General features: G+C 65.8%; 96 protein-coding genes, 2 tRNA genes, 2 pseudogenes and 1 riboswitch (2 of these 101 cut by a window edge). Of the genes and pseudogenes, 65 read left to right on the top strand and 35 right to left on the bottom strand.

Annotated features, from left to right (window positions below; all coding sequences use genetic code 11):
* Positions 1–569 carry the 5' end (the start) of a serine hydrolase domain-containing protein gene (locus C8J40_RS09200; protein WP_132896777.1) on the bottom strand. 652 nt of this gene lie to the left of the window's left edge, so only the first 569 of its 1,221 coding nucleotides appear in the window; its start codon is at positions 567–569; the stop codon falls past the left edge of the window.
* 193 nt (positions 570–762) lie between these two features.
* On the opposite strand from C8J40_RS09200, the gene C8J40_RS09195 reads away from it, so the two are divergent.
* The 4 genes from C8J40_RS09195 (at position 763) to C8J40_RS09180 (ending at position 4,270) form a co-directional block, all read left to right on the top strand.
* On the top strand, positions 763–2,469 hold the full coding sequence (locus tag C8J40_RS09195) for a class I adenylate-forming enzyme family protein (RefSeq protein WP_132896979.1): 1,707 nt from the start codon (positions 763–765) through the stop codon (positions 2,467–2,469).
* A 359-nt stretch (positions 2,470–2,828) separates the two neighbouring features.
* A complete protein-coding gene (locus C8J40_RS09190; protein ID WP_093398070.1) occupies positions 2,829–3,977 on the top strand; it encodes an AI-2E family transporter in 1,149 nt (382 codons plus the stop codon).
* A gap of 54 nt (positions 3,978–4,031) precedes the next feature.
* Positions 4,032–4,108, top strand: a tRNA-Asp gene (locus C8J40_RS09185).
* A gap of 85 nt (positions 4,109–4,193) precedes the next feature.
* Positions 4,194–4,270 (top strand) — tRNA-Asp (locus C8J40_RS09180).
* Between the two features lie 274 nt (positions 4,271–4,544).
* Here C8J40_RS09180 and C8J40_RS09175 read toward each other — a convergent pair.
* The 4 genes from C8J40_RS09175 to C8J40_RS09160 all read right to left on the bottom strand — a co-directional run bounded on the left by C8J40_RS09175 (position 4,545) and on the right by C8J40_RS09160 (position 5,970).
* Complete coding sequence (locus C8J40_RS09175) at positions 4,545–4,745, bottom strand: DUF2842 domain-containing protein (RefSeq protein ID WP_132739963.1); 201 nt, start codon at positions 4,743–4,745, stop codon at positions 4,545–4,547.
* Positions 4,742–5,275 carry a 5-formyltetrahydrofolate cyclo-ligase gene (locus tag C8J40_RS09170; RefSeq protein ID WP_132896776.1) on the bottom strand — a complete coding sequence of 178 codons (534 nt, stop codon included), beginning with the start codon at positions 5,273–5,275 and terminating at the stop codon, positions 4,742–4,744. Before C8J40_RS09170 ends, C8J40_RS09175 begins: the two co-directional genes overlap by 4 nt.
* 192 nt (positions 5,276–5,467) lie before the next feature.
* Positions 5,468–5,776, bottom strand: a complete 309-nt coding sequence (locus C8J40_RS09165; protein ID WP_056048487.1) for a cell division protein ZapA — start codon at positions 5,774–5,776, stop codon at positions 5,468–5,470.
* Complete coding sequence (locus tag C8J40_RS09160) at positions 5,776–5,970, bottom strand: hypothetical protein (RefSeq protein WP_207901182.1); 195 nt, start codon at positions 5,968–5,970, stop codon at positions 5,776–5,778. The genes C8J40_RS09165 and C8J40_RS09160 overlap by 1 nt, the downstream gene beginning before the upstream one ends.
* 145 nt (positions 5,971–6,115) lie before the next feature.
* Here C8J40_RS09160 and gap point away from each other — a divergent pair, with 145 nt between their 5' ends.
* The 3 genes from gap (at position 6,116) to C8J40_RS09145 (ending at position 8,999) form a co-directional block, all read left to right on the top strand.
* Positions 6,116–7,126, top strand: coding sequence for a type I glyceraldehyde-3-phosphate dehydrogenase (gap, locus tag C8J40_RS09155; RefSeq protein WP_056048489.1), 1,011 nt, complete (start codon positions 6,116–6,118; stop codon positions 7,124–7,126).
* A gap of 218 nt (positions 7,127–7,344) precedes the next feature.
* Positions 7,345–7,812 carry an MOSC domain-containing protein gene (locus tag C8J40_RS09150; protein ID WP_132896775.1) on the top strand — a complete coding sequence of 156 codons (468 nt, stop codon included), beginning with the start codon at positions 7,345–7,347 and terminating at the stop codon, positions 7,810–7,812.
* Positions 7,809–8,999, top strand: coding sequence for a phosphoglycerate kinase (locus C8J40_RS09145; protein ID WP_132896774.1), 1,191 nt, complete (start codon positions 7,809–7,811; stop codon positions 8,997–8,999). The genes C8J40_RS09150 and C8J40_RS09145 overlap by 4 nt, the downstream gene beginning before the upstream one ends.
* Here the strand turns inward: C8J40_RS09145 and C8J40_RS09140 are convergent.
* Positions 8,996–9,505, bottom strand: a pseudogene (locus C8J40_RS09140) (TlpA disulfide reductase family protein). The gene C8J40_RS09145 and the pseudogene C8J40_RS09140 overlap by 4 nt on opposite strands.
* A 130-nt stretch (positions 9,506–9,635) precedes the next feature.
* Between C8J40_RS09140 and C8J40_RS09135 the strand changes: the two are divergent.
* From C8J40_RS09135 to C8J40_RS09010, 26 genes are all read left to right on the top strand, one after another.
* On the top strand, positions 9,636–9,866 hold the full coding sequence (locus tag C8J40_RS09135) for a ribbon-helix-helix protein, CopG family (RefSeq protein WP_056482291.1): 231 nt from the start codon (positions 9,636–9,638) through the stop codon (positions 9,864–9,866).
* Positions 9,867–9,880: 14 nt separating this feature from the next.
* Complete coding sequence (locus C8J40_RS09130; protein WP_132740776.1) at positions 9,881–10,192, top strand: type II toxin-antitoxin system PemK/MazF family toxin; 312 nt, start codon at positions 9,881–9,883, stop codon at positions 10,190–10,192.
* Positions 10,193–10,205: 13 nt separating this feature from the next.
* Positions 10,206–11,126, top strand: a complete 921-nt coding sequence (locus C8J40_RS09125; protein WP_132896773.1) for a class I fructose-bisphosphate aldolase — start codon at positions 10,206–10,208, stop codon at positions 11,124–11,126.
* Positions 11,127–11,200: 74 nt separating this feature from the next.
* Positions 11,201–11,890: a thiamine phosphate synthase gene (thiE, locus tag C8J40_RS09120; protein WP_132896772.1), complete on the top strand. Its 690-nt coding sequence runs from the start codon at positions 11,201–11,203 to the stop codon at positions 11,888–11,890.
* A gap of 65 nt (positions 11,891–11,955) precedes the next feature.
* Entirely contained in the window at positions 11,956–12,969 is a 1,014-nt protein-coding gene (locus tag C8J40_RS09115; RefSeq protein ID WP_132896771.1) for a L,D-transpeptidase family protein, read from the top strand.
* 4 nt (positions 12,970–12,973) lie between these two features.
* The gene (locus C8J40_RS09110; RefSeq protein WP_132896770.1) at positions 12,974–13,579 is read left to right on the top strand and encodes a M23 family metallopeptidase; all 606 of its coding nucleotides are present in this window, start codon (positions 12,974–12,976) and stop codon (positions 13,577–13,579) included.
* An 86-nt stretch (positions 13,580–13,665) separates the two neighbouring features.
* Entirely contained in the window at positions 13,666–14,229 is a 564-nt protein-coding gene (gene efp / locus C8J40_RS09105) for an elongation factor P (RefSeq protein WP_056482276.1), read from the top strand.
* A 163-nt stretch (positions 14,230–14,392) separates the two neighbouring features.
* Entirely contained in the window at positions 14,393–15,205 is an 813-nt protein-coding gene (locus C8J40_RS09100; RefSeq protein ID WP_056048515.1) for an inositol monophosphatase family protein, read from the top strand.
* 503 nt (positions 15,206–15,708) lie between these two features.
* Positions 15,709–16,083: an NADH-quinone oxidoreductase subunit A gene (locus C8J40_RS09095; protein WP_056048518.1), complete on the top strand. Its 375-nt coding sequence runs from the start codon at positions 15,709–15,711 to the stop codon at positions 16,081–16,083.
* Positions 16,074–16,622 carry an NADH-quinone oxidoreductase subunit B gene (locus tag C8J40_RS09090; RefSeq protein WP_056058310.1) on the top strand — a complete coding sequence of 183 codons (549 nt, stop codon included), beginning with the start codon at positions 16,074–16,076 and terminating at the stop codon, positions 16,620–16,622. Before C8J40_RS09095 ends, C8J40_RS09090 begins: the two co-directional genes overlap by 10 nt.
* Complete coding sequence (locus C8J40_RS09085) at positions 16,619–17,443, top strand: NADH-quinone oxidoreductase subunit C (protein ID WP_132896769.1); 825 nt, start codon at positions 16,619–16,621, stop codon at positions 17,441–17,443. Before C8J40_RS09090 ends, C8J40_RS09085 begins: the two co-directional genes overlap by 4 nt.
* Positions 17,440–18,675 carry an NADH-quinone oxidoreductase subunit D gene (locus C8J40_RS09080; RefSeq protein ID WP_056048527.1) on the top strand — a complete coding sequence of 412 codons (1,236 nt, stop codon included), beginning with the start codon at positions 17,440–17,442 and terminating at the stop codon, positions 18,673–18,675. Before C8J40_RS09085 ends, C8J40_RS09080 begins: the two co-directional genes overlap by 4 nt.
* Positions 18,675–19,343: an NAD(P)H-dependent oxidoreductase subunit E gene (locus C8J40_RS09075; RefSeq protein WP_132896768.1), complete on the top strand. Its 669-nt coding sequence runs from the start codon at positions 18,675–18,677 to the stop codon at positions 19,341–19,343. The genes C8J40_RS09080 and C8J40_RS09075 overlap by 1 nt, the downstream gene beginning before the upstream one ends.
* Positions 19,343–20,644, top strand: coding sequence for an NADH-quinone oxidoreductase subunit NuoF (nuoF, locus tag C8J40_RS09070; protein WP_056050371.1), 1,302 nt, complete (start codon positions 19,343–19,345; stop codon positions 20,642–20,644). Before C8J40_RS09075 ends, nuoF begins: the two co-directional genes overlap by 1 nt.
* Entirely contained in the window at positions 20,644–22,638 is a 1,995-nt protein-coding gene (gene nuoG / locus C8J40_RS09065) for an NADH-quinone oxidoreductase subunit NuoG (RefSeq protein WP_132896767.1), read from the top strand. The genes nuoF and nuoG overlap by 1 nt, the downstream gene beginning before the upstream one ends.
* Positions 22,635–23,681: an NADH-quinone oxidoreductase subunit NuoH gene (gene nuoH, locus C8J40_RS09060; protein ID WP_056058320.1), complete on the top strand. Its 1,047-nt coding sequence runs from the start codon at positions 22,635–22,637 to the stop codon at positions 23,679–23,681. Before nuoG ends, nuoH begins: the two co-directional genes overlap by 4 nt.
* On the top strand, positions 23,678–24,163 hold the full coding sequence (gene nuoI, locus C8J40_RS09055) for an NADH-quinone oxidoreductase subunit NuoI (RefSeq protein WP_055877898.1): 486 nt from the start codon (positions 23,678–23,680) through the stop codon (positions 24,161–24,163). Before nuoH ends, nuoI begins: the two co-directional genes overlap by 4 nt.
* A 125-nt stretch (positions 24,164–24,288) precedes the next feature.
* On the top strand, positions 24,289–24,900 hold the full coding sequence (locus tag C8J40_RS09050) for an NADH-quinone oxidoreductase subunit J (RefSeq protein ID WP_132896766.1): 612 nt from the start codon (positions 24,289–24,291) through the stop codon (positions 24,898–24,900).
* Positions 24,901–24,902: 2 nt separating this feature from the next.
* Complete coding sequence (gene nuoK / locus C8J40_RS09045) at positions 24,903–25,205, top strand: NADH-quinone oxidoreductase subunit NuoK (protein ID WP_175518104.1); 303 nt, start codon at positions 24,903–24,905, stop codon at positions 25,203–25,205.
* Between the two features lie 5 nt (positions 25,206–25,210).
* A complete protein-coding gene (gene nuoL, locus C8J40_RS09040; RefSeq protein ID WP_132896765.1) occupies positions 25,211–27,316 on the top strand; it encodes an NADH-quinone oxidoreductase subunit L in 2,106 nt (701 codons plus the stop codon).
* Positions 27,316–28,872, top strand: coding sequence for an NADH-quinone oxidoreductase subunit M (locus C8J40_RS09035; RefSeq protein ID WP_132896764.1), 1,557 nt, complete (start codon positions 27,316–27,318; stop codon positions 28,870–28,872). Before nuoL ends, C8J40_RS09035 begins: the two co-directional genes overlap by 1 nt.
* On the top strand, positions 28,872–30,317 hold the full coding sequence (gene nuoN, locus C8J40_RS09030; RefSeq protein ID WP_132896763.1) for an NADH-quinone oxidoreductase subunit NuoN: 1,446 nt from the start codon (positions 28,872–28,874) through the stop codon (positions 30,315–30,317). Before C8J40_RS09035 ends, nuoN begins: the two co-directional genes overlap by 1 nt.
* Before the next feature lie 2 nt (positions 30,318–30,319).
* The gene (locus tag C8J40_RS09025) at positions 30,320–31,051 is read left to right on the top strand and encodes a biotin--[acetyl-CoA-carboxylase] ligase (RefSeq protein ID WP_132896977.1); all 732 of its coding nucleotides are present in this window, start codon (positions 30,320–30,322) and stop codon (positions 31,049–31,051) included.
* A 10-nt stretch (positions 31,052–31,061) separates the two neighbouring features.
* A complete protein-coding gene (locus C8J40_RS09020) occupies positions 31,062–31,838 on the top strand; it encodes a type III pantothenate kinase (protein WP_132896762.1) in 777 nt (258 codons plus the stop codon).
* A gap of 63 nt (positions 31,839–31,901) precedes the next feature.
* Complete coding sequence (locus C8J40_RS09015; protein WP_132896761.1) at positions 31,902–33,539, top strand: ribonuclease J; 1,638 nt, start codon at positions 31,902–31,904, stop codon at positions 33,537–33,539.
* A gap of 4 nt (positions 33,540–33,543) precedes the next feature.
* A complete protein-coding gene (locus C8J40_RS09010; RefSeq protein ID WP_056048558.1) occupies positions 33,544–33,825 on the top strand; it encodes a DUF1467 family protein in 282 nt (93 codons plus the stop codon).
* Between the two features lie 134 nt (positions 33,826–33,959).
* On the opposite strand, the gene C8J40_RS09005 is transcribed toward C8J40_RS09010, so the two are convergent.
* Both C8J40_RS09005 and C8J40_RS09000 read right to left on the bottom strand, forming a co-directional pair.
* A complete protein-coding gene (locus tag C8J40_RS09005) occupies positions 33,960–34,739 on the bottom strand; it encodes an SDR family oxidoreductase (protein WP_132896760.1) in 780 nt (259 codons plus the stop codon).
* A 91-nt stretch (positions 34,740–34,830) separates the two neighbouring features.
* Positions 34,831–37,116: a hypothetical protein gene (locus C8J40_RS09000; RefSeq protein WP_132896759.1), complete on the bottom strand. Its 2,286-nt coding sequence runs from the start codon at positions 37,114–37,116 to the stop codon at positions 34,831–34,833.
* Positions 37,117–37,408: 292 nt separating this feature from the next.
* Between C8J40_RS09000 and C8J40_RS08995 the strand changes: the two genes are divergently transcribed.
* From C8J40_RS08995 to C8J40_RS08985, 3 genes are read left to right on the top strand one after another with little or no spacing between them, the layout of a single operon-like run.
* Positions 37,409–38,590 carry a hypothetical protein gene (locus C8J40_RS08995; RefSeq protein ID WP_132896758.1) on the top strand — a complete coding sequence of 394 codons (1,182 nt, stop codon included), beginning with the start codon at positions 37,409–37,411 and terminating at the stop codon, positions 38,588–38,590.
* Positions 38,591–38,625: 35 nt separating this feature from the next.
* Complete coding sequence (locus C8J40_RS08990; RefSeq protein ID WP_243693295.1) at positions 38,626–39,723, top strand: DUF2336 domain-containing protein; 1,098 nt, start codon at positions 38,626–38,628, stop codon at positions 39,721–39,723.
* Entirely contained in the window at positions 39,720–41,099 is a 1,380-nt protein-coding gene (locus C8J40_RS08985) for a HAMP domain-containing sensor histidine kinase (RefSeq protein ID WP_132896757.1), read from the top strand. The genes C8J40_RS08990 and C8J40_RS08985 overlap by 4 nt, the downstream gene beginning before the upstream one ends.
* On the opposite strand, the gene C8J40_RS08980 is transcribed toward C8J40_RS08985, so the two are convergent.
* Genes C8J40_RS08980 through gltX form a run of 3 tightly spaced genes read right to left on the bottom strand, consistent with a single transcriptional unit; the run spans position 41,073 to position 43,970 of the window.
* Positions 41,073–41,276, bottom strand: a complete 204-nt coding sequence (locus C8J40_RS08980) for a hypothetical protein (RefSeq protein ID WP_107962026.1) — start codon at positions 41,274–41,276, stop codon at positions 41,073–41,075. The two genes, C8J40_RS08985 and C8J40_RS08980, sit on opposite strands and share 27 nt — an antisense overlap.
* A complete protein-coding gene (locus C8J40_RS08975) occupies positions 41,276–42,559 on the bottom strand; it encodes a citrate synthase (RefSeq protein WP_132896756.1) in 1,284 nt (427 codons plus the stop codon). The genes C8J40_RS08980 and C8J40_RS08975 overlap by 1 nt, the downstream gene beginning before the upstream one ends.
* 25 nt (positions 42,560–42,584) lie before the next feature.
* Complete coding sequence (gene gltX, locus C8J40_RS08970; RefSeq protein ID WP_243693294.1) at positions 42,585–43,970, bottom strand: glutamate--tRNA ligase; 1,386 nt, start codon at positions 43,968–43,970, stop codon at positions 42,585–42,587.
* An 84-nt stretch (positions 43,971–44,054) separates the two neighbouring features.
* Here gltX and C8J40_RS08965 point away from each other — a divergent pair, with 84 nt between their 5' ends.
* Positions 44,055–45,080: a ComEC/Rec2 family competence protein gene (locus tag C8J40_RS08965; protein ID WP_243693293.1), complete on the top strand. Its 1,026-nt coding sequence runs from the start codon at positions 44,055–44,057 to the stop codon at positions 45,078–45,080.
* A gap of 127 nt (positions 45,081–45,207) precedes the next feature.
* On the opposite strand, the gene C8J40_RS08960 is transcribed toward C8J40_RS08965, so the two are convergent.
* A complete protein-coding gene (locus tag C8J40_RS08960) occupies positions 45,208–45,606 on the bottom strand; it encodes a VOC family protein (protein ID WP_132896755.1) in 399 nt (132 codons plus the stop codon).
* 146 nt (positions 45,607–45,752) lie between these two features.
* Between C8J40_RS08960 and C8J40_RS08955 the strand changes: the two are divergent.
* A pseudogene (locus C8J40_RS08955) lies at positions 45,753–46,997 on the top strand (ComEC/Rec2 family competence protein); the annotation flags it as partial.
* A 660-nt stretch (positions 46,998–47,657) separates the two neighbouring features.
* Here the strand turns inward: C8J40_RS08955 and lexA are convergent.
* Complete coding sequence (gene lexA / locus C8J40_RS08950) at positions 47,658–48,329, bottom strand: transcriptional repressor LexA (RefSeq protein WP_132896753.1); 672 nt, start codon at positions 48,327–48,329, stop codon at positions 47,658–47,660.
* Between the two features lie 68 nt (positions 48,330–48,397).
* Positions 48,398–49,579, bottom strand: coding sequence for a molybdopterin molybdotransferase MoeA (locus C8J40_RS08945; RefSeq protein WP_132896752.1), 1,182 nt, complete (start codon positions 49,577–49,579; stop codon positions 48,398–48,400).
* A gap of 555 nt (positions 49,580–50,134) precedes the next feature.
* On the opposite strand from C8J40_RS08945, the gene C8J40_RS08940 reads away from it, so the two are divergent.
* The gene (locus tag C8J40_RS08940) at positions 50,135–50,830 is read left to right on the top strand and encodes an energy transducer TonB (RefSeq protein ID WP_243693292.1); all 696 of its coding nucleotides are present in this window, start codon (positions 50,135–50,137) and stop codon (positions 50,828–50,830) included.
* A 91-nt stretch (positions 50,831–50,921) separates the two neighbouring features.
* Here the strand turns inward: C8J40_RS08940 and moaC are convergent, their stop codons facing one another.
* From moaC to C8J40_RS08920, 4 genes are read right to left on the bottom strand one after another with little or no spacing between them, the layout of a single operon-like run.
* Entirely contained in the window at positions 50,922–51,389 is a 468-nt protein-coding gene (gene moaC / locus C8J40_RS08935) for a cyclic pyranopterin monophosphate synthase MoaC (RefSeq protein WP_132896751.1), read from the bottom strand.
* On the bottom strand, positions 51,386–52,162 hold the full coding sequence (gene trpC / locus C8J40_RS08930) for an indole-3-glycerol phosphate synthase TrpC (RefSeq protein ID WP_056048598.1): 777 nt from the start codon (positions 52,160–52,162) through the stop codon (positions 51,386–51,388). The genes moaC and trpC overlap by 4 nt, the downstream gene beginning before the upstream one ends.
* 1 nt (position 52,163) lies before the next feature.
* On the bottom strand, positions 52,164–53,156 hold the full coding sequence (gene trpD / locus C8J40_RS08925) for an anthranilate phosphoribosyltransferase (protein ID WP_132896750.1): 993 nt from the start codon (positions 53,154–53,156) through the stop codon (positions 52,164–52,166).
* Entirely contained in the window at positions 53,153–53,836 is a 684-nt protein-coding gene (locus tag C8J40_RS08920) for an aminodeoxychorismate/anthranilate synthase component II (RefSeq protein WP_132896972.1), read from the bottom strand. Before C8J40_RS08920 ends, trpD begins: the two co-directional genes overlap by 4 nt.
* 197 nt (positions 53,837–54,033) lie before the next feature.
* Between C8J40_RS08920 and C8J40_RS08915 the strand changes: the two genes are divergently transcribed.
* A complete protein-coding gene (locus C8J40_RS08915) occupies positions 54,034–54,438 on the top strand; it encodes a hypothetical protein (RefSeq protein ID WP_132739890.1) in 405 nt (134 codons plus the stop codon).
* A 184-nt stretch (positions 54,439–54,622) separates the two neighbouring features.
* On the opposite strand, the gene trpE is transcribed toward C8J40_RS08915, so the two are convergent.
* Entirely contained in the window at positions 54,623–56,113 is a 1,491-nt protein-coding gene (gene trpE, locus C8J40_RS08910) for an anthranilate synthase component I (protein WP_132896749.1), read from the bottom strand.
* Between the two features lie 5 nt (positions 56,114–56,118).
* The gene (locus C8J40_RS08905) at positions 56,119–58,074 is read right to left on the bottom strand and encodes a peptidylprolyl isomerase (protein WP_132896748.1); all 1,956 of its coding nucleotides are present in this window, start codon (positions 58,072–58,074) and stop codon (positions 56,119–56,121) included.
* A gap of 144 nt (positions 58,075–58,218) precedes the next feature.
* Between C8J40_RS08905 and tpiA the strand changes: the two genes are divergently transcribed.
* Both tpiA and C8J40_RS08895 read left to right on the top strand, forming a co-directional pair.
* Positions 58,219–58,968, top strand: a complete 750-nt coding sequence (tpiA, locus tag C8J40_RS08900; RefSeq protein WP_207901181.1) for a triose-phosphate isomerase — start codon at positions 58,219–58,221, stop codon at positions 58,966–58,968.
* Between the two features lie 151 nt (positions 58,969–59,119).
* Positions 59,120–59,794 carry a hypothetical protein gene (locus C8J40_RS08895; protein ID WP_243693291.1) on the top strand — a complete coding sequence of 225 codons (675 nt, stop codon included), beginning with the start codon at positions 59,120–59,122 and terminating at the stop codon, positions 59,792–59,794.
* A gap of 223 nt (positions 59,795–60,017) precedes the next feature.
* Here the strand turns inward: C8J40_RS08895 and C8J40_RS08890 are convergent, their stop codons facing one another.
* Both C8J40_RS08890 and C8J40_RS08885 read right to left on the bottom strand, forming a co-directional pair.
* The gene (locus C8J40_RS08890) at positions 60,018–61,400 is read right to left on the bottom strand and encodes a leucyl aminopeptidase family protein (RefSeq protein ID WP_132896745.1); all 1,383 of its coding nucleotides are present in this window, start codon (positions 61,398–61,400) and stop codon (positions 60,018–60,020) included.
* Positions 61,397–62,788 carry a serine hydrolase domain-containing protein gene (locus C8J40_RS08885; RefSeq protein ID WP_132896744.1) on the bottom strand — a complete coding sequence of 464 codons (1,392 nt, stop codon included), beginning with the start codon at positions 62,786–62,788 and terminating at the stop codon, positions 61,397–61,399. Before C8J40_RS08885 ends, C8J40_RS08890 begins: the two co-directional genes overlap by 4 nt.
* Before the next feature lie 165 nt (positions 62,789–62,953).
* On the opposite strand from C8J40_RS08885, the gene C8J40_RS08880 reads away from it, so the two are divergent.
* Positions 62,954–63,100, top strand: coding sequence for a lmo0937 family membrane protein (locus C8J40_RS08880; protein WP_107954842.1), 147 nt, complete (start codon positions 62,954–62,956; stop codon positions 63,098–63,100).
* A 108-nt stretch (positions 63,101–63,208) separates the two neighbouring features.
* Here C8J40_RS08880 and rimO read toward each other — a convergent pair whose 3' ends face one another.
* Complete coding sequence (gene rimO / locus C8J40_RS08875; protein WP_132896743.1) at positions 63,209–64,561, bottom strand: 30S ribosomal protein S12 methylthiotransferase RimO; 1,353 nt, start codon at positions 64,559–64,561, stop codon at positions 63,209–63,211.
* A gap of 94 nt (positions 64,562–64,655) precedes the next feature.
* On the opposite strand from rimO, the gene C8J40_RS08870 reads away from it, so the two are divergent.
* The gene (locus C8J40_RS08870; protein ID WP_132896742.1) at positions 64,656–65,798 is read left to right on the top strand and encodes an anhydro-N-acetylmuramic acid kinase; all 1,143 of its coding nucleotides are present in this window, start codon (positions 64,656–64,658) and stop codon (positions 65,796–65,798) included.
* Between the two features lie 287 nt (positions 65,799–66,085).
* On the opposite strand, the gene C8J40_RS20240 is transcribed toward C8J40_RS08870, so the two are convergent.
* The 7 genes from C8J40_RS20240 to C8J40_RS08835 all read right to left on the bottom strand — a co-directional run bounded on the left by C8J40_RS20240 (position 66,086) and on the right by C8J40_RS08835 (position 73,629).
* The gene (locus tag C8J40_RS20240; RefSeq protein WP_165911399.1) at positions 66,086–66,412 is read right to left on the bottom strand and encodes a hypothetical protein; all 327 of its coding nucleotides are present in this window, start codon (positions 66,410–66,412) and stop codon (positions 66,086–66,088) included.
* A gap of 89 nt (positions 66,413–66,501) precedes the next feature.
* Positions 66,502–67,680: a VWA domain-containing protein gene (locus C8J40_RS08860; protein WP_132896741.1), complete on the bottom strand. Its 1,179-nt coding sequence runs from the start codon at positions 67,678–67,680 to the stop codon at positions 66,502–66,504.
* A 12-nt stretch (positions 67,681–67,692) separates the two neighbouring features.
* Complete coding sequence (locus tag C8J40_RS08855) at positions 67,693–69,606, bottom strand: CocE/NonD family hydrolase (protein ID WP_165911398.1); 1,914 nt, start codon at positions 69,604–69,606, stop codon at positions 67,693–67,695.
* A gap of 153 nt (positions 69,607–69,759) precedes the next feature.
* Positions 69,760–70,323 carry a CHAP domain-containing protein gene (locus tag C8J40_RS08850; RefSeq protein ID WP_132896740.1) on the bottom strand — a complete coding sequence of 188 codons (564 nt, stop codon included), beginning with the start codon at positions 70,321–70,323 and terminating at the stop codon, positions 69,760–69,762.
* Between the two features lie 48 nt (positions 70,324–70,371).
* Entirely contained in the window at positions 70,372–71,784 is a 1,413-nt protein-coding gene (locus C8J40_RS08845; protein WP_132896739.1) for a glycosyltransferase family 39 protein, read from the bottom strand.
* A gap of 206 nt (positions 71,785–71,990) precedes the next feature.
* Complete coding sequence (locus C8J40_RS08840) at positions 71,991–72,845, bottom strand: MoxR family ATPase (protein WP_132896738.1); 855 nt, start codon at positions 72,843–72,845, stop codon at positions 71,991–71,993.
* A gap of 67 nt (positions 72,846–72,912) precedes the next feature.
* Positions 72,913–73,629: a hypothetical protein gene (locus tag C8J40_RS08835; RefSeq protein ID WP_243693290.1), complete on the bottom strand. Its 717-nt coding sequence runs from the start codon at positions 73,627–73,629 to the stop codon at positions 72,913–72,915.
* Between the two features lie 215 nt (positions 73,630–73,844).
* Between C8J40_RS08835 and C8J40_RS08830 the strand changes: the two genes are divergently transcribed.
* From C8J40_RS08830 to C8J40_RS08805, 6 genes are all read left to right on the top strand, one after another.
* Complete coding sequence (locus C8J40_RS08830) at positions 73,845–76,145, top strand: S9 family peptidase (protein ID WP_132896737.1); 2,301 nt, start codon at positions 73,845–73,847, stop codon at positions 76,143–76,145.
* A gap of 6 nt (positions 76,146–76,151) precedes the next feature.
* Positions 76,152–76,868 (top strand): MgtC/SapB family protein, encoded by a 717-nt coding sequence (locus C8J40_RS08825; protein WP_132896736.1) that lies wholly within the window; start codon positions 76,152–76,154, stop codon positions 76,866–76,868.
* Between the two features lie 371 nt (positions 76,869–77,239).
* Positions 77,240–78,265: an aspartate-semialdehyde dehydrogenase gene (locus C8J40_RS08820; RefSeq protein WP_132896735.1), complete on the top strand. Its 1,026-nt coding sequence runs from the start codon at positions 77,240–77,242 to the stop codon at positions 78,263–78,265.
* Positions 78,266–78,819: 554 nt separating this feature from the next.
* Positions 78,820–83,775: a YadA-like family protein gene (locus C8J40_RS08815; protein ID WP_207901180.1), complete on the top strand. Its 4,956-nt coding sequence runs from the start codon at positions 78,820–78,822 to the stop codon at positions 83,773–83,775.
* Positions 83,776–83,905: 130 nt separating this feature from the next.
* A complete protein-coding gene (locus C8J40_RS08810; RefSeq protein ID WP_132896733.1) occupies positions 83,906–84,667 on the top strand; it encodes an alpha/beta fold hydrolase in 762 nt (253 codons plus the stop codon).
* Positions 84,668–84,879: 212 nt separating this feature from the next.
* The gene (locus C8J40_RS08805) at positions 84,880–86,712 is read left to right on the top strand and encodes a M2 family metallopeptidase (protein ID WP_132896732.1); all 1,833 of its coding nucleotides are present in this window, start codon (positions 84,880–84,882) and stop codon (positions 86,710–86,712) included.
* Between the two features lie 297 nt (positions 86,713–87,009).
* Here the strand turns inward: C8J40_RS08805 and C8J40_RS08800 are convergent, their stop codons facing one another.
* From C8J40_RS08800 to C8J40_RS08790, 3 genes are all read right to left on the bottom strand, one after another.
* Entirely contained in the window at positions 87,010–87,516 is a 507-nt protein-coding gene (locus C8J40_RS08800; protein ID WP_132896731.1) for a hypothetical protein, read from the bottom strand.
* Between the two features lie 64 nt (positions 87,517–87,580).
* Positions 87,581–89,017, bottom strand: a complete 1,437-nt coding sequence (locus C8J40_RS08795; protein WP_132896730.1) for an AMP nucleosidase — start codon at positions 89,015–89,017, stop codon at positions 87,581–87,583.
* A 221-nt stretch (positions 89,018–89,238) separates the two neighbouring features.
* Entirely contained in the window at positions 89,239–89,718 is a 480-nt protein-coding gene (locus tag C8J40_RS08790; RefSeq protein ID WP_132896729.1) for a peroxiredoxin, read from the bottom strand.
* Between the two features lie 109 nt (positions 89,719–89,827).
* Here C8J40_RS08790 and C8J40_RS08785 point away from each other — a divergent pair, with 109 nt between their 5' ends.
* The 10 genes from C8J40_RS08785 to trxA all read left to right on the top strand — a co-directional run bounded on the left by C8J40_RS08785 (position 89,828) and on the right by trxA (position 107,111).
* Positions 89,828–90,388, top strand: a complete 561-nt coding sequence (locus tag C8J40_RS08785) for a YqgE/AlgH family protein (protein ID WP_132896728.1) — start codon at positions 89,828–89,830, stop codon at positions 90,386–90,388.
* Between the two features lie 401 nt (positions 90,389–90,789).
* Positions 90,790–92,223, top strand: coding sequence for an adenosylhomocysteinase (ahcY, locus tag C8J40_RS08780; RefSeq protein WP_132896727.1), 1,434 nt, complete (start codon positions 90,790–90,792; stop codon positions 92,221–92,223).
* A 184-nt stretch (positions 92,224–92,407) separates the two neighbouring features.
* Positions 92,408–95,563, top strand: a complete 3,156-nt coding sequence (locus C8J40_RS08775) for a TonB-dependent receptor (RefSeq protein WP_132896726.1) — start codon at positions 92,408–92,410, stop codon at positions 95,561–95,563.
* Positions 95,564–95,709: 146 nt separating this feature from the next.
* Complete coding sequence (locus C8J40_RS08770; protein WP_132896725.1) at positions 95,710–98,082, top strand: PAS domain-containing sensor histidine kinase; 2,373 nt, start codon at positions 95,710–95,712, stop codon at positions 98,080–98,082.
* A 115-nt stretch (positions 98,083–98,197) separates the two neighbouring features.
* Positions 98,198–98,638, top strand: a complete 441-nt coding sequence (gene tsaE, locus C8J40_RS08765; protein WP_132739821.1) for a tRNA (adenosine(37)-N6)-threonylcarbamoyltransferase complex ATPase subunit type 1 TsaE — start codon at positions 98,198–98,200, stop codon at positions 98,636–98,638.
* Positions 98,635–99,603: a phosphotransferase gene (locus C8J40_RS08760; RefSeq protein WP_207901192.1), complete on the top strand. Its 969-nt coding sequence runs from the start codon at positions 98,635–98,637 to the stop codon at positions 99,601–99,603. Before tsaE ends, C8J40_RS08760 begins: the two co-directional genes overlap by 4 nt.
* A complete protein-coding gene (locus C8J40_RS08755) occupies positions 99,600–100,355 on the top strand; it encodes a nucleotidyltransferase family protein (RefSeq protein ID WP_243643370.1) in 756 nt (251 codons plus the stop codon). Before C8J40_RS08760 ends, C8J40_RS08755 begins: the two co-directional genes overlap by 4 nt.
* Positions 100,348–103,308 (top strand): double-strand break repair protein AddB, encoded by a 2,961-nt coding sequence (addB, locus tag C8J40_RS08750; protein ID WP_132896722.1) that lies wholly within the window; start codon positions 100,348–100,350, stop codon positions 103,306–103,308. Before C8J40_RS08755 ends, addB begins: the two co-directional genes overlap by 8 nt.
* Complete coding sequence (addA, locus tag C8J40_RS08745) at positions 103,298–106,723, top strand: double-strand break repair helicase AddA (RefSeq protein WP_132896721.1); 3,426 nt, start codon at positions 103,298–103,300, stop codon at positions 106,721–106,723. The genes addB and addA overlap by 11 nt, the downstream gene beginning before the upstream one ends.
* Before the next feature lie 64 nt (positions 106,724–106,787).
* Positions 106,788–107,111, top strand: a complete 324-nt coding sequence (gene trxA / locus C8J40_RS08740) for a thioredoxin TrxA (protein ID WP_055877560.1) — start codon at positions 106,788–106,790, stop codon at positions 107,109–107,111.
* Between the two features lie 108 nt (positions 107,112–107,219).
* On the opposite strand, the gene argJ is transcribed toward trxA, so the two are convergent.
* Positions 107,220–108,440 (bottom strand): bifunctional glutamate N-acetyltransferase/amino-acid acetyltransferase ArgJ, encoded by a 1,221-nt coding sequence (argJ, locus tag C8J40_RS08735; protein ID WP_132896720.1) that lies wholly within the window; start codon positions 108,438–108,440, stop codon positions 107,220–107,222.
* 139 nt (positions 108,441–108,579) lie between these two features.
* Here argJ and C8J40_RS08730 point away from each other — a divergent pair, with 139 nt between their 5' ends.
* The 4 genes from C8J40_RS08730 (at position 108,580) to C8J40_RS08715 (ending at position 112,601) form a co-directional block, all read left to right on the top strand.
* Positions 108,580–109,056, top strand: a complete 477-nt coding sequence (locus C8J40_RS08730; RefSeq protein WP_165911396.1) for an energy transducer TonB — start codon at positions 108,580–108,582, stop codon at positions 109,054–109,056.
* Positions 109,057–109,091: 35 nt separating this feature from the next.
* A complete protein-coding gene (locus C8J40_RS08725; RefSeq protein WP_132896718.1) occupies positions 109,092–109,343 on the top strand; it encodes a hypothetical protein in 252 nt (83 codons plus the stop codon).
* Positions 109,344–109,441: 98 nt separating this feature from the next.
* Positions 109,442–112,180, top strand: coding sequence for a preprotein translocase subunit SecA (gene secA, locus C8J40_RS08720; RefSeq protein WP_132896717.1), 2,739 nt, complete (start codon positions 109,442–109,444; stop codon positions 112,178–112,180).
* A 199-nt stretch (positions 112,181–112,379) separates the two neighbouring features.
* A complete protein-coding gene (locus C8J40_RS08715) occupies positions 112,380–112,601 on the top strand; it encodes a hypothetical protein (protein ID WP_132896716.1) in 222 nt (73 codons plus the stop codon).
* Between the two features lie 217 nt (positions 112,602–112,818).
* On the opposite strand, the gene C8J40_RS08710 is transcribed toward C8J40_RS08715, so the two are convergent.
* Positions 112,819–113,949, bottom strand: coding sequence for a histidine-type phosphatase (locus C8J40_RS08710; RefSeq protein ID WP_165911395.1), 1,131 nt, complete (start codon positions 113,947–113,949; stop codon positions 112,819–112,821).
* Positions 113,950–114,227: 278 nt separating this feature from the next.
* A riboswitch (TPP riboswitch) is annotated at positions 114,228–114,337 on the top strand.
* Between the two features lie 117 nt (positions 114,338–114,454).
* Between C8J40_RS08710 and C8J40_RS08705 the strand changes: the two genes are divergently transcribed.
* A protein-coding gene (locus C8J40_RS08705) for a TonB-dependent receptor (protein WP_243693289.1) crosses the window boundary here: on the top strand, positions 114,455–115,343 show its 5' end (the start). 1,352 nt of this gene lie beyond the right edge of the window; only the first 889 of its 2,241 coding nucleotides appear in the window; the start codon lies at positions 114,455–114,457; its stop codon lies beyond the right edge, outside the window.

The raw sequence follows: 115,343 nt of genomic DNA, 5'->3' as shown, positions 1-115,343 counted from the left end.
TAATTCCACGCGGTGCCGGGCGAGAATTCGAGCGGGATCTTCGCCAGTGCGCCGATGAAGCCGTCGAGGTCATACCCGCCATGCCAGCCCTCGATCTTGCCGTCCCGGTACGCGGCATCGACGTTCGAGCGGTTCTGGAAGCTATACGTCAGCCCCGAAGTATGCCGGAGCAGGTCGACCATCCGCATCGGCTCGGCGGTCGGCCTGGTCACGAAGGGCACGCCGCCACCGCCGCCATTATAGACGCCGATATCCTTGAACTCGGGCAGCACGTGGTGGACCGGCGTATCGACCGCAACGAGGCCCTGTTCGACCAGCATCATGAACGCGACCGAGGTGATCGGCTTGGTCATCGACGCGATCCGGAACAGCGATCCTTCGTCGACGCTCTTGCCGCCCTCACGCGCCGCGCCCGCGTTCGAGAAATGGACGATCTCGCCGTCGCGCGCGATCAACAGTTGCGCGTTCGGCAGCTTGCCCGAATCGATGTAGCGCGTCTGCAGCAGCGTATCGATCGCCGCCAACCGGCACGCGTCGAAGCCATGCGCGGCAGGTTCAGCGATTTTCACGATTCGACCGTCCGTGTCATAACTCGCTCCATACCCCTAGTTCGAACTTGGTGCCTCTATTGCCTTGAGTGCAGCAGGAATCAACTATAACCTGTCTTCGAACAGGCGATAAGCCAAACCCGAAATTCAACTCTGGAGTCAACCGGTCTTGGCAAGCGAACCGATCATCGCACTCGATCCCTCCTGGCCGGCGATGTCGCTCGCCGATGCCGAGCGAATGCTGACCGCGCCCGGCGCGAAGTTCGAGATGGAGACGATCACGATCGGCGGCATCGAGACGCGCATCTGGAAGAACGCGCCACCATCGTTGCGCTGGCTGGCCGAGGCCGCGCGCGCGCATGGCGACCGGGTCTTCACCGCGTACGAGGACGAGCGCGTCACCTACGAGGCGAATTTTGGTGCGATCGCGGTGCTGGCCCACCGGTTGCGCGAGATGGGGATAGGCCCCGGCGACCGCGTCGCGCTGGCGATGCGCAACCTCCCCGAATGGCCGGTCGCTTTCTTTGCGGGTGCGAGCATCGGCGCGATCATGGTGCCGCTCAATGCGTGGTGGACCGGCGCGGAGATGGAATACGGGCTCGCCGATTCGGGCGCCCGCGTGCTGATCACCGACGACGAACGGCATCATCGGCTGGAGGCGGCCTATGCGACGCTGCCGGCGCTGGAGCACGTGTTCGTCGCGCGCGCCGCGGAACCGCTGACGGGGATCGTGACGCGGCTGGAGGACGTGATCGGCACCCCGCACGACTGGGCGGCGCTACCCGATGTAGGCCTCCCCGAAGCGACTATCGCACCCGACGACGATGCGACGATCTTCTACACGAGCGGCACCACCGGCGCACCGAAGGGAGCGCTCGGCACGCATCGCAACATGATGTCGAACATCCTGTCGGGCGGGTATTCCTCGGCGCGCTCGTTCCTGCGACGCGGCGAGGCACCGCCCGAGCCGACGCCGCGCGTGACCTTGACCGTGATCCCGCTGTTCCACGTCACCGCCTGCTCGGCGGGGATGATGGGGGTGATCGCGACCGGCAGTACGATGATCTTCATGCGCAAATGGGACACGATCCGCGCGATGGAGATCATCGAGCGCGAGAAGGTCAACATCACCGGCGGCGTGCCGACCATCGCGTGGCAGTTGCTCGAGCATCCCGACCGCGAGAAATACGACCTCTCGTCGCTCGAATCGATCGCTTATGGCGGAGCGCCTGCGGCACCGGAACTGGTGAAGCGCATCCACGCCGAGTTCGGCGCGATGCCCGGCAATGGCTGGGGCATGACCGAGACGATGGCGACCGTCACGCATCATGGCGGCGAGGATTACCTCAACCGCCCGACCAGTGCGGGACCACCAGTCGCGGCGGCCGACCTGAAGATCGTGGCGGATGACGGCGTGACGGAGATGCCTCTGGGCGAGGTCGGCGAACTCTGGGCGCGCGGACCGATGATCGTGAAGGGGTACTGGAACAAGCCCGACGCGACCGCCTCGACCTTCGTCGACGGCTGGGTGCGAACCGGCGATCTCGCGCGCCTCGACGACGAAGGATTTTGCTACATCGTCGACCGGGCCAAGGACATGATCATCCGCGGCGGCGAGAACATCTACTCCAGCGAGGTCGAGAACGTCCTCTACGCGCACCCCGCGGTGACCGACGCGGCGCTGATCGGCATCCCGCACCGGATCCTCGGCGAGGAACCGGCGGCGGTGGTGCATCTCGCACCGGGGGCGGTAACGACCGAGGCGGAGTTGCAGGGCTGGGTCCGGCAGCATCTGGCAGCGTTCAAGACGCCGGTCGCGGTGCGGTTCGTGCATGAGACTTTGCCGCGGAATGCGAACGGGAAGATCTTGAAGAAGGATCTGCAGGTGCTGTTCGAGGACCGGGTGGGGGTGTCGGCTTAGGAGGCCATAACTGATACTGCGCCGTCATCCTGACGAACGTCAGGACTCTGGGTAATGGAGGGCAGCGCTTTTGGGCTCTGGGTCCTGACTTTCGTCAGGATGACGGAGAGCGGGGGGCTTGGGATCAAGACATGATCGGACATGCCGCGGTCTTTTCGAGAATTCCATCGCGCTGGCACCGCGCACCGCTTGAATGCCGACCGCGTTTACGGGATGGGAGTGGCAAAGGAATTGCCATGACGGACGAGGGTCTTCGCCAGGAAACGCATCAACCGCAGAGCGGGGACGGCGTCGTTGCAGAAGGTCCGCCGGCCGAGAGTGCGTTTGGGTTGCCGATCGCGGTCGGGGTCGAGGATGCGATGCGGATCGCGCAGCGTCGAGATCGGTTGCTCGCGGCGCTGACTCTGACCGCTGGCGTCGGCCTGATCCTCGCGACGCCGTTCGCGCTCAAGTCGGGCGCGGAGTTCTTCCTGCCGCTGACGATCGCGCTCGTGATTTCGGTCGCGCTCGTGCCTGTGCTGGAATGGCTCGAGCGGCGTCATGTGCCGTCGCCGCTCGCCGCGATCCTGTGCATTCTCGTTTTCCTGATCGCCGCGAACATCGCGATCGCCGCGATCCTCGTGCCTGCGACCGACTTCTTCCGGTTACTGCCGACCCGACTGGATCGGATTCAAAGCAACCTCGCACCGCTGCTCGACCTGTATTCGAGCCTTGAGAAATACGTGAACAAGACGCTGCGGCAGGTCGCTTCGACACCGATCAAGCAGCCGGCGACCGCAGGGGTTGCCGCGCCGGGGTCGATCCTCGAACTTGCGGCGACGTCGGCTCCGGCGGTTATCGTACAGTTCCTGTTCGGTGTCCTGATCGTGTTCTTCTTTTTGTCGGGCTGGACGCGGATGCGGCGGCAGACGATCACCGGGCGGACCAGCTTCGACGGGGCGATGGCGACCGCTCGGGTGATCCAGGATATCGTCGATGACGTGTCGGCGTATCTCGGCACGATCACGCTGATCAACATCGTGCTCGGGATCGTCACGGGCACCGCGCTGTGGTTCATCGGCATGCCGTATCCGGCGATGTGGGGCGGGATCGTCGCGCTGCTCAATTATATCCCGTATTTCGGGCCGGTGATCGGCGCGTTCCTGCTCGCGCTGGGCGGGCTGATGACGTTCTCGGACATCTGGATGGCGATGCTGCCGCCGGCGCTGATGTACGGGCTGCACCTGGTCGAGGCGAACGCGATCACGCCGTTCGTGGTCGGGCACCGGCTGACGATCAGTCCGTTGCTGATCCTGATCTCGCTGAGCTTCTGGGGATGGGTGTGGGGCACGTCGGGCGCGTTGCTCGCGGTGCCGCTGCTGATCATAATCCAGACAATCGTGAAGGCCGCCGGCAAGCCCGACATCGCCGGGTTCCTGTTCGAGCACGGGACGTTGGTGCAGCCCAAGACCGGGCGAAATCGCCGTCGTGGCGACCCGCCTGAGGCACAACGTGAAACTGGCGGATAATTTGGGTTGACGGTATCCGAACCCTCGCCTAGTTGCCGCCTCCACGCTGTTTCAGCGGGTGTAGCTCAGTTGGTTAGAGCGCCGGCCTGTCACGCCGGAGGTCGCGGGTTCGAGTCCCGTCACTCGCGCCATCGTTTAGGTGGTTCGAGATTGTGTTGAGGTTTTGACGAGCCTTCCCGCGTGTCCCTTGGGGCGCTAGGGTTCGTCATTGGGAATGCGGGTGTAGCTCAGTTGGTTAGAGCGCCGGCCTGTCACGCCGGAGGTCGCGGGTTCGAGTCCCGTCACTCGCGCCACCCTAATGGGGTGGCCGAAATTCTTTTAGATTTTGGATGCCGAGAGCAGTCCATCCTGCCGCCGAGGTCAGGATCATCCCCCTTTCCGTTCGTGCTGAGTAGAGACCGAGTAGCTTAGAAGAAGCGTATCGAGGGCTCTGATCGAAGCATGGGTTCCGTGCGCTAACCTGTCCTTCGATACGCCGCTGCGCGACTACTCGGTGGCTACTCGGGACGAACGGCAGGGGGGCGAACGGAGCGCGTCGGTTCGTGGGAAACGCCGGCCGGGGCTGCTCTACCGCCCGAGCTCCATCCAGCGCAGGACCGGCTTCAACGGTGCGATCCAGATCAGGCCGGTGAACAGGTAGAACACCAGTTGCGCCAGCCAGTGCCAGCTGCCGACGATGTTCGACAAGCTGACGATGGCTACGCACCACACCAAGATCAGTAGCAAGATGCCGAGCATGCCGACGGGTTTGCGCCAGGTTGGCGTCATGGCGTGATCCAGTCTGATTCGGTGGCGATGGCGTGGAGCGGGACGTCCCACGGGTCTGGGGTCAGGCTATCGACCTGCTGCACCGATAGCGCAATGCCAACGCGCCAGGCATTCGGGTGGGCGAGGAATGCGCGGTCGTAATAGCCGGCGCCCTGGCCGATCCGGTTGCCGCTGCGGTCGAAGCCGACGAGCGGGGTTAGGATGATGTCGGGTTCGAGTTCGGCGGCGTCTGCGGCGGGCTGGTGCAGCCCGAACGGCCCAGCGATCAGCGCCGCCTCGGTCGCCCAGGACAGGAAGCGCATCGGCAACGAGCGGCGGACGACATGGGGCAGGGCGATGACGCATCCGGCATCGACCGCGGCGCGCGCGAAGGGCGAGGGGTCTGCTTCGCCGCCGAACGGGACGTAGGAGGCGACCGTCAGTCCGGGTTTCAGGCGTGCCAAAAACGCTGACGGCACAGGAAGCTCGACCGGCGGGCGGGCTTCCCGCGCGGCGCGGAGCGAGGCTCTCAGCGCGCTTTTGTCGGTCATGCAGCGACCTTGGAAAATGGTGGTGTGGCGGGCCCACCATGGCCGTGTGCCGGGTTATCCACTGACGCACGGTACGTCAGGTGGGGACCATATGCTTCGGACCAGGATCCTAACAGGGACAGCCCCCTATGGATGATGAATAGCCTCAGGGATAATAAAGGCTCGTACCGGGCAGAACCCGCCACGACCAATCTAGGCGTTCGGCGGGCTTAGCTCAAGGGCTTGTGCGAGCCCTTCGAGACGATCTGCGATCCGGGTGAGCGCGATCTCGCTGACGGCCGAGCCTTCGGGCGGGCGGTGCGCGGCTTCGTCGAGATCATCGGCGAGCATCAGGGCGACGAACAGCATCGCGCGTTCGGCGCTGAGACCGCCCGCCGCGCGGTCCGCGGTAGCCCAGCGCTCGGCGACCATCGCACCCAGCAGCCTCACGCGCGACTCTTCGCCATCACGGCAGGCGACGGCATGCGGCCGGCCACCGATATCGAGCATGACTTGTGCCATCAGTTGGGGCTCCCGCGCGTGATGACGTCGTCGAGCGCGGCGACGGCTTCGGCCATGCGCGCTTTCAATGCGGCGTGACGTTTAGCTAGCGCATCGCCTGCTTCGGCGCGCGCGGCAATGGCGGATTCGATCCGGGCGATCGCGGCATCGATCCGTTCGACGGCCGTCGGCGCGTCGGGAAGTGTATCTGACATACCCTGCGAGATAGCATGGCCGGGGGGCGCGACAAGCGGGTTTTGGGCAAAGTCGACACCATCCACGGTGTTGACAGGGCGCCCCACCGCCCCGCAAAGGCTGCGCGCCCGGAACGGACTCGCGGGCGTTAGCGGAGATACGGCAATGACGGTCAAGGTTGCGATCAACGGTTTCGGGCGCATCGGCCGTCTCGTCGCCCGTGCGGTACTCGAACAGTCGAACGGCGCACTCGAACTCGTCGCGATCAACGATCTCGGCGATGCCAAGTCGAACGCCTGGCTGTTCAAGCGCGACAGCGTCCACGGCAAGTATCCGGGCGAGGTTTCGGCCGAGGGCAACGAGCTGGTCGTCGACGGCAAGCGCATCCGCGTCACTGCCGAGCGTGACCCGGCGAACCTGCCGCACGCCGAGCTGGGCGTCGACATCGTCCTCGAATGCACCGGCTTCTTCACCGACAAGGCGAGCTGCCAGAAGCATCTCGATGCGGGTGCCAAGAAGGTGCTGATCTCGGCGCCGGGCAAGAACGTCGACCTCACCGTCGTGTACGGCGTCAACCACGACAAGCTGACCGCGGAGCACACGATCGTCTCGAACGCGTCGTGCACCACCAACTGCCTCGCGCCCGTCGCCAAGGTGCTGAACGATGCGATCGGCATCGAGCGCGGCCTGATGACGACGGTGCATGCGTACACCAACGACCAGAAGATCCTCGACCAGATCCACCCGGACCTGCGTCGCGCACGTGCTGCGGCGATGTCGATGATCCCGACGACGACGGGTGCCGCTCGTGCGGTTGCCGAAGTGCTGCCGGAGCTGAAGGGCAAGCTCGACGGCTCGGCGATCCGCGTGCCGGTGCCGGACGTTTCGCTGATCGACCTGACCTTCACGCCGTCGCGCGATACGACGCGTGAAGAGGTGAATGCGGTGCTTAAGGCGGCGTCCGAGAGCGGCCCGCTGGTCGGCGTGCTCGACTGGTCGGACGAGCCGCTCGTCTCGATCGATCTCCAGCATACCCCGGCGTCGTCGACGATCGACAGCCTGGAGACCGCGGTGATCGACGGCAAGCTGGTTCGCGTCGTCAGCTGGTACGATAACGAGTGGGGCTTCTCGAACCGCATGGTCGATACGGCGACCGCGATGGCGAAGTTCATCTAAGGTAGACGGACGCTGCGTTCTCCTAACCGCTGTCCCACCCAAGTCCGTCATCCCAGCGAAAGCTGGGATCTCCCCATGAAGGTCACGACGCCCGCCAACAGGGAGACCCCAGCTTTCGCTGGGGTGACGGTGATTGGGATGGGTGCGGGAATGGGGATGGGTGACGGGTATATCGTTTGCATTGCGGCAGTTGGTATGGATGACGCGGGGCTGGTGACATGACTGCAGGCGGTAAGATCGCCGGCATCGCGCGCCACGCCCGCGCCAAGGGCCCGATGGAGGTCATCGACCATGTCGAGATCACCATCGAGGCGGGGCTGCACGGCGACTTTCGCGGCTATGTGAAGCCGGGCGGCAAGGGGCGGCGCCAGGTCACGTTGCTGGAACACGGCGACTGGGCCGCGGCGATGGCCGAGGTGGGCCAGGATATCCCATGGTATGAACGCCGCGCGAACCTGCTCGTTGACGGCTTCGACCTACCGCAGATACCCGGCACCCGTCTGCGCATCGGCGCGGACGTCGTGCTGGAGGTGACGCGCCACACCGATCCGTGCGAACGCATGGAAGCCTTGGCGCCAGGATTGTTCGCCGCGCTGACGCCCGACTGGCGCGGCGGGGCCTGTACCCGAGTTTTGATGGGCGGCAGAATCGCCGTCGGTGATGAGATCAGGATCGAAGAACCATGACCAAGCCATTCAAGACGCTCGATGATATGGGCGACATCCAGGGCAAGCGCGTGCTCGTCCGCGAAGACCTCAACGTGCCGATGGCAGAGGGGCATGTGACCGACGACACCCGCCTGCGGGCGACCGTCGCGACCGTAGGCGAGCTTGCCGACAAGGGCGCGATCGTCCTCGTCCTCGCGCATTTCGGTCGTCCCAAGGGGGTGCCGAGCCCGGAGTTCTCGCTGTCGCAGGTCGTTAAGCCGTACAGTGAAGTGCTCGGGCGCGAAGTCCGCTACATCGACTGGGAAGGGGCGGATGACGCCGTCGCGACGCTGGAGGCCGGTGACATCGCGGTGCTTGAGAACACGCGCTTCTTCGGTGGTGAAGAGACCAACGACGAAGCGGTGGTCAAGCGTTTCGCGAGCCTTGGCGACCTGTATGTCAACGATGCCTTCTCCGCCGCGCACCGCGCGCACGCCTCGACCGAGGGGCTCGCGCACGTCCTACCCGCCTTTGCCGGCCGCGCGATGGAAGCCGAACTCGACGCGCTCCAGAAGGCGCTCGGCGCGCCCGAGCACCCGGTTGCGGCCGTCGTCGGCGGCGCGAAGGTGTCGTCGAAGCTCGACGTGCTGCGGCATCTCGTCACCAAGGTCGATCATCTGATCATCGGCGGCGGCATGGCGAATACCTTCCTCGCGGCACGCGGTGTCGATGTAGGCAAAAGCCTTTGCGAGCATGAGCTTGCGAGCGTTTGCGAACAGATCATGGAAGCTGCGGACAAGGCGAACTGCACGGTTCACCTGCCGTATGACGTCGTGGTCGCTAAAGAGTTCAAGCCGAACCCCGCCACCCGCACTGTCAACGTCCACGAAGTCGCGGCTGACGAGATGATCCTCGACGTTGGTCCTGCGGCGGTCGAGTCGCTTGGCGACGTGCTGAAGAACTGCCGCACGCTGGTTTGGAACGGTCCGCTCGGCGCGTTCGAGACGCCGCCGTTCGACAAGGCGACCGTTGCGCTCGCCAAGACCGCTGCGGCCCTCACCGAAGGCGGCTCGCTCGTCTCGGTCGCAGGCGGCGGCGATACGGTCGCGGCGCTCAACCATGCCGGCGTCGCGGACGCCTTCACGTTCGTCTCGACCGCTGGCGGCGCGTTCCTCGAATGGATGGAAGGCAAGGACCTTCCCGGCGTCGCCGCGCTGACCCGCTAGGATGCGGGCTCCCGAAGCATCGGGACCAGCAGGCCGTTCAAGTCGTCCAGGTCGAACGCGCCGGTTTTCGCATAGCGAACGATACCGGCGCGATCGATGATGTAGTTGGTCGGCAGCGCGCCCAGAACCGCAAACGGGCCCTTGATCCGGCGTGCGGACGGGATCGTCATCGCGGCGAATAGCGGCTTGAGCTTGTACGCGGGCAGCGAATCTTCCGTCGCCACCGCAAATACCCGCAGGCCATTGTCCTTGCGAAGCCGGTAGTAGTTATCGAGCAGCGGCAGTTCCGCCTTGCACGGCCCGCACCACGTCGCTCAGAAATTCAGGACTACGACTTGGCCGCGAAGGTCGGCGCTGCGGACCTTGCTGCCGTCGATCAGCGTCAGTTCGAAGTCGGGTGAGCGCTCGCCGATCTTTACCGCAGCGGTCGTTGCCGTTGCTGGTCCCGGTGCCGCGGATGCCGCCAGCAGCGCCGCACACGTCATGATCCCGCGCAAAATCGTCATTGCCCTCGTCCCCCTATGGACAGTTTCCGCGTCCGACGACCTTCCGTCAATTACGCGGCAAACCGGGCGGGCAGGGGATTGATCCCGGCTATCCGCGCGCCTATGTTTAACATGTTAAACGGAGACACGGATGCTCGGCGTCAGGCTCGACAGCGAACTCGAAGAGCGACTCGCGGCGGTTGCGCGCACCCAAGGGCGCAGCAAGAGCGATATCGCACGCGAAGCCGTGCGACGCTATGTCGAACGCCACGACGAGGCGTTCCTGGCGGAGGCACGACGTCAGTCGCTCGCGGCGGCTGATCACGATAGGCAGGCAGGTGAAGAGGATTGGGACGCACTAATCGGGGCGCCCCCTGCATGAAATTCGTCCGCGGTATGATCGTCGTCGGGGCGGGCAAGGGCGACTTCTCTAGCAAGCCGCGCCCCTTTCTTGTCGTCCAATCAGACCTTTTTGCCGATCACGCGACGATTTCTCTATGTCCGCTGACCAGCGTCATTAGCGGGACGAGCCTGTTTCGCGTGTCGCTCGAGGCATCGGCGGAAACCGGCCTATTTCGCGATAGCGAGATCCAGATCGACAAGGTTGATACGCTCGACCGCAACAAAATCGTCGAGATTATCGGTACGATACCCATCACCACCATGACCCGAGTCGACGACGCGCTGCGCCGCTGGCTCGAACTCTAAGACAGGATTTACCATGACATCCACGATCACCTCGCAAGTCAAAACCATTCTCGACAAATACGAGGCCACCAGTTCGGCGGTGAAGGCAAACCTCGCGCGCATCCTGATGCAGGGCAAGCTCGGCGGCACCGGCAAGCTGGTGATCCTCCCGGTCGACCAGGGCTTCGAGCATGGTCCGGCGCGCAGCTTCTCGGTCAATCCGGCGGCGTACGACCCGCATTACCATTACCAGCTCGCGATCGATGCCGGGCTCAGCGCCTATGCCGCGCCGCTCGGCATGCTCGAAGCGGGGGCGGATACGTTTGCGGGGCAGATCCCGACGATCCTGAAGTGCAACAGCTCGAACAGCTGGGCGACGACGATCGACCAGGCAGTGACCGCTACGGTGTCCGACGCGGTGCGGCTCGGGTCGGCGGCGATCGGCTTCACGATCTATCCGGGTGCGGATCAGTTCTTCGACCTCGTCGAGGAAATCCGCGAGCTGAGCGAAGAGGCGAAGTCGGTCGGTATCGCGACGGTGATCTGGTCGTACCCGCGCGGTGGCGAGCTGACCAAGGACGGCGAACTCGCCTTGGACGTCGGCGCCTATGCCGCGCACATGGCGGCGCTGCTCGGCGCGCATATCATCAAGACCAAGCTGCCGACCGCGCATATCGAGCAGAAGGAGGCCAAACCGCTTTACGCGAACACCGACTGGTCGAAGCAGTCGGACCGCGTGAAGCACGTCGTCCAGTCGAGCTTTGCCGGGCGTCGCATCAACGTGTTCTCGGGCGGCGCGTCGAAGGGCGAGGATGCGGTGTTCCAGGATGCGCGCGACATTCGCGACGGCGGCGGCAACGGCTCGATCATCGGCCGCAACACCTTCCAGCGCCCGCGCGAGGAAGCGCTGGCTATGCTCGACCGCATCATCCGGATCTACAAGAACGAGGAATAAGCGCCGTTCTGCGCGCTCGTCACCCCGCCACGCGCCGGGGTGACGAGCGCGGCATGAGGGGCTAGGGGGCGGACATGACCGAATTCGAAGATCCGCTGGGCCCGCTCGATCCCAATTTCGCCGAGAATTTCCGTCGCGACATGCGTCGGCCGGCTTGCCAGCTTTACCTGGTGTCGCCGCTGGATGTCGGGGGCGACTTTCCCGAACGCCTGGCGCGCGCCCTGGATGCTGGCCCCGTGGCCGCGTTCCAGTTCCGTGTGAAGGATATCGACCAGCATGCGGCTGCCGCACTCGGCGAGCCGTTGCGCGCGATCTGCGCCGAGCGTGATGTCGCGTTCATCGTCAACGACGACATCGGGCTCGCCAAGCGGCTCGATGCGGACGGCGTGCATCTCGGGCAGGATGACGGCGATCCGCGTGAGGCGCGCGCGCAGCTCGGCCCCAATGCGCAGATCGGCTTGAGCTGTCACGGCAGTCGCCATCTGGCGATGGAAGCGGGCGAGGCCGGGGCCGACTATGTCGCGTTCGGCGCCTTCTATCCGACCACGACGAAGGTCGCGACGCATACCGCCGAGCCGGTGATCCTGTCCTGGTGGTCGACGCTGTTCGAGATGCCCTGCGTTGCTATCGGTGGGATTACGCCGGAAAATGCCGCGCCTCTGGTTGCTGCCGGCGCGGATTTCATCGCTGTTTCGGGCGCCGTCTGGGGTGGTGACGAGGTTGCGGCGATCAAGGCGTTCGCTGAGGTTCTTGCGAAGCGCTGAGCCGTTGGAAACAACCGTCGTCCCGACCGTTTGATGCAGAAGCGTAACGGTTTGGGATGACAGGCATGACGGCATTTGTGACGAAAGCTTCGGTTCTTGCGGCGTGCCTGTTCGGGGTCGCGTCGCCAGCGGTAGCGCAGACCGCGCCCGCCAAACCCGTACCGATCGATCGCAATATCCTGCACGTGCAGGTAATCCTCGACCATCTCGGTTTCGGGCCGGGCGTGCTTGACGGGCGCGGTGGGCAGTCGCTGGTCGCGGCGTTGAAGGGATTCCAGGAGGCCAAAGGGCTGCCGATTACCGGCAAGCCCGATGCGCGGACTTTGCAGGCATTGTATCCATACCGCGCCGCGCGGCCGACCGTGACGGTCGCGCTGACCCCCGAGATGCTGGCGGGGCCGTTCGTCAATCCGTTCCCGACGGACCCGGCAAAGCAGGCCGAACTCCCATCGCTCGGCTACAAGAATGTCATGGAGAAGCTCGGCGAGATGTTCCACACGACGCCGGCGGTGATCCTCGCGCTGAACTCGCCGACGACGAAGCTGGCCCCGGGCACCAAGGTCGTGTTCCCGAACGCTCTGCCGACCTCGCGCGCGTATGATCCGAAGCTGAAGCCGGACTGGATCGCGACGCTCACGATGCTGAACGTCGATGCGAAGCAGCCGCAGGCGGATCATGTCGTCGTCGACAAGTCGGACGGCGTGCTCCGCGTGCTCGATGCGAACGACAAGCTGATCGCGCAATTCTCTGCGACGATGGGGTCGAGCCATGACCCGCTGCCGCTCGGCACGTGGACGATCAAGGGCTCCGACTACAATCCGAAGTTCCACTTCAATCCCGCGCTGTTCTGGGATGCCAAGAAGGGCCAGCAGAAGGAGATGCTGCCGCCGGGGCCGAACGGTCCGGTCGGGGTGGTCTGGATGGATCTGTCGAAGGAGCACTACGGCATTCATGGTACGCCAAACCCCGAGACGATCGGACGTGCGGAGAGCCATGGCTGTATCCGCCTGACCAACTGGGACGCGGCGCGGCTGTCGATGATGATCAAGCCGGGGACCAAGGCCGTATTCCAGGCCTGAAGCGATGACGCGGACGTTCTGGATCATTCTCGGGCTGATCGTCGTCGTGGTCGGCGGGTTTGCGTCGATGGTGTCGTTCGGCAGCGGCGGTGGCGGGATCGCGCGGCGGGTGCCCTGGCGGAAGCCGGCGCCGCCCGTCGAGGTCGCGGCGGTTCCCGCGACGCCGGGAGCGCTGGCCGTGCCGGTGGCCGGCGTGTCGCGGAAAGCGATCGCGGATAGCTGGAACGATGCGCGGGGCGGCGGTCTGCGCGGGCATCACGGTACGGACATCATGGCACCGGGCGGCACACCCGTCGTCGCGGCCGCACCGGGCCGGATCGAGAAGCTGTTTCAGAGCGGGCTCGGCGGGATCACACTCTACGTTCGCTCCCCCGATCGACGCTGGACATATTATTACGCGCATCTCGCAGGCTATGCTGCGGGTATCCGTGAGGGCATGGCGGTCAAGGCCGGCGATACGCTCGGTTATGTCGGCGATACCGGCGATGCGGGGGCGGGCAATTACCACCTGCATTTCGGGCTGACTAAGATGCAGCCGGGTGAGCGCTGGTATCAGGGCGAGAACGTGAACCCGTACCCGCTGCTTGCCGGAACCCGGTCGTCCCGCTAAAGCCCGCCGCTTCGGGTTTCCGCAGAGCCACGCCTTAGGGCCATGCTTCGCGGACGGCCCCTAGCTCTTTCCAGCAGGAATCGGTCATGAAGATCAACGCGGTCGAGATTCGTCCCGGCAACATTCTTGAATATGAGGGCGGCATCTGGCGCGCCGTCAAGATTCAGCACACCCAGCCCGGCAAGGGCGGTGCCTATATGCAGGTCGAGATGAAGAACCTCATCGACGGCCGCAAGAACAACACCCGCTTCCGCTCCGCCGAGAGCGTCGAGAAGGTGCGGCTCGAGACCGTCGACTTCCAGTTCCTGTTCCGCGAAGGCGACATGCTCACCTTCATGGACAAGATCAATTACGAGCAGATCTCGCTCGATGCCGACATCCTGGGCGACGCCGCGGCGTTCCTGCAGGACGGCATGGATGTGGTGATGGAGCTCTGGGAAGAGCGGCCGATCTCGGTCCAGTTGCCCGATACGATCGAGGCGTTGATCGTCGAGGCGGATGCCGTTGTGAAGGGGCAGACCGCTTCGTCGAGCTATAAGCCCGCCGTGCTCGAGAACGGCGTGCGCGTGATGGTGCCGCCGCATATCGGTGCGGGCACGCGGATCGTCGTCGATGTTTACGAGCAGACCTACGTAAGGCGCGCGGACTAAAATCTGCTCCCCCTCCCGCAAGCGGGAGGGGGCTGGGGGGGTGGGCGCCCGCCCTCCACGTCGCGCAACGATAGTGGCGTGACTATTTCTACGCTGCGCGACGCTGATAGCGCGAGCCCACCCCCGGCCCCTCCCGCATGCGGGAGGGGGGAGTTAGAATAAAATGCCCAGCCATTCCGGCATCATGACCGTCATCGAGCGCGCCGCCCGCAAGGCCGCGCCGCGCCTGCGCCGCGACTTCAACGAGGTCCAGCAGCTCCAGGTGAGCCGCAAGGGTCCGGCCGACTTCGTCAGCCAGGCCGACCAGCGCGCCGAGCAGACGATCTTCGAAGAACTTTCGCACGCGCGTCCCGACTGGGGCATGCTGATGGAGGAGCGCGGCGAGGTCGAGGGTGACCCGAACAAGCCGCGGTTCATCGTCGATCCGCTCGATGGCACGTCGAACTTCCTCCACGGCATCCCGCATTTCTGCATCTCGATCGCGGTCGAGGAGCCGATGCCGAACGGCAAGCGCGAGGTCACGACGGCGTTGGTGTATCAACCGCTGACCGACGAGAGCTTCTGGGCGGAGAAGGGCCGGGGGGCATGGCTCACCGACCAGCGTCTCCGCGTGTCGTCGCGGCGTGATCTGTCCGAATCGCTGATCGCTACGGGGATTCCGTTCCTAGGGCATGGCGACTTCGCGCAGTGGAGCCGGATTTTTGGCGCGGTTGCACCTGAGGTTGCGGGGATCCGTCGTTTGGGCGCCGCGGCGCTTGATCTGGCTTGGCTTGCTGCGGGCCGGTTTGACGGGTTCTGGGAATCGAACCTGAAGCCTTGGGATGTTGCTGCGGGCATGTTGTTGGTGAAGGAAGCCGGCGGTTTCGTCACCGACTTCCGCGGTGGCGATCGCGCGATGGAGCGTAATGAGTTCCTCGCTGCGAACGACGCGCTGCACTCGCGACTGCACAAGCTGGTAGCTGGCGCGCTGCGTTAAGGTGGATTGTGAAAAGGGCAACTGGGACCGAATTCGGTTGCCCCCGCTCCCAATCCGACTGCCATCCCCATCCGTCACCCCAGCGAAAGCTGGGGTATCCCCGTGATGGTCGCCGCGCCCGCCAACCACGATACCCCAGCTTTCGCTGGGGTGACGGATGGGGGAGCGTAAGGGCCAGAGTGGGGTCAACAGCGCAACGGCGTCGACCCCGGCTCGGTCCGTCATGCCGGGCTTGTTCCGGCATCCACCGTTCCACATTCTCGCCGCGGCTGGTGTGCAACACCGTGGACCCCGGAACCATTCCGGGGTGACGGGTACGTTTCGGTGGCGTCCCCGACATTCAGTGGAAGTCGCGGCCGCAGTCGTCGACGCGCCAAGTAACGCATGTTTCCCATCACCCCGGCCCCTCCACTTGCGAGTGATTCTCACACCCTCCACGCCTTGCCCATCACCCCCCATCGGCCTAAAGCGGCCCCGTTCCGTTCGCACTTGCGAGAAGCAATTTGGTCGACCTGTCGCACTATCTTCCGATCCTCCTGTTCCTCGGGATCGCTATCGCATTGTCGAGCACGTTCGTGTTCCTGCCGATGGCCGTCTCGCGCCTCACGGGATCGCACAAGCCTACGCCTGAGAAGCTCAGCGAATACGAGTGCGGCTTTCCCGCATTCGAGGATCCGCGGAGCCAGTTCGACGTGCGCTTCTACCTGATCGCCATCCTCTTCATCATCTTCGATCTTGAGGCCGCGTTCCTGTATCCCTGGGCCGTCTCGGTCTTCACGCTCGGCTGGACCGCGTGGATTTCGATGATGATCTTTATCGGCGAATTGGCCCTTGGCCTCGTCTACGCATGGAAGAAGGGAGCACTCGATTGGGAGTAGAGCTTCAGCCCGCACCCGGTTCGCCCAGTTCGCTGGTGCCACCCGACCAGGGCTTTTTCGACGGATTGAACGGTGAGCTGACGGATAAGGGTTTCCTCGTCACGTCGACCGAAGAGCTGTTCCAATGGGCCCGCACCGGCTCGCTGTGGTGGATGACGTTCGGGCTCGCATGCTGCGCGGTCGAGATGATCCACGTCAACATGCCGCGCTACGATCTGGAGCGCTTCGGCGCCGCACCGCGCGCGTCCCCGCGCCAGTCGGACGTGATGATCGTTGCCGGCACGCTGTGCAACAAGATGGCCCCGGCACTCCGCAAGGTTTACGACCAGATGTCGGAGCCGAAGTACGTGATCTCGATGGGGTCGTGTGCGAACGGCGGCGGCTATTATCATTACAGCTACAGCGTCGTGCGCGGCTGCGATCGGATCGTGCCGGTGGATATCTACGTTCCCGGGTGCCCGCCGACGGCTGAGGCTTTGCTGTACGGCATCATGCAGTTGCAGCGGAAGATCCGGCGGTCCGGGAGCATCGAGCGTTGAGGGCTCCCGCACCAGCATACACGTCGAATGACGGCGTGATCGACAGCGCCCGCGCGGTGCTCGGTGGCATGCTGCTCGACGCGGTCGACCATGTCGGCGAAGTCGCGCTGCACGTTCGTCGCGAAGACCTGTACGACGCGATGATCGCGCTGCGCGATACCCCGGGGCTTGCCTATCAGCAGCTCATGGAGATCGCCGGCGTCGACTATCCGGATCGCGCGGAGCGGTTCGAAGTCGTCTATTGCATGCTGTCGCTGACGCGGAACCATCGCCTGCGCGTGCATGTCGCGACCGACGAGGAAAAGCCGGTGCCGTCGGTGACGGATATCTGGCCGGTCGCCGGTTGGCTCGAGCGCGAAGTGTACGACATGTACGGCGTGCTGTTCAGCGGTAACCCGGACCTGCGCCGCATCCTGACCGATTACGGTTTCCGTGGTCATCCGCAGCGGAAAGACTTCCCGCTGACCGGGTATGTCGAGCTGCGCTATTCGGAAGAGTCGAAGCGCGTCGTGTACGAGCCCGTGCAGCTTGCGCAGGATTTCCGTACGTTCGATTTCATGAGCCCTTGGGAGGGCGCGAACTACGTCCTTCCGGGTGACGAGAAGGGCGCGTTGCCCCAGGCCAAGGGCGCGCAGACGCCGTTGTCGGCGGACACGATCGTCAAAGCCAACGCGGCGCAATCGCCGACCCAGGCGCCGACCGAACCCAAGAGCACCGAGTCGACCGCGCAGACGGGCGCCGGTAAGTCGGAGTCCGATGCGACGCCGAAGCCTGCGAACCCCGACGTGGTCCCGACCAAGGGTGGAGGACAGAACCAGTGAGTCTGTATGTCGAAGAGCTTCTGGGTGAAGCCGACGCAGCCGATCCCACGACCGGCGACGTCACGATCCAGAACTACACGATCAACTTCGGTCCGCAGCATCCGGCCGCGCACGGCGTGCTCCGTCTTGTCATGGAACTCGACGGCGAGATCGTCGAGCGCGTCGATCCGCATGTCGGCCTGCTTCACCGCGGCACCGAGAAGCTGATCGAGTACAAGACCTACACGCAGGCGCTGCCGTATTTCGATCGTCTCGATTACTGCTCGCCGCTGTGCATGGAGCATAGCTGGGTATTGGCGGTCGAGAAGCTGCTCGACCTCGAAGTGCCTGAGCGCGCGCAGTATCTGCGGGTGTTCTTCGCCGAGCTGACGCGTATCTCGAACCACATGTTGAACCTCGGTAGCCACGTCATGGACGTCGGCGCGATGACGCCCAACTTGTGGCTGTTCGAGATCCGCGAAGACTGCATGAACTTTTTCGAGCGTGTTTCGGGCGCGCGCATGCACTCGAACTATTTCCGCCCGGGTGGGGTGCATCAGGATGCGCCGTTGAAGCTGCTCGCCGATATCGGCGACTGGCTCGACACGCGCCTGCCGCGGCTGTTCGAGGATGCGATTTCGCTCGTTGCGGACAACCGCATCTTCAAGCAGCGCAACGTCGATATCGCCGTGGTCAGCCGCGACGATGCGATAAAGTGGGGCTTTTCCGGCCCGATGATCCGTGGCTCGGGGATCGCCTGGGATTTGCGCAAGTCGCAGCCCTATGACGCTTATGCGAAAATGGACTTCGAGGTGCCGGTCGGCACGCGCGGCGATTGCTATGACCGGTTCATGGTGCGCGTCGAGGAAGTGCGTCAGTCTGCGCGGATCATGAAGCAGTGCCTGCGCGACATGCCCGAGGGGCCGATCGCGTCGCTCGATCGCAAGGTCGTACCGCCCAAGCGTGGCGAGATGAAGCAGTCGATGGAAGCGCTGATCCATCACTTCAAGCTCTATACCGAGGGCTTCCACGTGCCCGCCGGCGACGTCTATGTCGCGACCGAAAGTCCCAAGGGCGAGTTCGGCGTGTATCTGGTCGCCGATGGCTCGAACAAGCCGTACCGCTGCAAGATCCGCCCGACCGCGTTCTCGCATCTGCAAGCCATGGACTTCATGGCGAAGGGCCACATGCTGGCGGATACGACTGCGATCCTCGGCGCGATGGATATCGTTTTTGGTGAATGTGACCGCTGATGGCTGAAGCTCCAAAAATTCCCGACGAGGCCGAGACCCGCGCACGCTGGGGTTCGTTCGCGTGGACGGACGAGAACCAGGTAAAGGCGAACGAGATCCTCGGGCGCTATCCCAAGGGGCGCGAGCAGTCCGCGTCGATCCCGTTGCTCGACTTGGCACAGCGCCAGGTTGGCGCCGAAACGCAGACGCAGGGCTGGTTGCCGGTGCCGGTGATCGAGTTCGTCGCGCGCCAGATCAGCGTGCCGTACATGCGCGTGTACGAGGTCGTGACCTTCTACACGATGTTCAATCTCGCACCGGTCGGCCGCTTTCATGTTCAGGTTTGCGGCACGACGCCGTGCATGCTTCGTGGGTCGGACGATGTTTTGGCTGCGTGCAAGAACCGCGGTCTGGTCAAGGGTGGCACGACGCCGGACGGCATGTTCACGCTGACCGAAGTCGAGTGCCTGGGCACGTGCGCGAATGCGCCGATGGTGCAGATCAACGACGATAACTTCGAAGACCTCGATTACGACAAGACGACCGAGATCCTCGAGGCGCTGGCCAATGGCGGGCACCCGATGCCGGGTCCGCAATTCGGTCGCCGCGCAAGCTGCCCCGAAGGCGGCCCGACCTCGCTGAAGGCGATGGTCGACGCGAACCACGATTACCGGGGGGAGTGGGCCTGATGCTCGCCGACAAGGACCGCATCTTCACCAACGTCTACGGTTTCCAGCCGTGGAACATCGACGCAGCGATCATGCGCGGCGATTGGGACAATACCAAGGACCTGATGGCGCTCGGCCAGGACGCGATCATCGACGTGATGAAGGCGTCTGGTCTGCGCGGTCGTGGCGGCGCGGGCTTCCCGACCGGCACCAAATGGTCGTTCATGCCGAAGGAGCCGAAGCCCGATCGGCCGAACTTCCTCGTCATCAACGCCGATGAATCCGAGCCGGGCAGCTGCAAGGATCGCGAGATCATCCGCCACGATCCGCACAAGCTGATCGAAGGCGCGCTGATCGCCGGGTTCGCGATGCGCGCGCGCGCCGCGTACATCTACATCCGCGGCGAATATATCCGCGAGGCCGAGACGCTGTTCGCAGCCGTCGCCGAGGCGTACGACCGCGGCTTCATCGGCAAGAACGCATGCGGGTCGGGGTACGACTTCGACGTGTTCGTGCACCGGGGTGCAGGCGCCTACATCTGCGGCGAAGAGACCGCGATGTTGGAGAGCCTCGAGGGCAAGAAGGGCCAGCCGCGGCTGAAGCCACCTTTCCCGGCAGGTGCTGGACTCTATGGCTGCCCGACGACGGTCAACAATGTCGAATCGATCGCGGTTGCGCCGACGATCCTGCGGCGTGGCGCGGCGTGGTTCTCCAGCTTCGGCGCGGAGAACAACCGCGGCACCAAGCTGTTCCAGATCAGCGGCCATGTGAACAAGCCGTGCGTGGTCGAGGAGGAGATGAGCATCTCGTTCCGCGACCTAATCGAGACGCATTGCGGCGGTATCCGTGGCGGCTGGGACAATTTGCTCGCCGTAATCCCGGGTGGCTCGTCGGTGCCGCTGGTGCCCGCCGCGCAGATCATGGACTGCGCGATGGACTTCGATGGCCTGAAAGCGGTCGGGTCGGGCCTCGGCACCGCGGCGATCATCGTCATGGACAAGTCGACCGACATCGTCCGCGCGATCAGCCGTATCTCGTACTTTTACAAGCACGAGAGCTGCGGTCAGTGCACGCCGTGCCGCGAGGGCACCGGCTGGATGTGGCGCGTGATGGAACGGATGCGCACCGGCGACGCCGAACTGTCCGAGATCGACATGCTCCAGCAGGTCACGAAGCAGGTCGAGGGTCACTCGATCTGCGCGCTCGGCGACGCAGCCGCATGGCCGATCCAGGGCCTGATCAAGCATTTCCGCCCCGAGATGGAGCGCCGTATCCGCGAACGTGGTGGTGACACCGCGCCGATGATGGAAGCCGCAGAGTAATGCCTTTAGTCAAAGTCGATGGCGTAGAGATCGAGGTGCCTGCCGGTGCCACCGTGCTGCAGGCGTGCGAGCTTGCCGGCAAGGAGATCCCGCGTTTCTGTTATCATGAGCGGCTGAGCATCGCCGGCAATTGCCGGATGTGCCTGGTCGAGGTGAAGCCTGGTCCGCCCAAGCCGCAGGCGTCGTGCGCTTTGCCGGCGGCGGACAAGCAGGAGATCTTTACCAACTCGCCGATGGTGAAGAATGCCCGCGAGGGCATCATGGAATTCCTGCTGATCAACCATCCGCTCGATTGCCCGATCTGCGATCAGGGCGGCGAGTGCGATCTGCAGGACCAGTCGGTCGCGTATGGTCGCGGCCATTCGCGCTATGACGAGAACAAGCGCGCGGTCACCGAGAAATATATGGGTCCGATCGTCAAGACGGTCATGACCCGCTGCATCCAGTGTACGCGCTGCATCCGGTTTGCCGAGGAAGTCTCCGGCGTCGAGGAGATCGGTGCGATCTTCCGCGGCGAGGACATGCAGATCACCTCGTATCTCGAGAACGCGGTCAAGAGCGAGCTATCCGGCAACGTCGTCGATCTGTGCCCGGTCGGCGCGCTGACGTCGAAGCCCTATGCGTTCGAGGCGCGTCCTTGGGAATTGCGCAAGACGCTGACGATCGACGTGATGGACGCGGTCGGCACCAACATCCGGCTCGACAGCCGTGGTCGCCAGGTGCTGCGCTGCGTCCCGCGGATCAACGAGGACGTGAACGAGGAGTGGGCGACCGACAAGACGCGCCACGCGATCGACGGTCTCGTGCGCCGTCGTCTCGACAAGCCTTATGTCCGGGTGAACGGCAAGCTGGTTCCCGCGACGTGGGATGAGGCTTTCGCGGCGATCAAGGCTGTGAACGCCGGGTCGAGCATTGCGGCCGTCGCGGGCGATCTGGTCGATTGCGAGACGATGTACGCCGCCAAGGCGCTGCTGGCGAAGATGGGGTCGAGCCTGCTCGAAGGTCGTCAGACCGGCATGGATTACGATGCGACGAGCATCGCCGCGGTCAATTTCAACACGACGATCGCCGGCACCGAGCGTGCCGACGCGATCCTGCTGGTGGGCACCAACCTGCGCTGGGAAGCGCCGCTGGTGAACACGCGGGTGCGGAAAGCGATCAAGAAGGGCGCGAAGGTCTTCGCGATCGGGCCGGAGACGGACCTGACGTACAAGGTCGAGTGGCTTGGCGACGATCTCGCGCTGCTCGGCAATCTGCCCGAGGCGGTGACCGAGGCTTTCGGCAAGGCCGAGCGTCCAATGGTGATCGTTGGTGGGGGCGCGCTGAAGGGTGGCCACGCGGCTGCGCTGAAGCTCGTCGATACGCTGGGTCTAGTAAAGGCGGACTGGAACGGCTTCAACGTCGTCCACATGGCGGCCTCGCGGATGGGTGGGCTGATGCTCGGCTATGCGCAGAAGGGCGGCATCGCCGACGTGATGGGGGCGAAGCTCGGCTTCTTCCTCGGCGCGGACGAGGTCGATTATTCGAAGTTCGCAGGCTTCAAGGTGTTCGTGGGCCATCACGGCGACAAGGGTGCGGCGGCTGCCGATGTTATCCTGCCGGGTGTCACCTATGCCGAGAAGTCGGGCACGTGGGTCAATCTCGAGGGCCGTGTCCAGCGCGGCGAGCGTGCGGTGTTCGCACCCGGCGACGCACGTGATGACTGGTCGATCTTCCGCGCGCTGTCCGACACGCTCGGCCACACGCTACCGTTCGACAGCTTCGAGGGTCTCCGCGAGGAAATGTACGCGGACGTGCCTGCGCTGCGTCATCAGGCGCTCGCGACGTTCGAGTGGAACCCGCCTTCGCTTAACGGGGCAGGTGAGGGCGTTCTTTCCGGCTATCCGATCAAGGACTTCTACCTGACCAACGCGATCTGCCGTGCGTCGCCGACGATGCAGCGCTGCTCGGCCGAACTTCTCCACGGGGAAGATTACGCGGAGGCAGCCGAATGATCTCCTGGTTCGAATCCTCGCTCGGTTACGACTGGGCGTTCTTCCTCGCGACGATCATCGACATCCTCGTGATCGCCCTGCCGCTGATGCTCGCGGTGGCGATGATCATCTATGCCGACCGCAAGATCTGGGCGGCGATGGCGCTACGCCGTGGTCCTAACGTCGTCGGTCCGTTCGGCCTGCTGCAAAGCTTCGCTGACGGCCTGAAGGTGTTCCTGCAGGAGACGATCGTCCCCGCGGCCGCCAACCGGACTCTGTTCCTGCTGGCACCGATCATCACCTTCACGGTCGCGCTGATCGTCTGGGCGGTGGTGCCGTTCGGTGTCGGCGTCGTGCTCGCCGACATCAACGTCGGGTTGCTTTACGTGCTCGCGGCCTCGTCGCTCGGCGTGTACGGCATCATCCTGTCGGGCTGGGCGTCGAACTCGAAATACCCGTTCTATTCGGCGCTTCGTGCGGCCGCGCAGATGGTGTCGTATGAAGTCGCGATCGGCTTTATCCTGATCTCGGTCGTGCTGTGGACCGGCAGCTTCAACCTGTCGGCGATCGTGATGGCGCAGAAGTCGCACGTCTGGTTCTTCAACGGGTACATCCTGAACCCGCTGATGTTCCCGATGGCGGTGATGTTCTTCATCTCGTCGCTGGCCGAGACGCAGCGCGCACCGTTCGATCTGACCGAGGCGGAGAGCGAGCTCGTCGCCGGGTACCAGACCGAATATTCGTCGATGTCGTTCGCGCTGTTCTGGCTCGGCGAGTACGCCAACGTGCTGCTGATGTGCGCACTCAACGCGACGTTGTTCTGGGGCGGGTGGCTGCCACCGGTCGACTGGGCGCCGCTCTATTACGTGCCGGGGATCATCTGGCTGTTCGCCAAGATCCTCTTCTTCTTCTTCCTCTTCAGCTGGGTGAAGGCGACCGTGCCGCGCTATCGCTACGATCAGCTGATGCGGCTCGGCTGGAAGGTCTTCCTCCCCGTCTCGCTGTTCTGGGTTTTCCTCGTGTCGGGCTATCTCATGCTGACGCGCGTTGGAGTGGGTTCATGAGCGTCGCTCAGATCATCAAGTCGTTCACCCTGTGGGAATTCGTGAAGGCGCACGCTTTGACGCTTCGCTATTTCTTCAAGGAAAAGGCGACTATCAACTATCCGTACGAGCGCAATCCGGTGTCGCCGCGGTTCCGGGGCGAGCATGCGCTGCGTCGTTATCCGAACGGCGAAGAGCGGTGCATCGCGTGCAAGCTGTGCGAGGCCGTTTGCCCCGCGCAGGCGATCACGATCGAAGCCGAGCCGCGTGACGACGGTTCGCGCCGCACGACGCGCTATGACATCGACATGACCAAGTGCATTTACTGCGGCCTGTGTGCTGAGGCGTGCCCGGTCGATGCGATCGTCGAGGGGCCGAACTACGAGTTCGCCACCGAGACGCGCGAAGAGCTGATCTACGACAAGTCGAAGCTGCTCGATAATGGCGACCGTTGGGAAAGCGCGATCGCGGCGAACCTTGCCGCCGATGCGCCGTACCGTTAAGCGAGCGCCGCGATGACACAGATTAACTCCGTCATCCCAGCGCAGGCTGGGATCTCGTGCCGCACGGGCGCGCCCACCAACCAGAAGACCCCAGCGTTCGCTGGGGCGACGGGGAGGGTGATCGCGTGATCCAGGCCTTAGCCTTCTACCTTTTCGCCTTCGTCGTCGTCCTGTCGGGCGCGCTGACGATCGCGTCGCGCAACCCGGTCCATTCGGTGATGTGGCTGATCCTCGCGTTCTTCAATGCGGCGGGTCTCATGATCCTGGTCGGTGCCGAGTTCATCGCGATGCTGCTCGTCATCGTCTATGTCGGTGCTGTCGCGGTGCTGTTCCTGTTCGTCGTCATGATGCTCGACATCGACTTCACCGAGCTGCGCGCAGGCGTCGCCCGGTATTTCGGGATCGGTCTCGCACTCGCGGTTGCACTCGCCGCCGAAGTGATGATCGCGATCGGCGCCTGGAGCACCGGTCCGATCCAGCTCGCGCGGCGTGCTGCTCCGATCAACGAAACAGTGCCCAACATCCAGGCGATCGGTAACCTGCTCTATACGCGCTATCTGTTCGTGTTCGAAGGTGCCGGTCTGGTGCTGCTGGTCGCGATGATCGGTGCGATCGTGCTGACCCACCGCCAGCGTGGCGGCGTCAAGGCGCAGAACATCAGCCGCCAGAACGCGCGTCGTCCGCAGGACGCCACGCGCAACACGAGCCCGGTCGTCGGGCAGGGAGTCGAACTGTGACGATCGGTCTCGTCCATTATCTGGTCGTCGCGGCGATCCTGTTCACGATGGGGGTGCTCGGCATCTTCCTGAACCGCAAGAACCTCATCGTCATTCTGATGGCGATCGAGTTGATCCTGCTGGCGGTGAACATCAATCTCGTCGCGTTCTCGGCGTTCCTCCACGATCTCGTCGGACAGGTCTTCGCGATGTTCGTGCTGACGGTCGCCGCGGGTGAAGCCGCGATCGGCCTCGCCATTCTCGTGATCTATTTCCGCGGTCGCGGCACCATCGCGGTCGACGACGTCAACCGGATGAAGGGGTAATACGGTTGATCCAGCTTATCGTCTTCCTGCCGTTACTGGCCGCGATCGTTGCCGGGTTCGGCAATCGCGCGATCGGCAACGTGCCGGCGAAACTCGTCACCACGGCTGCGCTGTTCGCGTCGTGCCTGTTGTCCTGGCCGATCTTCATCGGCTTCCTTTCGGGCACCAGCACGGCGACCGTCGCGCCGCTGCTCGACTTCATCCACTCGGGCGACATGAACGTCGCGTGGTCGCTGCGCGTCGATGCGCTGACCGCTGTGATGCTCGTGGTCGTCACGTCGGTCTCGGCGCTCGTTCACCTGTATAGCTGGGGCTATATGGATGAGGATCCCGATCAGCCGCGCTTCTTCGCGTATCTGTCGCTGTTTACCTTCGCGATGCTGATGCTCGTGACCGCGAACAACCTCGTCCAGATGTTCTTCGGCTGGGAAGGCGTGGGTCTCGCATCCTACCTCCTGATCGGGTTCTGGTTCCGCAAACCTTCTGCAAGTGCGGCCGCGATCAAGGCATTCGTCGTCAACCGCGTCGGCGATCTCGGCTTCATGCTCGGCATCTTCGGCACGTTCCTGGTGTTCGGCACGGTCTCGATCCCCGAGATCCTCGCCGCGGCCCCCGGTATGGCGGGCTCGACGCTTGGCTTCCTCGGCTACCGCTTCGACACGATGACGGTGCTCTGCCTGCTGCTGTTCGTCGGCGCGATGGGCAAGTCGGCACAGCTCGGCCTGCACACCTGGTTGCCGGACGCGATGGAAGGCCCGACCCCGGTGTCGGCGCTGATCCACGCGGCGACGATGGTCACAGCAGGCGTGTTCATGGTCTGCCGCCTGTCGCCGATGTTCGAGATGAGCCCGGTCGCGCTGACCGTGGTGACCTCGGTCGGTGCCGCGACCTGCCTGTTCGCCGCCACGTGCGGCCTCGTGCAGACCGACATCAAGCGCGTGATCGCATATTCGACCTGCTCGCAGCTCGGCTACATGTTCTTCGCAGCTGGTGTCGGCGCGTACGGCGCGGCGATGTTCCACCTCTTCACGCACGCGTTCTTCAAGGCGCTGCTGTTTCTCGGCGCGGGCTCGGTCATCCATGCGATGCACCACGAGCAGGACATGCGCTATTATGGCGGTCTGCGTAAGAAGATCCCGGTGACGTTCTGGGCAATGATGGCGGGCACGCTCGCGATCACCGGCGTCGGCATCCCCGGCATCTTCGGCAACACCGCGATTGGCTTTGCAGGCTTCCATTCGAAGGATGCGATCATCGAAGCGAGCTGGGCTGCGGGCCAGCCGGGCGTATGGTTCGTCGGCGTGCTCGTCGCGTTGCTGACCAGCTTCTATTCGTGGCGCGTGATGTTCCTGACCTTCTGGGGCAAGCCGCGTTGGGCCGCGTCGGAGCACATCCAACATGCGCTCCATGACGCGCACGGTCATGACGACCACGCGCATGACGCGCATCATGTTGACGATCACCATGCGAATCCGGCTCAGGCCGAGGATGCAGGTCACGCGCCGCACGATCATCATGACGCGGCTCACGCGCCGGCCGATGGCGATGGTGGGTATCACCCGCACGAGAGCCCGCTGCCGATGCTGATCCCGCTGATCGTCCTGTCGATCGGTGCGGTTCTTGCCGGCTTCGTGTTCCACGGCTTCTTCATCGAACCGACCGCAGGCGAAGAGTTCTGGAAGGGCGCACTCGCGTTCCGCGAACATCTGATGCACGAGATGCACGGCGTGCCGTTGCTGATCAAACTGTCGGCGACGATCGCGATGCTGCTCGGCCTGCTGACCGCCTGGTACGCCTATATCAAGGCACCGACGTTCCCGGCCAAGGTCGTCGAACAGTTCGGCGTGCTCTACGACTTCCTGCTGCATAAGTGGTATTTCGACGAGCTGTACGACCTGATCTTCGTCCGCCCGGCGTTCGCGATCGGCCGCTTCCTGTGGCACCGCGGCGACGAGAAGACGATCAACCGGTTCGGGCCAGACGGCGCGACCTGGGTTGTCCAGATCGGCAGCCGCGTGGCCAACCGCTTTCAGACGGGATACCTCTACACCTATGCCTTCGTCATGCTGATCGGGCTGACCGCAGCCGTAACCTGGGCGATCGGACTGTAATGACCGGCTTTCCTATCCTCTCCGTTCTGATCGCGGTCCCGATGATCGCGGCCATCGCGTGCCTGTTCGTCTCGGCGAACACGGCCCGGATGCTGGCGCTGGCGGCGACGCTGATCGACTTCGTTCTCGGCATCATGCTGTGGATGAACTACGATATCGGCGGTGCGCAGTGGCAGTTCGTCGAGCATGCCCCCGGGATCTTCGGGCCGTTCGGCTGGTCGCTCGGCATCGACGGCTTCGCGCTGATGCTGATCATGCTCAGCGTGTTCCTGATGCCGATCTGCATCGGCGCCAGCTGGCGCTCGATCACGACCCGCGTGCCGGAATACATGGCGGCGTTTCTGTTCACCGAAGTGCTGATGATCGGCACGTTCGCGGCGCAGGATCTGTTCCTGTTCTACGTGTTCTTCGAAGCCGGCCTGATCCCGATGTACCTGATCATCGGCATCTGGGGCGGCGCGAACCGGATCTACGCGTCGTACAAGTTCTTCCTGTACACGCTGCTCGGCTCGGTCCTGATGTTCATCGCGATGCTGTACATGGCAAAGACCGCGGGCACGACCAGCATCCCGGCGCTGATGAACTACGACTTCCCGGCGTATGTGCAGACGTGGCTGTGGCTGGCGTTCTTCGCATCGTTCGCGGTCAAGATGCCGATGTGGCCGGTCCACACTTGGTTGCCCGACGCGCACGTCCAGGCGCCGACCGCAGGCTCGGTGATCCTGGCGGGCGTGCTGCTGAAGCTCGGTGGATACGGCTTCCTGCGATTCCTGCTGCCGATGTTCCCCGAAGCCTCGGGTCAGCTGACCTGGCTGATCTTCGGTCTGTCGGCCGTCGCGGTGATCTACACGTCGCTCGTCGCGCTCGTGCAGTCGGACATGAAGAAGCTGATCGCCTATTCGTCGGTCGCGCACATGGCGATCGTCACGATCGGCCTGTTCGCGTTCAACCGGCAGGGCATCGAAGGCGCGATGATCATGATGCTGAGCCACGGCCTGGTATCGGGTGCGTTGTTCCTGTGCGTCGGCGTGATCTACGACCAGCTCCATACCCGCGAGATCTCGCGCTATGGCGGCCTCGCGATCAACATGCCGAAATACGCGATCTTCTTCCTGTTCTTCACGATGGCCTCGATCGGCCTGCCGGGCACCAGCGGCTTCGTCGCCGAGTTCCTGTCGCTCATGGGCACGTATCAGGTCTCGACCTGGACTGCCCTGCTCTGCACGACGAGCATCATCCTCGGCGCTGCTTACATGCTGTTCCTGTACCGCCGCGTCGTGTTCGGCGAGATCAAGTCGGATGACGTTCGCGCGATGGTCGACCTGTCAGGCCGCGAGATGTGGCTGCTCGCACCGATCGCAGCTGTCGTGCTGTGGATGGGCGTGTATCCCGAGAGCTTCCTGGCACCGATGCGCAAGGACGTGGGCGTGCTTCTCGCCCGTGTCGACCGCGCCAAGCCGGCCAGCGATTCAAACCCAACTGCGGGGAAGCCCGCTACCGTCCACGCGGGGAACCCCGCCACTGTCGATAGTGCCGCGCACGGGGAGGCACACTGATGGATTACGCCGCTAACATCGCAATGACGCTGCCCGAACTGGTGCTGGCGTTGGGTGCGATCGCCCTGATGCTCGTCTCGGCCTGGGGCGGGGACAAGTCCACGCGCGCCGTCTCGATCGCTGCGGTGTTCGTCCTCGTCGGGGCAGGGATCGCATTGGTCGGTCCGGCCTCGTCGGGTGGGTATGCGTTTGACGGCCTGTACCGCGCAGACGCGTTCGGTGCGTTCGCCAAGGTGCTGATCTACATCGCTTCGGCGGTTGCGATCGTCATGGCGCCGAGCTTCTTCTCGCGCACCCACGGCGACGATCTGCGTCCGGAATATCCGGTGCTGATCCTGCTGTCGGCCTGCGGCATGGGGATCATGGTTTCGGCGACCGACATGCTGACGCTGTATGTCGGTCTCGAACTGCAGAGCCTTGCCGCCTACGTCCTCGCCAGCTTCATGCGGCGCGACGGGCGTTCGGCGGAAGCCGGCCTGAAGTATTTCGTGCTCGGCGCGCTGGCCAGCGGTATCCTGCTGTACGGCATCTCGCTGGTCTACGGGTTCAGCGGTACGACGTTGTTCTCGGGTATCTCGGAAGCATACGCCGGCACCAAGTCGCTCGGCCTGCTGTTCGGTCTGGTGTTCGTGTTCGCCGGCCTTGCGTTCAAGATCAGCGCCGTGCCGTTCCACATGTGGACGCCCGACGTGTATGAGGGCGCACCGACCCCGGTCACCGCGTTCTTCGCGTCTGCCCCGAAGGTCGCGGCGCTTGCGCTCAGCGTCCGCGTGGCGGTCGATGCGATGGGCCCGGCGACGGACCAGTGGCGCCAGATCGTGATCTTCGCCGCGCTCGCCTCGATCATCCTAGGTGCGGTGGCGGCGATCGGCCAGACCAACATCAAGCGGCTGCTCGCCTATTCGTCGATCAACAATGTCGGCTTCGCGCTGATCGGTCTCGCGGCCGGGACGCCGGAAGGCGTGTCGGGCGTGCTGATGTACCTGACGATCTACGTCGCTATGACGCTGGGTTCGTTCCTGGTCGTGTTGCAGATGCGTGGTGACGATGGCCAGCCGGTCGAGACGATCGACAGCCTCGCCGGCATGTCGCGGACCCGGCCTGCGCTGGCCGCGGCACTCGCGATCTTCATGTTCAGCCTCGCCGGCATCCCGCCGCTGTTCGGCTTTTACGCGAAGTTCGCGGTGTTCAGCGCAGCGGTCGACGCCGGGCTGTTCCCGCTGGCAGTCGTCGGCATCGCCGCTTCAGTGATCGGTGCGTATTACTATCTGCGCGTCGTCAAGACGATGTACTTCGACGATCCGGCACCCGCGTTCGCGCCGATGGAGAGCAAGGTCGAGGGTGGCCTGATTGCCATCGCCGCCGTGTTCGTGTCGCCAGCCGGCTACCTCCTCATCCCCGTGCTTGGTACGTGGACGATGGCGGCCGCACGGGCGTTGTTCTGAGCATCATCCGCACCGTCGCGGAGACAGGATCGACCAACGCCGACCTGCTGGAGCTTGCACGCGGCGGTGCCGAGGACGGTCTCTGGTTGCGTGCGATCCGGCAGACGGCGGGGCGGGGGCGGCTTGGGCGCGAATGGTCGTCGCTCGAGGGTAACCTCTACGCCAGCACGCTGGTTCGGTTGCGGCCGAACGATCCGCCGGCTGCCAGCCTTGCGCTGGTCGCTGCGGTCGCCTTGCAGGAAACGGTGTCGACGTTTCTCGTCGCTGGGATCTGCCAGGGCACGACCGACGCGAGCGAGACGCTGGTCCTGAAATGGCCCAACGACCTGCTGCTCGCGGACGCCAAGCTGTCGGGCATCCTGCTCGAACGCGCGGATGACGCGGTGATCGTCGGCTACGGCGTCAACATCGCGCACCATCCAGACCTGCCCGATCGTGCGACGACCGATCTCGCGTCGCACGGCGTGGTGGTCGAGCCGGCGATGTTCCTCGATATACTCGCCGACAGTTTCGCGCGTTGGGTTGGCCGTTGGCGCACTGAAGGCATTGCCCCCGTCCGCGAGCGCTGGGTCGATTGCGCGCACCCCGCCGGGACCGCGCTGACCGCTCGGCTTCCCGATGGCAGCGGGATCGACGGTCTGTTCGTCGGGCTCGACACCGACGGCGCGCTGATCCTCCGCTTGGCGTCTGGCGAGCGGCGTGTCATTCACGCTGCCGACGTCTTCCTGCTTTGAGGCCCCGCTGATGCTGCTCGCGATCGATGCCGGCAATACCAATGTCGTGTTCGCGCTCGTCGAGAGCGGTGAGGTCGTCGCGCGTTGGCGGATCGCGACCGATCCGCGGCGCACGGCGGACGAATATGCGGTGTGGCTGAGCCAGTTGATGCAGCTCGGCGGGCATGATCGTAATGCGGTCGAGGGCGTGATCGTCGCCACCGTCGTGCCGCGCGCGCTCCACAATCTCCAGGTGCTCGCGTCGAAATACTTCAACACCGACGCGTTGATCGCCGGTCATGCGCCGGTCGAATGGGGTATCGCGATCGATGTCGATGAGCCTGCCTCGCTCGGCGCCGACAGGGCGGTCAACACGATCGCCGCACATGCGCTGCACCCCGGCGACCTGATCGTGATCGATTTCGGCACTGCGACCACATTCGACGTCGTCGACTATAGCGGCGCGTACAAGGGCGGGATCATCGCACCGGGGATCAACCTCTCGCTCGACGCGCTGGTCACCGCGGCGGCGAAACTCCCGCGGATCGCGATCGAGGCACCGACCGACACGAGCGTCATCGGACTCAACACCGTCTCGCAGATGCACATCGGCATCTATTGGGGCTATGTCGCAATGATCGAGGGGCTGGTCGCGCGGATGAAGCGCGAGATCGGCCGTCCCGTGAAGGTCGTCGCCACCGGCGGGCTTGCCACATTATTCGAAAAACAGACCGACGTGTTCGATGTCATCGAAGCCGACCTGACGATCCAGGGGCTGGCGATGATGTGGGATCGTCACCATATCTAGGGCCATTGGGCTCGCGCCGATCGGCCTGCGGGCCATATTCCTATATAATCCTGAAAGTAATCAATGACTCCGAAGAACGAACTCCTTTTCTGTGGTCTTGGCGGCTCCGGCGAAATCGGCATGAACGTCAACCTGTACGGCTGCCAGGGCAAGTGGGTGATGGTCGATCTCGGCATCACCTTCGCCGATCCGCAATATCCCGGCGTCGACGTGATCCTGCCCGACCTGTCCTTTATCGAGGACCGGATCGACGACCTGCTCGGCATCGTCATCACGCATGGCCATGAGGATCACATCGGCTCGCTGCCGTATCTCGCCGAAGATCTCGGCGTGCCGATCTACGCGACGCCGTTCACGATGGGCCTGATCCGCGGCAAGCTCGAGGAAGAGGGCATCGCCAACCGCGTGAAGCTCAAGATGATCCCGATGGGCGGCAATTTCCAGCTCGGGCCGTTCGGCTTCACCTTCGTCGAGATGTCGCATTCGATTCCCGAAGCGAACGCGCTGTTGATCGACACGCCTTACGGCCGCGTGTTCCACACCGGCGACTGGAAGCTCGACAAGAACCCGGTCATCGGCAATCCGACCACGCCCGAGGGCTTCATGGCGATCGGCGACAAGGGCGTCGACGTGCTGGTCTGCGATTCGACCAACATCTTCAACACCACCGCATCGGGCAGCGAGAGCACCGTGCGGAAGGGTCTGTTCGAGGAGGTCACCAAGGCCAAGGGCCGCGTGATGATCACCAGCTTCGCGTCGAACGCCGCGCGGCTCCACACGTTCGGCGAAGTCGCGAAGGAAACCGGGCGCAGGCTGTGCGTGACCGGGCGTTCGCTTGACCGGATCATCAAGGTCGCGCGCGCGACGGGGTATCTGAAGGATTTCCCCGACACGATCAGTCCCGACGAGGCGATGCGCCTGCCCAAGAACAAGGTGCTGATCATCGCTACCGGCGGTCAGGGTGAAGAGCGCGCGGCGCTGGCGCGTGTCGCCAATGGCCAGCACACGATCACGCTTGAGGCCGACGACACGGTGATCTTCTCGTCGAAGCAGATCCCGGGCAACGAGGTCCAGATCGGTCGCATCCAGAACACGCTGGCGGCCAGGGGCATCCGCATGATCACCGAACGCCAGGCGCACGTCCATGTCTCGGGCCACCCGGGTCAGCCGGAACTTGCGCAAATGTACGACTGGCTGCGGCCTGAAGTACTCGTGCCGACACATGGCGAGATGCGCCATATGATGGAGCATGCGCGCTTTGGCCTCGAGCAGGGCATTCCGCGCGCGATCGTGCAGAGCAATGGTGACATCATCCGTCTCGCGCCCAAGGGACCGGCGAAGATCGGCAACGCGACCGTCGGGCGCCTGGTGCTCGACGGTGACGTGATCCTCCCGGCGGACGGCGCGACGCTGAGCGAGCGGCGCAAGCTGGCGATCAACGGTCAGATTTCGGTCGGTGTCGCGCTCGGCAAGGACGGCCGGATGGTCGGCCAGCCGCAGGTCCGCGTGCAGGGCGTGCCGGTCGAGGAAGATCGTGCGGCGTTCATCGCCGATGCGGTCCAGGCCGCCGCGGACACGGTACGCGGCGGCAAGCGCGAGAGCGAGAAGATGCGCGAGCAGATCCGTCTCGCGGTGCGTAAGGTCGCCAAGCGCTGGACCGGCAAGCAGCCGATCGTCGATGTCCTGCTGATCGAGGGCTGATCGGGTGCGCTGGACCTCGGCACTCGCGATATACGTCCTGTTCTGGTCGTTCTCGGTGTTCCTGGTCCTGCCATTCGGCGTGAAGACGACGCGTGAGGTCGGGGGCGAACACGTCCCCGGCCAGGCCGAAAGCGCGCCGCACGAGTTTCGCTCGGGGCGGACGGCGTGGCGGGTGACCGTGGTGGCGACGGTGCTGTTCGTGCTGTTCCAGCTGAATTATTCTTACGGGTGGATCACGCCGCAGACGGTCGACCTGTTCGACCGGGGCAACATGGTTACGCGCTGAACGACCAGCGATCCTCCCCCGCAAGGGGGAGGTGGCTGGCCCTTGCCAGACGGGGGGGAGGAAAGCGCAAACCCATGTTGCGTGTTCCTCCCCCCCGTCGCTTCGCGCCACCTCCCCCTTGCGGGGGAGGATCGTTACCCCGGCGATGCCGCCGACCCGGCCAGCAAACCCCCATCGATATTGATCTCCGTACCCGTGATATACGTCGTCTCGTCCGACGCGAGCATCACCGCCACCGCGGCCACCTCGTTCGGCATTCCGAACCGTTTCAACGGCGTGTCTGCCACTAGCGCCGCCATCCGCGCCTCCCGGTCCGCCCCATCCCCGAGCATAGGCTCCCAGATCGGTGTCAGGATCGCCGCGGGATGCACCGAGTTGCAGCGGATTTTCCACCCCTGTTGCGCGCAGTACAGCGCCACCGTCTTGCTGTGATTGCGGATCGCCGCCTTGGACGACGCATAGGCTGCGGCGAGGGGAATGCCGACGAGGCCTGAGCGCGACGAAATGTTGATGATCGAGCCGGTTCCGGCCGCCTTCATCGCACCGATAGCATAGCGGCAGCCGAGGAACGTCCCGTCGAGATTGACCGCATGAACCGCGCGCCAGTCTGACAAGCTCGCATGTTCGGGATCATGCGCAACCATGCCGTCCTCGAAGCCGGTCACGCCGGCATTGTTGACGAGCACCTCGACCACCGGAACGATAGTCGCCACACGCTGCCAGTCCGCTTCTTCGCGGACGTCGAGCTTTTCGAACCGGCAGCCTATCGCCGCCGCAGTCTCGGCGCCGGCGGTTTCGTCGATGTCGGTGAGGATGACGATGGCGCCTTCGTTCTGGAAGCGCTCGGCGATCGCGCGGCCGATGCCACGTGCTGCGCCGGTGACGACGCAGATCTTAGTGTTCAGTCTTGGCATGCAAGCCTCGAAATATGAGTCCGGTCGGCGGATTGCTCCGCTGGCGAAGGCCGCGTTAGCGGGTGCGCTGGATCATTTCGGGAGCTCCTTTTCAGCGCAGGCGTTCGATCGCTTGCGCCAGTGCCACGTACAACTTGCCCATGTCTGACGACAGCAACGTCACGCCGAGCGGCGAGCCGTCGCGTTGCGTCAGGATCGTGCGGAGCATCGCTTCGAAGTCGTGGATGTAGCGGTTGACCATCTCGCGGAACGTTTCGTCCTCATCGTAGAGGCCGGCGATCTCTCGGACTTCGCTCGCGTCGAGGATGCGGACCGCGCGGCGCGTGAAGACGCCGCGGTCGCCCTTGAGATATGCCCCCCAGGCGCTGTCGGAGATTTCGGATGCGATTGCCTTGGTGATGTCGATCGAGGCAGAGTTGAGAGACTCGATGAGCAGCGAGACACGGCGCGCGAAGGTGTCCTGGTCGGCGTCTTCGCGTTCGGTGCGGGCTTCCTGGATCCGGGTTTCCACGATTGCGGTCTGGTCGACGATCGTCTGGACTTCACGCGCAAGGCGTTCGGTCGCTCCGGTGGCGGCATCGACCGCGGCGCCGGTCGCGTCGGTGAGCGCCTTGACCTGGCGTTCCACGGTGTCGTTGGTCGCGCGGCGCATCGCGTCGGCGCTGGCGGCCTCGAGCGCGGCTGCGGCCTCGGGGATGACCTTCGACAGCGTCTCGCGCGCCTTGTCGGCTGCGACCGCGGCGGTTTCGCGGACGCGGTGGAGCGCTTCGATCAACTGCGGGGCGGCGTCTTCGGCGAAATGTTGCGTGCGGCCGATCGCCTCGTCGACCATGTGACCGAGCGCATCCGCCTTCGCGCGACCGGTATTGAGCGTGTTGAGCAGGTCGGTCGACAGCGTGTCGAGGACGAGGCGCTGTTCGGAGATCACGCCCGCGATCGCCTCGATCGCGTCGTGCGTGCTCTCGGCCGCGGTAACCAGCGCGAGCAGTTCGGGGCGTGCGGAGACGACGATGCTCTTGCTGGCGAGCACCTGCGAATCGAGCCGGCCCAAAGCTTCAGGCATCGTCTCGTCGATCTCGCGTGCGGCCGCGTCGAGCGCGACGAGCAGCGTTTCGGTCGTGGCGATCGTCCGGTGCGCCATGTCGTCGCCCTCGCGCAACGCTTCGGTCATCGCATCCGCCGAGCCGCCGAGCGCGCTGATCGACGCGGCGAGGTCTTGCGTGCGCTCGGTCCCATGGCGATGGAGCAGTTCGATCCGCGATTCGACTTCGCCGAGTCCGGTGTGGAGGTCGTCGACGATCCGGTCGCCGGCACTGCGCTGTAGATCGAGGCGGATCGCGACGCGTTCGATCGCGTCCTCGACCGCGGCGATACGGTGCGCGAGCGCCTCGGCGCTGTCACGCGCGGCGCGGTCGAGCGCGGCCTGGTTGGCGCCGACCATCGCCAGCATCGCGTCGCCCTGCGCAGCGATGCCGCGGCGCGACAGATCGACGGCGTCGGCGGTACGGTTGAGCAACGCGTCGACCGCGGCGGACATGCCGTCGGTGACCGATTCGAGATGCGCGCCCGCGGTCTGGCTGGTCGCCTCCATCCGGACGATATGCGCAGCAAGCCGTTGCGCTGCGCCGCTCGCCATCGCATCGGCCTCGCGGCCACGTTCGGCGAGCGCAACGATCTGCGCGTCGAGCGCAGCGGCGTGTTCGCTGGCCGACAGACCGGTGCGTTCGAGGCGCTTGGCGACGTCGTCGATATCCGCCTGTGCACGGGGGAGGGTGGCGATCAGGACGCCGAGGCTGGTCTGCGCGCCGGCGGTCGAGGTGGCGAGGTTGCGCGCGTGGGCTGCAGCCTGGTCGATTTCGGAGACCATGCCGCGACCGATCGCGGCCAGCTGTTCGGTCGCGCCGCCGCCCATCGCCATGAGCGCGTTCAGTTGTTCGGCGAGCTGCTGGCGACTGGCGTCGATCGTGTCCGACAGCGCTGCGACGGTGCGCTCCAGGCTGGCCGCTTCGTCACGCATCGCCTGCGCGGTGATGCCGAAGCGATGCGCCTCGGTGCGGCTGGTGCGCATGGTGAGCAGCCAGACGATACCGACGAGCGCAGGGACGATACAGAGCGCGGCGATGAACTGGACCAGCGCGACCGGTTCGATCGTCGCCAGCGAATCGCGTGCGATCCACAGCATCGCGGCGAGCCATATCGCTACGATCGCAACCGCGATGCCGGCGAAAAGCGGACCGCGTTCGGGCGCAGGCTCTTGCGCGGGCTCGTCGAAATGGGGTTCGGTGACGGTGTCGGACATGTCTTCTATCACCGGATCCATCACGATGTCCGCGCGAATGGGATGGGCATTGCCTGCCGACGCGCGAAACCCGATCATTGACGAACCCCCGTTCATGAATTGCGGAAGTATCATGGATTGTCGTCGGACAAAACGGATGATGCGACGGTTCGGCGAACATCCGTCCGGTAAGCGGGGCGACACGGCGTATGATCGTGGTGGCGCCGCGAGAAGCCGCGGTCGATCCTTGTGATAAGCACGGGAGGATGTGGCAGTATAGTCGCCCCAGCCGGGTGGTTTCTCGCGCGTAACGTCGAACCGAACCGCGGCGCAGGGCAGTTCGACCTAACGCGGGCTTTGCAGGACGGCGCGTACCGCCTAACAGCCTGCGATGCTTGCCGGCCTATTATTTGCAATTCACGACGCCGACGATCGTCCCGATCGTCTGGCCGCGACGCTGCCGTTCAGCGGCGTCACGCTTATCGAATACCAGGCACGGTTGCTGATCGCGGCCGGCGTGTCGCAGGTGATCGTCGTCGTCGCGCGGATGACGCCCGAGCTTTTGGGGGCGATCAACCGGATCGGGCGGCGCGGCGTTTCGGTCGATACGGTGCGCTCGGCGACCGAAGCGGTCGAGAAGCTGCATCCGCTCGCCCGCGTGCTGATGCTCGGCGACGGGCTGGTCACCACCGAGGCGATCGTCAAGGCGATGGCGGGCGAGGAGGGCGATTGCCTGCTCGTCGTGCCGGAGAGCGATGCCGGGCCGGGGTTCGAACGTGTCGGCGGGCAGATGGCGTGGGCCGGGGTCGCCCGGCTGAGTTCGAGCCGGATCGCCGAGGTCTCGGCTTTGCCACAGGATTACGATCTTCAGTCGTCGCTGTTGCGCTTGGCGGTACAGTCGCGCGCGACGCAAGTGTTGCTGCCAACCGATGCGGTGAGCGGTGGGCACGGTATCGAGCGGCAGGCGCGGACGCTGGAGGAACGCGGGCGTGCGGTGCTGATGACGATCGTGTCGGGGCGGCGCGGCTGGTTCGACCGGTTCGTGCTCGCGCCGATCGCGCGGCTGGCGTTGCCGCTGCTGGTCGATCGCGGCGTCGCGGGGACCACGGTGGGCGCAGCTGGGCTGGCGCTGGGCGTCGCCGGGCTGGTGACGATCGGCGTAGGCCTGTCCTCGACCGGGCTGATCCTGGCGCTGGTCGGGTGCATCGCATTGGCACTTGGTTCGGTGTTGAGCGGGCTTCGCGACGAAGAGCCGATGGCGCATGGCCAGACCGTGGCGATCGGCGGTGTCGTTGCCGCCGCCATCCTCGTCTTTGCGTTCTTCGTCAGCGGCTATGCGGGCGAGAACACCGCGCTGGCGATCGGTACCGCCCTCGTCGCGATCGGCGGACTGGCCGAGCGCGCGATCGTCGAACGCGCGCGCCAGTTCTGGTGGGGCAGTCCGGCGGCGTATCTGCTGATCGTGACGCTGACCGCATTGGTCGGTTTTCCGGTGGTGGGATTGGGGTTGACCGCGGCCTATGCGACCGCGACGCTGGCGGCGGTGATCGAACGATTGCGCCGCGCGCCTTAGGCGGACCTTAACGACCGGAGGCTAAGCACGGGGCGATGTCGGTCGGCCGAGACCCAGTTGACGCTATGCCGTCCTATGACGATCCGCTCGCGCGGGCCGAGACCGTGCGCTTGCGCGCGGAGACGCGACTGGCGGGGACGATCGCCGACTTCTTCCTTGATGCGGATGCGCGGTTGGACGACCGGACGCGGCTGATGCTGGCGCATGTGCTGGATGCGATCGTCGGTTCGATCGAGTGGGATATCCGGCGCCACGCGGCGCGGTCGCTCGCCGGAAACGGATCGACGAAGGCGGGCGAGGCGATCCTCAAGGCGGGCGCGGGGGGCGTCGTCGATCGACTGACGCGCGCCGGATTGCTCCGTGACGAGGAGTTGATGGACGAACTGATCACGCGCGTGCGTCACGATCTGATCGCGGCGTCGCTGCCGGTCGAGGTGGCCGAGCCCGACGAGGCGAGCCTGCTGGTCCGTCTCGCTGGCGTGCCGGACAGTATCGTAGCGTCGGCGGCGTCGGCCCTGCTCGCGGCCGAGAGCCGGCGGCGGGTCGCGAACGAACAGGGCGTTGTCGGTGGGAGCGAACTCCCCGCCGAACTCCATCACCGGCTGGTCTGGTGGGTGGCGGCGGCAATCCGCGACGGCTTGCCGCATGCGACGCGGGAGAGCGACCGCGCGATCACCGACGCGGCGCAGCGCAGTCTCGCGGCGCATGACGAGGGCGAGCGGCCCGATGCGGTGGCGATGCGGCTGGCGGGGGCGCTCGATGCGCGACCAAACGAGTTGGCGGCGGTACTGGTCGAATCGATTGGCGACCGGCGGCTGTCGCTGTTCGTCGCGGTGCTGGCGCATGCGCTCGGCATCGCGTTCGATCAGGCGCGGGCGATCACGCTGGAGCCCGAGGGCGATCGGCTGTGGCTGGCGTTGCGCGCGCTCGACATGGATCGGCCGACGATCGCCCGGATCGGGCTGGCCCTGTCGGAAGCGGACCCGCGGCGCGATATCGAGGCATTTGCGGACGCTCTGGATGCGATCGTTTCGGTCGGTGTCGAGGATGCGCGGGCGTCGATCGCACCACTGGCACTGAACCGCGATTTTCGGATGGCGTTGCGGGCGCTGGCGCGTACGAGTCGGCGATGAGCGTGTTCGACCCTTCGACCGAAAGCCCCATTGCCCACGCGATCGTCGCACCCGACGGATCGCTGTCGTTCGCGGACCCGGCGTTGATCGCACTGAACCAACGGGCGGGGGGTATGCGCGGTGCGCCACTCGCGGTGCCGCAACTCGCGACGATTGCGCGGTTGGCGCGACGGCTCGGCATCGTCGTGTCGCGCGGTGTCGTAGTCGCCGACGACGAAACCGACGTCGATCTGTGGGTGCGCGCGCAACCGGACGGCGAGAACGTCCGTCTTACGGTCAGCGGCTGGCGCGAGATCGCCGCATGGCGCCCGGCGCGGCCGGCACCCGATGCGCAGAATGATTTTCTCGGCAGCGATACCGACTGGCGGTGGGAAACCGACTCCGCGCTGCGGCTGACGTTCGTGACGCTGGATGCGGGGCCGAAGCATGGGTTCGATGCGTTCGCGCTGCTCGGCCAGCCGCTGACGGCGATGTTCGCGCTCGATGCCGGAACGGACGGGACGTTGCCGATTCTCGACTCGCTGGCGAGGCGGCGGGCGATGGCTGCGCAGCCCGCGCATCTGCGGAGTTCGGGCCGCGCGGTGACGCTGACCGCCAATGTCCGGCACGATGCATCGGGCGATTTTGCCGGGTTCGTCGGCGTGGCGCGGATGGTCGTCGAGGACGCCCTGGCGCCAGTTGCCGCGGACACGCTGTCGCCGACCTTCACCAGCGGGCTCGACAAGGCGTTGCGGATTCCGCTCGCGCGGATCGTCGCCAATGCCGACAGCATCAACGCGCAGGCCGATGGCCCGGTGCAGCACGACTATGCCGATTACGCCGCGGATATCGCCAGCGCCGGCCGGCATCTGCTCGAACTGGTCGACGATCTCGTCGATCTGCAAGCGGTCGAGCGTCCGGACTTCGCGCTGGCACCCGAGCCGATCGACCTCGCCGACGTCGCTCGCCGCGCTGCGGGTCTGCTGACCGTACGCGCGAGCAATGCCGAGGTGACGATCGTTCGGCCGGCGATGGACGCACGCGTGCCGGCCCTCGGCGATTTCCGGCGTTTGCTGCAGATCCTGGTCAATCTCGTCGGCAACGCGGTGCGCTATTCACCCGCGGGGTCGCATGTCACCGTGTCGGTGGAGCGGTCCGAGACGCAGGCGATCGTCGTCGTCGCGGACCAGGGCAAGGGCGTCGCGCCCGAGGATCAGATCCGGATTTTCGAGAAGTTCGAGCGGGTCGATCCGTCGGAGGCCGGGGGCAACGGGCTCGGCCTGTATATTGCACGACGCTTGGCGCGGGCGATGCAAGGCGATCTCATGATCGAGAGCGCGCCCGGCGAAGGCGCGCGGTTCGTCTTGACGTTACCGGCGGATCCGGCGCGCCACTAATATCAGCGCGAGGCCGAACGCAGCGAGAAATGCACCGCGATCCGCCCATGGCCGCTGGTCGAGCATGAAGCTCGACTGCGGCCAGTGGACGTAACCGAGCCCCTGGCCGATCCAGAGCAGACCCATCAGCGCGCTGAGCACGCCGACGATCATCAGGATCGGCCGGAGCGTCTTCATTAGCGTGACGCCATCGGGACGTAGTCACGTGCGGTCGGGCCGCTGTACAGCTGGCGCGGACGGCCGATCTTCTGGTCTGGATCGGTGATCATCTCGTTCCACTGCGCGACCCAGCCGACGGTGCGGGCGAGCGCGAAGAGGACGGTGAACATCGACGTTGGGAAGCCGATCGCCGACAGGATCACGCCCGAATAGAAATCGACATTCGGGAACAGCTTCTTCTCGATGAAGTACGGATCGCTTAGCGCCAGACGCTCGAGCTCGATCGCGACGTCGAACACGGGGTCGGTGACGCCCAGCTCGCCGAGCACTTCCTTGACGGTCGTCTGCATGACCGCCGCGCGTGGATCATAGTTCTTGTAGACACGGTGACCGAAGCCCATCAGGCGGAACGGATCGTTCTTGTCCTTGGCGCGGGCGATATACTCGGGGATGCGATCGACGGTGCCGATCTCATGCAGCATGTTGAGCGCGGCTTCGTTGGCGCCGCCATGCGCTGGGCCCCACAGGCAGGCGATGCCGGCCGCGATGCACGCGAACGGGTTGGCGCCCGACGAACCGGCGAGACGGACGGTCGAGGTCGACGCGTTCTGCTCGTGGTCGGCGTGGAGGATGAAGATGCGGTCCATCGCCTTTTCGACGATCGGGTTCACGACATACTTCTCGGCGGGGACGCCGAACGTCATCTTCAGGAAATTGCCGGTGTAGCTCAGCGTGTTGTCCGGATAGACGAACGGCTGGCCGACGCTGTACTTGTACGCCATCGCGGCAATCGTCGGCATCTTGGCGATCAGGCGGTGCGACGCGATGACGCGCTGTGCCGGATCGTGGATGTCGGTCGAATCGTGATAGAAGGCCGACAGCGCGCCGACGACGCCGCACAGGATCGCCATCGGATGCGCATCGCGGCGGAAGCCACGGAAGAACTGCGCGAGCTGCTCGTGCACCATCGTGTGGCGCGTGATCGTGGTCGAGAAGTTCGCCAGCTCGTCTTCGTTCGGCAGTTCGCCGTTGAGCAGGAGGTACGCGACTTCCATGAAGTTCGACTGCTCGGCAAGCTCGCCGATCGTGTAGCCGCGGTGCAGCAGCGTGCCTGCGTCACCATCGATATAGGTCAGCTTCGACTGGCACGACGCCGTCGAGGTGAAACCCGGATCATAGGTAAAATTATCCGTCTGCGCGTACAGCTTGCGGATATCGATGACATCGGGTCCGACCGTACCGGACATCACCGGATACTCGAAATCCTTGCCGTCGACCTTGAGGGTTGCGGTCTCGCTCATGCTTGTATCCTTCCTCGAAATCTTATCAGCTAGCCATCCGGTCGGCGATCCGGCCAAGGCTCTCGTCGCGCCCGAGCAAATCGAGCACATCGAAGATCCCCGGCGACGTCTTGCGTCCCGTCAGCGCGGCGCGAAGCGGCTGTGCGACCTGGCCGAGCTTGACGCCCCGCGCTTCGGCCACGCGCCGTACCGCGCCTTCGAGCGCCTCCGTATCCCACGTGGCGAGCGCGTCAAGTTCGGCATGGACATTGACCAAAATCGCACTCGCTTCACCCTGCAAAAGGCTCGCCGCGGCGTCATCCATCGCCAGAGGACGCTGGCTGAACAGGAAATTCGAGCCTTCAGCCAGTTCGTTCAGGTTTGCGGCACGCGGCTTCAGGACGGGCATCGCGCGAGTCAGAAGATCGAGTCCGCCGGTCGGCAGGTCGTGGCCAAGACGATCGGCGGCGAGCTGCGCCAGCCGCGCATCGTCGGCTTCGCGGATATAATGGCCGTTGAGGTTCTCGAGCTTCTTCAAATCGAAGCGCGAGGGCGACTTGCCGACGCCCGACAGGTCGAACCACTCGACCGCCTGTTCGCGGCTGATGATCTCGTCGTCGCCGTGACCCCAGCCGAGCCGGAGCAGGTAATTGTCGAACGCCTCGGGCAGGATACCCATCTCGTCGCGATACGCTTCGATACCGACCGCGCCGTGACGCTTCGACAGCTTGGCGCCATCGGGTCCGTGGATCAGCGGGATGTGCGCGTAGATCGGCTCGGGCCAGTTCATCGCGCGGTAGATCGGCAGCTGCCGGAACGCGTTGTTGAGGTGATCGTCGCCGCGGATGACGTGCGTGACGCCCATGTCGTGATCGTCGACGACGACGGCGAGCATGTAGGTCGGGGTGCCGTCGGAGCGTAGCAGGACGAGGTCGTCGATCTCCTCGTTCTTGACCGTAACGGCGCCTTGAACGCGGTCCTCGATCGTGACGGCGCCTTCCTGCGGCGCGCGCAGGCGGACGACGTGGGGGAGGTTCGGCGCTTCGCTCTCGGGACGATCGCGCCACGGGCTGCGGATGCGGAGCGGCTTCTTCGCGGCCTGTGCCTCGGCACGCATCGCGGCGATCTCGTCGTTGGTCATGTAGCAGCGATAGGCATGCCCATTTGCCACCATCTCGTGTGCGACCTGGGCGTGGCGCTCGGCACCGGCGAACTGCATGACGACGTCGCCGTCCCAGTCGAGCCCGAGCCAGCGCATGCCGTCGATGATCGCGTCGATCGCCGGCTGGGTCGAACGGACCCGGTCGGTATCCTCGATGCGCAACAGGAACTTGCCCCCGTTCGCCTTTGCGAACAGCCAGTTGAACAGCGCGGTGCGCGCGCCGCCAAGATGCAGGAACCCCGTCGGCGACGGAGCGAAACGGGTAACCACGGGTGCGGCCGAAGCGGCGGTGCCCGTATCAGATATTGCGCCCAACCGCGGGTGCTCCCAGACTGATGAAACGATGGAGAAACGATGGCCATGACAGCCGTCGCCGCCCCTAGCATGCGTCCTTGGCGGCGACAAATGGGCGTGCCGCGATGGGGGGCTGTCGTCGGGCTTGCCGTGGAACGCTGGCTCGAGGCGGAGCGCGACCAGTTGGTGTTATGGCTGCCGGTAATGCTGGGCGGCGGGATCGCTTTGTGGTTCGCGCTGCCCGATCCGGCGGCGTGGTGCGTGGCAATACTGCTGCTGGTGGCGAGCGGGTTGGCATGTCTGGCGGTCGGGCAGGGTGGCCGTGCGGCGCGGTCGCTCGCGATTGGGTTGCTGACGGCGGCGCTGGGTCTGGGTCTCATCTGGGCGCGATCAGAGTCGGTGGCGCGACCAGTGCTGGGCGGACCGTCGATCGCGAGTTTCTCCGCGAGGGTGGAGGCTATTGAGCCGCTGGTGGCGCGGAAGCTGGTCCGGCTGACGCTGCTGCCGATCGGGAAGGGCGCCGAGACCGACGGGCAACCGGTGACCCTGCCATACCGCATCCGCGTCAATCTGGCGGAATCGGATGCGCCGAAGCTGCTGGGAACGGGAGCGGTCGTGCGTCTGCGGGCGCGGCTGATGCCGCCGCCGCTGCCCGCGGTGCCGGGCGCCTACGATTTCGCCCGAGTTGCTTGGTTCGGCGGGATCGGCGCGACAGGAAGAGGTTTCGCACCGGTGGTCGTGACGACGCCGAGCGAGTCGGGAGCCGGCATCCGCGTCGCGCTGTCGCGCCATATTGTCTCGCGACTGGATGGCAGCGCGGGCGGGATCGCCGCCGCACTAGCCACCGGCGACGTCGGCGCAATCAGCGAGGAGGATTCGGAGGCGATGCGCCGCGCTGGGCTCGCGCATCTGCTGTCGGTGAGCGGATTGCATATTACGGCTGCGGTAGCCGCGACGATGCTGATCGTGTTGCGTCTGCTGGCGCTAAGCCCTTGGCTGGCGTTGCACGCGCGCTTGCCTCTGATCGCTGCGCTGGCGGGAGCGGCGGCGGCAATCGGCTATACGTTGCTGACCCGTGCGTTATAGGAGTCAAACCCTTATTTTTGGCAGATTTGCGCGGCCACTGAATGTCCGGGATTGGAGGAAAGCGGGTCTTCGCGGGATCGCATGATCGGGGTCCGCTATCGACAGAAGCGGACCCGTATCGAACGAATCAGGCAGGAAAATGAATTCCGCACAATTTGTTGCCGTCGGGGTCACGAAAATAGGCCAGCTCGATGGTGCCCATGGAGGCAGTTTCGCGCGGTCCCGGCGGAGCTTCTATCGAGGACCCGCCAGCGGCAACGGCGGTATCGTGAAGCTGCTTCACCTGTTCGGGCGAGTCGCAGGAAAAGGCAACGGTGCTGCCGTTAGCGACGCTTGCCGGTTCGTCGTTGATCGGCTGGCTGACGATGAAGTTGGTTCCGTTACCATTGTTGTAGATCAGACGGGTATGGCCGCTGTCGGCGATGTTCCGCGTTCCTTCGCCTGCACCCAGGGTGGCGAGCACCGTGTCGTAGAAGCGCTTTGACCGTTCGATGTCATTCGATCCGACCATGGTGTGAAAAAGCACAGACACTCTCCTGAAGGCTGATCGACTTTCGATCGCTATTAGCAGTCTCACCTAACTGGCGCGTAACCCGCAGTCACCCCGGCCCGTGGAATGTCCGCAAGTGGGCGTCAGCGGACGTTCGAGAAAATCGCGCGGCAGTAGGCTACGGCTACAACGCCCTGACCGGAAGCCAGGTTCCGACGATTCGGTCGTGCGTGGCCGCGCTGCTCGTGCTGGCAGCTCTCGCGATGGGGCGTGAGGCGATGACCTTGCGCCTCGTCGCGGCGGGGGCGGCGTGCGTCATGCTCGTGCTGCCCGAATCGGCGGCGGGACCGAGCTTCCAGCTTTCGTTTGCGGCAATCACCGCAATCATGGCGCTGCACGAGCACCCTTCGGTTCGCACGTTTTTCGGGCCCCACGACGAGGGCCGACCGCGCCGCCTCGCTCGCGGGGTAGCATCGCTGCTTATCACCGGGCTGCTCGTGGAGTTCGCGCTGATGCCGATCGCGGTATATCATTTTCACAAGGCCGGGCTGTACGGCGCGTTCGCCAACATCATTGCGATCCCGCTGACGACGTTCGTGGTAATGCCGTTGGAAGCGCTGGCGTTGCTGCTGGACGCCGGCGGGCTGGGTGCACCGATATGGTGGTTGGTCCAGCGCTCGCTCGATGCGCTGTTGTGGCTCGCGCATATCGTTGCCAGCGCGCCAGGATCGGTGCGGTCCTTGCCCGCTATGCCGACGGCGGCGTTCGCGTTGATGATCGTCGGTGGCATCTGGATCGCCTTGTGGCGAACGCGGTGGCGGCGGCTCGGGCTGGTACCACTGGCGATCGGCGCGGTCTGGGCGTTGACGACGCCCGCGCCGGATGTTCTCGTGACCGGCGACGGGCGCCATGTCGCGGTGCGGACGGCGGCGGGGCTTGCGATGCTGCGCGATCGGGCCGGCGACTATACGCGCGACATGCTTGCAGAGAATGGTGGCGTGGATGGCGAGCCGCTGCTGCTGGCGGACCAACCCGATGCGCGGTGCAGCCGCGATCTTTGCGTTACCGATATCGGCGCGCGGGGACGGATGTGGCGCATCCTGGCGACCCGCAGCGACTATATGGTGCCGATTGCTGAGTTCATTACCGCTTGTCACGGCGCCGATGTTGTCGTCAGCGAACGCGGTCTGCCGAAGCGGTGCGTACCGCGGTGGCTGAAACTGGATCGTCGTGTACTCCGGCGTACGGGCGGCGTCGCGCTGACCTTGGGAAGCGGGACGGTCGTGACCATCCTGAACGCAGGCGATCGTCACCCCTGGCGCGATCCGCCTCTCCTCGAACGCACCGCGTACGCGTTCAGGCCGCGCCATGATCGGTTTCACGGTACTGTATCGGCGTTTCGCGCCGGCCAAGGCCGTCAAAAATAGAACTGTTCACGCGAAGGCGCAAAGGCGCGAAGGTGATGCCGCTTGGGAGGCCTTAAACCTCCATGAACGATAAGCCGACGTCAGTTTTTTGCCGCCAGCGAAAGCCGGTAGGCGCTGATCCAGGCACCATATCTTCGCGCCTTTGCGCCTTCGCGTGAACAAGATCTTTCGTTTTCCCGTGCGGTCACAGCGAGACGAACTGGTTCACGCGGAGACGCGGAGAAGGTTGTTGTATGACGGGGTGGCTCGGGCTGGGGACTGTTTAGTCTTCCTTCCGAAGACGTTTGGAGGTGCTTCGTTTTCCCTAAGCGCAACCCCTCCGCGTCTCCACGTGAACCAATTCTTCGGCCGCGCTGGAGATTGAGGACGAGATGTTCGCGCAGAGGCGCAGAGACGCAGAGATTGGGCATTCGAGTCGAGAACGCGACTATGCATCAGAGCGTGAGAGGGGCTTCCGGACGCTTGGGGGCCGGTTGGGCGTGTCGAAAAACTAGTCGCTTTTCGACACGCCCAGTACATCTCGCTTAACTTGCTTAAGAGATCCGGCCGCTGTTGTCGGCCGGAGAAGCGACTTGGCTTAAGGCTAGGCTGTCGCTTTTCCTGAGCAACCAAAAACCGAGACCGACCTGCGTCGTGATGACGCAGGTCGGTCCCGGCAGTTCAGTCGTAGCGGCGGAGGATGCCGGAGAGTTTGCCTTGGACGCGGACTTGGGCGGGGGCGTAGCGTTGGGGATCGTAGGCTCGGTTTGCAGGGTCGAGACGGACCATGGCGCCTTCGCGGCGGAAGTATTTCAGGGTGGCTTCGCTGTCTTCGATCAGGGCGACGACGATCTCGCCGTCTCGGGCGGTCTCGGTGCGGCGAATCAGGGCGTAGTCGCCGTCTAGGATACCGGCCTCGACCATGGAGTCGCCGGAGACTTCGAGCGCATAGTGTTCACCCGAACCCAGCAGTGCGGCGGGGACGGCCAGCATCGTGCTGCCTTCGAACGCTTCGATCGGGACGCCGGCGGCGATGCGGCCGTGGAGGGGGATCTCGACGACGTCGTTCGCTGGCTGTGGCGCGGTAGCGGGCGCGGGCTTTACGTTCGACGCCTTTGATGGCGCCTTTTTCTCGGCACGCTCGGGCATGCGAAGCACTTCGAGTGCGCGCGCACGGTTCGGCAGGCGGCGGATGAAGTTGCGCTCCTCGAGCGCGCTGATCAGACGGTGGACGCCCGACTTCGACTTGAGGTCGAGGGCGTCCTTCATCTCCTCGAACGACGGCGAGACGCCGGTTTCGTTGAGGCGATCGTTGATGAAGCAGACGAGTTCGTGCTGCTTGCGCGTGAGCATGGCGGTTCTCCGTCCGGAACAGACTGGGAACTTCTATGGAACATAATTAACGCCGTCAAGCGTCCGTATCACGCGATCACGAGGATTTCCGCCGATTCGCCTCTCTTTGCAACCGGAGCGTTGCCGGGGCGGACGATGAGGCAGGTCGAGCGGGCCAGCGTTAGCAGCATTGAGCTGTCCTGGATCGTCGAGGCATAGGCTTTGCCGTCGCGCAGCTCGGCGCGGAGATAGTCGGTGCGGGCGTTGTTGGCGGGGAGGTCTTCGCCGAGCAGCGCGTGGGTCGACTGGGGGAGCGGATCGCGTGCGCCGGCCATGTGCGCGACGACGGGCTTCACGAACAGCGTCGCGGTGACGAACGCGGAGACCGGGTTGCCGGGGAGGCCGAGGACCATCATCTCGCCGATCCGGCCGGCCATCATCGGCTTGCCGGGGCGCAGCGCGATCCGCCAGAAGTCGATGGTGCCGCCGGCGGCTTCGATCGCGGGGCGGACGAGGTCGTGGTCGCCGACCGACGCGCCGCCGGTGGTGACGAGCAGGTCGGCCTCGACGCTCGCGAAGGCTTCGCGGAGGATCTCGAGATTGTCGGGCAGAATGCCGAGATCGATGATGTCAACGGGCATGTCGGCGAGCATCGCGGCGAGCATGATGCCGTTCGATTCGGGGAGCGCTACGCCGTCGGTGGTCGAGCCGGGGGGGACGAGTTCGTCGCCGGTGGCGGCGACGGCGACGCGGACGCGACGGTTGACGGTGAGGGTGCCGTGGCCGCCGGTTGCGGCGACGGCGATGCGCGCGGGGCTGAGGCGATCGCCGGCGGCGATCAGGCGGGTGCCGGTGGAGAAATCGAGGCCCTTGCGGCGGGTGTTGCGGCCAAGTGTCGGCGGGCCTTCGCCGGCGAGGATCAGGGTTTCGCCGTCACGCTCGGCTTCTTCCTGGACCATGACGGTGTCGGCGCCTTCGGGCATGGCGGCGCCGGTGAAGATGCGGGTGGCCTCGTTGGAGGCGACATTGCCTGCGAAGGGGCGGCCGGCGGCGCTTTCGCCGATGACTTTCCAGGGGCCTGGGAGGTCTTCGAAGCGGATCGCGTAGCCGTCCATGGCCGAGAGATCCGCCGCGGGTTGCGTCCGGCGGGCGAGGATGTCCTCGGCGGCCCAGCGGCCGGCGGCTTCGCGTAGCGTCACGGTCTCGTGGCCGACGCGAGGGGCCATGGCGAAGAGGCGGGACTGGGCTTCGGCGACGGGGACTAGGGTCATGCGTAAGGCTCTGTTTCTGGGCGGTTCGGAAAAGTGAAGTATAGGAAGTGTAGACGCTGGGAGCGTTTTGGCGGTTTGTTCTTTGGGCGATGTATGGGGAAGCGCGGGGCGTGGGGGTAGGTTCCGTGCTTTGCCATGGGTTTGATATGTAGGACAGGCGTTGTTGGCTAAGCGGGGCGCGGAGAGCTTAGCCGCCATGGCGATGTCTGGGCGGGCAGATATCGAACGTTAGCTACCGCCTTCTTGTTCTCCCGCGAAGGCGGGAGCCCAGGGCTGGGTCCCCGCCTTCGCGGGGAAACATAAATTTGGCGGTTGTCGTGCTTCGCTACTGCGACCTTCCCAACTGGGCCCCGGCCTTCGCCGGGGTGGGGTTTTGATCTGTGTGAGGACTTCCTCGACAGTAACGGCGAGTGTGAGGTCGTCGTTGCTCGCCGTCTCTGAACCTCTGGCCAGCGCGGGTTCATCCTTTGCGGGGCTATGTTTGGGGGAAAGAGACACCAGATCAGCATGATGACACGCAATCAGCCTCGGGCGAGAGACAGGATCGGGGCGGCGGTGGGCGCCGTGCTGTTGCCGGGGGTGCTGGGCTATGCGCTGCTCAACGGGCTGGTGGTGACGATGCCGGCGGTGGTCAGCGATGCGTTGAAGGTGTTCGATGCGGCGCCGCCTCCGCCACCGCCGCCGCCTGAGGAGAAGGTGCGGCCTAGGCCGTCGCCTAGCCGCAAGCCGGAGGGGGCTGCGTCGCCGCCTAATTTGAAGTCGAAGGCTACCGAGGTAGTGGCGCCGCCGCCGGTGGTGCCGGTTGTGGTGCTGCCGCCTGTCGTGGTTGCGGAGAAGGCCGGGGTGGGGGCGCAGGCTACGGCGGGCGCTTCGGATGTGCGCGGGCCGGGGACGGGGAGTGGCGGGATCGGCAATGGCACCGGGAGCGGTGGGTATGGCAATGGCGACGGCGGGGGTGGTGAGGAGACGCCGCCGCGGTGGCGCAAGGGGCGGCTAAAGGATTCGGACTATCCGCGCGAGGCGGCCGAGACGGGGATCCGGGGGCGGGTTTCGGTGCGGTATCTGGTCCAGACCGATGGGCGGGTGTCTCGGTGCCGGGTGACCCGGTCGAGCGGGAGCCGGGAGTTGGATGCGCTTACGTGCCGGTTGATCGAGGAGCGGTTTCGGTATGAGCCTTCGCTCGATGCGGCGGGGCGGCCGGTGGAGTCGACGATCGTGGAGGATCATGAATGGGCTATGGGTGGGGATTGAAGTCCCAGGCTAGGCGCGTTCTGCTTGGCTTGCCCTCACCCTCGCCGCCTTTGGCGTCTATCCCTCTCCCCGTTGGGGGGAGGGTTTTCTTCTACGCGGCCCAGTTGCCGGATTTGCCGCCGGACTTTGCGCGGACGCGGATGTCGGTGAGGACCATCGTCTTGTCGATCGCTTTGGCCATGTCGTAGATCGTCAGGAGCGTGACCGTGGCGGCGGTGAGCGCTTCCATCTCGACGCCGGTCTTGCCTTCGGTCGAGGCGGTGGCGGTGGCGGTTACGCCGGTTTCGTCCACCACGAGGTCGATTTCCACCTTGGTCAGCGGGAGCGGGTGGCAGAGGGGGATCAGGTCGCTCGTGCGCTTGGCGGCCATGATGCCGGCGACGCGCGCGACGGCGAGGACGTCGCCCTTCTTCGCGGTGCCGGCGCCGATCGCTGCGGCGGCTTCGGTGGACATGGTGATGCGGCCTGAGGCGACGGCTTCGCGGGCGGTGACCGCCTTGCCACCAACGTCGACCATTCTTGCCGCGCCGGCTTCGTCGATGTGCGTCAGGCCGGTCATCCGACGAGAGCGCGCGTTGCCGCTTCGACATCGTCCTGGCGCATGAGTGCTTCGCCGATCAGGAAGCAGTGAATGTCGTGCTCGGCCATCGCGTCGAGTTCCGCGCGCGTCGTGAGGCCGCTCTCGGCGACGAAGGTGCAGTCCTTAGGCGCCTTGCCGACGAGGTCGTAGGTGCGCTGGAAATCGACCGAGAAGTCGCGCAGGTCGCGGTTGTTGACGCCGATCAGGCGCGACTTGAGCCGCAGCGCGCGCTCCATCTCGTGTGCGTCGTGGACCTCGACCAGCACGTCCATCCCGCATTCGAGCGCGGAGGCCTCGATCTCGGCCATCTGGATGTCGTCGAGTGCTGCGACGATGATCAGGATGCAGTCGGCGCCGATCGCGCGCGCTTCGGTCGACTGCCACGGGTCGACCATGAAGTCCTTGCGCAGCACGGGGATCGAGACGGCGTCGCGCGCCGCGGTCAGGTAGGCGTCAGAGCCCTGGAACCACTTTTCGTCGGTCAGCACCGAGAGGCAGGCGGCGCCTCCGGCTTCATATGCGCGGGCGTGGGCTACGGGATCGAAGTCGGCGCGGATGAGGCCTTTCGACGGACTCGCTTTCTTGACCTCGGCGACGAGCGCGTAGCCGGTCTTGGCGTCGAGCGCGGCGCGGAAGCCGCGTGGCTTCGACATGCGGGCGATGCCGGCGTCGATATCGGCGAGCGAGGTGGTTGCCTTGCGCGCTGCGACTTCGGCGCGCTTGGTCTCGAGGATACGGTCGAGCATGGTCATGTCAGTAGGCGATCCAGCGGGCGAGCAGCGCGTCGGCGCTGCCGGTGTCGAGGGCGGCGGCGGCCTTGGCCGCGCCGTCGACAAGGTTGGGGACGGTGCCGGCTACCATCAAGGCGGCGGCGGCGTTGAGCAGGACGGCGTCGCGGTAGGCGCCGGTCTCGCCCTTGAGCAGGCGGCGGAGTGCGTCGGCGTTGTGGTGCGCGTCGCCGCCGCGAATGTCGGTGATGGCGTGGCGGGTAAGGCCGGCGTCTTCGGGGGCGACCTTGGCGGGCAGCGCGACGGTGCCGACCGAGGCGACGATGCTGGGGCCGGCGCCCGACAGTTCGTCGAGGCCTTCTTCGCCCGAGACGACCAGCGCTGCTTGGGTGCCGAGCTGTTCGAGCGCGTCGGCATAGAGCGCGACGTAATCGGGGCGGGCGATGCCGATCAGCTGGCGGGTGGTGCCGGCCGGGTTGGCGAGCGGGCCCATCAGGTTGAAGATCGTGCGCTTGCCGATGCGCTGGCGGATCGGGGTGATGCGCTTCATCGCCGGGTGGTGGTTGGCGGCGAACAGGAAGGCGATGCCGATCTTGTTGAGGCTGGCCTCGGCGGTGGCGCCGGCGCGGTCCATGTCGAGGCCGAGAACTTCCAGCGTGTCGGCGGCGCCGGCCTTGCTGGAGGCGGCGCGGTTGCCGTGCTTGGCAACGGGCACGCCGCATGCTGCGACGACAAGCGCGACCGCGGTCGAGACGTTCAAGGTGTGGTGGCCGTCGCCGCCGGTGCCGCAGACGTCGATCGCGCCGGCGGGAGCGTCGATCAAGATCATCCGGTTGCGGAGCGCGCGCGCGGCTTCGGCGATCTCGATGCTGGTTTCGCCGCGGGTCGCGAGATCGGTGAGGAAAATGGCGATCGCGTCGTCGCTGGCGCGGGCGTCGAGGATGTCGGCGAACGCTTCTCGGGCGGATTCGCGGGAGAGGGGCGAGCTGGGGTCTGGGAGGAGGGCGACGGTGGTCATATTCCCCTTCCGCTTGCGGGAGGGGTTAGGGGAGGGGCTTCCTGTTTCACGGACGTCGTGGATGCGGCACGCCCCTCCCCCGACCCCTCCCGCAGGCGGGAGGGGAGTTGGTGGGGGATGCCGGCCATCTTGAGAAAGTTCGCCAGCATCTCGTGGCCGTGTTCCGTCGCAATGCTTTCGGGGTGAAACTGGACGCCGTGGATTGGCAGCGTGGCGTGGCGGAAGCCCATGACCGTGCCATCCTGCGCGGTCGCGTTGACGACCAGCGTGTCGGGGACCGCGTTGACGATCAGCGAATGATAGCGCGTGGCGATGAACGGCGAGGGCAACCCAGCGTAGAGCCCGGTATCGTCGTGGAGAACCGGCGAGGTCTTGCCGTGCATCAGGCCACCGCGTTCGACCTTGCCGCCGAAATGCTGACCGATCGCCTGGTGGCCGAGGCACACGCCGAGCAGCGGTTTGCCGGCATCCGCGCAGGCCGCGACCAGGTCGAGGCTGACGCCAGCCTCGGTCGGCGTGCAGGGCCCGGGGGAGATGAGGAACGCGTCCGCGCCCGACGACAGAGCCTGCCCGGCGGAGATCGCATCGTTGCGGACGACTTCGACCTCGGCGCCGAGTTCCATCAGGTAATGGACCAGGTTCCAGGTGAAGCTGTCGTAATTGTCGACGACGAGGATCATGGCGCCGCCATAGCCTAAGCGGGGCCCGGTGCAATATGCCCGCGTCGGGCTGCGGTCGTGCCGGGTCATCGCGATTTCGTCGCGGGCGGGTCGCGATCGGTCGGAGCGACCCCTATATGGCGGAAGCAGCGCAGGCATTCATTCAGTGCGGAGCAATGCCGTGTGACGGACGTTATTCGTTCAAAGGAGCCTGATCCATGTTTCGTACCGTCGTCCTTGCCGCACTGATTGCACTTCCCACCATGGCGTTCGCGCAGGATGCTCAGGTCGCCTCGCCACCGCAGCGCATCCGCAGCGTTACGCTGACCGGTGATCAGAAGTGTCCGCCGTCGACCAACGGCGAGGTGGTGGTCTGCTCGACGCTCGATCAGCCCTATCGTATTCCGAAGGCGCTGCGCGACGACAAGCCGATCGCGGCGCAGAACCAGAGCTGGGTGAACCGTGCCGCGTCGATGGACCAGCTTGGGCGCGTGGCTGGCGGGTTGCCGGATACGTGTTCGGCGGTCGGGACGGGCGGACAGTCGGGCTGCTTCCTCGCACGGAACAATGCCTATGCACAGGAGCGTCGGGCGCCGGCTAGCGAGACGACGACCACGCCGTAAGCGTTTGATACGTCGGACCGCTCACCGCCTGAAGAGCGTCCACCCCGGCGAAGGCCGGGGCCCATTTGGGGGACTAGGGTAACGAAGGCTGCGGTCCGTTACTGCGGCCTTTCCACTTGGGCCCCGGCCTTCGCCGGGGTGGATCAGGCTGACGGAGCTCAACTTAGCCCTAGGGCACCGAGACTTACTGCCCGAAGCCCGGCGCCTTAGCCCGGCTGACCGCTTCTCGCGCTGCTGCCAGAATCGCCCCGGCCTTGGACTCGCACTCGCGCTGCTCGTATTCGGGGACGCTATCGGCGACGATGCCGGCACCGGCCTGGACGTGGATCGTGCCGTCCTTCACCACCGCCGTCCGCAGCACGATGCACGAGTCCATCGAGCCATCGGGTGAGAAATATCCGACTCCGCCCGCGTACGCACCGCGGCGTTCGGGTTCGAGTTCGGCAATGATCTGGCAGGCCCGGACCTTAGGCGCGCCGCTGACGGTGCCGGCGGGGAAGCCAGCGAACAGCGCGTCGAGCGCGTCCTTGTCGGAGGACAGCGTGCCGACGACGTTCGAGACGATGTGCATGACGTGGCTGTAGAATTCGACGCCGTAGCTGGCAGTCACCTTCACGGACCCCGGTGCCGCGGCACGGCCGACGTCGTTGCGGCCCAGATCGAGCAGCATCAGATGTTCCGCACGCTCCTTCGGGTCGGCGAGCAGGCTGACGCGGTTCGCCTCGTCCTCCGCGGCGGACTTGCCGCGGGGGCGGGTGCCGGCGATCGGGCGGATCGTCACTTCGTCGTCGCGGACGCGAACGAGAATTTCCGGGCTCGAGCCGATCAGCGCGAAGCCGGGCAGGTCGAGGTGATACAGGAACGGCGAAGGGTTGATCCGCCTAAGCGAGCGGTAGAGCTCGAACGGGGGGAGCGCGAACGGCGTGCTGAAGCGTTGCGCGAGCACGACCTGAAAGATGTCGCCGGCGAGGATGTAATCCTTCGCGGTGGCGACCATCTCGCCGTAGCGGCCTTCGGGTAGCGCAGGCGTGTAGACAGGCTCGGCGACGTCGGCGCGGATCGCGGCGGGGACGGGCGTGCTGGCCAGCTTGGCGGCGACCGCGTCGAGACGCTCTTCGGCTTCGGTTACGATCGCTTCGCCGTCACGGGTCGGATCGGGCCAGGCGGGTGCGACGAGATACAGCGCGTCGGTCAGGCGGTCGAACACGAGGACGACGGTCGGCCGCACGAAGATCATGTCGGGCAGGCCGAGCGGGTCGACCGGCGGTTGCGGTAGCGTCTCGACCAGACCGATCGTCTCATAGCCGAAATAGCCGACCAGGCAGGCGAGCGCGCGGGGCAGTTCGGCGGGAACCTCTGCGCGGCATTCGGCGACCAGTGCGCGCAACGCATCGAGGGTCGGCACCGGGCACGGCTCGAACGTCTCGCGATCGGTCGCCCAATGACGGTTGATCTCGGCGCTGTGGCCATGCGCGCGGAACAGCAGGTCGGGCGCGAGGCCGATCAGGCTGTGACGGCCGCGGATCTCGCCGCCCTCGACCGATTCGAGCAGGAAGTCGCCACGCCCCGGCTCGATCAGCTTCAGCGCGGCTGCGACCGGGGTTTCGGTATCGGCGACCTGACGACGCCAGACGAGCGCGGGGCGCCCCTCGGCCAAAGCTTCCCGCGCGCTCATGGCGATCAGTTCCCGGTGCCGCCCTGGCCGAGCAGGTCGGCGCGGACGCGGGCGAGCGATGCCGCGTTGGTCTTCACGCCAACATCGGCGCGGACTGCCTTGGCGAACTGCTCGACATATTCGCGACCGACCGAGCGGCCGATATTGGCGCGCGCGGCCTTGATCGCGGCGTCGTTGCCCGCCGCATTGCCACTGGCGATGCTGTCGAGCTTGATGACGAACCAGCCGCTGTCATCGGGCGCGGCCAGCGTCTTGGCGGTGTTCGGCGCCATGCTGAACATCAGCGCGAGCGCGGGCGGCGCGCCGCGCGGATCGGCGGCGATCTGCGCACGCGAGGCGGTCAGCGGACGCGCGGCCGGCAGCTTCAAACCGGTCTGCGAAAGCGACTGCTGGATCGGCATGCCCTTGTTGATCCGCGCGAGCACGTCGGCGGCGACTTTCCGCGCAGCCTGACGCGAACGATCGGCGGTTACATCTTGCAGCACGGCGGCGCGAACCTGTGCCAGCGGGCGCGGCGTCGCGGGGACGACGCGGCCGAGCGCGACGACGGCGAAACCGCCATCGGTGCCGAGCTGGACGAGCTGCGGGCCATCGCCTTCAGCCGCTTGGAATGCGGCGGCAACGAGCGGCGCGATCGCGGGATCGGGCTTGCTGGCCGCGTCATCCGGATTGACGCCGCTCGCGATCAGCGCAGGCGTGGTCACGGCCGCGAGCTTCTGGTCGGCGATCACTTCGTCGAAGGTCGCGTTCTTCGAGAGCGAGTCGTCGATCTTGTCGTGGACGTCGGACAGTGCGGCGGCCGCCTTCTGGATGCCGAGTGCAGCGGCGATCTCACCGCGGACCTGGTCGAGCGAGCGACCGGCGACGTTCTCGATCTTGTCGACCTTGGCGACGGTCCAGCCGAGCTGCGTGCGGACCGGGCCGATCACCGCACCGCTCGCGGCGGCGAACACGGCATCTGCGACCTGTGCGGACGCGGTGTTGGCATAGGCGGCCTTCTCGACGCCGGTCTGCGTGGAGGCTTCGAGACCGGCAGCGCGGGCGGCGTCGGCGAGGCTGGTACCGGCCTTCACCTTGGCGGCGAGCGCGGTCGCGCCGGCCTGATCGGCGACGACAACCTGCGTGATCGTGCGCTTCTCGGTCGCGGCGTATTTTGCGCGGTCCTGCTGATAGGCCTTGGCGATCTCGGCGTCGGTCGGAACCGCCTGCGCCTTGACCCGGTCTGGCGAGACGATCGCGTAGCGGACGATCCGGCGCTCAGGGACGGTGTAGCGCGCGATGTTGCGCTTGTAGAAAGTGTTCAGGTCGGCGTCGCTCGGCGCCGGGCCGGCGGGGACGATTGCGGCGGGGATGAAGCCGATCGTTCCGGTGCGCTTTTCGAGGAGCAGCGAAGCGTAGGGAAGCGCGAGCTGGCTCGACACCTGCGTCGCACCGGTGCTGGGGATCGTCAATTGCTGCGCGAACGTATCACGAACGATGTCGCTGCGGATCTGCGCGTCGGTCAGCTTCCGCTGGGCAAGCACCTGGCGATAGAGGTTCTCGTCGAACTTGCCGGTCGGGCCCTGCAACGCCGGGATGCTGGCGATCTGGCCGTCGACGGCGCGCTTGCTGACGACCATGCCCTGTGCACGGCCGAACTGCTCGAGCGCCATGCTGGAGATGATCCGGTCGAGCGTGCCGTCGAGCCCGCCCTGGTTGACGAACGTCGCCATGTCGAGCGTCGGCTGTTCCTGGCGGAAGCCTTCGAGCTGCGTCTGCGCCTGCGTCTTGACTTCGTTCGCGGTGACCTCGGCCTTGCCGACCTTGGCAACGTCGCCGCCGGTGATCCCGGCGCCGCCCGTCATCGAACTCAGGCCGGTGACGTCACCCGCGGCGAACGCGAGCGCGATCACGCCGAGCACGAGGAAGGTAATGATCACGCCGACCCTGGAGTGGGTAAGACGGCGGAAGAAAGCGAGCATGGACAGCCGATCGACAGGGATAGAACGGGGTTGCTTTACGGGGGCGCGGGCGGCTCTTCAAGTCGGGCGCGTCACGCGGCGATCAGGTCGTGCGGGGTTGTGCGGTGCGGGTGTGGCGCTATCGCTGGGCAAAATATCTGGGAGATGACGATGCGGCGTAAGCTTGTAGCCGGAAACTGGAAGATGAACGGGTCGCGGGCGATGCTCGTCGAACTCGAGGCGATCGCTGCGGCAGCGAGTGCTGCGCCGGGGATCGACGTGTCGGTCGCGGTGCCATTCACGTTGATCGCCGCGGCGTCGGAGCGCGTGCCGGGTCTCGCGATCGGCGCGGAGGACGTCCACGAGGCAGACTCCGGCCCGCATACCGGATGCGTCTCGGCGGGAATGGTCAAGGAGGTCGGCGCGTCGTTCACGCTCGTCGGGCATTCGGAGCGGCGCGCGGATCAGCATGAGACCAGCCACGACGCTTGGGCGAAGGCTGCGGCGGCGCGGCGGCAGGGGCTGCACGTCATCCTGTGTTGCGGCGAGACCGAGGCGGAGCGCGACGCGGATCGTGCGGAGCGCGTGGTGCAGGCGCAGATTGAGAAGTCGGTGCCCGACAATGCCGACGGCAGCTGGTTTACGCTGGCCTATGAGCCGCGCTGGGCGATCGGCACGGGGCGGACGCCTACGTTGGAAGAGATTGCGGCGATCCATGCGATTGCACGGGCGAAACTGCGGATGCTGATCGGCGATGCGGCGGCGGGGGTGCGGATCCTGTATGGCGGCTCGGTGACGGGGGCGAATGCGGCGTCGATCCTCGACACGCCGAACGTCGACGGGGCGCTGGTCGGCGGGGCAAGCCTGACGGCAGACAAATTCGTGCCGATCATCGAGGCGGCGGCCTCGTTATAGTCGCGTGCGGCGATGGCTTGCGTTGAAAATCGTTAAGTCCCGATAAACCCTAGCGTCTTATGATTAATTGGCGATTCGGTGGTCGGATCGCTGATCGGCGTGACGCTGCTTTGGTGCGAGGGTTGATATGGCCAGGTGGATTCCCGGGTGCGTGGGCGCCTCGATCGCGGTCTGTGCGGTTGTCACTGCGATCCCCGCTCGGGCGGAGACTCCGCGTGAACTGCTGACCCAGGCCGGGTTTGTCGATCGCGACCGGAACGTGGCTTTGGCGCGGATCGACAAGGCGGCGGCGGCGGCGGGGCAGGCGCTGAGCCGGTCGCCGAACGATCCGGAGGCGGCGATCATCCAGGCGATGGCGAACGGCTATCGCGCGAAACTGCTCGGCAATCGCGGGCAGGCGATCGCCGCACGGAAGCAATATGAGGCGCTGGTGACGCGCTATCCTCGCAATGCCGAGGCGCAGGCGGCGCTGGGCGCGTGGCACGTCGGGGTGATCGCGAAGCTCGGGCGGTTCGTCGGGCGTGCGGTGGCGGGCGCGCAGAAGGCGACCGGATTGGAGGCGCTCGACAAGTCGGTGGCCTTGGGCGGCAATCGTGCGATGTTCGCCGGGCTGGCGGGGTTATTGCGGCTGGAGCTGGATCCGAACGATGCTCGGGGACGGGCCTTGGTCGAGACCGCGAGCAAGGCGCCGACGCCGAGTGCGATCGACGGGTATGTGCGGAAGGCGGCGCTGGCGGTGTTGGTGCCGTTGAGGGCTGGTGATGCGAATGCGACCAAGGCGCTAGCGGATAAGCTGCTGCCGTTCGGGCAGTTCGCGACGGGGTGACATCGCCTTCCCGTCATGCCGGGTTCGTTCCGGCATCCACGGTGCCGCATATAAGCGGACTGAGACTTTGCTGAACGGTGGCCCCCGGAACAAGTCCGGGGTGACTGGCTTAAAGACGGCCTTGTCGCTTTGCGGCCTCTTCGTTCCCCCGCGGAGGCGGGGGCCCAGGATCTCATAGGGTAACTCTCGTAACCCTGGACCCCCGCCTCCGCGGGGGAACGGGTCAGCTGTAACGCTTCGCCAACATCGCAAACGCGGCGCGTAGGGCGTAGGCCTCGCCACCCTTTGGTCGGCCCGGCTTCGTCGATGGTCGCCAAGCGAAGACGTCGAGGTGGGCCCACGCGGTATTCTTCGGGACGAACCGGCGAAGGAACAGCGCTGCCGTGACCGCGCCCGCAAAGCCGCCGTCGGGCGCGTTGACCATGTCCGCGACGTCGGACTTCAACATATCATCATAGGCGTTCCAGAGCGGCAGGCGCCACATCTGGTCGGTCTGGTCGATCCCAGCCGCAAGCAGGTCCGCGGCGAGTGCCTCGTCGTCGGTGAACAGCGGCGGCAGGTCGGGCCCCAGCGCGACTCGCGCTGCGCCGGTCAGGGTGGCGAAGTCGAGGATCAGCTCCGGGTTGCTCTCGCCCGCCTTGGTCAGTGCGTCGCCGAGCACGAGGCGACCTTCGGCGTCAGTATTTGTGTTCTCGACTGTCAGGCCTTTCCGTGTGGCTAGGACGTCGCCAGGGCGGAAGGCATTGCCGGCGATGGAGTTTTCCACCGCGGGAATCAGCAGATGCAGACGGACCGGGAGCTTGGCCGCCATCACGAGGCTCGCCAGCGCCAGCGCGTGCGCGGCGCCGCCCATATCCTTCTTCATCAGCCGCATACCCGCGGACGGCTTGATGTCGAGCCCGCCGGTGTCGAAGGTGACGCCCTTGCCGACCAGCGCGATGCGAGGATGCGAAGGGTCGCCCCATTCGAGTTCGATCAGCCGTGGCGCGCGGTCCTTGCTCGCGGCTTGGCCGACCGCGTGGATCATCGGGTAGCCGGTCGCGAGCGCATCGCCGCGCGTGGTCGCGACGGTCGCGCCGTGGCGTTTGGCGAACGTCTCGGCAGCGGCTTCCAGGTCGGCGGGGCCCATGTCGGAGGCGCCGGTGTTGACGAGGTCGCGGACGAGCGCAGTGGCTTCGGCGAGGCGGACCGTCTCGCCGATATGCGCGGCGTCTGCGGTCAAGAGGACACGGGGGCCGGTCGCGTCGGGCTTCACGTACCGCTTGAACTGGTGCTGGGCGAGCATCCAGCCTAGCCCGGCCGCGCCGACTGGTCCCTCCGCGAGACGGTATGTTCCCGCCGGCAGCGAGGCGCCGAGCGAGGCGATCCGCCACGGCGAGGTCAGCGCCTCGTTGCAGACCAGCAGCATCGACCAGTTGTCGGCGGTGTCGCCTGGCAGCACCGCGCGATCGCCGGGCTTGCCGGTCAGGCGGTGTGCGGCGACAGTCGTACGGATGCGCTGCGACTGTTTGGCGAGCCAGCCTTCATACGCGTCGGGGTGGACGACGTGGATCGTCCGTGCGGGCTGGCCGCGGTCGGGTTGCAGCATCGAAGCGAAGTCGGTCATTGAGCAGGCGCCACCAAAAGTTGTTCGTACCGGCCGTTCGCGCCGGGCTCGGCATAGGTGCTGAGCGAGAGCGTGCGGTCGGGATAGGTGATGCGGTAGGTGCGGTTGACGAACCCGCCGCGCAAGCGGGTCTTGCCGGTTTGTACGAATGCGGTGGGTTCGCCGAGCGCGCTCAGACTCGTCTTGTAGTCGGCGAGCGCGACCGGCTTGAAATAGTAATTCGCGTCTTCGGTGAGGCCTTTCCTATCGAGCGTGCCGGTGCGGAGCTGGTCGTAGACGGCGCGGGCGCGGGCGAGCGCGGCGGTGTCTTCGGCGTTGGCGGGCGCGGGCGGCAGGACGATCTTGGCGACCCCGGCGGCGATGCGGCCAGTTGCGTCGCTGAACCAGCTGTTGGTGAGGACGACGATGGCCGCCTTGTCGTCGGGATAGACGGTGTTCTCGGACAGGAAACCGACCGCTTCGCCGCTGTGCTCGACGTAGCGGCGGCCGTTCGCGCTGCCGGTGAAGACGCCAAGGCCGTAGCCGTTGCTGCTGCCGTCGGCGAGCTTGACCGGGGTTTCTTGTGCGGCCCAGTCGTCGGCCGGCAGCGTGGTGCGGTTGAGGCGTGCGACATCCCATTTGGCGAGGTCTTCCGCGCTCATCGAGAGTTCGCCGGCGGCGTAGAGCCAGCCATCCGCGCTGGGCGTCTCAGGGCGGACCGGGCCTAGCGCGAAGCGGCCATAGCCTTGGGGGAAGGCCTTGCCGATCGCCTTGTTCTGATCGAGCGCGCGGATGTCGAGCGGATTGAAGATGCGTTGTTGGAGGAAGCTCAGCAGCGGCTGGTGCGCGACCTTCTCGACGATCATGCCGGCCACCACATAGCCGGTGTTGGAATATTGCCACTGCGTGCCGGGTTGGAAATCGAGTGGCTTCTTGGCCCAGCGATCGACGATCTGCTGCGGGGTAACGGGCTTGGCCATCGCCGCGAAACTGTAGTCCTGAGGCCAGTAATCCTGGAGGCCGGAGGTGTGGCTGAGCAGCTGCCGGATCGTGATGCGGTCGCCGCCGGTGATGCCGGGGATGTATTTGGCGACAGTGTCGTCGAGGCTGAGCTTGCCTTCGTCTTCGAGCAGCAGGATCGCGGCGGCGGTGAATTGCTTGGAGATCGAGGCGATCTGGTAGGGGAGCTTGGGGTCCGCGACGGCGATCGCCTCGGACGGTTTGCCGTACGCCTTCGCGAACACGATCCGGCCGCCGCGCACCACCGCGATCGAGGCTGAGGGCACGCCGGTATCGCCGAGCGCGCCGGTGACCAGCGTGTCGATCTGCGCGGTTTCGACGGGGGTGAGCGATTGCGCGAGGGCGGGGGCCGGCAGCAGCGCGGCGACGGCGAGAAGGCGGAGGATCATGTCCGTATCGAAGCAGAAGCGGATGATGCACGCAACGCTGTGATTTTTAATTCCGTGGCGGTTGAACGGGTTAGGATGTGACAGAAATGTTGACGGAACAGGGCGTGATAAACGCACGTTTCATCGCGGGGCCGGGAGCCTTTTCACGTCTTAGGGGACACAACTATGCTCTATACCATCGCCGTCATCCTGCTGATCCTCTGGCTGGCAGGCTTCGCCTTCCATGTCGCGGGCGGACTGATCCACATCCTGCTGGTGATCGCGGTCATCGTCGTTCTGGTGAAGCTGTTCACCGGCCGCAACGTCGTCTGACTTTTCCGTCATGCCGGGCTCGTTCCGGCATCCACCGTTCCGCGTATCGGATGCTATCGAGCTTGCGGAACGGTGGACCCAGGAACAAGTCCGGGGTGACGGAGGGATTTAGGCCGGGACGCCGTAGAGGTCGTGATCGTCGGCGTCCTCGATCGTAACCGGAACGATGTCGCCGACCGTCAGGTGGCCGGCATCGCGGAGGAAGACTTCGCCGTCGATTTCGGGTGCATCCGCCTGCGAACGGCCAGTTGCGCCTTCTTCGTCGACCGCGTCGATGATGACGTCGAGCGTCCGACCGATCTTGGCCTGCAACTTGGCCGCGGAGATCGCCGCGGTCTTTTCCATGATGCGGGCGTAGCGCTCTTCCTTGAGCTCTTCGGGCACGTGGTCGGGGAGCAGGTTCGCTGCCGCACCTTCGACCGGTTCGAAGCGGAATGCGCCGACACGGTCGAGCTGCGCTTCGTCGAGCCAGTCGAGCAGGTACTGGAAATCCTCCTCGGTCTCGCCGGGGAAGCCGACGACGAAGGTCGAGCGGATCGTGATGTCGGGCGCGATCGTCCGCCAGTTGTGGATGCGCTGGAGCACCTTCGCGTCGTTGCCGGGGCGCTTCATCCGGCGCAGCACCGATGGCGCGGCGTGCTGGAAGGGGATGTCGAGATACGGCAGCACGAGGCCTTCCGCCATCAACGGAATGACGTGGTCGACGTGCGGGTAGGGGTAGACGTAGTGGAGGCGGACCCACGGCGCGATTCTGCCGAGTTCGCGCGAGAGATCGGTCATGTGCGCGCGGACGTCTCGGGCTTCGTTGCGCGACATCGGGCCGCCGGGCTTCACCGGCCAGCTGGCGTGGCGCAGGTCGACGCCGTACGCCGAGGTGTCCTGGCTGATGACCAGCAATTCCTTGGTGCCGGCTTCGACCAGCTTTTCAGCCTCGCGCAGGATCGCATCGGGGCGGCGGCTGACGAGATCGCCGCGCAAGCTTGGAATGATGCAGAACGAGCAGCGGTGGTTGCAGCCTTCCGAAATCTTCAGATAGCTGTAGTGGCGCGGGGTCAGCTTGAGGCCGGCGTCGGGGATCAGGTTGAGGAACGCGGACGGCGGCATCGGTGCCGCCTCGTGGACCGCGCCGACGACCTGCTCGTATTCGTGCGCGCCGGTGATCGCGAGGACCTGCGGGAAGCGCGCGCGGATCGCGTCGGCTTCCTTGCCCATGCAGCCGGTGACGATGACGCGGCCGTTCTCGGCAATCGCCTCGCCGATCGCCTCGAGGCTTTCCTCCTTGGCGGAATCAAGGAAGCCGCAGGTGTTGACCAGCACGATGTCGGCGCCAGCGTAATCGGGCGACATCTGGTAGCCGTCGCCGCGCAGCTGCGTGAGGATCCGTTCGCTATCGACGAGGTTCTTCGGACAGCCGAGCGAGACCATGCCGATCTTCGGCGGGGAGGGGAGTGTTGTTGCCATGAAGCCCGCGCACATAGGCGCAAAGTTCGGTTTTTTCTAGGCGGCGGAAAATGCATCCGCCATGGGTGGAGATCTTGCGCGGGAAGGAACCGATATGCTGGCGATTGGACTGATGTCGGGAACGTCGCTCGACGGGATCGACGCGGCGTTGATCGAGACCGACGGCGAGGTGTTCGTGCGGCCGATCGCGTTTCGCGGCGAGCCGTATTCGGATTCGGCGCGGGCGCAGCTGGCGGAGGCTACGCGGATGGCGCTGACGTTCGACAAGCCGCGTGCCAGTCCGCCGGTGGTCGCTGCTGGCGAACTCATTACGCGCGCGCATGTGTTTGCGGTGCATAAGTTGCTGGCGGATGCGGGGGTTGCGGCGGCGGATGTCGACGTGATCGGCTTCCACGGGCAGACGATCGCGCATCGGCCGGATCGGCGCTGGACGTGGCAGATCGGCGACGGGGCGGCGGTAGCGCGGGCGACCGGGATCACGACGGTGTCGGATTTTCGCTCGGCGGATGTTGCGGCTGGCGGACAAGGCGCGCCGTTGCTGCCGGTGTATCATGCGGCATTGGCGGCGGGGCTCGAGGGGCCGGTCGCGGTGCTGAACCTTGGTGGGGTGGGGAACATCACCTTCATTCCCGGCGGGACGGACATGCATGATTCGCGCGAGATGTCGCCGGAGCGGGCGCAGATGATGGACCGCGATGGGCTGGTGGCGTTCGATACCGGGCCGGCTAACGGGCTGATCGATAGCTGGGTCGAGGCGGAGACTGGCGCGCGGTATGATGCCGGGGGGGCGTTGGCGGCGTCCGGGCGGGTGGACGAGACGGTGCTGACGGCGATGCTCGATCATCCGTTTTTCGATGCGCCTCCGCCGAAGTCTCTGGATCGGAATGACTTTACTATCCAGCCGGCTCGGGGGTTGTCGGCTGCGGACGGCGCGGCGACTTTGACCGCGTTTACGGCGGCGACTGTGGCGGAGGCTTTGCGGCATTTGCCGGCTCGGCCGGTGCGGTTGCTGGTCGCGGGGGGCGGTCGGCATAATCCGACGATGCTGGCGATGATCGCCGCGCGGACCGGGCTGGTGGTGGAGCCTACCGATGTGCTCGGGTGGAACGGCGATGCGTTGGAGGCCGAGGGGTTCGCGTATATGGCGGTGCGGACGTTGAAGGGGCTGGCGATCAGCTTTCCAGGGACGACTGGGGTTCCGGTGGCGATGGCTGGTGGGGTTGTGGATCGGGTTTAAGGGGGCGGCTTACGCTTGTCCCTTGTGACCAGTAAGCTTGTTCTCCCGCGAAGGCGGGAGCCCAGTCTGGGCTCCCGCCTTCGCGGGAGAACAATGAGGTGAGGGCTGATTTGTGTTACTCGCACGCGCTTCGCGGTAACCGCACTTTACCTGCTCCCACCCCGGCGGAGGCCGGGGCCCAATTGGAAAGGTTGCGGTAACGAAGCGTGCGCTTAGTTAGCGACGTCCCCCAATTGGGCCCCGGCCTTCGCCGGGGTGGTAGACAGCGTGGGGGCTGCGGCGTTGTATCAGTGGGGCTTCTTGGCCTTGGCCGGCTTCTTCGGCTCGGGCTTCTTCGGCGGCGCCTTCTTGTCCGCCGCGTCCTTCGCGCGCAACGCCGGCGCTGCGATCGCCGCTGCGATCCCCGCAATCACCGTAGCGCCGACCGCGATAGCCGTCTTCGGGTGCGACTTCACCGCATCCGTCGCAGTCGCGAGGCCGGCCTTCGCCGCATCGGTCGCGTCCTCGACCCAGTCGCTGGTCGCCGACGTCTTCTTCGCGTCGGGCTTCGGCTTGTGGTCGTCGTCGTGATGGACCTTGGCGTGCGGCATTGCCGAGTTGGGGATCGACGACATAGGGCTTGTCCTTTGGTAGGGGATGATGCCCGATAAACCGATCGCGTCCGTGACGGTTCCGTTACGGTCAGCCGCTTGCCGCGCCAAACTCACCGCTTGCGCGTCAGCTCGCGCATCGCATCGTCGAGCCCGGCGAGGCTCAGCGGGTACATCCGGTCGGTCATCAGCTCGCGGATGATCCGCACCGACTGCGAATAGCCCCATTGCGCCTCGGGCACCGGGTTGAGCCACGCCGCCGCCGGATAGGTGTTCGTCAGCCGCTGCATCCACACCGCGCCCGGCTCCTCGTTGAAATGCTCGACCGAGCCGCCGGGATGGGTGATCTCGTACGGGCTCATCGACGCGTCGCCGACGAAGATCAGCTTGTAGTCGTGGCCGTATTTGTGGAGCAGATCCCACATCGGCGTGCGCTCCGCGAAGCGCCGCGTGTTGTCCTTCCACACGCCCTCGTAGGGGCAGTTGTGGAAGTAGAAGAATTCGAGGTTCTTGAACTCGGTCGTCGCCGCCGAGAAGAGTTCCTCGCACAGCTTCACGAACGGATCCATCGAGCCGCCGACGTCGAGGAACAGCAGCAGTTTCACCGCATTGCGGCGCTCGGCGCGCATGACGATGTCGAGATAGCCTTGGCGCGCGGTGCCGGCGATCGTGCCGTCGATGTCGAGTTCGTCGGCGGCGCCGTCGCGGGCGAAGCGACGCAGGCGGCGCAGCGCGACCTTGATGTTGCGGGTGCCGAGTTCCTTGGTGTTGTCGAGGTTACGGAACTCGCGCTGGTCCCAGACTTTGAGCGCACGCTTGTGCGTGCTTTCGCCGCCGATGCGGACGCCTTCGGGGTTGTAGCCGCCGTTGCCGTACGGGCTCGTGCCGCCGGTGCCGACCCATTTGCTGCCGCCCTGATGGCGTTCCTTCTGCTCCTCGAGGCGTTTCTTCAGCGTCTCCATGATCTCGTCCCACGAGCCTAGCGACTTGATCGCGGCCATCTCCTCGGGGGTCAGGAATCTCTCGGCGACCGCCTTCAGCCAGTCCTCGGGGACTTCGCCGGCGGGCGTGCCGTAGCTGGTGGCGAGGCCGCGGAAGACCTTGGCGAAGACCTGGTCGAACTTGTCGAGCAGCCCCTCGTCCTTCACGTACACCGCGCGGGAGAGGTAGTAGAAATCCTCGGGCGTCCGCTCGATCACCTCGGCATCGAGCGCCTCCAGCAGGATGAGGTGCTCCTTGAGGCTGGCGGGGATGCCGGCGCTGCGGAGTTCGTCGAGAAAGTTCAGGAACATGAGGTCACTCCGTCACTTGGCGGCGGCGATCGGCAGTTCGATCGCGCTGGGCTGCGCGGCCGAGTGGAAGACGCTGATCGTGGCCTTGCGGTAGTCGGCGGGCGTCGCGTCGAAGATGTTGGGGACGTAGGTCTGCGGGTTGCGATCGTAGAGCGGGAACCAGCTCGACTGGACTTGGACCATGATGCGGTGGCCTGGGAGGAAGACGTGGCTGGCGTTGGGTAGCACGACGCGGAAATGCGTCGGCTGGCCGGCGACGATCGGCGTCGGCTTCTCGAAGCTATCGCGGTAGCGGCCGCGCAGAATGTCCATCGAGACGGCGAGCTGATAGCCACCCATCTCGGGCTTGTCGGAATATTCGGCGGGGTAGACGTCGATCAGCTTCACCACGAAATCGCCGTCGGTGCCGGTGGTGCTGGCGATCAGGTCCGCGACGGGCGCGCCGGCGATCGCGACGGGGCTGGTCAGCGGCGGAGTCTGGTAGGTCAGAACGTCGGTGCGATCGGAGAAGGGGCGCTGGTCGTCGACCAGCCATTGCCGCCAGGTCGAGCCGGTCGCGTACGTCGGGCGGATCGGGCGGAGGCGGTAGGGGATCGGCTTGGCGGGGTCGGAGATATAGTCGTCGTGGCCGTCCTGCGCGGGGGCGGTCGGCGCCAGGCCGCTGGCGGGCTGGAAGTAGAGTTTCTGCGTGGCGGACGCGTTTGGCCAGCCGGCGAGCGTCTGCCACTGGTTGGTGCCGGTCTGGAACGCGGTGACGGGGGCGAGCGCGGGCGGTGTCGCGCCGGTCTTCAGCGCGCCGTCGAGGAACGGGAGCAGCACGTTCTTGCGGAACCAGAGCGCGGTGTCGGCGTCGAAGCGGATCGCGCCTAGCGTCGAGCCGTCACCGTTCGCGCCGCCGTGCGCCCAGGGGCCGAGCGCGAGGTGGTTGACGTGGTTGGGGTCGACTTTCGACACGGCTTCGTAGGCCGCAACCGCGCCGTAGATGTCCTCCTGATCCCATTGGCTGGCGACCCAGAGCGTCTGCACGGTCTGTGGTTGCTTGGGCAGGATCGTCTCGAGCGCCTGGCCTTGCCAGAATGCGTCGTAGGTCGGGTGATCGTGGAGGCGGTTGATGAAGGGCAACTGCTCCAGCCCGCGACTTTTCACGAACGCGCTGGCGGAACCGGCGCGCAGGAATGTGTCGTAATCGTCGTAGGCGTCGCGCCAGAGGTCGCCGGCTTCGCCTTTGGCCGCGTCCTGCGTGTAGTAATAGTCGTAGCCGATCTGGCGGAACGCGCCGCCGTGGAAGTCGTCGTCGCCCTTCCAGGTGTTGATCACCGGGTTCATCGGGACGGCGGCTTTCAGCGCAGGATGCGGGTTCACCAGCGCCATCGCGGCCATCATGCCGTCATAGCTGCCGCCAATGATGCCGACCCGGCCGTTGCTGTTTTTCAGGTTCTTAACGAGCCAGTCGATCGTGTCGTAGGCGTCGGTGGAGTGATCGACTTTCGTCTTGTTGAGCGGGCCGATCAGCGGGCGCTCGTTGATGTATGCGCCATTCGAGCCGTTCTTGCCGCGGACGTCCTCGAAGACGCGGATATAGCCGGCGTCGAAGAACATCGCGTCGGACGCGCGCAGGTTCATCGCGCCGCTGGGGCTGGAGAACCGGCTTGCCGCGCTTTCGGCGTTGTAGGGCGTGCGCTGGAGCAGGATCGGCGCGTCGGTGAGCCCCTTGCGCTGGACGATGACCGCGTGGAGCGTGACGCCGTCGCGCATCTTGATGTCGACTTCGCGGCGGTCGAAGTCGAAGCTCGTATTGGCGGGGACGAACTTGGCGGGGATGTCGCCGCCGGGGGGCGGGGACTTTTCCTTCTGTGCGCCGACGGTTGTGGGGGCGGTGGTCGCGAGCAAGGCCAGCGTGACCGTCGTAAGAGCCTTGAACCGCATCGCTATCCTCACCGTCTTTTCGAATACGGTGGTGGCACGGTTTGAAGGGTGGCGGCAATCCATTCGCGCCGTCATCCTGACGAAAGTCAGGATCCAGGGTTACGAACGCTGTCTTTCTTGGCTCTGGATTCTGACTTTCGTCAGGATGACGGATTACCGGGCGATGGGTTCGCCGCTTACCGGAACATAGGCGTCGATCAGTGCACCTACGTAATCGGGGTTGCGGCTCGTCAGTTCGGCGGCCGCATGCGCGTGGCCGTAGATGAAGCCGTAGACCGGGTAGATCCCGCCGCCGAGGCCGTCGACGTCCTTGTACCAGACCTTCACGTCGCTCCAGTCGTTGTTGCGCGAGACGTCGAACAGCGTGACGTCCTGCTCGGCATGGCCGCGCTCGCCGTTCTGGCGCGACCAGTTGGCGTGGGTGAGCATGACGACGCGCTTCTCGACCACCCGGCTGACGACCGCGACATGACCCATCGGTAGGCGCTTGGTCTTCTCGAATACGATCACCGCGCCTTCCTTGGGCTTGTGCGTGCGTTCGTACTTGCCGTCGGCCTGCTCCCACCAGGTCCAGGCGTTGCCGTAGATCTGGATGCCCGATGCGGCGCGTGCGAACGGCACGCATTCGCCGACATAATTAAGCAGCGAGCTGGCACTGGCGCTGGCAGCCGATGCGGTGAGGGCGATGGCAAGGAGCGTTCGGGGGAGTCGCTTCATGGGCCGACGGTATCAAGCGGCTGATGACTGGTCGGTTGCGGCCTATGGTTAACGAGGGGCTCTGCCGCGTTTTTCGGGCAGATCGCCGCGGGCATACAGCGCCCAGTCGACGCCGGACAGGAGCGCGCGTCGTTTGACGATCAGCAGGCGGTAACGCGCGGCGCATCGTACCACCGTGCTCGCGGCCGGGGCATCGTCGTCGAGATCAAGGTGCAGGAACTCCGCCGCGGGGCAATCCTGCGCGATCGAAAGCGGATAGCCGCGTTCGGCGGCTCCGACGCGCAACGTGGCGATCGGGCGGAGATGATCGACGAGCACGGTCGCGCCTGATGGGTCGAGCGCTGCCATCGCCGCGATCGCGGCGCCGGTATCCCCCCGGCGCAACGCTGATTCGGAAAGATCGTCGCGGATGCTCGCGGCGACGATCGTGGCGAGAATGACCATGCTGACGAAGCGGATCGTGCGGCGCTTGCCGAGGCCGTCGGCGAGCAGGCGCGCAAGCAGCAGGAGGATCGCGAGCGAAGACAGGAGGAAATAGCGCGGCATGCCGGTGTTGCCGACGCGGAGGACGGCGAGGCCGAGCGGGAGGCCGACGATCGCGGCGAGATAGAAGATCGCGACCGGCTCGCGTCTCCGGACGATCGCGACGAGCGCGAGCCCGATACCGATCGTCACGACGCCCGCGACCCACGCCGGTGCGGCGAGCCCGCCGACACTGGACGCGACCATCATGACAAGCGCATGGCCCATCGCGGCGGGCGAGAACGCGACGTAATCGCCGACCTGCATGCCGGTGGGGCTCACGGCGGCGGCGCCCAGCACGACGCCAAACACGGCTGCGGTCGCGACGATCGTCGGCAACAGGAGGCGGATCGTGCGGGCCGTCGCAACGTCCGCAGGATGACGATTTCGCAGCGCGACCGCGATCCAGAGGGTGATCGCGCAGAGGCCGAACACCATCGTCAGTTGCGAGAACAGCCCGAGCGTGGCGAGTGCGGCCAGTCGCCACCTCGGCCACCGTGTGTCCTCAGCCGCGGCAAGCCAGCGCTGGACGATCCAGACCATCGTCATCAGCGCGAGCAGCATCGGCATGTAGCCCCGCGCTTCCGAACCGTAATCGACCATGATCGGCGACACCGCGAAGAGCGCGGCCGCGACGAGTGCGTGGCGGGCACTGCGCTGCGCGCCGATCGCGGCAGCGACGAGGATCGTCGCGGTCCCCGTGGCGATCGACAGCGCGCGCAGTGCGAGCGGCGGTGCGCCGTAGCCGCACAGCCACATCCACAGGCTGTTCAGATGATGGTTGTTGTCATGGTTGATCGCGGTGAAGATCCCGAGCGGGGTCCGGGCACGCTCGACCATGACGGCGGACCAGGCTTCGTCGACCCACAGGCCACCGCGCGCGCTCCACAGACGGAGGGCGAGGCCGAGAAGGGTGATTGCAGCGAGCGCGAGTGCCATGTGGAAGGTTCGCGGCGTGCGTTCGCGCGAACCTGTCGATCCTCCTCCGCCAGGGGGAGGTGGCAGGCGTAGCCTGACGGAGGGGGAGGTGAGAGGCAACATCGGTTTCGTGTCCTCCCCCTCCGTCGCCTACGGCGCCACCTCTCCCTTGCGGGGGAGGATTGCAACGGTCCGGCAGCTATGGCGCGGTCAGGTTAAGGTCGTCCTTACCCCTGGTTCTTCTGGCGTTTCGCCATGAACGCGAGGCGTTCGAAGAGCATGACGTCCTGTTCGTTCTTCAGAAGCGCGCCGTGGAGCGGCGGAATCGCCTTGGTCGGGTCGCGGTTCTGGAGGATGTCGAGCGGCATGTCCTCGTGCAGCAGCAGCTTCAACCAGTCGAGCAACTCGCTGGTCGACGGCTTCTTCTTGAGGCCGGGTACGTCGCGCACGTCGTAGAACAGGTCCATCGCCTTGTTGACGAGGATTTTCTGGATGCCGGGGAAATGCACGTCGACGATCGCCTGCATGGTCTGGCGATCGGGAAACTTGATGTAGTGGAAGAAACAGCGGCGCAGGAACGCGTCGGGCAGCTCCTTCTCGTTGTTGCTGGTTATGATGACGATCGGGCGCTCGACCGCGCGGACGGTTTCCTTGGTCTCGTAGACGTGGAATTCCATCCGATCGAGTTCCTGCAACAGGTCGTTCGGAAACTCGATATCGGCCTTGTCGATCTCGTCGATCAGCAGCACGGGTGGCGCGGGCTGCGTGAACGCCTCCCACAATTTGCCCTTGCGGATATAATTGCCGATGTCGTGGACGCGCGCATCGCCGAGCTGGCCGTCGCGCAGGCGGGCGACCGCGTCATATTCGTACAGGCCCTGTTGCGCCTTGGTGGTCGACTTGATGTTCCACTCGATCAGCGGCGCGCCGAGCGCCTTGGCGATCTCGTAGGCGAGCACGGTCTTGCCGGTGCCGGGTTCGCCCTTGATCAGCAGCGGGCGGCGCAGCGTCACGGCGGCGTTGACCGCAACCTTCAAATCGTCGGTCGCGACGTAGCTCTGGGTGCCCTCGAAGCGCTTCATGCGATGTCCCGTCCGGTTCTGAATACCGGGTATGGATAGAGGGTTTTCGCAGCCCCGTGCAAGCCGGTTACAGATCGCCGCGGGCGCTCGCACGGGCTTCGAGCAGCGACCACAGGCCGCGGTGCTGCGCGAACAGCTGTTGCGCGCCGAACAGGATAGCGCGCTGGGTGCCGGGGGACGTGCCGAGCTCCGCGATCACCGCCTCGGTGTCGGAGTCCGATGGAAATGTCGGTGCGGGGATCGCGAGACCGAAGCGTTCCGCGGCGATATCGAGCATGACGCGGATCGCCCCCCAATCGAGTAGCAGCGCCGCGACCGCGCCGGTCGCGCAGCCGCGCCGCTCGGACCGGGCGAGCATTTCGAGTGCGTGGCGTTCGCCGACCAGCGCCGACTCGGTTTCCGCCTGGCCGGGGGTCGAGGGCAGCGGGCCGACCGCGGCAGTCAGCTGCGCGAGATAGGTGCGCTCGTCGACGAATCCGGCGGCGGCGGCGGTCAGCCAGTCCTGTGCCTCGGGCTGGGCCGCGTTTGTCAGGACATCGGCGATCATGCCGGGATGGTCGCCGTGCACCGAGCACAGCGCGTGGACCGCGTCGGTGAGGTTGCGAGCCGCCTGCCCGCCGGCAACGAGGCGGCGATAATGGGGGTGCGCGACGCTGCTATCGGCCTCGGCCAGCCGGACGAGCGCCTGCCATGCGCTGTGCTCGCCTACGGGCTCGATGCCCTGCGGTATTGTGGTCGAGACCATCATACTCCGGTCGTGCTGCGCCGTGGAACGATCGTCCACGGCGGGGTTCTCGTCGGTCCGTTTAAACGAAGCGCGTAAAGACGCGGTTTACGCGGTGGTAATTATCTCATGCTCATCGGTCGGCAATCGGAATGGCCGAGATCGTCGTTGCGATGCGCCCTTTACGCCGCCTCATGCCGTCGCGATAACGCGCCACCGAACATCTTCGGGCCGTCGGGCGGTATCCGGCGGGATGATCCCACGGAGTCTACAGGATGCGAACATGGTTGCTCGGGCTTGCGCTTGCTTCGGTCGGAACCGCCGCGATGGCTGCTGATCAGGTGGCCCCGGCGGTAGCGCCCGCCGAGCCGGTCAAGCCCGTCGAGGCGGCTAAGCCCGGCGATCTGACGATGGCACGCGTCTTCGGCAATCCGGACCTGTCTGGCTCTCAACCGCGCGCGGTGCGGCTGTCGCCGGACGGCACGCTGCTGACGAGCTTGCGCAACCGCGACGATGAGAAGGAGCGCTTCGATCTCTGGGCGGTCGATACCGCAACCGGGGCGGCGCGGATGCTGGTCGATTCGAAGAAGGTCGGCAGCGGTGCCGAGCTGACCGAGGCCGAGAAGATGCAGCGCGAGCGTGCGCGGATCGGCGGGCAGAAGGGCATCGTCGCGTATGACTGGGCGCCCGACGGCAAGTCGATCCTCGTGCCGCTCGACGGCGACCTGTATCTCGCAGGGCTCGACGGCAAGGTCACGCGGCTGACCAACACGCCCGGTGGCGAGCTGAACCCGGTGGTCAGCCCCAAGGGCGGCTTCGTCTCGTTCGTCCGCGACCAGAACGTGTTCGTCCAGCCGCTGAGCGGCGGCACCGCGCGGGCTGTCACCACCGGAGGGGGCGGCACGGTCCACTTCGGCGAGGCGGAATTCGTCGCGCAGGAGGAAATGGATCGCCGCACCGGATACTGGTGGTCGCCCGACGAGCGCTATGTCGCGGTCGAGCGGTTCGACGAGGCGCCGGTGCACACCGCAACGCGTGCGTCGATCGGCGCGACCGGGACCAAGGTGTATGAGCAGCGCTACCCGGCGGCCGGCACGCCGAACGTGCTCGTCGACCTGTATATCATGAAGCCTGACGGCTCGGGCCAGGTGAAGGTCGATCTGGGCACCAACCCGGATATCTATCTCGCCCGCGTGGACTGGACGCCGGACGGCCGGATGCTGCTGGTCCAGCGCCAGAGCCGCGACCAGAAGCTGCTCGAGATGCTCCGCGTCGATCCGGCGACGGGCAAGTCGACGGTGCTGTTCACCGAGAAGTCGGGCGTAAAGAGCTGGCTCAACCTGTCGGATGCGTATCATGTGCTCAAGGACGGCAGCCTGATCTGGCGGTCGGAGCGGAGCGGCTACGGGCATCTCTACCGGTTCGCATCGGGCAAATGGACGCAGCTGACCAAGGGCGACTGGGTCGTCACTGATCTGGTCGGGGTAGATGAAACCAAGGGGCGGCTGTTCTTCCTCGGCAACAAGGACGACGTGCTCGAGCAACAGCTCTATTCGGTCGACGTCGCCAAGCCGAACGTCATCACCAAACTGACCGAAGCCGGCTGGTGGAACAGCGCGACGATGGATGCCGCCGCGAGCCGCTTCATCATCTCGCGCTCGAACCCCAAGCAGCCGACGCAGGTCTATCTGGCCGACGCGACGGGCAAGCGAATTTCGTGGATCAACGAGAATGCGGTGGTCGAGGGGCATCCTTACTACCCCTATCTGTCGAGCCATCAGGAGACCAAGTTCGGCACGCTGAAGGCCAAGAACGGCATGACGCTCCATTATGAGATGATCACGCCGCCATTGGAGCCAGGCAAGAAATACCCAGTGTTCTTCGAACATTACGGCGGCCCCGGCACCGGCCAGCAGGTCACGCGCGGCTGGCAGGGTGCGCTGCCGCAGTATCTGGTCGATCGCGGCTGGATCTATTTCAAGATCGACAACCGCGGCTCGTACAACCGCGGCAAGGCGTTCGAGGACCAGATCTATCACGCGATGGGTACGGTCGAGGTCGAGGACCAGCTGTCGGGTGCGAACTACCTGAAGTCGCTGCCCTTCGTCGAGCCCAGCAAGATCGCGACCTATGGCTGGTCGTATGGCGGCTATATGTCGCTGAAGATGCTGGAGAAGACGCCGGGCGTGTATGCGGCGGCGGTGTCGGGCGCGCCGGTCACCGACTGGCAGCTGTACGACACGCATTATACCGAGCGCTATCTCGGCGATCCGGCGAAGGATCCGGCGAGCTACTCGACGTCGGCGGCGGTCGAGGAGGCGAACAGGATCGTCGATCCGTTGCTGCTGATCCACGGCATGGCGGACGACAATGTGTTCCTCGACAATTCGACCAAGGTCGCCGCGCGCATGCAGGCGACCGCGACGCCGTTCGAGATGATGTTCTACCCCGGCTACACGCACCGCGTATCGGGGCCTGGGATCAGCGAGCATGTCTGGGGGACGATCCTCAACTTCCTCGACCGGACAGTGAAGGACAAGCCGGTGCCTGAGGTTGCGCCAGCGCCGGTGAAGTAGCCGGCGGTGCGGTTCGTCGAGACGTTTCACCTGTGGCCTTTCCTCGACACGGTGGTGAGTTACATCGCCGCGTTCGTGTTCGGGACGTTGATCGGGGCGGAGCGGCAGTATCGCCAGCGGACCGCGGGGTTGCGCACGAACACGCTGGTCGCGCTCGGGTCGGCAGCGTTCGTCGATCTCGGGCAGCGGCTGGGCGGCGACGTCGAGTCGATCCGGATCATCGCCTATGTCGTGTCGGGGATCGGCTTCCTCGGCGCGGGCGTGATCATGAAGGAGGGGATGAACGTCCGCGGCCTCAATACTGCGGCAACCTTGTGGTGCTCGGCGGCGGTGGGGTCGTGCGCGGGCAGCGACATGATCGCGGAGGCGGGGTTGCTCACCTTCGTCGTGCTGTTGGCGAACACTGCGCTGCGGCCGCTGGTCGACGGGATCAACCGGATCCCGACCGAGGGGCGGACGATCGAGGCTACGTATAGCGTGATGGTGACCGCGGCGGCGGGGGATGCCGGGCCGATCGGCGATCTGGTGGTGGAGCATCTGGAGGCTGCGCAGTTGCAGGTGGCGGAGCTGGACGTGACCGAGCGGGGGGAGGACCGGGTCGAGATTGCGGCTACGCTGGTGGCGACGAACGTGCCGGCTGGGGAGCTGGATGCGATCACGGATCACCTGGCGAAGGTGCACGGGATCGAGCATGCGACATGGCAGGCGCGGACGCACGATTGAGGCGGGGGCGGATCTAGCTGTGCACCTTCCCCAGCCACCACCCCGGCGAAGGCCGGGGCCCAGTTGGAAAGGTCGCAGTAGTGGACCACAGCGCTCAGTTGGCAACGTCCCCCAACTGGGCCCCGGCCTCCGCCGGGGTGGTGCTACTGCTGGGGCAGGTGCTAATATATATATCGCCAAGCACTAGCGTGTTCCCCCGCGAAGGCGGGGGTCCAGTCTGGGCCCCCGCCTTCGCGGGGGAACAAGGAAGCAGGTGCAACGGTCGCCGCGATCCCCCCAAACTCCCCCTATCCGCGCAACAAGTCGAAAGCCGTTGGACCTCGTGGCGCAACGTCGGTACTGCCCGCCCCAAGTCCAATCGGAGTGACAACATGGGTTATCGGGTGGTGGTCGCGGGCGCGACCGGCAATGTCGGGCGTGAGATCCTCAACATCCTGGCGGAACGCGAGTTTCCGGCGGACGAGATCGCCTGCGTCGCGTCGTCGCGCAGCCAGGGGTTGATGGTCGACTATGGTGACACCGGCAAGCAGATCAAATGCACGAACATCGAGCATTTCGACTGGAACGGCTGGGACATGGCGCTGTTCGCGATCGGCTCCGAGGGCTCGGCGATCTACGCGCCGATCGCTGCGGCTGCCGGCTGCGTCGTGATCGACAATTCGTCGCTCTACCGCATGGACCCCGACGTGCCGCTGATCGTGCCCGAGGTGAACCCGGAGGCGATCGACGGCTACAAGGTCCGTAACATCATCGCCAACCCGAACTGCTCGACCGCGCAGATGGTCGTCGCGCTGAAGCCGCTGCACGATGCGGCGAAGATCCTGCGCGTCGTCGTCTCAACCTACCAGTCGGTCTCCGGCGCGGGCAAGGCGGGGATGGACGAGCTGTTCGAGCAGAGCCGCAACATCTTCGTCGGCGATCCGGCCGAGCCCAAGAAGTTCACCAAGCAGATCGCCTTCAACGTCATCCCGCACATCGACAGCTTCCTCGACGACGGCTCAACCAAGGAAGAGTGGAAGATGGTCGTCGAGACCAAGAAGATCCTCGACAAGAAGATAAAGGTCACCGCGACCTGCGTCCGCGTGCCGGTGTTCGTCGGCCATTCGGAAGCGATCAACATCGAGTTCGAGAACGAGATCTCGGCCGAGGAAGCGCAGAACATCCTCCGCGAAGCGCCCGGCATCATGCTGGTCGATAAGCGCGAGGACGGCGGCTACATCACGCCGATCGAGTGCGTCGGCGACTTCGCGACGTACATCAGCCGCGTGCGCGAGGATTCGACCGTCGAGAACGGCCTGAACCTGTGGTGCGTCAGCGACAACCTCCGCAAGGGTGCGGCGCTGAACGCGGTCCAGATCGCCGAACTGCTTGGGCGCCGGCATTTGCAGAAGGCCTAAACTGCGCGGGGCGACTCGCCCCGATATAAACTGCTTCGATCCGCTTGACCGCGTCGCCATCCAGAATGGCGGCGCGGTTTCTGCTTTTCGAAGCGTGCCCAAAATTTTTCGGCGCTCGTCGCGGGGCCTTCAGACCCACTTCGACAATTGGCCACATAACAAACCTTGTTATGTTTTGGGTGAAATGTTGATCTTCGGTCAGGAGTGGGCCGGTTAACATGTGTAGATAAGCTCAATTTTGATCTTTCGTAATGCTATCGTATATAACCGATCTAAGTATAAATTCGGAATCCGATCATATTGGCTAGATATCAAAGCCGTTTTAATAGGTAACTTACTGTTAGTAATCATGGGTCGAGGCTTCCCACGTTCCGGTCACTAGGTTGGAAGACAACCAGTGTCCGGTGACGGTTGGGCTGCATTTGCAGTCGCTTGTGGAGGTTATCGGCATGTCTATCGCATCGGCTTATGGGAATGCGTCGCAAGCTCGGAATTCGGGCGTCACCACATCCGGGATGCACCAAACCGCCTGGCGGCGGCGCGACATGAGCATCATGCGGCAGATCCGCGGCGGTGTATCGTTGATTGGGCTGGCCGCTGCGACGACGCTTGCGTCACAACCAGCCGTTGCCCAAATTGTCCCGCCCCCCAACGTCGTTGGCGTGTGCTCCGGCGTCAGCCTCCCGAAATCGGTCGTTACCGAGATCATGCGCCCCGTCATCGGCGGGGTCGTCACACCGATCGAGAACACGCTCAATCCTATCCTGACGACCGTGAACCGAATTCTTCTCGTGCCGTTGGTGGGCGGGCTGATCCCGGCGCTTCCCGCAACGACGCAGACCATCGACGTCGACGGGTTGCTGACCTCTGCGGCCGATGGCGACGACATCACGCTGAGCGTACTCGACATAAACGGAAATGCGATCGGGCCGAATTCCAACTGCGTTTCGCAGGCGGACGGTTTTGAGCTCCGGACCCCGGCCGGCATCGCGATCGGCGGCAACCGGATCACCGGGCTCGGCGCGACCGGGGCGGCGGCGTTTGCAGGCGAGGAGAACTCGATCGCGTTCGGCAATGGGTCGGTGACCGATGCGACCGCGCTGGGGTCGATTGCGCTCGGCACCAATGCTGGCGTCGGTGCGGGCGCGACGGGCGCGGTTGCGCTGGGTACGGGGGCGACCGCCACCGGCGTCAACGGCGTTGCGTTGGGGGCGAACAGCATTGCCGCGCGCGGGCCACAGGCGGATTACGCCGCGATCGGGCTTGCCGCGCTTCAGAACTCGGCGGGCGAAGTTTCCGTCGGCACCGTAGGTGGCGAACGCCAGATCACCAACGTCGCGGCAGGCTCGGCGGACACCGACGCGGTGAACGTCAGCCAGCTTGCCGGCGTCCGGGCGCAGATCGGCACGGTTGCCAGCGGTGCGGTCCAGTATGACGATGCGACCCGAGCAAGCGTGACGCTGGGCGGTGTCGGTGCGGCGGCACCGGTTGCGCTCCGTAACGTCGCGGCGGGCACGCTCGACGCGACCTCGACCGACGCCGTCAACGGCAGCCAGCTGTTCGCGACCAACACCAACGTCACCAACCTGACGACCAACATCGCCAACGGCGCGATCGGCGCGGTGCAATATGCCGACGCGGCCACGCCGACGGTTCCAAACGGCGGTACCCCGACCAACGATGTTGCGCTGGTCGGTGCCACGGCAGCACCGGTCGGGCTGCACAATGTCGCGGCCGGCGTCGTCGCGGCAGGCTCCACCGATGCCGTGAATGGCGGCCAGCTGGCGACCGTGTCCGGCCAGGTCGGCGATCTCGCCACGCTGGCGGTGCAGTATGACGATGCGACGCGCGTGCGGGCGACGCTCGGCGGTGTCGGTGCGACGGCATCGGTCGCGCTGACCAACGTTGGGGCAGGTACGCTCGATGCGGCCTCGACCGACGCCGTCAACGGCAGCCAGCTGTTCGCGACCAACACCAACGTCACCAACACCAACACCGCGCTGACGAACCTGACGACCAACATCAGCAATGGCGGCATCGGCGCGGTCCAGTATTCGAACGCCGCAACGCCGACCGTGCCGAATGGCGGTTTGCCGAGCAACGACGTCGCGCTGGTCGGTGTGACGGCAGGGCCGGTCGGGCTGCACAATGTCGCCGCGGGTGTCGTCGCGACGGGATCGACCGATGCGGTCAACGGCGGTCAGCTTTCGACCGTTGTCGACCAGGTCGGCACGCTCAACACGCTGGCCGTCCAGTATGACGACGCGACCCGCGCCAACGTGACGCTCGGCGGCGTCGGTGCGGCGGCACCGGTCGGCCTCGGCAACGTCGCGGCTGGCGCACTGGGTGCCACCTCGACCGACGCGGTCAACGGCAGCCAGCTGTTCGCAACCAACACCAACGTCACCAACCTCACCACCAACATCGCCAATGGCGCGATCGGTGCCCTGCAATATTCCAATGTGGGTACGCCGACCACGCCGAACGGGGGCGTGCCGTCGAACGACGCCACGCTGGTCGGCGGCGCAGCCGGTGCGGTCGCGCTGCACAATGTCGCCAACGGGGTGGTTGCAACCGGGTCGACCGACGCGGTCAACGGCGGTCAGCTGGCGCTGGTCTCCGGCCAGGTCGGCACGCTGAACGGGCTGGCGGTGCAATATGACGACCTGAGCCGGTCGCGCGTCACGTTCGGCGGGGCAGGGGCTGCGCCGGTCGTGCTTGGCAACGTCGCGGCAGGCACGCTCGGCGCGGGTAGCACCGATGCGGTGAACGGCGCACAGCTCGGCGCCACCAATGATGCGGTCGGCGTTAACACGACCAACATCGCGAACATCAATACCAGCGTTACCGCGCTTCAAACCGACGCCTTGCTGTACGACAGCACGCTTCAGGCGTTCAGCGCGAACCGTGGTGGCGCAGCGCAGCGCATCACCAACGTGGCTGCGGGTGTGCTGGGCGCCGGCAGCCTGGATGCCGTCAATGGCGGGCAGCTGTTCGGGCTGGGCAGCAGCGTTGCCTCGGCGCTCGGCGGGAGCTCGACCTACGATCCGGGTACCGGCGCGGTGGCTGCTGGCATCCTCTATGGCGGCACCACCTATGGTAGCGTGCAGGGTGCCGTGTCCGCGATCGAGACATCGCTCGGCGGCATGCCGACAAGCGCCGATCTGCGCTATTTCAACACGACCTCGGTCATGGCGGACTCGCGGGCGATGGGTACCGATTCCACGGCGATCGGCCCGAACGCCGTCGCCAGTGCCGATGGCGCCATCGCCGCCGGGCGCAACACGGTCGCGGCGAGCGCGGGATCGGTGGCGATCGGCGATGGATCGAGCGCGATCACCGGCAGGGCGGTGGCGATCGGTTTCGCCAATATCGCGTCCGGTAACGGTGCGGTGGCGATCGGCGATCCCAATATCGCGACCGGCGACGGTGCGGTCGCGCTTGGCCGCGACAACCAAGCAACGGGGATCGGCGCGGTGGCGCTGGGCGACACCAACTTCGCCACCGGCAACGGATCGGTATCGATCGGGCAGACCAACCAGGCGACCGGCAACGGGACGATCACGATCGGCACGAGCAACGTCGTCAACGGTCTTGGCGCGCTGGCGCTCGGCAACCGCAACCAGGTGAACGGCGACGGCTCGCTCGCCTTCGGGTCGGACATCGTGACCGGCGGCGTCAACACGCTGGTAGTCGGCAACGCCAGCACCGCCACGGGAGACTTTGCCGCCGCTTTCGGTAACAACTCGGCCGCGAGCGGCCTGAACGCGACGGCGCTCGGCACCGCCGCATCGGCGTCGGCGGACTATACGCTTGCCGTCGGCGAACGCTCAGTCGCCTCCGGCTTCGGTTCGTCCGCGCTCGGTACGCTCTCGTCGGCCACCGCCTTCGCCTCCACTGCGCTCGGCGCAGGGGCGATCGCCAATCTGGAAAACAGCGTCGCGCTGGGCAGCGCCTCGTCAACGTTGCGCGGTGGGGTCGCCAACTACACCGCGTTCGGGCTCACCGGCGCGCAATCCTCGATCGGCGAGATCGCGGTTGCCCGCACCGCCGACTATGTCGATCCCGCCACCGGGACGTTCGCGCCGCTCGGCACACGCCAGATCACCGGCGTCGGCGCCGGCAGCGAGGATACCGACGCGGTCAACGTCGCGCAGTTGCGCGGTGTCTCGAACACGCTGGGCAACGCGTTCGTCGCAAGCCTCGGCGGCGGTGCTGCGTACAACGTCACGACCGGCGCGATCACCGGGCCGAGCTACGTCATCAATGGCACGACCTACACCAATGTCGGCGATGCGCTTGCCGGCGTGGGCGGGCAGATCGGCCAGGTGGCGACGAACAGCGTGAGCTACGACAATGCCGCACAGACCTCGGTGACGCTCGGCGGAGCGGGAGGCACGACGATCAGCAATGTCGCGGCGGGCGCGATCAACGCTACATCGACCGACGCGGTGAACGGCGCGCAGCTTAACGCCACCAACCAGGCGGTCGCTTCGAACACCACGGCGATCACCAATCTCGGCAATACCGTGAGCGACCTGTCGACCACGGTCACCAATCTCGGGGGGACCGTCGCCAATCTCGGCGCCTCGGTGACCAATGTCAGCACTGCGGTCACCAATCTCGGCAACGATATCAACAACGGCGCGATCGGGACGGTGCAATATTCCAACCCCGGCAGCCCCACGACCCCTAATGGCGGCACGCCCACCAACGACCTGACGCTGGTCGGTGCGGCGGCTGGTCCGGTCGGGCTGCACAATGTCGCTGGTGGATCGATCGCCGCGGGATCAACTGATGCGGTCAATGGCGGGCAGGTGTACGCCCTGGCGCTAACCGCCGTGAACGCGGTGTCGTACGGCACCGATGCGAACGGCGTCCGCACCAACACGGTGACGTTGGCGGGAGGCAACGCGGCGGCACCGGTGACGGTCACCAATGTTGCCGCCGCAGTGGTAGCAGCGGGATCGACCGATGCGGTGAATGGTGGTCAGCTCTACACCACCAACCAGGCGGTCGCGACGGCGCAGGGTGCCGCGGACAGCGCCTTGGCGCTCGGCAGCAACTCGGTCCAATACGGTGCCGGACGGACCAACGTGACGTTCAACGCAGGCGGCGCGGCAACCGTGCTCAGCAACGTCGCGGCGGGCGTGTCGACCACCGACGCGGTCAATGTCGGGCAGCTGAATTCGAGCATGAATTCGGCGGTGACGCAGGCCAATGCGTATACCGACGGACGGATCGCGGCGCTCGATTTCGACCTCCGCTCGGTGCGACGCGACGGCTATGCGGGCACGTCGGGTGCGCTTGCGGCTGCGGGGCTCCCCCAGGCGTATGAAGCAGGCAAGGGCATGGTCGCGATCGGTGGCGGCACCTATGCCGGACAATCGGCAGTCGCGGTCGGCATGTCGAAGGCGTTCAATGACGGCCACACCGTGGTCAAGCTGAGCGGTACCTACGACTCGCAGGGCCGGGCCGGTGGCTCGGGCGGGATCGGGTATCAGTTCTGATCGCTAAGGTCTGAACGTCTCATAAGGATGCGGGAGCGGGCGGCCTTCGGGTCGCCCGTTTTCGTTTGGGGGCGTTGACAGACGGTGTCGGCTCTCCGAACGGACGCCGACACCATTGCAGGATGAGACCGTGGCGAGCACCCCGAGCGAGACCCAATATTTCGACAGCTTCGACGGCACGCGCCTCGCGTGGCACGAAGTCGGTGAGGGACGCGCGGTGGTGCTGATCCACGGCTATTTCTCCGACGCGAAGACCAACTGGATCCGCTACGGCCATGCCGCGAAGATCGCCGCCAAGGGCTTCCGCGTGATCATGCCGGACCTGCGCGCGCATGGCGCCAGCGACAAGCCGCATGGGCTGGAGGCATATCCGGCGGATGCGCTGACGCAGGACGGCCATGCGCTGATCGCGCATCTCGGGCTGACCGAGTATGATCTGGGCGGCTATTCGCTCGGCGCGCGGACGACGTCGCGGATGCTGGCAACGGGCGCGACGCCGCGGCGGGTGATTTTTTCGGGGATGGGGCTGGAGGGGCTGACGCAGACGTCGCGGCGTGCCGGGCATTTCCGCAATATCCTGACGAAGCTGGGCCAGCATGTGCAGGGTACGCCGGAATGGCTGGCCGAGGCATTCCTGAAGACTACCGGCGGCGATCCGGTGGCGTTGCTGGGCATCCTCGAGACGTTCGTCGACACGCCGCTGGAGAGTGTGAAGGCGATCCAGCAGCCGACGCTCGTGGTGTGCGGCGGGGAGGACCAGGACAACGGCTCGGCGCCGGATCTGGCTGCGGCGCTGCCCCACGGAACGTATGTCGAGACGCCCGGCGGCCACATGAGCGCAGTGGTGAAGCCCGAACTTGGTCAGGCGATCGCCGACTTCCTGGCGGGCTGACTTGGCTCCTCTTGATCCTCCCCCGCCAGGGGGAGGTGGCTGGCCCTTGCCAGACGGAGGGGGAGGAAAGAGAAACCTTTGTTGCATGTCCTCCCCCTCCGTCACCTGCGGCGCCACCTCCCCTGGCGGGGGCGGATCGCAAAGGTCGGCGTTGCACGGTTGACCGGGCCGCGGCGGACCATCACTCTGGGCGCATAATCCAGGGGAAGATCATGATCCGTACCGTCTCTCTTATCGCGCTCGCGTGCGCGATTGCCGTCCCCGTGACGGCACAGGCCCAGACTGCAGCTCCCGCCGCCACTGGCAAGCCGACCGTCGCGCAAGCCGACGCGTTCGTCGCCGAAGCCGAGCGCGTGATGGCCGCTGCGTCGATTGACGCAAACCGCGTCGCGTGGGTCAACGCGACCTACATCACCGACGACACCGATGCGCTGGCAGCGAAGTCGGGCGCGGAGATGACTGATCTCGGGGTGAAATACGCGCTCGGCGCTGCACGGTACGCGTCGCTGCCGGGGCTGTCGTTCGATACCAAGCGCAAGCTCGACCTGTTGCGCGGCGGGCTGACACTGCCGGCCCCGACGCGGCCGGGCGCGTCGGAGGAACTGTCGACGCTCACCACCAAGATGTCGTCGTCCTACGGCAAGGGCATGGGCACGCTCGACGGCAAGCCGATCAACGGCTCGGATATCGAGGCGGCGATGGGTTCGACGCGCGATCCGGCCAAGCTCACCGAGATGTGGACGAGCTGGAACGACAAGGTCGGCGCACCGATGCGTGGCGACTATGCGAAGATGACCGCGATCTCGAACGAAGGCGCGCGCGAGCTCGGCTACAAGGACGTCGGTGCGCTGTGGCGCTCGGGCTATGACATGACGCCCGAGCAGTTCGCCGCGCTGACGGACACGATCTGGAAGCAGGTCGAGCCGCTCTACATGGCGTTGCATACGTATACGCGGTGGAAGCTGAACGAGAAATACGGCGACGCGGTGCAGGCAAAGACCGGGCCGATCCGCAGCGACCTGCTCGGCAATATGTGGGCGCAGGAATGGGGCAACATCTACGACATCGTCGCGCCCAAGGGTGCGGGCGATCTTGGTTTCGATACCGGGGAGTTGCTCAAGGCGAAGGGCTATGATCCGCTCAAGATGGTGAAGCAGGGTGAGGGCTTCTATTCCTCGCTCGGTTTCGCGCCCCTCCCGGAGACGTTCTGGAAGCGGTCGCAGATTACCAAGCCCGCCGATCGTGACGTGATCTGCCATGCGTCGGCCTGGGACCTCGACAACCAGGACGATATCCGGATCAAGATGTGCACAAAGGTGAACGCGGACGACTTCGTCACGATCCACCACGAACTCGGCCACAATTACTATCAGCGCGCGTACAAGGCGCAGCCGTTCCTCTACAAGAACGGTGCGAACGACGGCTTCCACGAGGCGATCGGCGATACCGTCGCTTTGTCGATCACGCCGGATTACCTCGTGAAGATCGGCCTGCTCGACCAGGCGAAGGTGCCGAGCGCGGACAAGGACATCGGCCTGCTGCTGCGGCAGGCGTTGGACAAGGTCGCGTTCCTGCCGTTCGGGCTGCTGATCGACAAATGGCGCTGGGGCGTGTTCTCGGGGCAGATCCCGGTGACTGGGTATCAGGCGGCGTGGGACCAGCTGCGGCTCCAGTATCAGGGGATCAAGCCGCCGGTTGCGCGGGACGAGACCAAGTTCGATGCGGGCGCGAAATACCATATTCCGGCGGCGGTGCCGTATACGCGGTACTTCCTAGCGCGGGTGTTGCAGTTCCAGTTCTACAAGGCGGCGTGCGACCAGTCGGGCTGGAAGGGGCCGCTGCATCGCTGCTCTTTCTATGGCGACAAGACGGTGGGGACGAAGCTGAACGCGATGCTGAGCATGGGGCAGTCGAAGCCGTGGCCGGATGCGCTGCAGGTGTTCACCGGGAGCCGCGAGATGTCGGGCGCGGCGCTGGTCGAGTATTTCGCGCCGTTGAAGGCTTGGCTGGACGTGCAGAACAAGGGCAAGCCGACCGGGTGGTGAGGGGGCGTTGGCTTATCGCCAGCTGATTTTCGCCCGCTAACTCCTAGTTCCCCCGCGAAAGCGGGGGGCCAGGGTTACGAACGCTACCGCGGTTTTAGCTCTACCCCGCCTCCGCGGGGGAACGAGAGGAGTAGGCCGGGTTATCCAACCCAATCCACCCCGGCGAAGGCCGGGGCCCAGTTGGAACGTCCCGAGTAATGAAGCGCATCGCTCCGTTAGCAGTGCCCCCCAACTGGGCCCCGGCCTCCGCCGGGGTGGCGTGCTAGCAGGGGAGGTGTGCTGCTCGGCGTGAGCAGCTTACTCCGGAACCGTCCCCGGGTCGGCGATCCCGGCCTCGAACGATTTCGATGAGTCCGCCCCGTCGGCCTGATGCGCCTGCTTGCCCTTCGGCTTAAGCGGTACCGGGGCCTTGGGCGTGCTCCCGCGCAGCGTCAGGAGCGCGCCAACTGCGGCGCCAGCGACCGCGACACCGCTAAAGATCGCGGCGGCGCCCCATTTGCCACGCGTCTTTTCGGGTGGCTTGGCAACCACGACCGGCGTGGCGGTTTTCCGCGCGGGGGCCGGGCGGGGCGTGCTGCGCTTGGTCGAACGCGGCTTTGGCGTTGGTTTCGCGACGGGTTTGGGCGGCGCGGCGGACACCGGCTTGTCCGCGGCCGGCTTGGTCACCGGTACGGGCTTGGGCGCGACCGGCTTTGCAGACGACGTCGCAGCCGGAGCCGCCTTCGGCGCACTGGCCTTACGCGGCGCGCGACGGCGGGCGGCGGGCTTCTTTGCTTCCGTATCGGGCGTGTCGGTGTCGGCCACTTCTATCTTCCCTCAGCAATGATTCCGGAAGCGTAACGCATTCCCGCCCGATCCGCTCCGATTTTTACCGGAACGGCGGCTCGTCGAACGCGCGAAGCTTGCGGCTGTGGAGCTTCGAACCTTCCAGGCGGAGCTGTTCGCAGGTCTCGATCCCGATCCGCAGATGCTCGCTGATCGCGCGCTCGTAGAAGCGGTTGGCCTGCCCCGGCAGCTTCAGTTCGCCATGCAGCGGCTTGTCGGAGACGCAGAGCAACGTGCCGTAGGGGACGCGGAAGCGATAGCCCTGCGCGGCGATCGTCGCGGACTCCATGTCGATGCCGACTGCGCGGCTGAGCGAAAAGCGGAGTGCGGACTTCGAGTAACGAAGCTCCCAGTTGCGATCGTCGGTGGTCACGATCGTGCCGGTGCGGAGGCGGCGTTTGAGTTCCTCGCCCGACTGGCCCGAAACGATCTCGGCCGCCTTGGCCATCGCGACCTGCACCTCGGCGATCGCGGGGACGGGGATCTCGGGCGGCAGCACGTCGTCGAGGACATGGTCGTCGCGCAGATACGCGTGCGCGAGGACATAATCGCCGATCCGCTGGCTCGGGCGAAGGCCGCCGCAATGACCGATCATCAGCCATGCCTCGGGGCGCAGCACGGCCAGATGGTCACAGATCGTCTTCGCGTTCGACGGCCCGACGCCGATGTTGACGAGCGTAATGCCGGTGCGGTCGTCCGCCATCAGGTGATAGGCGGGCATCTGGTGACGGCGCCAGGCGCTGTCGGAGATGATCTTGTCGATGTCGTCGCCGGACGAGATCGTGATCCCGCCCGCGCCCGACAGGCTGGTGAATCGTGATCCGTCGCCCAGCTGCGTACCGGCCCAGCGGACGAACTCGTCGACGTAGCGGTGATAGTTGGTGAACAGCACGAAGCGCTGCGCGTGCTCGGCCGGCGTGCCCATGTAATGGCGCAGGCGGGCAAGGCTGAAATCGGTGCGCAGGCCGTCGAACAGCGCGAGCGGCCGCGTCTCGTCGTGCGCGATCCAGAGGCCGTCGGCGATCTCGTCGCCGATATGCGCGAGTTCGGTGGCGGGGAAGTGACGCGACAATTCGGTCGCGGAGACCTCGTCGAGGCTCAGCGCGTGGCCCGGTTCGATCACATAGGGGAACGGGATTTCCTGGCGACCTTCGACCGCTTCGACCGTCACGTCGTAGTCCTCGATCAGCAACGTCAGCTGCTCGATCAGGTATTCGGCGAAGATCGCGGGCTTGGTGACGCTGATCTTGTACTCGCCCGGCGTGACCATGCGGCCGAACGAGCGAAGCGGGGTCGGGCGATCGACACCGCCCTTATAGGTCAGCCGGATCTCGGGATAAGCGAACGAGCCGTCGGTACGGCTGGCGGGATCGGGCGTCGTGCCGTCGGCGATATAGTCGCTCATGGCGGCTTGGAGGCGCTCGACGGAAGCGCGGTAGAGGCGGTCGAGGTCGGCGACGAGGTCGGATGCGATTGTCATCGGGCAGTGTTAGGTGGCGGAGGTTACGGTGGCAAGACTTGCGGGGGAGGGGAGCGTTTAAGGCGCGCTCGACGTCAATGTACCACCCCGGCGGAGGCCGGGGCCCAATTGGGGGACTTATGTAACAGAGGCCGGTCCGAAGTTACCTCGGCCTTGCCAATTGGGCCCCGGCCTTCGCCGGGGTGGTAATGAGGGCGGGTATCGCTCCCGCCCCTCTCGCATTAGATCTCGCTCAGCAGATGCTCTGCCGAGCTCACCTTGAACTCACCCGGTGCCTCGACGTTCAGCTGCTCGACCACGCCGTCGTTGACCAGCATCGAGTAACGCTGGCTGCGGATGCCCATGCCGAACCCCGAGCCGTCCATCGTCAGCCCGATCGCCTTGGCGAAATCGCCATTGCCGTCCGCCAGCAACGTGATGTCGCCGGCACCCGCCGACTTGCCCCACGCGCCCATCACGAACGCATCGTTGACCGACACGCAGGCGACCTCGTCGATGCCCCTGGCCTTCAGTTCGGCCTCCTTCTCGACGAAACCGGGAAGGTGCTTGGCCGAGCAGGTCGGCGTGAACGCGCCGGGGACCGCGAACAGCGCCACCTTGCGGCCCTTGAAGAAGCTGTCGGTATCGACCTGGTCGGGGCCGTCTGCGGTCGCCTTGACGAGGTTGGTGGTGGGAAGCCGGTCGCCGACGCTGATCGTCATCTGAAATCTCCTGTCGCCGCGCGTTGGTTGCGGGCGAGCCGTACCTTGGACGCGGAAGCGAGTATTTCAAGCGTGGCGGGCGATCGTCCGCGTCGCTATGGTCGAACGCATGGACAAGACGCCCTTTCTTTCCGGACAATTCCTGCTCGCGATGCCCGGGATGAGCGACCCGCGGTTCGCCCGCGCGGTCATCGCGATGTGCAGCCATGACGAGAATGGTGCGATCGGCATCGGCATCGGCGCGACCATCGACGGGCTGGGCTTCCACGATCTGCTCGAACAGTTCGGGATCGAGCCGGGCGATGCCCCCAACGCAGCCGTGCATTTCGGCGGACCGGTCGAGCCTAGGCGCGGGTTCGTGGTGCATTCGTCGGATTGGGGCGGGCAGGATTCGGTCGATGTCGCCGGGCGATGGAAGCTGTCGAGCACGGTCGACGTGCTGCGTGCGATCGCCGAGGGAAAGGGCCCGTCGGAGTGGGTGGTGGCGCTTGGCTATGCCGGTTGGGATGGCGGGCAGCTCGAGGGCGAGTTGTCGCGGCCGGGGTGGTTCAACGTGCCGGGGGACGCCGAACTGCTGTTTGATACCGCCGCGGAGGATCGCTGGACGATGGCCTTTGCGCAGGCCGGAGTGGATCCGCGGTTGCTCGTCGCGGAGACGGGGCGGGCCTGACTTCTGCTCCCCTCCCTGGAAGGGAGGGGCCGGGGGTGGGTCGGCCGGTTGGCTAGCCGTGCGCGCGCCTCGAACCGACCCACCCCCAACCCCTCCCTTCCAGGGAGGGGAGTTTAAGAAGGCTAGGGTGGGTCAGGCCAGGCCAACGCGCCTTCTCCCCCCAGTCATGCCGGGCTTGTTCCGGCATCCACTGTTCCGCGTATCCAGCGGCCTGAGGGTATGCGGAACGGTGGACCCCGGAACAGGTCCGGGGTGACGGAGTAGGTTCTAGGGTTCGCCCGCTCACACGTCATATAAAGATATCTTTATATTTGATTTGAGCCCCCCATTCCCCTACAGGGCTCGGCATCCGGCACGGGCATGAGGCTCGCCGATCAAGATCATTCCCAGGAGATATCCTCGTGGCCACCACGCTCGCGCCCCAGAAAACTGACGGCAAGACCGACTACGTCGTCGCCGACATCAGCCTCGCCGATTTCGGCCGCGCCGAGATCAACATCGCCGAGACCGAGATGCCCGGCCTGATGTCGCTTCGTACCGAGTTCGGCGCAGCGCAGCCGCTCAAGGGTGCGCGCATCACTGGTTCGCTGCACATGACGATCCAGACCGCGGTGCTGATCGAGACGCTGACCGCGCTCGGCGCCGACGTCCGCTGGGCGACCTGCAACATCTTCTCGACGCAGGACCATGCCGCCGCCGCGATCGCCGCGACCGGCGTGCCGGTGTTCGCGATCAAGGGCGAGAGCCTCGCGGATTACTGGAACTATGTCGGCGACATCTTCTCGTGGGATCGCGACGTAGAGGGCCAGACCGCCAACATCATCCTCGACGACGGCGGCGACGCGACGATGTTCGCACTCTGGGGCGCCAAGCTCGAAGCCGGCCACACGATGCCCGAGCCCGAGAACGAGGAAGAGGTCGAGATGCAGCGTGCGCTCAAGGCGTACGTCGCGAAGAACCCCGGCTACCTAACCGAGACCGTCAAGAACCTGAAGGGCGTCTCGGAAGAGACTACGACGGGCGTTCACCGCCTGTACGAGATCGCCAAGAAGGGCGAGCTGCCGTTCCCCGCGATCAACGTCAACGACTCGGTCACCAAGTCGAAGTTCGACAACCTCTACGGCTGCAAGGAGTCGCTGGTCGACGCGATCCGTCGCGCGACTGACGTCATGCTCGCCGGCAAGGTCGCCTGCGTCGCCGGTTTCGGTGACGTCGGCAAGGGCTCGGCCCAGTCGCTCCGCAACGGCGGCGCGCGCGTGATGGTCACCGAAGTCGATCCGATCTGCGCATTGCAGGCGGCGATGGAGGGCTTCGAGGTCGTGACGATGGAAGAGGCCGTCAAGCGCGCCGACATCTTCTGCACCGCGACCGGCAACGCCGACGTCATCACTGCCGATCACATGAAGGCGATGAAGCCGATGTCGATCGTCTGCAACATCGGTCACTTCGACTCTGAGATCCAGATCGCCGCGCTGTCGAACTACGACTGGACCGAAGTGAAGCCGGGCACCGACCTGGTGAAGTTCCCGGACGGCAAGCAGATCATCATCCTGGCGAAGGGTCGCCTGGTGAACCTGGGTTGCGCCACCGGCCACCCGTCGTTCGTGATGTCGGCCTCGTTCACCAACCAGACGCTCGCGCAGATCGAGCTCTGGACCAAGGGTGAGAACTACAAGAACGAAGTTTACGTCCTGCCGAAGCACCTCGACGAGAAGGTCGCGATGCTCCACCTCGAGAAGCTCGGCGTGAAGCTGTCGAAGCTCTCCGACAAGCAGGCCGGTTACATCGGCGTGCCGGTCGAAGGCCCGTTCAAGCCGGACCATTACCGCTACTGATTTTCAGGATTCCGTAGGGTTTTCGAAAGCCGCGTCCGCCACCAGGCGGGCGCGGCTATTTCGTTACGCAACCGTGTTGCGGTGATGTCACACTTTCGTAATGTTTCGTCGCACGGATTGAAAAATAGACAGGAAAGGTGTCCTTCTGACTGCAGTAAACGCTTAGGTTCAGAGGGTTGTTAGTATGATTGGCATATCGGTCCGGAAGTCCGGATTGTTCGTAACCGCGTCGACAGTCGCGTTCGTATTGGCCTCGGCGATCCCGGCAGCAGCGCAGACAGCGACGCCGGTAGATGCCCCGACCCAGGCTCCCGGTTCCGATCCGGCCGCTCCCGTCGGTTCTGATACCACGACCGGCGCAGTTGCGCAGACGGCGGCGCCCGAAGCCAATGCCGGCAGCGATATCGTCGTGACGGGTTCGCGTATCGCACGCCCGACGCTCGATTCGCCTGCGCCCGTTACCACTCTGACGATTGCCGACCTAACGCGCACCGGTGCGATCACCGTCGGCGACGTTTTGAACGACCTTCCGTCGTTGCGTTCGACCTACAGCCAGGCGAGTTCGACGCAGTTCATCGGCACCTCGGGCCTGAACTTCCTCGATATGCGCGGGCTTGGCGTTACCCGGACGCTGGTGCTGGTCAACGGCCGCCGGCATATCACCTCGTCCGAGGGTGATTTCCTGGTCGACACCAACACCATCCCGACCGACCTGATCGAACGCGTCGACGCCGTAACCGGCGGCCAGTCCGCGGTCTATGGCTCGGACGCGATGGCCGGCGTCGTCAACTTCGTGCTGAAGCGCAATTTCGAGGGCCTGACGCTCAACGCGCAGAGCGGCTTGAGCGACAAGGGCGATCACGGCACGTATCGTCTCAGCGGTACCTACGGTCAGAACTTCGCCGACGGCCGCGGCAACATCGCGCTGAACCTCGAATATAACCAGTCCGACCTCGTTACCTATGCCGATCGGCCGGGCCTTACGGGTGCGTACACCGGACGTCGCCAGTTCCAGCAGGTGGATAGCCCCGCGCTCGACAACACGGTTCCGAACCGTACGTTCCTCAAGGATGTTCACAGCTTCGGCTATGACAATGGCGGCAACTTCATCGCCTATAACGGCGCCGGGATCGGTGCGTGCAGCAATGGGACCGTGGCGGCAGGCTGCCTTGCCAACGGCTATCCCCGTGTGTTCGGTTTCAACCCCGGCGGTTCGCTGTACGAGTATAATTACGGCACCGATTTCCGTCCGGCCGGTTCGAACAACAACAATGGCGGCGACGGCGGCATCCTCAACGATCGCGGTACGTTGCAGCCATCGCTGAAGCGCTACGTCGCCAACTTGCTGGGTCACTTCGACGTATCCGACGCCTTCAAGCCGTTCATCGAGGCGAAGTTCGTCCGCGTCGAGAGCTTCAACCAGGGTACGCCGACCTTTGCCCAGGGTGGCGAGCAGGGCACCGTCGCAGACGAGGACGCCAACGGCAATCCCTTCACGCGTGCGGCCGTTGGCGGGTTCAGCCGGCAGACGATCGGGATCCCGATCTCGTTGGACAATCCGTATCTCCAGCCCGGCGATGCCGCGACGATCCGTTCGCTGCTGCCGGCGGGTGCGCAGTTCTTCCGCCTGAATCGCAACAACAACGATTTCGGCACGCGCGACGAATTCGACCGGCGTGACACCTACCGCATCGTCGGCGGTGCGGAAGGCACGTTCAACACCGACTGGAAGTATGATTTCTCGGTCAACTACGGCGAGTTCCGCACCCGTTCGTCGTTCTTCAACAACCGCATCAATCAGAATTTCTACAATGCGGTAGATACCGTGCGGAACGGCGCGGGGACCATCGTGTGCCGGATCAACCAGACCAGTGTCACCGATCCGAACTGCGTGCCGTTGAACGTGCTCGGGAATGGCGCTCCCAGCCAGGCAGCACTCAACTACATCAACACGACTTCGCACCGGACCGGAAAGGCGACCGAGTTCGACGTAACGGCCAACATCGTCGGCGACAGCTCGCAGCTGTTCGAGCTGCCTGGTGGCCCGGTGCAGTTCGCGGTCGGCGGCGAATATCGTCGTGAGACCGCGTCCTACGCGTATGACGACCAGGTGAAATCCGGCGCAACGTTCCTCAACGCGATCCCCGATTTCACGCCGCCGTCGTTCGCGGTGAAGGAAGCGTATGGCGAGCTTAACCTGCCGCTGCTCAAGGGCATGCGTTTCGCCGAAGAACTCTCGGCGAACGCGGCTGTGCGCGTTGCCGACTACAAGGGTTCGGCGGGTACCGTGTGGACGTGGAATGCCGGCGCCCTGTACGCGCCGGTTCGCGACATCAAGTTCCGCGTCAGCTATGCCAAGGCTGTCCGTGCGCCGACACTGAGCGACCTCTACTCGTCGCCTTCGCAGAACTTCGACATTCTGAACGATCCCTGCGACGTCAACTTCATCAAGACCGGCCGCGCGACGCGTGCCGCCAACTGCGCCGCAGCTGGTGTCCCTGCCAACTTCATCAACAACGCAGCCCGTGCTGGCAGCACCGAATTCTTGTCGGGCGGCAACCCCAACCTCGAGGCTGAGACGTCGCGGAGCTGGACGTACGGCGTGATTCTCCAGCCGTCGTTCATTCCTGGCCTCGCGATCACGGCTGATTATTACGACATCAAGATCAGCAACGTCATCGCCGCAGTCGGTGCGCAGACCATCCTCGATGCCTGCTATGACGCAGCATCGCTCGACAACCAGTTCTGCGGTCTGATCAACCCGCGCCAGGCGAGTGGTGAGTTCGCCCAGACCGCGCTGCTCCAGAGCACGGTCAACTTCGCTGCGCTGCGGGCGAAGGGCATCGACGTCGATGTGTCGTACAACCGCCGTATCTTCGCCGACGACAAGATCGCATTGCGGTTCGTCGGCACCTGGGTTCGCGATCGCACGGATTATCCGTATCTCGACAACCCCGGCCAGAAGGAGCGCATCAAGGGCGAGCTGGGTGATCCGGTCTACAACTTCAACGTCTCGGCGGACTACACGCATGGACCCGTCACGGTCGGGTATCAGCTCCGCTACGTCGGTCGCCAGTCGATCACCGATTGGGAAGCCCAGCACGACACCAACGGCGTCGCTGCGCTGGATCCCTATTATGCCGACCGGGTTTACTATCCGTCGGTCGTCTATCACGCGCTGCGGGCGTCGGTGGACGTCGACAAGCGGTTCACGTTCTACGGGGGCGTCGATAACCTGACCGACAAGAAGCCGCCTTATGGCTTGCTGGGTAACGGGAACGACGCGATTTTCGATAACGTCGGCCGGTTTATGTACGTTGGCGCTCGCGTGAAGCTTTAAGCCTAGCCGTCGTCTGCAAGGATGATCACCAGATTACGAAGGGCGGGTCCGAATGTCGGGCCCGCCCTTTTGATTGTCTGGTGGCTTTCCCCCAAGGGACGGTTTGGCCTACATGGACGGATGATGTCGCTACGGGCTCCCCGATAATGGTCCTCGGGACCGGTACTGCCGTAACGGTGGGGGCGATTCTGCTTCTGGCGATCCTCGGCGGTTTGGCGCTGCTCTATCTCGGTATGCGTGCGCGAGCGGATGCAACGGAAACGGTGGAGGCGAACGCGCAGTTGCGGACGATCCTCGACGGATCGCCGGCGATCGTTACGGTGATACGCTCGGGTGGGCGGATCGAGATGACGCAGCGGATGGCGGACTGGCTTGGGCTGGACGTACCGCCGCGGTCGCTGGCGGAGCTGGCCACCGGCGGCACGAGCCTGTCCCCGGACGATGCTGCACGGTTGATCGCGGATGTCACTGCGGCGCAGCGGTCGGGGCGAGCCTTCGTTCGCTCGGTCCGGCTGCAGGGTTCGACGCGCGCGATCACGTTTCGCGGGGGCCGAGCCCCCGGCGAGATGGGCGCCACGGGTGCGGTGCTGCTCTGGGCGTTCGACGCGACCGATAGCGAGGCGGAGATCGCTCGGCTTGGGGCGGAAACCGCGCGGCTGGGTGAAGCATATGAGTCGTTGACCGGGCTGATCGAGGCCGCGCCGATGCCGATGTGGTACCGCGCGACAGATCTGCGGCTGGCGATGGTAAACACGGCCTATGTCGATGCGGTCGAGGGGCGTGACGCTGCCGATGTCGTCGCGCGCGGGCTGGAACTGGTCGAGGGATCGGGGCGCGGTGGGCCGCTCGCCGGCGCGGCGGTTGCGCGCGAACAGGGGCGGCCGCATCAGCAGGTTCTGCCCGCGACGATCGACGGCGCGCGCCGGTCGTTGCAGATCTACGACGTGCCGCTGCCGAGCGGCGGCGTGGCCGGGTTCGCGATCGATATCGAGGAACTGGAGCAGGCGCGGTCGGGGGCAAAGCGCTTTGCCGAAGCCCAACGCGCGATGCTCGATCGGTTGTCAGCCGGCGTGGCGCAGTTTGGCGGGGACCGCTCGCTCGTGTTCTGCAACCAGCCGTTTCGGCGGATGTTCGCGATGCGCAGCGAATGGCTTGCCGACCGCCCCGAATTCGACCGGGTGCTCGAGCGAATGCGCGAAGCCAACCGGCTGCCCGAGGTCCGCGACTTCCCGAGCTGGAAGGCGGAACGGCGCGACTGGTTCATGCAGACGGGCGCGGCGCAGGGTGGCTCGGTCGGCGGGGGGGCGATGGAGGAGAATTGGCACCTCCGGGGCGGCACGCATCTTCGCGTCGTCGCGCAGCCTCTGCCGGACGGCGGCCTGCTGCTGATCTTCGAGGATCGCACCGAGCAGGTCCAACTCGCCAGCGCGCGCGATACCTTGCTGCGCGTGCGGACCGCGACGTTCGACAATCTGTTCGAGGCACTCGGTGTGTTCGCGGCGGATGGCCGGTTGCAGCTTTGGAACAACCGGTTCCGTGCGCTCTGGGGGCTGGAGGAGGAGTTCCTCGCCTCGCATCCGCGTGTCGATGCGTTTGCCGAGGCGGCTGGCGCCAAGCTCGCGACGCCGGGGCGGTCCGCGTTGATCCCCGATCTCGTCCGCTCGGCGACAGTCGGACGCCAGCAGCGCGGCGGACGCGTGGCGTTCGCGGATGGGCGGCATTTCGAGTTTGCCGGCGTGCCGCTGCCCGATGGGAATGCGCTGTTCACGATGCTCGACATCACCGACAGCCGGCGCGCGGAGCAGGCTCTGCGGGATCGCGCGGACGCGCTTGAAGCGACCGATAAGGTGAAAACGGCGTTCGTAGCCAACATGAGCTACGAACTGCGCACGCCGCTGACGTCGATCAGCGGGTTCGCGGAGATGCTGCATGGCGGGTACGCAGGCGCAATGACGCCGCAGGCCGAGGGCTATGTCGGGGCGATCCTCGAGTCCGTCGAGCGGCTTGGGTTGCTGGTCGACGACGTGCTCGACCTGACGCGGGCGGAGAGTGATCGGGCGGAGACGGATCGGACAGATGTCGACCTCGCGACCACTGTTCGCGCGGCGGCGGAGACGATCCTGCCGTCGGCCAAGCGGCGGAAGCTCGACTTCGCGGTCGAGGTGGCGCGTTCTACCGGGCGCGTGAACGGCAATCCGAAGCGGTTGAAGGAGGTCGTCGAGCATCTCCTGCGCCACGCGGTCGCGGCAACGCCCGATGGCGGGCGGGTGTTGCTGCACACCGACGGCAATGCGACGTCGGCGCGGATTGTTGTTTCAGACGACGGGGTCGGGATGGACGCCGAGGCGGTCGCGCACGCGTTCGACCGGTTTGCGGAGTCGAAGCCGATGGGGGATCGCGCGCTTGGTCTGGGGTTGCCCTTGGCCAAGCAGTTCGTGGAGGCGCATGGCGGGACGATCGAGCTGGTCTCGGAGCCGGGTGCCGGCACGCTGATCACCGTAGAATTGCCGCGGCGATGATTACTGCCACTCCGTCATGCCGGGCTTGTTCCGGCATCCACCGTTCCGCGTGCTCGCCGGCCGTAGAGAGTGCTGACGGGTGGACCCCGGAACAGGTCCGGGGTGACGGAGGGTGGTGAGACTCCTCGATCCGCAAGCGACCGAGGCATTCGGAGCGATGCTCGCAGGACGTGTCCGCCCCGGCGATGTGATCACCCTCGAAGGCACACTTGGCGCCGGCAAGACCAGCGTCGCGCGAGGACTGCTCGCAGCACTCGGCCTCGCTGGCGAGGCGCCATCGCCCAGCTTCGCGATCGTCCAGCCCTACGAGCCGCCCGAAGTCCGCTTCCCCGTCCTCCATGTCGACCTCTACCGGATCGACGACCCCGCCGAGATCGAGGAACTGGCTCTTGACGACGCGCGCTATGATTCGCTGTTGCTGGTCGAATGGCCCGAGCGTGCCGGTCCTGATTACTGGCCCGATGCGCTTCGCTTGAGCCTGACGATTGAGCCGGACGGCACGCGCGGCTTGACAGTAGGAGTCCCGGAAGCTTGGAGGTCGCGATGGCCGACATGACCCCGCCGCGCGGCGCCGCCGCTTTTCTCGACGCTCATGGCTGGGGTGAGGCGCAGATCCTCCCGGTCGCCGGCGACGCGTCGTTCCGGCGCTATTTCCGCGCGGTCGAGGTTGGGCGTCAGGCGATTTTAATGGACGCGCCGCCCCCTCATGAAGACCCGCGGCCGTTCATTGCCATCGCGGAATGGCTGGCCGAGCGCGACTTCGCGGCGCCAGCGATCTTGGCGTGCGATCTCGACCAAGGGCTCGTGTTGATCGAGGATTTTGGCGATATCCGTTTGCGCGAGACCGTCGATGCCGCGCCGGACGAGGAACTGTCGCTCTATGCGCCGGCAATCGATCTGCTGGTGCGGTTGCGCGCCGAGCCGGCGGGACCGGTACCTCCCTATGATCGCGCGGTGCTGAAGCGTGAGGCAGGGCTGTTCGTCGAATGGTATTGCCCGGCGGTCGGGATCGAGCCCGATCTGGCGGGCTGGGACGCAGCCTGGGAGACGGTGTTCGACCACGCCATCGCCGAAACGCCGGTCACGGTACTCCGCGACTATCACGCCGAGAATTTGATGCTGGTTGGGCCCGAGCGATCGCTCGGCCTGCTTGATTTTCAGGACGCGCTGGCGGGGCATCCGGCCTATGACCTCGTGTCGCTGTTGCAGGATGCGCGGCGGACGGTCGATCCGGCAGTCGAGGCGGCGATGCTGGCGCGCTATCGCGCGGCGGCGGACGCGGGGGAAGAGTTCATGAACGCGTATCACGTGCTCGGCGCGCAGCGGAACGCGAAGATCCTCGGCATCTTCACGCGGCTATGGAAGCGCGACGGCAAGCCGCACTACGCGACGATGTGTCCGCGTGTCTGGGCGTATCTGGAGCGCGACCTGGCGCAACCGGTGATGGCGCCGGTCGCGGCATGGTTCGAGGCCAATGTACCGGCGGCGTTGCGCGGCGATCCGCTGGTCCTGAGCGCGTGAGCCGCCAGCAGACGATCCGCCCTGTCCCGCGCGGGATCGTGCCCGAGACGGCGATGGTGATGGCCGCGGGCTTGGGCAAGCGGATGCGCCCGCTGACCGCGACGCGCCCCAAGCCGCTGGTGCAGGTCGCCGGCAAGCCGTTGATCGACCACGTCTTCGAGCGGTTGCAGGCCGCCGGGATCAAGCGCGCGGTCGTCAACGTACATTATCTCGCGGACACGCTGGAGGCGCACGTCACCGATCGGTTCGCGGGGATCGATGTCGTGATCTCGGACGAGCGAAAAATGCTGATGGAGACGGGTGGTGGCCTCGTCCAGGCGCGTGGCTTGCTTGGTGATGCGCCGGTGTTGGTGGTGAACAGCGACAATCTGTGGATCGACGGACCAGTCGACGCGATCAAGCTGCTCGCGTCACGCTGGGATGATGCGAAGATGGACGCGCTGCTGCTGATGGTACCGCTCGCGCGTGCGCATAATCACCGCGGACCGGGCGATTTCTACCTCGCCGCCGATGGCCGGATCAGCGGGCGGCGCAAGTCCGGCCGGCTCGCGCCTTTCGCCTATACCGGTATCCAGATTCTCCACCCGCGGCTGATCGCGGACTGGCCGGAGGGGCCGTTCTCGACCAACATCTTCTGGGATCGCGCGATCGAGGCGGGCCGCGCTTACGGTCAGGTCCACCAGGGGCTGTGGTTCGACGTCGGGACCCCCGCCGCGATACCCAGGACCGAGGCGATCCTCGCGGATGGCTGATGTCGCCACGGCGGGTCGTCCGACACTCTACACGATCCCCGCGCACCGGGCGTTTGCGGATGCGCTGGTCGCCGGGCTGATGCGGCAGGCGGGACGGGATCCGCTGGCGCTAGCGCGCGCGCTGGTCGTGTTGCCGAACAACCGAGCGGTGAAGGCGGTGACCGAAGCGTTCGTGCGCGCGAGCGGCGGCGGGCTCGTGTTGCCGCGGCTGGTGGCGCTGGGCGATCCGGAGATGGGCGAGTCGGTCGGTGCTGCGCTCGATCCCGCGGACGATGTCGATCCACCGCTGCCTGCGGTGCCGCCATATCAGCGGCGCATGATCTTGGCGCGACTGGTGTCGGAAGAGCGGGCGCGGGAAGGCCATCCCGTCGACGCGGCCGAGGCGGTACGGCTTGCCGGCGAACTTGCGCGGACGCTCGATCAGCTGCTGGTCGAGGAGGTGCCGCCAACCAAGTTGCGCGATATCGAGCTCGGCCCCGAACTCACCGAGCATTGGCGGCGCGCGCTGGCGACGTTCGAGATCGTCCTGCAACGCTGGCCGGGCGAACTCGCGCGGCTAGAGCGGATCGACGCAGCGACGCGGCGCTCGGCGTTGCTCGACCGGCTCGCCCAGCGCTGGCGAAGTGCATCGCCTGCCGGGATCGTCTGCGCGGCGGGCGTGACCGATTCCGCGCCAGCGGTCGCGCGCCTGCTCCGCTGCATCGCCGACATGCCGCAGGGCATGGTAGTGTTCGCCGGCCTCGACCTGGCGCTGCCGGACGAGGAATGGGACGCGCTCGGCCCGCACGATCCGAACCCGGTGACTGGGCTCACGCGGCGCTCGATCGAGACGCATCCGCAGTTCGATGCCAAGCTAATGCTCCTTCGCATGGGCGTCGCGCGCGGCGAGGTGCAGACATGGCGCGAAGGTGGCGGGCACGATGCCGACCCCGCGCGTGGCCGAGCGATCGCCAACGCGCTGGCGCCCGCGGACTTCACCGGAAAATGGACGCAGATCGCGGCGGAGGATCGCCGTTTGAAGGGCGTGACCGCCGCCGAACTCGCGACCCCAGCGGAGGAGGCGCAGGCGATCGCGCTCGTCCTGCGCGAGGCGTTGGAGGTACCCGAGCGGACCGCCGCGCTCGTCACGCCGGATCGTGCCTTGGCACGGCGAGTGGCAGCGCATCTCGGGCGCTGGAATATCGGCATCGACGACAGCGCGGGGCGACCGTTGTCGATCCTGCCACCGGGTACGCTGCTGCTCGCGTTGGCCGAGGCGGCAGCGCAACGCTTCTCGCCGCTCGCGTTGCTGGCGTTGCTGAAACATCCGCTGGTCCGCGCCGGCGAGGATCGCCTGCTATGGCTCGACGGCGCACGCGCGCTCGACCGACGGTTGCGCGGGCCAAGGCCGGCGGCGGGGCTCGACGGGATCGCCGGACATCTGGAGGAGCGCAAAGGCACGGCGGCAACATGGTGGACCGACGTCCAGCCGCTGCTGACGCCGCTGGCGAACGCGTTCGATCAGGGACCGCAGCCTCTGGCGTCGGTGCTCGCCTGCCTGCGCGAGACGGCGCAGACGTTGTGCGGCGACAATCTCTGGTCGGGCCTCGCAGGGCGTGCCGCAGCCGAGTTCCTAGCGGATTTGGAAGCCGAAGCCCCAGCCGGACCGCCGCGGATCGATCCGCGCGAACTGCCGCAGTTGTTGCGAACGCTGCTCGACGAGGTCGCGGTACGGCCGGCACCGGGCGGCCACCCGCGGCTCGCGATCTATGGCCTGATCGAGGCGCGGTTGCAGACGGCCGACGTCATGGTGCTCGGCGGGCTGAACGAAGGCGTGTGGCCGGGGCGGCCTGCGCCTGATCCTTGGCTGGCGCCGCGCATCCGGATGGAGCTTGGCCTGCCGGGGCTGGAGCGGCGGGTCGGCACCGCGGCGCATGATTTTGCGCAAGCTTTGGGGGCGCCGCGAGCAGTGGTCACGCGAGCACGGCGGGACGCGAAGTCACCCGCGCTTGCGTCGCGGCTCTGGCTGCGGTTGCAGGCGCTCGCAGGCGATCGGTTCGAGCGGGCTTCGGCACTGGAAGGCTGGACGCGAGCGCTAGACGATCCGGGCGAGCATCTCCCCGCCGACCGTCCCGCGCCTTCGCCGCCCGCGCTGCTGCGTCCGAAGGCGATTTCCGTCACCGAGGTCGATCGCCTCAAGGCCGACCCCTACGCCTTCTACGCACGCCGCGTGCTCGGGCTGATGCCGCTCGACCCCGTCGACGCCGATCCGAGCGCCGCGTGGCGCGGGACCGCGGTGCACGACATCCTCGAGCAATGGTGGAAGCAGGACAACTGCACCGTCGACACGCTCCGGCAGCGCGCAAAGGCGATGCTCGACGACGAGCGCACGCATCCGATGATGCGCGCACTCTGGCAGCCGCGCCTGCTCGAGGCGATCGATTGGATCGCGGGCGCTATCGTCGCGCAAGGCGAGGACGGCCGCACGGTCGCCAGCGCCGAGGGCAAGGGCAAGATCGAGATCGCCGGGGTGACCTTGTCGGGGCGCTACGACCGGATCGACAAGCTCCCCGACGGGCGCCTCGCGGTGATCGACTACAAGACCGGCAAGCCCCCTTCGCCGACCGCCGTCCGCGCCGGCTACAGCCTGCAACTCGGGCTCCTCGGACTGATTGCCGAGCGCGGTGGGTTCCCCGACGTCTCCGGCATCGCGGGGGCGTTCGAATATTGGTCGCTCGGCAAGAAGCGCGACGCGTTCGGCTATATCGAGAGCCCGGTCGATCCCGAGGGCAAGCGCGACAAGATCCCGACCGCCGAGTTCACCGCGATCGCAGCGCACAACTTCAGCGAGGTGGTCGGCGAATGGCTGACCGGCAGCGCCGCCTTCACCGCGAAACTCGTGCCCGAATACGCCCCCTATGCCGAGTATGATCAGCTGATGCGACGCGACGAATGGTACGGCCGTGAGCGGTGATGCGCTCGCCACGCTCCCCCGGCTGAGGGGCGCGCAGGCCGATGCGAGCAACCCCGCCTCGCACGTCTGGCTGTCCGCCTCGGCGGGCACCGGCAAGACGCAAGTGCTGGCCGCCCGCGTGTTCCGGCTGTTGTTGCGCGGCGTAGATCCCGGCGCGATCCTATGCCTCACCTTCACCAAGGCGGGCGCCGCCGAGATGGCACAGCGGATCAACGGGCGCCTCGCCGCATGGGTGCGGATGCCCGCCCCAGCGCTCGCCGCGGACCTGATCGCGCTCGGCGAGAGCCCGGTCCAGACGCTGCAGGACCGCGCGCGCACCCTGTTCGCTAAGGTGCTCGATGCGCCGGGCGGGGGCCTGCGCATCCAGACCATCCACGGCTTCTGCCAAGGCTTGTTGGCCGCGTTCCCCGTCGAGGCCGGCTTAACGCCAGGCTTCCGACCGTTGGAAGCGCGTGAAGAAGCCGGCCTCGCCCGCGAAGCGCTGGCGTCGATGCTATCGGATGCCGAGCGCGAGGGCCGCGAACGTCCGGTCGAGATCGTCGGTCGGCTGTCGCTGCGGATGGGCGAGGGCGGGGCTGAGGCGTTCCTGCTCGCCTGCGCCCGAGCGCTGCCCGCGTTGGAGGCCCTCCCAGTCGGCATCCAGCCGTGGCTGCGACGTGAACTCGGCCTGCCCTCTGGCGATATCGACGAGGCGATCGAAGAGCGGTGCGACGCGCTCGACCTCGATGCGATCGCGCGCATCGCCGCGGCCAATCGCGCCTGGGGGACGGCCACCGGGCAGGCCGCAGCGGCGACCGTGCAGCGCTGGCTCGACTCCGAGGATCGCGCGGCGTCGTTGGACGAGCTCGCCAGCGTCGTGCTGACCGGCACGGGCACCCAGCGCAAAGCCTCGAAGAAACTGATCGATGCCGAGCCCGACTACGAGGTGCTCGCGCGCGACTTAGGCGAGGCCTGCACCGACGTCCTGTCGATGGTCCAGCGCGCGACATACTGCGACCTGCTCGCCGACGGGCTGGAAGTCGGGCGCGACTATGCGCGAGGCTATGCGCTGGCCAAGCGGCGCGCGGGGGCGGTCGACTTCGACGACCTGATCGCGACGACGGTCGCGCTGCTCGACCAGCCGGGGATCGGCGAATGGGTCCGCTACAAGCTCGACCAGGCGACCGAGCATCTGCTCATCGACGAGGCGCAGGACACCAACGGCCACCAGTGGCGGATCGTGCGCGCGCTGGCGGACGAGTTCTTCGTCGGCCGCGGCATCTATGCGCCGTCGACGCGCACGCTGTTCACGGTCGGCGATTACAAACAGGCGATCTTCGGGTTCCAGGGGACCGATCCGCTCAATTTTCAGGCCGCCGAGCAGTATTTCGGCGGCCGCGCGAGCGAGGCGGAAGGCGATGACGACTGGCCCGAGGAGGAACGTGGGCTCCCCTTGGCACGACTGTCGCTCCGCCACTCGTTCCGATCGACGAGGACCGTGCTGGAGTTCGTCGATGCGGCGATCGATGCGATCGGCGAGCCGGGGCTCGGAATCGCGGGCGAAGTCGAACAGCACGCCAGCGAGGTCGCAGGCCCCGGCACCGTCACGCTCTGGCCGCCGGTATCGGCAGGCGGCAGCGAGGACGACGAAGAAGGCTGGGTCGACGACGCAGTGCGCAAACTCGCCAGCGATATCGCGCGTGCGGTGAAGGGCTGGCTCGCGCCCGACACCGGGCTCATGCTGGAGAGCAAGGGGCGGCGGTTGCGGCCCGAGGACGTGATGATCCTCGTCAAGCGACGCGGCGACCTCGCCTCACTGATCGTCGCGCGGCTCTATGCCGAGGGCGTGCCGGTGGCGGGCGTCGATCGCTTGAGGCTGAACGCGCCGCTCGCGGTGCAGGATCTGCTGGCGACGATCCGTTTCGTGTTGCAGCCCGAGGACGACCTCAGTGTTGCGGCGCTTCTGGTGTCGCCACTGATCGGCTGGACGCAGGACGAATTGATGGCAGCGGCACCGCGTGAGACCGGGCCGTTGTGGCGTCACCTTCAACGCACGCAACCCGCGACGCGGCTCGCCCCGTTGCTGGCGATGTTGGCGCGCGCCGACATCGCGACGCCCTACCAGTTCCTGGAGGAACTGCTGTCGGGCCCGCTCGACGGTCGCCGCAAGCTGATCCGTCGGCTGGGCACCGAGGCACGCGATCCGATCGAGGAACTACTCAACGCCGCGCTGACCTTCGAGAGTACGACGACGCCGTCGTTGCAGCGCTTCCTCGACTGGTTCGATCGCGGCGATGTCGAGATCGTCCGCGATCCGTCTGCGCCGCTCGATGCGGTCCGGGTGATGACCGCACACGGCGCGAAGGGGTTGCAGGCGCCGCTGGTGATCCTCGCGGACGCGACCGCCGATCCTTCAGCCGCACCGCGCTCGATCCTGAAATGGGCGCCGGAGCCCGGGGCCGCGCCGATCCCGGTGTTCCGGCCACGGTCGAGCGAGCGTGGCGGACCGCTGGATGCCGTCGTGTCGGCCGCCGAGCAGCGCGAACTGGAGGAGCATTGGCGGCTATTCTACGTAGCCGCCACGCGCGCCGAAGAGCGGTTGGTGATCGCCGGTAAGCTTGGGACACGCTCGCAGGGCGTGCCGCCAGAGAATAGCTGGTATGCTGCTGCCGATCGCGCACTGACGGCGCTTGATGTCCCGGTGGGCGAGGGCGCGCGGACGTTTGCCGGGGTCGAGCCTCAGCCTGCGGTGATCGCCAAGACTTCGGCTTCTGTCGAGATTGCGGCTAACGCGCAGCTGCCGGCCTGGGCGCATCAACCTGCACCGCAAGAAGCACGACCGCCTCGTCCGCTGTCACCGTCGGCATTGGGCGACGACGCGGTGTCCGATCCACCGCCGACGCCAGCGATGCGCGTCGCAGCGGAGCGGGGCCGGTTGATCCATGCGCTGTTCGAGCGTCTGCCGGCGGTTGCTGCCGCCGACCGCGCGACGGCAGCGGATCGCTGGCTGGCGAAAGCAGGCGGCGTCGACGATCCCGCAGCACGGGCCGAAATCGTGCAGAGCGTGGTCGCCGTGCTCGACGATCCGCGCTTTGCCAAGCTTTTCAGCGCGGATACGTTGGCCGAAGCGCCGATCGCCGCGACCCTCGCGAACGGCATGGTCGTGTCGGGGACGGTCGATCGCCTGCTGATCGAGGCAAATCGTATCCGCGTCGTCGACTTCAAGACCGGTCGACGCGCGCCACGCGGGCTCGACGACGTGCCGGAATATCATCTGAAGCAGATGGCAGCCTATGCCGAAGCCTTGAGCGTGATCTTTCCGGATCGGTCGGTCGAGGCGGCCTTGCTGTACACCGCAGGACCGCGGTTGATCGTGCTGAACGACGAGACGCTGGCCGCAAACAAGCCGCACTATCGGCCCACGGAGCAAAGCTAGCGCCCCGGTGGTTGAGCGCACACGCGAGCGACCCTAGATTGCGTACAACCAAGGAGAATTCACGATGGCGACCAAGCAGATCACCGATGCCAGCTTCGATGCGGACGTACTGAACGCCGACGGCCCCGTGCTCGTCGATTTCTGGGCGGAATGGTGCGGCCCGTGCAAGATGATCGGGCCGTCGCTCGAGGAAATCTCGGAAGAACTCGGCGAGAAGGTGACGATCGCCAAGCTCAACATCGACGAGAACCCCGACGCGCCCGGCAAGTACGGCGTCCGCGGCATCCCGACGATGATCCTGTTCAAGGGCGGCGCACCGGCAGCGACCAAGGTCGGCGCGGAGCCCAAGGGCCGGCTTAAGGCGTGGCTCGAAGGCGAACTGGCCTAAGCCAAACTCCCTCCGTCATCCCAGCGAAAGCTGGGATCTCCCGGTTCGAGCCACCCCGCTTACCAACCGGGATACCCCAGCTTTCGCTGGGGTGACGGCAATAGGGGGTTAGCTCCGATAGTCGGCGTTGATCGAGAGGTAGCCATGCGTGAGGTCGCAGGTCCATACAGTGGCCCGCCCTTCGCCTAGTGCGAGGTCGACGCCGATTTCTATTTCCTGGCCCTTGAGATGCGCCGCCACTGGCGCCTCGTCGTAACCGCTCAGCGCCAAGCCGCCCTCGGCAACCTGTGTATTCCCGAACCGAATCGAGAGCGTATCGCGGTCGGCGGGTTCGCCGGCCTTGCCGACCGCCATGACGACCCGGCCCCAGTTCGCGTCCTCGCCGGCGATCGCGGTTTTCACCAGCGGCGAGTCGGCGATGCTCATGGCGATGCGGTGCGCGCTGCGGTCGCTCTCCGCGCCGGTCACCTGGATTTCGATCAGCTTTTGCGCACCTTCGCCGTCGCGGACCACAAGCATGGCGAGTTGATGGCATAGGTCAGCCAGTGCAGCGCGGAAGGCGTCGGCCCCCACGCTGTCATCATCCGCCAGCGGGACGTTGCCAGCCTTGCCGGTCGCGAACGCCAGCACCGTGTCGCTAGTCGATGTATCGCTGTCGACGGTGATGCACGAGAAGCTCGGTGCGTTCGCCTTTGACAGCGCGGCTTGGAGGAACTCGGGCTCGACCGCGGCGTCGGTGAAGATGAACCCCAGCATCGTCGCCATGTCCGGCGCGATCATCCCCGAACCCTTGATGATCCCGACCAGCGAGACAGTGCGGTCGCCGATGACTGCTGTCGTCACCGCGCCCTTGGTGAACGTATCGGTCGTCATGATCGTCGCGGCGGCATCCTCCCAGCTGCACGGCTCGGCAGCAAAGGCGGCGTCGAGGCCCGCTTCGGCCTTGTCGATTGGCAACGGCACGCCGATCACGCCGGTCGAGGACACGAACACGTCCGAAGGCTGGCAGCCTAGATGCGCCGCGGTCCGCGCCGCGATCGCCTCGACTGCCGCACGCCCGCGCGACCCGGTGAAGGCGTTCGAATTGCCGGCATTCACGACCAGCGCCCGAGCCTGCCCGAGTGTCAGCGCCGCACGGCACCACTCCACCTCGGGCGAGGGACACTTGCTCTGCGTCAGCACACCGGCGACCACGGTCCCCGGTTCCAGCGTCACGAACGTCAGGTCGCACCGATTCCAATTCTTGTACGCAGCCCGCGCGACATGCAGTGTGACTCCGTCGATCGAAGGGGCGGCGGGGAAGGGCAAGGCGAGCGGCGAGGTCTGCATTCCGCCTTCATAGTCGCTGCAATCCGGGCGGCAAGATCGCCGATCGCGCTTGACCGTCATCGGTCCGCCGGTGTCCAAGATGGCGCGAGGGGGCTCTACGATGACGGACGCAAACGTAAGCGAACCATATCCCAGCCACTTGGGCGCCCGGTTCGATGGCAGTAGCCCGACCGTGATGGTTGCGGTCCTTGCGCTGATCGCGGCGTGCAGCCTGGCCTTTGCCGCCTGCATCCTGCTCGCCGCCAAGGACGGTTATCGCTCCTGGCGGTCCCCGTACCCGACGATTCTCCCCCGTGATCTTCCCGTTGCCGTCACCCGGGCGCGCCCGATCGGCAGCTATGCGGAATGGTTCGGTCCCGATGACTATCCCCCGGCTGCAATCCGGGCCGAGCAGGAGGGTGCGGTCCGGGTCGCGTTACTCGTCGGCATCGATGGCCGCGTCGAGGCCTGTGAGATCCTCGCCGGAAGCGGTATCAGGAGGCTTGATCGCGGTACGTGCCGCGCGGCGGTCCGTCACGGTCGCTTCAGGCCGGCGCGCGATGCACGTGGCGCAGCGATCGTCTCGCGCTTCGAGCTTCCCCGCGTTCGATGGGCGCTGCCACGAGACGAACGGTAGATTTATCGCGCCGGCTCGCATACAGCCGGTGCTGCATGAACCTGCTGCTGCTCCTTTCCGCCCTCCTGTCCGCGCTGACCGGCGCGGTGCCGGGCGTGCGTGGCCAGTCGGCACAGGCGGTTGCGCAGGGTAGCGTTTGCTCGCAGTCGGTGGCGGCAGCGCCGGTCAAGGTTGCTATACGACCTGCTGCGGTTCTGGCGTCGTTGGAAGACGTTTGCGTCTCCGCGGCGTTGCGAGTCATCGCCTTGAGCAAGGCTCCGATCTGGGCGGACCGCCGGCGCGAATAGCGTCGCGCGTCTGACCTTTCGGCATACAGGCCGCCCTATCTCTCCCCGCGTGCGTGCCCTTAGCGTGCAGCCGCGTCATAATTTCAGGAAATCAGCCCATGTTCGGTGGCCTCGCCAAATCCTTGTTCGGTTCGTCCAACGACCGGTACGTCAAGTCGCTCAATCCGATCCTCGCCAAGATCGCCTCGTTCGAGCCGTCGCTCCAGGCGATGTCCGACGAGGAGCTCTCCGCGCAGACCGTCAAGTTCCGCGCGCGGCTCGCCGAGGGCGAGAAGCTCGACGACTTGCTCCCGGAGGCGTTCGCGACGGTCCGTGAAGCGGCGCACCGCGTGCTCGGCCAGCGTCACTACGACGTGCAGATGGTCGGCGGCATCGTCCTCCACCGTGGCGAGATCGCCGAGATGCGGACCGGCGAGGGCAAGACGCTCGTCGCCACGCTCGCGACCTATCTCAACGCGCTCCCCGGCGACGGCGTCCACGTCGTCACCGTCAACGATTACCTCGCGGCGCGCGACGCGGAGTGGATGGGGCAGGTCTATACCTTCCTCGGCATGACGATCGGCGTCATCATCCCCAACCTGTCCGACGAGGAACGCCGCGCCGCGTACGCAGCCGACATCACCTACGGCACGAACAACGAGTTCGGGTTCGACTATCTGCGCGACAACATGAAGTACGAGCGCAGCGCGATGACGCAGCGCGCGTTCAACTTCGCGGTGGTCGACGAGGTCGATTCGGTGCTGATCGACGAAGCGCGGACGCCGCTGATCATCTCCGGCCCGACCGACGACAAGTCCGAGCTGTACATGCAGGTCGACGCGGTCGTGAAGCAGCTCGATCCCGCCGACTACGACAAGGACGAGAAGCAGAAGACGATCATCCTGACCGAGGACGGCACCGAGAAGGTCGAGCGGATGCTCGAGGCGGCGGGGCTGCTCGAAGGGCAGAACCTGTACGACTTCGAGAACACGCAGGTCGTGCATCACCTCAATCAGGCACTGCGCGCGATCGTGATGTTCAAGTCGGACATCGATTACATCGTCAAGGACGGCAAGGTCATCATCATCGACGAGTTCACCGGTCGCATGATGGACGGCCGGCGCTGGTCGGACGGCCTGCACCAGGCGGTCGAGGCGAAGGAGGGCGTCCAGATCGAGCCCGAGAACCAGACGATGGCCTCGATCACGTTCCAGAACTATTTCCGCATGTACCCCAAGATCGGCGGCATGACCGGCACCGCGGCGACCGAGGCGGCCGAATTCTATGACATCTACAAGATCAACGTCGTCAGCATCCCGACCAACGTCGAGGTGAAGCGCGTCGACGAGGAAGACGAGTTCTACAAGGACACCAAGGACAAGTTCGCGGCGATCGCCAAGAAGATCAAGCATCACGCCGACCTCGGCCAGCCGGTGCTGGTCGGCACCGTGTCGATCGAGAAGTCGGAGATGCTGAGCGAGTTCCTGGTCGGCGAGAACGTCGACCACAAGGTGCTCAACGCGCGCTTCCACGAGATGGAGGCGCACATCGTCGCACAGGCCGGACGCAAGTCGGCGGTGACGATCGCGACCAACATGGCGGGCCGCGGCACCGACATCAAACTCGGCGGCAACCTCGAATTCCGCATGCTCGACGAGCATCCCGAACTGGTCGAGGGCACGCCCGAGTATGACGAGGCGGCGGCGCGGATCACGATCGAGATCGAGGCTGAGAAGCAGGCGGTGCTCGCCGCGGGCGGTCTGTTCGTGCTCGGTACCGAGCGGCACGAGAGCCGGCGTATCGACAACCAGCTGCGCGGGCGTTCGGGTCGTCAGGGCGATCCGGGCCTGTCGCGCTTCTACCTGAGCCTCGACGACGATCTGCTCCGCATCTTCGGGCCGGACACGTTGTTCGCCAAGATGATGCGCAACAATATCGAGGACGGCGAGGCGATCGGCAGCAAGTGGCTGAGCAAGGCGATCGAGACCGCGCAGAAGAAGGTCGAGGCGCGCAATTACGACATCCGCAAGCAGGTCGTCGAATATGATGACGTGATGAACGAGCAGCGCAAGGTGATCTACGAGCAGCGTGCGGACATCATGGATGCCGATACGGTCGGCGATGTGGTGACCGACATGCGCGCGGAGACGGTCAATGTGATTGTCGGCGATGCGTGCCCGCCCAACTCGTATCCCGAGCAGTGGGACGTCGCGGGGATGAAGACGCGGCTCGCCGAGGTGATGAACCTGGAGCCGCCGATCGACGCTTGGCTGCTGGAGGAGTCGGTCGACCCCGAGGTGATCGAGGAGCGCGTCCGCGCGATGGCGGACGAGGCGATCGCGCAGAAGTCGGCGGATCTCGATGCGGAGACGTGGACGTCGGTCGAGAAGTCGATCCTGTTGCAGAATCTCGACCATCATTGGAAGGAGCATCTCGCGACGCTCGATGCGCTGCGTCAGGTCGTCCATCTGCGGGCCTATGCGCAGAAGACGCCGATCAACGAGTATAAGCAGGAGGCGTTCTCGCTGTTCCAGCGGATGCTCGAGACGATCCGCGAGGACGTGACCAAGACGATCGCGCACGCGCAGTTCCAGATGCAGGCGCCGGTCGGGCTGCCCGAGCTGCCGGACTTCATCACGACGCATTTCGACCCGTTCACGGGCGAGGACAACTCGAACGATTTCGATGCGGGCACGCGCGGCCACATCACCTCGACGATGCCGCCGTTGCAGATCCCTCAGCCGCAGGAAGCGGATATCGGCGAGGATCCGGCGAACTGGGAAGGCGTCGTCAGCCGCAACGCACCATGCCCCTGCGGGTCGGGACGCAAGTACAAGCAGTGTCACGGCGCCGTTTGATCGATTGACCACGGCTTGCGCGGAAGTTTGGCTGCTCCGCGCAAACTGTGATCACTCGTCATAAGGTTAGCGAAGATAGTCGGCCGCCGACCGCAATCGGCGTTTGGCGGCGATGGGAACATGAACGAAATCTCACGGAACATCAGCGTATTGCCGCGAGTATTTCCGGTCCTAACCCTGTTCTTCAAGGACCTGAGGCATGCGTTACATTTCCCTGATCGCACTTCCGTTGCTGGCCATGACGGCATCGCCAGCCTTGGCCAAAGGTTGTATTCGCGGTGCGGCAGCCGGCGGCGTCGGTGGCCATTTCGTTGGCAAGGGCCACGCGGTGATGGGCGCCGCGGTCGGTTGTGCCGTAGCGCATCATCACTATGCGAAGCAGGCAAGGGCCGAAAAGGCTCGCGCCCGGGCTCATGGCTGAGGTCTGCCAATGACTGAAATGTCCAAGTCGATAGGTAGCATGGCCTAGTCGTTTTGGATGGCGCATCAATAACGACGCACTGTCCGGTGACCGGTACGGTGCGTCGTCTGACTTTATGCCTGCCCGTCGTGGCATGCCGGTCTCAGCCCGCTGCACGATTGATGCTCTGGGTCGGATCCGTGTGCTTGCCAATGCACACAGCGCGATGACGGCAACGTTAAGCGATCCGTGACTTTAACACCGCGACGAAACGGTCGAGCCGACACGGCGCCGCACAGCCCGGAACCGCGAGCGGTGTCGCGATGACCTCCGGGCGCAGCGCACGGATCGCCGCGAGGGACTGTACACGGTAGTACAGGCGGACGAACCGTTCGCCGGATCGTGGATCGCGCAACCGTTCGATCACTATCGCACCGCCCGGAGCGACGTCGTTGCGAGCAAAGCCGGGGGCATCGAGAGCGACGTGCAGCGCGGCGGCCAGCGCAGTGACGTTGGTATCGTGGCCGATCATCACATCGAGACGCGGCGCGCGAGCGGCGGTCAGCGTATCGATGATCCGATGGCCGAGCGGCGATGCCTGGTGCGCCGCCATATAGGGTGACCGCGTGAACACGTCGAACAGCGCGGCATGAAGGGCGCCGAGCCGCGCGATCGTCGCGGGATCGGCGCGTCCCCATCCAACCGCACGACGCGGCATGCCCTCGGAGTCTTCCAGCAGGAGGACCTGCGCGATACCCGACACTGCCCGGATCGGCCCGGATAGTTCGATCCCACGGCGATCGGTCGACGCGACCAGCGACGGCGGGTCGACCGGGCTGCATGCGCCATGACCGCATCCCAGCACGGTGTCGAGCAACGCAAGGGCTGGGCGGTGACGCGCGACGAGCGCGGCCATTCCACCGGTGTAGCGGTCGATCGAGGCGATTGCCTGGCTGGGGCTAAAGGCGGTCGCGCCGGCGGCCAGTGGTTCGAAGATCGGATCGGTCCGATCTTCGCGAAGGTGGCCTACGGTCAATCGACAATCGGGCGCGAACCCCTGCGCATACGCCTCTCCACTGGCGATCGTCCGGCTGGCCGTGTTGGTCCAGATCCGAACCGTAGCTGCGGCTGGACACCGCGTGAGCGCGAGCGACGCGAGCCAGCGACGATCATGGCGCGCGAGCAACTCGATTGCGGAAGCGCCGTGCGGTGTCAGCTGGCCTTCGGGAACGGGCCAGTTCGGCCAGGGCTGGGCGGTGCGCGTCGTCACCGGCACTTCGCCCGAGAGCGGCGCGCGGACGCCGTGCCGCATCACCATCACGACTCGTTCGAGGCGCAAGCCGCTGGGAACCGGGTGTGCCTGGGTCATGGTCGGTATGGCCGACAGCAGGGCGAGCGCCGTACAAAAACTGGACAACGAGGGACGAATAGCACGCATTGAGGAAGTCCTGGTTTGACATGAGACGGCAGCCGCCGATCGCGCTGTACGCGCACCCCTTTTCACCGGCGTGACACCATCCTCGTCTCTTTCAGGGCCGATCCCGATACGGCGAGCCGCACCCGATGACGATCGGATGGGAACATACCCCGGCCGCTGGGCGCATACCGCGATAGCGCTTTCCAACACGCGCCCAACCACCTAAGCGACAGACATCCCCGGGGGGCCGCTTATGCGCGGCTGAGAGGTGGGCTGCAGCCCATGACCCGCTGAACCTGATCCGGCTTATACCGGCGTAGGGAGGGTCTGCGGCTGGCCCGTCGTCCCTCCGATTGGAGTGGACGTGACGTTTTTCAGTGCTGGTTTTGTTGTGACTTCCGCCGGGCGAGAGTGCCGGCTTTTGGGGCGGGTCGCGTTGACCCTGTCGGCGACCCTCGTGGCATCGTCGGCCGGGGCGCAAGTCGCACCCGATCCAGTCGAACCGGCCGAGATTCGCGTCGTCGGCAAACCGGATCCTGCCGGTCTGCTCCCTGACCAGAGCGTGCCGCGCGCGCAGAGCGCGATCTCCGCCGACTTCATCGTCAAGCAGGCGCCGACGCTCAACGCGTTCCAGCTTGTGACGCTGCTGCCCGGCGCGAACGTCGCGTCGAGCGATCCGTACGGCCTGTCGACGAGCTCAAGCCTGACGTTGCGCGGTCTCGGCCAGGACGAGATCGGCGTGCTGATGGAAGGCGCGCCGCAAAACGACATCGGCTATTATTATGCCTATCCGTCGCAGTTTGCGGACCCCGAGAATTTGAGGCGCATCTCGCTCGCGCAAGGGTCGGTCGATATCGATTCCCCGACGCTCGGCGGGGCCGGCGGGCTATTGTCGCTCGCGCTCGACGATCCGAAAGCGCGTCCCGGTGCGCTCGTCGACCTGTCGCTCGGCAGCTACGCGGCGCGGCGGGGGTTCTTCCGTGTCGATAGCGGTACGATCGGCAATACCGGGCTGAAGGCGTTCCTGTCCTATTCGAACACCCGCGCGGACAATTGGCGGGGTGCCGGCTATGACACGCGCCAGCATATCGACGCGAAAATCCTGAACGAATGGGGTGCCGGCAACCGTGCCAGCCTCGCGCTGTCGTATAATGACGCGAACTCGTCGAGCTATCCGAGCCCGACGCTGGCCGAGTGGAACGCGCAGGGCCGCAGCTTCAACTACGACAAGCGCTACACGGCGGGGAACACCAACTATTGGCGCCTGTACCGCGCGCCGTTCCGCAACCTCTACGCCTCCGCGCCGGTGCATCTGGCGCTGACCGACCGGCTTGCGCTCGACACCA

This window comes from Sphingomonas sp. PP-CC-3A-396, assembly GCF_004343105.1.
GTDB lineage: Bacteria > Pseudomonadota > Alphaproteobacteria > Sphingomonadales > Sphingomonadaceae > Sphingomonas.
This window is presented reverse-complemented; position numbering and strand designations above follow the sequence as displayed.

Bases quoted from the DNA above. Each gene is read 5' to 3' on its own strand.
- C8J40_RS20240 (WP_165911399.1), bottom strand. From the start codon at position 66,412: ATGTCGTCGATCCCCAACTCGGCAATGCCGCACGCCAAGGTCCATCAC.
- C8J40_RS08775 (WP_132896726.1), top strand. From the start codon at position 92,408: ATGATTGGCATATCGGTCCGGAAGTCCGGATTGTTCGTAACCGCGTCG.
- trpC (WP_056048598.1), bottom strand. From the start codon at position 52,162: ATGACCATGCTCGACCGTATCCTCGAGACCAAGCGCGCCGAAGTCGCA.
- C8J40_RS09000 (WP_132896759.1), bottom strand. From the start codon at position 37,116: ATGATCGGGTTTCGCGCGTCGGCAGGCAATGCCCATCCCATTCGCGCG.
- C8J40_RS08770 (WP_132896725.1), top strand. From the start codon at position 95,710: ATGGTCCTCGGGACCGGTACTGCCGTAACGGTGGGGGCGATTCTGCTT.
- nuoI (WP_055877898.1), top strand. From the start codon at position 23,678: ATGAGCGTCGCTCAGATCATCAAGTCGTTCACCCTGTGGGAATTCGTG.
- argJ (WP_132896720.1), bottom strand. From the start codon at position 108,440: ATGCAGACCTCGCCGCTCGCCTTGCCCTTCCCCGCCGCCCCTTCGATC.
- nuoH (WP_056058320.1), top strand. From the start codon at position 22,635: ATGATCTCCTGGTTCGAATCCTCGCTCGGTTACGACTGGGCGTTCTTC.
- C8J40_RS08915 (WP_132739890.1), top strand. From the start codon at position 54,034: ATGTTTCGTACCGTCGTCCTTGCCGCACTGATTGCACTTCCCACCATG.
- addB (WP_132896722.1), top strand. From the start codon at position 100,348: ATGGCTGATGTCGCCACGGCGGGTCGTCCGACACTCTACACGATCCCC.
- C8J40_RS09130 (WP_132740776.1), top strand. From the start codon at position 9,881: ATGATCGTCGTCGGGGCGGGCAAGGGCGACTTCTCTAGCAAGCCGCGC.
- C8J40_RS08850 (WP_132896740.1), bottom strand. From the start codon at position 70,323: ATGAAGCGACTCCCCCGAACGCTCCTTGCCATCGCCCTCACCGCATCG.
- trpD (WP_132896750.1), bottom strand. From the start codon at position 53,156: ATGACCACCGTCGCCCTCCTCCCAGACCCCAGCTCGCCCCTCTCCCGC.
- C8J40_RS08725 (WP_132896718.1), top strand. From the start codon at position 109,092: ATGAACCTGCTGCTGCTCCTTTCCGCCCTCCTGTCCGCGCTGACCGGC.
- C8J40_RS08795 (WP_132896730.1), bottom strand. From the start codon at position 89,017: ATGACAATCGCATCCGACCTCGTCGCCGACCTCGACCGCCTCTACCGC.
- C8J40_RS08855 (WP_165911398.1), bottom strand. From the start codon at position 69,606: ATGCGGTTCAAGGCTCTTACGACGGTCACGCTGGCCTTGCTCGCGACC.
- lexA (WP_132896753.1), bottom strand. From the start codon at position 48,329: ATGCTCACGCGCAAGCAGCACGAACTCGTCTGCTTCATCAACGATCGC.
- C8J40_RS08995 (WP_132896758.1), top strand. From the start codon at position 37,409: ATGCTTGCCGGCCTATTATTTGCAATTCACGACGCCGACGATCGTCCC.
- C8J40_RS08785 (WP_132896728.1), top strand. From the start codon at position 89,828: ATGGACAAGACGCCCTTTCTTTCCGGACAATTCCTGCTCGCGATGCCC.
- C8J40_RS09015 (WP_132896761.1), top strand. From the start codon at position 31,902: ATGACTCCGAAGAACGAACTCCTTTTCTGTGGTCTTGGCGGCTCCGGC.
- C8J40_RS08890 (WP_132896745.1), bottom strand. From the start codon at position 61,400: ATGACCGACTTCGCTTCGATGCTGCAACCCGACCGCGGCCAGCCCGCA.
- C8J40_RS09005 (WP_132896760.1), bottom strand. From the start codon at position 34,739: ATGCCAAGACTGAACACTAAGATCTGCGTCGTCACCGGCGCAGCACGT.
- secA (WP_132896717.1), top strand. From the start codon at position 109,442: ATGTTCGGTGGCCTCGCCAAATCCTTGTTCGGTTCGTCCAACGACCGG.
- C8J40_RS08885 (WP_132896744.1), bottom strand. From the start codon at position 62,788: ATGATCCTCCGCCTTCTCGCCGTCGCCGCGCTGCTGCCGGCCCCCGCC.
- C8J40_RS09100 (WP_056048515.1), top strand. From the start codon at position 14,393: ATGCCCAGCCATTCCGGCATCATGACCGTCATCGAGCGCGCCGCCCGC.
- moaC (WP_132896751.1), bottom strand. From the start codon at position 51,389: ATGACCGGCCTGACGCACATCGACGAAGCCGGCGCGGCAAGAATGGTC.
- C8J40_RS08860 (WP_132896741.1), bottom strand. From the start codon at position 67,680: ATGTTCCTGAACTTTCTCGACGAACTCCGCAGCGCCGGCATCCCCGCC.
- C8J40_RS09150 (WP_132896775.1), top strand. From the start codon at position 7,345: ATGACTGCAGGCGGTAAGATCGCCGGCATCGCGCGCCACGCCCGCGCC.
- trxA (WP_055877560.1), top strand. From the start codon at position 106,788: ATGGCGACCAAGCAGATCACCGATGCCAGCTTCGATGCGGACGTACTG.
- C8J40_RS08715 (WP_132896716.1), top strand. From the start codon at position 112,380: ATGCGTTACATTTCCCTGATCGCACTTCCGTTGCTGGCCATGACGGCA.
- C8J40_RS08990 (WP_243693295.1), top strand. From the start codon at position 38,626: ATGTCGGTCGGCCGAGACCCAGTTGACGCTATGCCGTCCTATGACGAT.
- nuoF (WP_056050371.1), top strand. From the start codon at position 19,343: ATGCTCGCCGACAAGGACCGCATCTTCACCAACGTCTACGGTTTCCAG.
- C8J40_RS09110 (WP_132896770.1), top strand. From the start codon at position 12,974: ATGACGCGGACGTTCTGGATCATTCTCGGGCTGATCGTCGTCGTGGTC.
- C8J40_RS08760 (WP_207901192.1), top strand. From the start codon at position 98,635: ATGACCCCGCCGCGCGGCGCCGCCGCTTTTCTCGACGCTCATGGCTGG.
- C8J40_RS09125 (WP_132896773.1), top strand. From the start codon at position 10,206: ATGACATCCACGATCACCTCGCAAGTCAAAACCATTCTCGACAAATAC.
- C8J40_RS08830 (WP_132896737.1), top strand. From the start codon at position 73,845: ATGCGAACATGGTTGCTCGGGCTTGCGCTTGCTTCGGTCGGAACCGCC.
- C8J40_RS09115 (WP_132896771.1), top strand. From the start codon at position 11,956: ATGACGGCATTTGTGACGAAAGCTTCGGTTCTTGCGGCGTGCCTGTTC.
- C8J40_RS09075 (WP_132896768.1), top strand. From the start codon at position 18,675: ATGGCTGAAGCTCCAAAAATTCCCGACGAGGCCGAGACCCGCGCACGC.
- C8J40_RS09145 (WP_132896774.1), top strand. From the start codon at position 7,809: ATGACCAAGCCATTCAAGACGCTCGATGATATGGGCGACATCCAGGGC.
- C8J40_RS08945 (WP_132896752.1), bottom strand. From the start codon at position 49,579: ATGACCCTAGTCCCCGTCGCCGAAGCCCAGTCCCGCCTCTTCGCCATG.
- C8J40_RS08840 (WP_132896738.1), bottom strand. From the start codon at position 72,845: ATGAAGCGCTTCGAGGGCACCCAGAGCTACGTCGCGACCGACGATTTG.
- C8J40_RS08820 (WP_132896735.1), top strand. From the start codon at position 77,240: ATGGGTTATCGGGTGGTGGTCGCGGGCGCGACCGGCAATGTCGGGCGT.
- C8J40_RS09020 (WP_132896762.1), top strand. From the start codon at position 31,062: ATGCTGCTCGCGATCGATGCCGGCAATACCAATGTCGTGTTCGCGCTC.
- C8J40_RS09170 (WP_132896776.1), bottom strand. From the start codon at position 5,275: ATGACCGACAAAAGCGCGCTGAGAGCCTCGCTCCGCGCCGCGCGGGAA.
- tpiA (WP_207901181.1), top strand. From the start codon at position 58,219: ATGACGATGCGGCGTAAGCTTGTAGCCGGAAACTGGAAGATGAACGGG.
- rimO (WP_132896743.1), bottom strand. From the start codon at position 64,561: ATGGCAACAACACTCCCCTCCCCGCCGAAGATCGGCATGGTCTCGCTC.
- C8J40_RS08905 (WP_132896748.1), bottom strand. From the start codon at position 58,074: ATGCTCGCTTTCTTCCGCCGTCTTACCCACTCCAGGGTCGGCGTGATC.
- C8J40_RS09035 (WP_132896764.1), top strand. From the start codon at position 27,316: ATGACCGGCTTTCCTATCCTCTCCGTTCTGATCGCGGTCCCGATGATC.
- C8J40_RS08815 (WP_207901180.1), top strand. From the start codon at position 78,820: ATGCGGCAGATCCGCGGCGGTGTATCGTTGATTGGGCTGGCCGCTGCG.
- C8J40_RS08870 (WP_132896742.1), top strand. From the start codon at position 64,656: ATGCTGGCGATTGGACTGATGTCGGGAACGTCGCTCGACGGGATCGAC.
- C8J40_RS09160 (WP_207901182.1), bottom strand. From the start codon at position 5,970: ATGTCAGATACACTTCCCGACGCGCCGACGGCCGTCGAACGGATCGAT.
- C8J40_RS08985 (WP_132896757.1), top strand. From the start codon at position 39,720: ATGAGCGTGTTCGACCCTTCGACCGAAAGCCCCATTGCCCACGCGATC.
- nuoN (WP_132896763.1), top strand. From the start codon at position 28,872: ATGGATTACGCCGCTAACATCGCAATGACGCTGCCCGAACTGGTGCTG.
- C8J40_RS08790 (WP_132896729.1), bottom strand. From the start codon at position 89,718: ATGACGATCAGCGTCGGCGACCGGCTTCCCACCACCAACCTCGTCAAG.
- C8J40_RS08710 (WP_165911395.1), bottom strand. From the start codon at position 113,949: ATGACCCAGGCACACCCGGTTCCCAGCGGCTTGCGCCTCGAACGAGTC.
- C8J40_RS08920 (WP_132896972.1), bottom strand. From the start codon at position 53,836: ATGATCCTCGTCGTCGACAATTACGACAGCTTCACCTGGAACCTGGTC.
- C8J40_RS09190 (WP_093398070.1), top strand. From the start codon at position 2,829: ATGCGGATCGCGCAGCGTCGAGATCGGTTGCTCGCGGCGCTGACTCTG.
- C8J40_RS09175 (WP_132739963.1), bottom strand. From the start codon at position 4,745: ATGACGCCAACCTGGCGCAAACCCGTCGGCATGCTCGGCATCTTGCTA.
- nuoG (WP_132896767.1), top strand. From the start codon at position 20,644: ATGCCTTTAGTCAAAGTCGATGGCGTAGAGATCGAGGTGCCTGCCGGT.
- C8J40_RS08845 (WP_132896739.1), bottom strand. From the start codon at position 71,784: ATGGCACTCGCGCTCGCTGCAATCACCCTTCTCGGCCTCGCCCTCCGT.
- C8J40_RS08965 (WP_243693293.1), top strand. From the start codon at position 44,055: ATGGCCATGACAGCCGTCGCCGCCCCTAGCATGCGTCCTTGGCGGCGA.
- gap (WP_056048489.1), top strand. From the start codon at position 6,116: ATGACGGTCAAGGTTGCGATCAACGGTTTCGGGCGCATCGGCCGTCTC.
- C8J40_RS09135 (WP_056482291.1), top strand. From the start codon at position 9,636: ATGCTCGGCGTCAGGCTCGACAGCGAACTCGAAGAGCGACTCGCGGCG.
- thiE (WP_132896772.1), top strand. From the start codon at position 11,201: ATGACCGAATTCGAAGATCCGCTGGGCCCGCTCGATCCCAATTTCGCC.
- C8J40_RS09195 (WP_132896979.1), top strand. From the start codon at position 763: ATGTCGCTCGCCGATGCCGAGCGAATGCTGACCGCGCCCGGCGCGAAG.
- C8J40_RS08880 (WP_107954842.1), top strand. From the start codon at position 62,954: ATGCTCTATACCATCGCCGTCATCCTGCTGATCCTCTGGCTGGCAGGC.
- C8J40_RS08975 (WP_132896756.1), bottom strand. From the start codon at position 42,559: ATGAGCGAGACCGCAACCCTCAAGGTCGACGGCAAGGATTTCGAGTAT.
- C8J40_RS08980 (WP_107962026.1), bottom strand. From the start codon at position 41,276: ATGAAGACGCTCCGGCCGATCCTGATGATCGTCGGCGTGCTCAGCGCG.
- C8J40_RS09165 (WP_056048487.1), bottom strand. From the start codon at position 5,776: ATGGCACAAGTCATGCTCGATATCGGTGGCCGGCCGCATGCCGTCGCC.
- C8J40_RS08805 (WP_132896732.1), top strand. From the start codon at position 84,880: ATGATCCGTACCGTCTCTCTTATCGCGCTCGCGTGCGCGATTGCCGTC.
- efp (WP_056482276.1), top strand. From the start codon at position 13,666: ATGAAGATCAACGCGGTCGAGATTCGTCCCGGCAACATTCTTGAATAT.
- trpE (WP_132896749.1), bottom strand. From the start codon at position 56,113: ATGAGCGCGCGGGAAGCTTTGGCCGAGGGGCGCCCCGCGCTCGTCTGG.